This window comes from Pseudomonas deceptionensis (assembly GCF_900106095.1).
In the GTDB taxonomy this organism is placed as follows: domain Bacteria; phylum Pseudomonadota; class Gammaproteobacteria; order Pseudomonadales; family Pseudomonadaceae; genus Aquipseudomonas; species Aquipseudomonas deceptionensis.
The window spans coordinates 3001396-3116738 of sequence record NZ_FNUD01000002.1 but is presented as its reverse complement, the minus strand read 5'-3'; the positions used below and the strand labels follow the sequence as shown (position 1 = coordinate 3116738).

Sequence of the window (115343 nt, the reverse complement as noted above, 5' to 3'; positions counted from 1 at the left end):
TGGGTTTTCATCAGCTGCGAGGCCACCATTGTGACCACGCGTTTACAGGGGTGAGCCGGTGACAAACAGCGCATGGGCTCGCGAGCATAAGGCGTCCGCGAGGTGCGATATTTACCAGGCTCTGCGGCACCGGTGTCACGCGGGATACGCATGTACTCGTCGGCCCACTGGTCGACCCACAATGAAGGGTCAGGCCGTAGCCCACGGAAATACGCCTCGCGATACACCTCTGCACCGTTCGGGATTTCCGTGTGCATGGGTTAGCTCTTGTTGTTAAGGGCCGTGATTAGGTCAGCCGTGGACATGCGCTCGGCGTCCTCCAGCGAGGCGCGGATGGCGTCAGTTAAACGGCGTTCGATTTCCCAAGGATCAGTCATGGCGGCCAGCTCCGGCGCCAGTTGTGGGGGCATGCCCAGCAACTGATCGCGAAGCAGACGCCCCGCGTTGAAGGCTCCGGTTTTGACAGCCTCCAATTGGACCTGCGAACCCTGGACCTTATGGAATTCAGCCTCGGCCAGTTGCGCTAGGTAATACTCACGGTGAGCGCGGGCCTTCTGGAAGTCAGGCAATTTGCTTGCCGGACTGATCGCGGGCTGCGGCGCAGCCATAGAAGTCGGCTCGACCTCGGGCGATAGTTGGCTTTTGACGCCGCGTTGAATCCGATCCTGTTGGTGCCGGGCTGTGACGGCGGCCTTGCTGGGGTCGGAAGACTCAGCCAACAGTGCTTCGGTGGCTTCCAGATCCACCTTGCCAGCCTCGGTCAACACCAGCCGATCCTGATTGGCCAATTTTGAAACGTACGATTTGGCCCAGCCGCGTCTCGCCGCAAACTCGGTTTTACTGATTACCGTCATGATGAAGTGTCCTGTTCACCTAATGAATACGGGGTTCACCTGTTCACCCCAGTTCACTAAGCTGGTGAACTGTTCGCTAACGCTTTCCCGCGGGTTTCCTGCCCCGTACCCGTGGAAAATGCCCAGGGTCCCCGGCAGGATTTGAGAGACGAGAATTATTCTGATTGGCCAGAACGGGGAGGAATTTCACAGGGCCTGAGAGCTTGGCTGCTGATGTTTACGCGAACTCCCGCAGCGCCTCTTGCAAGCGCTTGGCTTTGGTGATTGCTTCAGCATTGCTCTCCCGCTCAGACTCAACCGACAGGGCAACCTCTTCGATGCGGCTAGCCAACACCTTCATGCGCTTGCTGAACTCATCAGACAGACTCACCACCTCACCCGACAGGGCAGCCAGAACATCTAGTGCACCTTCAGGTTTCTTGATCGATACAACGGTCTGCTTGGCAGCCTGAGGCATGGAGGTCTCCTTCTTGGGTTTAGGGGTGGCTACATCGCGCTGAAACTTTCCGCCTATTGGCTCTCTGATAAGCCCAGCATCTTTTAGCTCACCGAGTGCCCGGCGAACGGCATAGGCCGATGCGCCACTGGCGTTGGCAGCCAGTACTGCGCCGTGGATATCGCGAGCGCTCCAGCGCGCTTGAATGGGGACATGGCCAAAGACTTTTTGAGCAATAGACGATTGTCCTGCAAGCATCTGCTGCTCCCTGGATTCATTCATGTCTGGAGTCCTGTTCAACAAGTGGATGTGAAAGCGTTATTCAGAGCGATCCGATTGAGGAGGCACATCGCAAACACCGAGGCGTCGGGCAGCCCAGCGTTCGTAAAGACCAATGGCGACGTCCGCCCCGGCCATTGCCGTGAGGCATCCCACCGCCGATGACGCCCAGATCGACACACCATTGGCATGCAGCAGCATCATCGTGGACAGCCCACACCCGATGCAGGCACCTGACCGCAGGGCCAACCGCCGGACTAATGACCAACCTCGAGCACCGTCTTTGTCCGCTCGCCACATCTCGCCCGACACACCGCCGATCAAGGACAGTGCGATCACCAGCCAGATCGGCATATCAGCTAACGCTTGTTGCTCTGTTGTCATGTATGACCTCAATCAAAGAGCGGCGCGTGGTGCTGAAAAAAGAAAACCCCGCCGGGGTGGGCAGGGTTTTCAGTGCGCTGGTGTATGCCAGGGCGAGGTGCACAGCACGTGCTCGGGGAGCGCCTAGGCGCAGAATTCATATCGTGGGTACGTTTTACCCCTGTTCGGTAAAACCGAAAAGTGGGGATTTTCGGTCATTCTGCTCTACTCACTTTGACGCAACTTTGACGCAGGTTTGAGGTAAGTCACCCCGACAAACGGTCAGCGCTTAACCGGCTTTGCTCAGCACCGTTGCACGCGTCAGATTGGTTTCCTGGTGGCCGCTGCGCCGGGTGTAACCCCGAGTGGTACCGCTTCGAACGGTAAGGATCAGCATCACTTGTTGATGCAGACGTTTAACCCAGTTGCGATACGTTTGGTCTGCCCCTTCGGTGATGTCGAGGAGCCGCATCTGTTCACGTCGCGACATCGATGGTTGATGCAGGTAACGCAGTCGGGCCAACTGGGCCAATTGCTTGCCTTTGGTTGACTGGCGATCCAACTCGGCAACGGCCGCCGCCACTTCGCTGGCAATGTGATCCATGCCAGCGCCCGCTCCCACCAACAGATCACGTGAACCGGCCGTACCCCGAGGAGCGCAGCCGCCGTATTCCATGATCGTGGCCATCGGGCTACCCAAGCCACCAGCCTCCCCAACGTGGCAATGCTGCTCGCCCCAGTGCTGCATAAGCTCTTCGATTTCGTGAATCATCCTCATCTCCCCCCTAAAAACCCAACCCGACACAGAAAACAGCCAACCCGACACACACCTAACACACTTAAAAACCTTTAAAAACATACTCTTAATGCTCTATGTGCTGGGTGTGTCAGGTGTGTTGGGATTCTTCTCACGTACGAGAAATAATTAATAAGCATCAGTCTTTGGTTTGTTGAGCATGCACATACGCCCGCATGTGCGAGAAACCCACCACACTTGACACACTGATCCCGAAAGCCTTTAAAGACGTGGCCTGTAGCTGTGTCAGGTTGAGGGTAATCACCCGCCACACCGTCAACACACCCCACACACAATGAGTCGTCATGCTGCGCTGTCCTGTCGTTGCCCGAACTTGACGTGTTCCCAACTACCCACGCTCCAGCCCCCGGCCTTGGCTGCTTCGCGCCAGGTAACGACCGCCGCACCGAGCCCGGCCGCTGTCACAGATGGGGGTGGGGAAGGCGCAGGATCAATCCCCGCCCAGGGAAAGAAGAACGTACCAAAGGATCGCCGCGAGCCATCCATCCAGGGCTTGCCCTGAATCTTGTCCACTTCGGTGGAGATGAATCCGCTGAACTTGGTATGACTTAAGGTGTGTTCCTTGTTGCGGTGGCACCACTCCAAAAACAACGCGTACAGATCACTGCTAACGCACACGCTAAATGGTGCCCCCAGCAGGCCATTACGCCATTCACTTAGAAAGGTTTGCCAACTGGCCATACTCAAATCTACCAAGCGTTGGCGGGCTTCGGTGTTGGGTGGCCGGGTACGCTGATCGAAGTCACCCAAGTCATAACTGAGCAGGTATTCATAAAGCGCCGGGATGCCATCATTAGCCAACTCGTACTTCACCCTCTCCTGCTCTTCAGGCCCCAGTGTTTCCTTGGGCCACACCACCAACATCCGGCGGTCATTTTCGCCAATGGGCCAGGGCATGATTTCGTTGGAGAGGAACACCGCATTCATATGGTTGGCTTCCTCCCAGCCATTCACAAACTTGGACTCCATACGCACCGTCTTGCCGGTGACCATATGTTTGATCTTGCCCACCTGGTTGTAACGCTGGTCACGGCTAACCACTTCCTCGAACACGCCATACAGCTTGTTTGACTGCCATACCGTCCAGCTCGACTCCAGTTGTGACTGCCCGACTGTGGCCGCGTATTCGCCATAGATCGCGCCCATGATGTCGCTGAGCAACAAACTCTTGCCGCTGCCTTCCATGGTCGAGTGCAGCAACACGGCTGTGTCCATCTTGGCGCCGATGTTTTGCAGCGGGTATGCCAACCACTTGATCAACCAATCAGTTGCCGCTTCGTCGTGGTTGCACAAAAAACTAAACAGCGAGCGCAAGGTGCGGCACTTGTTCGGTGCATCGATCGGGACCAAAGGCAGCCCCTCAAAGGTATTGATGTACACCTCCGGGTCTTTGGTCATACGTGGATCGAACACAATGTGCTGCATGTCCACGGTGCGCCGGTCAGGGCTGTTCAACCACATGCCATAGGCATCGCCCAACGCCATACGCATAGCACCCTCGGGGACTCGACGGCGGCATTTGATATCCCAAGAGTCTTTGGTGCCGTCTATATAGACGTAGCGTTCGGTCGGGCTCATGCCCTCCCCTGATACCTGCTTGAACTTGGCCTCTGCTTTCGCTTTGCTGGCTTGGCGCTCCGCCATGTCATCGGCGATAACCTTTTTCTGTGTCGACTCAAACCAGTCTTTGGCCAGCGTTTTGGTGACCAACAATTCAAATGCAGGCTTTTTGATAATGACGCGCCTGAACATGTCGAAAACGGCAGTTTTGCCTTCGATCAAAGCGAAGCGCTGAAAGATTCGGTCCGGCGTCCAATCACTCACCCCGCCCCCCTCAGGTGCAGGAGCCTCAACGGCGGATACGGATTCGCCCGGCCCGCTGGCATCCTCAGATGGGGTCGGGGGAAGATCCGCCGGGGATGGCCGGGGCGACTGCTGCATACCCAACATGCGTGCAGCATCTTTAACCGCTTTGGACTGATCACCGTCGTGCTCGAGCAAGCAGAACACCTCAAACGCATCGTTCTGGTGACCATTGGCCAATGGATCTGCGCCGTGGTGCGAATACAGCTTGCCATCGGTGATGGTGATACCCGGTAAGCCCGTGCTGCTTTGCGGATAAAGCCATTTATTGCCGCGCTTGATGTACCCGTGGGTGCGCAGTAATTCTTCAACATCATGACTGCGGTTGAATTCATCAATCACCGAAGGCCGATTGCCAGTTACCTGGGTAGGCGACTTGCTCGACTTTGGTTTGACCTTTTCAGCCTTCGGCGCCCAAGGGCAAGCAGCCTCGGCATCACGTTTGAAAATGTCCCAGTTTTGCCAAATGGCCAGCAGGTCGGAGGTCAACACCGGCAGGCCATCAGCGGAGGGTGGTGTGCGCCAGGTATACGGTTTACTGGTACCGGGGTGAATTGAAGGTGGCAATACGTCTTGCACCAAGCCTGCGCGCAACTCGAAAACCGTGAACCGCTTGTAGGGCTCTGCCTCGGCACGTGCAGCCGCTTCACCGTCCAAATCGCCTGCTTCTTTTGCCGCTTTGGCTTTCTCGATCAGACCTTTAAAAATCGACCCATCAGGGTCGTTTTCGTTGGGCCATGCAAGCGAATGACGCGTGAGGTCTATTCCATCCGGCAACTGGAACAGGATACGAAAACGCGCTGGGTTACCGACTACTGTCGGGTACACCAGCGCCATTGCGTCCAAGTCCAGGCCGAGCAACTCGTACAAGACGTGGCGTGTCCACTGGACATCATCAACGTCTAACGAGCACACACGGCTCGGCCCTAAGACCACGCCAAGGTTGTGCGTTGGATTCGCAGACCAGAAGGCTTCGGCAACCTGTGCATCAGTGATGTAACCACCGGGCTTATTCCAGCCCAACCCTTTGGGAGCTTTCTCCCCCGGCTCGATGGCAACAAGTGCCAGTTTGAAGGTGTCGATGTAGCGTCGTGCCCATGTCGCCATAGGCACAGCGTGAAAACGATCGGTCATCTGCGGCGCTCCCGCAACTCTTGGCAATTGACGCAGGTTTGGCAGCCTTTGACCTTCTCCTGGCGGAGCACTGGTATCGGTTCATCGCAATCAACACATATTGATGCACTGACCGCGGATGCTGAAGCACGCTGACGTTGCTCCAAAGCGCGCTGTAAAAACTCATCCGCATAGTCATTAGCCAGATCAACGATGTCAGCCATTATCGCGATCCTCCATTGCCTGGCGTGCGCCGGCCATGATGCCCAGTACCTCACGGATAACGTCCATGCCTCGCTTCTCAAGAATGGCGACTTCGTGCGACTCCCAAACTGCGTCAGCCACACCGTCGTGCATGCAAGACACAAACTCGCCAGATTCATGAAGCAACTTGCCTACCGCTTTCAACGCTTCTTTTGTTGCAGGCACTGGCGTTGGCTTGTACCAAACGGCCCCGGCTGGACGCACTAAGGCATCGAGCAAACGCGGATCAGCCGTGAGGCGAATCACCTCCTCCAGCTCATCCGGCGTAAGCCAGCGGCGTTCTTCGTCGAGTTTGAGTTTCTTCTGCAGGGAGTCGTTGTCGATCACCATTGCGAATGCAAGTGCGGTGACACCACCCTTGTAGGAACGTCCTGCGCGATAGAGCGCGTGACGCAATGAAAGCACCGGACCAGCGTCCGGTAATAGATCGATGCGACTCATAACCGTAAAAACCCCTTTTACGGTGTAGCCATATAACAGGGCACGCCCTATCCTACGACCACGACCGATGTACATGTGCTGTGTATCGTCGTAGCTGGACCGGAGGATCTGTGGTGAGAGGCTCCGGTCCAGCACCCTTTTAGCGATGTAGATCTACAACTACATTGCTCTGTCGACCCGGCGTTTCTTTGGTGAGAGGTTCTGGGCCCATGCTTTAAGCGGCTGACTCAATATCAGCCGCATCTGTCATTTGTAGGTACAAGCACTCAATTGCCTTCCCTGTCACGTAACGAATGTCAGAGCCCTTAGTGGCTCGATTGATAGTGGGCTGCGTAGTGCCCACTTTTTGGGCAATGTCTCTCTGAGACATCCCGGATAGCAGTAACTTCGCCAGCATCTCCTGAATGGTCATATCGGTCACCAATGTCCTTTCGCATTGAACGAGACAATACACAAACGTATTGATTAGATCAATACAATCTCCGATACGTTTTTGAATCAAAGGGATCTGAAAGTGATTGGCGACCGTATCGCTCAGCGCATGACAGAGCTCAACCTGTCAGAAGGTGAGCTAGGGCGACGCTCAGGCGTTCCCCAGCCAACTATTCATCGAATAGTCACCAATGAAGTGAAAAGCCCCAGGCAGGAAAATGTCGAAAAAATCGCGAAGGCCTTAAAGGTCAGCAGCAACTGGCTATGGAAAGGCGGTGACGATGTTGACGTGGTTACTTCAGGACTCGACATCAATGTCGAGGAAGGACCCGCTATTAGAGGTTATGTGCCTTTGATCTCATGGGTCCAAGCAGGTGCGTGGTGCGAAGTATCTGATATAAAAACCCTGGATGATGCCGAGATTTGGCTTCCATGCGCTGCCTCACATAGCAAACAAACCTACGCCTTACGAGTCCGCGGACTCTCAATGTTTAACCAGTATGAGCGGCGCTCATTCCGAGATGGGGACATCATTTTTGTTGATCCTGCCAAGACTCCTGAGAATGGCTCACTTGTTATTGCGAAGCTTGTCGACAGCCAAGAAGCGACATTCAAACAGCTTGTCATAGAAGGTCGCAGACAATTTCTAAAGCCTCTTAACCCCGCATGGCCTGACCCCATTATTGAATTGGGAGCTGACGCCATGATTTGCGGGGTCGTTTTCTCCAAGCTCGAAGTTTTCTAGCGACAAACACTAGCCCACTACGTGGGCTTTTTATCGCCCATAGAAAAATTAATACGCCAATGTATTGACTAGACCAATACGTATTTGTATCGTTTGCATCGTAGACCTCTCACCAAGAGTACTAACCATGCAAACGACACAACGCAACCTCACCCGCTGCCGGGTATACATCCACCCGGCAGCCTGCAACTGCCCCTCCTCAGTGGATGCTATTCAACGCCGCACCGGCCGCTTGGCGATCATAACCAGCCCAGGGCGTATCGAACTCACTCCGCAGATAGCTGAAACCACCTCCTCATTCGGAGGTGCTGCGGCATGAAAAAGTTACTGATTGGATTAGCAGGCCTCGCCCGCACGGGCAAAACAACCGCTGCCAAACACCTAGTCTGCACGCACAACCTCCAGACTTACGCATTCGCAGACCCGCTGCGTGAAGGCCTAACAACCATCCTCAACCTTAGCCCACGTGACTTTGACGACGAGCACAAAGAACAGCCAATCGCCTGGCTAGGCCGCTCCGCACGCGAACTGATGCAGTCGATGGGCACCGAGTGGGGCCGTAATCAGGTGCACCCCGAGCTGTGGCTGCTTCTAGCCGAGCAAAACCTTGGATTCCTCGAGCAAACCAATACGGCAGCCTCCGGCTTTGTGATTAGCGATCTTCGATTTGAAAACGAAGCGGCGTTCGTTCGAGAGAAAGGCGGTCTGGTCATCCATTTGCTACGCGAAAGCGCACCCGATGTGAACCCACATATCAGCGAAACCGGGATAGCCATACACGACAACGATTTCGTGGTGCACAACGACGAAACGATTGAGCAGATGACCGGCCAACTGGACGAGATCTTCAATGCCCTTGGCGCTCGCGCAGCGGCTTAAGGAGCAGTCACATGAACCGAACCCTGGATGCTACTGCCGCCCTACTTGGCTTGAAACCACGCGCCTTCCGCAGTCGCTTACGTGAGCTTGGCATTTTGACTCAGAACGGTGAACTGGCTAGCAAGCACCGAGACCAAGGTTATCTGTATGTGGACACCCGAAGTCGCTGGAACGTGAACATCAACACCTTCAGCTATTACGCGGTTGTGATGGTGAAGGAGCCCGGCGTGAATTGGCTAAGAAAGCAACTAGGCATCACCGTGCCCCCTGTTAAAAAGGACGCCGCAGCATGAAACAGAACGCCATAACCCAAGCGATCGGCGCCTTGAAACTGGTCCCGATATTCGTGAAAAATCCGGCCATCGTCAGTCGCGCTACGATAATTAGGACATCAGCAGAGGCTGTTCCGCTTATGGAGACCTTGTCCTGTGTCACGGTCACCCTGGCCGAACTATACCGTTGCATTGACGCAGTGATCGCTGACAACCAGATCGCCTACGTGACACCAGTTAACTGCTCCGTATACCCATACGGCGCTGTCGTAACAGACGCAGAAGGCAATCTGCTGGCAGCCGCGAAGGGCAAAAGCAAAGAAGGTCTGGCTGAATTGATCCGCCTCAAGTTGCTGCCCCCAATAGAGGGGCACGGGGAGAGTGCCGCGTGAGCAACACCCTGGAACAACTTAGACGCCAGTTCGCCACGCCGTGCCCAAGCCTGTCCGCGGTGCGTGAGCAGTATTTCACGCACATCCGCACTGACCGCTACCTGTTGAGAGAAATCAAGGCCGGAAGGATTCAGCTCGTTATTAAGCGTTTGCATTGCTCGGCACGGGCTAAGCCAGTGGTTTATCTGCACGACCTCGCCGAATACCTCGATGCCCAAGCGACAAAGCAAGCGGCTTGACTCAACGGTGACTCTTGCCAATCAGAGGCAAACTCAAAAAATGAGGTAACGAAAATGAAAACCATAAATACACACGACTTAACCAACTCGCTGACTAACAAGCGCATCGCCTCTAGTGCGGAATCAGACAACTTGATAAGCAGGATTCAAGATGAACGAATTTCAATATATTGGGAATATGAAGGAGGATGTCATATCGAGCGTTACGGTGGCGAAAGCGAACCAATTGACACTGCCTATGGTTACACCATCTTAGAAGCACTAAAAAAGATAGGAGACTTTGAGCCCACAGAGGCAAAACAGTTAACTATTACTTCAAGCATTGATTAAAAAGCTTCAAGCTAGGAGTGCACCATGAACACTTTCTTTCTACTGATGGCGCAATACAGTGGCCAAGCAGTTATACCAATCGATACTGTATGCCGAGATTATTTGCACCTTACGGTAGAGAAATTCAAAATCAAAAGACTCAGCGGAGAAATTGACATTCCCGTAATCCGTTTGGGCACCCCCTCTCAAAAAGCAGCTTTAGGGATACATCTAAACGACCTCGCTGAATACATAGACAAACAAAGAAATATCGCAACCACAGAACAAAACAAACTAATGAACAGAAGCACCAGATAGCGAGCATAAAGTCGAGGCATAATATGCCGATGCCTCGACCACCCAGAAACATCAAATAAAATTACACACCGTCTCAATATGGTGCTTCATACACATTTCTTTAACAATACCAAGACCAGGAAAATGGCGCGCTGCATGTGAAGCCCTAAACTCCCCCATCCCAAGTGTCCTGTCATATACACCTGGATTAGCAGCATCAAATAGAAACATCTTATCCAGCGCTTCTTTATATTTACCGCCAGAGTTGGTCGGAACCTTATCATCTACAGTGGAGCAATAATGATGCACATGCAATGAATTAGGCGACAAGGCATCAATATGAGATACATGTAAAGCCACAACATATGCTGGCCCCCCTGCATCCAAATACTCCTCCCCCATGATTGTAAAATCACCGAAGCCAGTCACATTTGGCCTTTTCTTATAAGATACATGCAAGCCTGAAAAAAACGACTTAGGACCATAATCAGCATTGCGTTTCTTTTTTGCAAAACTATCTGCGTACAACACCACATTCGTTAGTTTATCTACAATATCTGAATCAACTTTCTGCTGATTCAATAGCACACATGAAGCTCCGTTGAGAAGCCCAACAGAGGAAACCCCAACATCATTCTCAAGATAGATAGCAGCTGAAGGATAGGTTGCCAGCAGCGCAAGCGCAGCCGTGTCAGCAGAATCACGAACTTTAATACAGGGTACAAACTTGTTAGCTGATTTACTATCAGCCTGAAGCAACCCAAACACACCCGACGATGAGTTCTTCGCAAAATGACCTTGAGAAGGATTAATCACTACTAGGGGCGAGACGGAGTTTTTGTGCAGCTGTTCGATAGTCGTAATCAATGGCTTTAACAAACCATTAACGGGCTCAATTACTGGCTTATACTTATTTACAGACAATACTGCCGCGAGATCAAACAAAGTTTTTAGCTCGTGCCGTTTAGCCTTGAGAATTGGGTAGTACATAAAGCTTCCTTTCTGAAATGTATTTTCATGTTTTGCAACAATTGAATCTTACTAGAAGATGGAACTCGATATTCGATACCAGCCACCAGCAAGCTCTTAGGCAAACCTCCGACATAACCCTTGTCGATTCTACGTGTGGATTTTACAGTACGGCAAAAAGCTGTTCGTAATTTAGATGAATCTACAGTCCGCAGTAATGACTTGCACTCCTCATAGATCCCAGTATTAGCTGAAACTGGCACTTCACCACAAAGCTCTTTCACAAGAGATAGGTATTCATTACGCCGCAAAGAAGCCATCAAAACATCGACATCAACCGGCTCAGTAGACAGCGCAGCCGGCCTAATCTGAGTCAGAACATCATTTTTACCTAACCGCATAACGCCCACAGATTCAGGCGATATTTTTTCGACTTTTTTAATATGGCCCTCAGTAGTTACAACATTAACCTTATCAAAAATTTTAAGATAAGAGCAGAGCTGATCTTCTAACCGACCCAAGCTATCGTACTCAGACTTTATCTCGTAACAAGTACTGAGGCCATTCAAAATTACGCAATCCGCTTTGTTTTCGCCAACCCTAAATTCATTAAGCAGCGTAGCGGTATTGAGAGAATAACGACCAAGAAGAATTTTCTCTGCAATAATATTCTTAATATAGTATTCGAATTTATAATCTTTCTTTAACTGCCGGTAACACTCTTGAAACACATCTTCAATAGAAAAAATATCGCTGAGATTATCAATATATTTAGTCGCCACCTCCAATATAAAATCGAAGTCTCCATGCGCAACAGCATTAATACCTTTGCTGCTGAAAATTTTCGCAGCGTCCTTGGTACTTAACATCTCATGCCTACCTTCAAAATCATCTCAAGACCCAATAATTCGGGCATTTACTCAAGTAACTGCGCCACAAACCCTGCAGCTTAAAGAATAAAGCCTTCAGGGGCACCATTTTTTGTGACATCGCAGCATGCTTTTTATAAAAGATGTCATTATGATATCACTCAAGATTCAAAGATTGTCAACACTACCGGTGAAGAATGCTAACGCGAGCAGGCTACAGCCTAGCTAAAAGACATTAGGAATTTTCTTCTCAGGAACGGATGGAGAAATTTCACCAAGCCATTTCCAACCTTTATACAGATCTCCTCGACCCTTCATGTGCGTGTATCTTCTCATTGAGTTCCAGTCCCTATGCCCCGAAACACTCGACACCCTAGGAATATCCCAATCCATTTCAAAAAGCCGGCTCACCCCATCATGCCGAAGATCATGAAAATGCAGATCTTCAATACCCAACAACGCGCACGCCCGAGTGAAGGCCGCTGACACTGACTTACCGTTGTAGGGAAAAATCTCCTTCTCTATTTTGGGCATGGTATTCAGAATCACCCAAGCTTCGTCAGGCAGATGACACCACACGTCGTTACCTATTTTTTGCCCAGGGTTCTTCATGTCCCGCACCAACACGGCCTGTCGGAGGTCGTCAAGATCATCCCACCGAATCCGGGTGATTTCCTCCTGCCGACGTGTCGAGAAGATCGCGAAAGCAATCATCTTCGGCATGTGAATTGAGTCCGGACGCCGCTTTAACACCCCGAAAAAATGCTCCATGAGTTTATCCAACTCTTCCAAGGTAGGCCGACGGTTACGCTCTTTGCTCTTGCTTACCATGCCGAGCTTTCGTAATACCTTCCGCGCATCTGGCATTGCATGCGGATCGACCTCATAGCCCCAAGCGGGCCGAGCCACGGACAACACCGCCCCCAAATGTGCCAGGTCGTTGCCGACCGTCTGTGCTTGGACTCCCCCGCCCTCCTTACCCATTCGCCATTGAGCGAATTCCACCAACTTCTGACTGGTCAGAGCCGAGTCGTCAAGCTCGCCCAACCAGGTATTCTGAATCGCCCTCAGCGTGGCGTTCTTGGTCTTCCCTAGCGGCCGGATCTTTTCGTATTCATTCAAGTACTGCTCGATCATTTTCTTTATCGTCACACCCTTGCGGTTCGCGCGATCAATGCCATCCGGCTCCGCCAGTTCCGTTTCCCGACGCTTAATCCAGGCCTGCGCAACCTGCTTTCGGTCGAAGGTTTGACTTTCCTGATAAACTGTCTTTCCGTCCCGATTAATCCGTATCTGCGCCGTGTAGGCCGTAGAATTGTCCTTGCGCTTACGTGATGTGATCGTGCCCATTTCTAGTTGCTACATTGCTGATCTCGATTACTACATTGTAGCAACCGACTTCAAAAAACAAGCAGAAATGGGTAAAAACAGCTGTATAAAAGATCAGTATGAATGAATTTAGAAAAGCCTGAAACACTCGTAAACATTGACTGCGCCCGCCCTGAGCCGTCGCGCCGTTTCAGTGTGGCTCCGATGATGGATTGGACCGATCGTCATTGCCGCTTCTTCCTGCGCCTCCTGTCCAAAAACGCGCTGCTTTACACTGAAATGGTCACCACCGGTGCGTTGATCAATGGTGATGCCGAGCGCTTCTTGCGGCATGACGAGACTGAACATCCGCTTGCCTTGCAGTTAGGCGGCAGTGTTCCGGCTGATCTGGCAGCGTGCGCGCGCCTGGCTCAGGCCGCAGGGTATGACGAGGTGAATCTGAATGTCGGCTGCCCGAGCGATCGGGTGCAGAACAATATGATCGGCGCGTGCCTGATGGCTCACCCGGCGCTGGTTGCCGATTGTGTGAAGGCCATGCAGGACGCGGTGTCTGTTCCGGTCACGGTCAAGCATCGAATCGGCATCAACGGGCGCGATAGCTACGAGCAGTTGTGCGACTTTGTCGGCACTGTGCGAGATGCCGGCTGCAACAGTTTTACCGTGCATGCCCGTATCGCCATTCTCGAAGGCCTGTCGCCGAAAGAAAATCGCGATATCCCTCCCCTGCGTTACGACGTTGCCGCACAGCTGAAAACCGATTTCCCGGAGCTGGAGATCATTCTCAATGGCGGGATCAAGACGCTGGAGCAATGCCAGGAGCATTTGCAGGTGTTCGATGGGGTGATGCTCGGCCGTGAGGCCTATCACAACCCCTATATCCTGGCAGAGGTCGATCAGCAGCTGTTTGGCAGCACCGATCCCGTGATTTCACGGGCGCAAGCGCTGGCGTTGCTGCGACCGTATATCGCTGCGCACATTGCTGCAGGCGGTTCAATGCACCATATCACCCGGCACATTCTGGGCTTGGGCCAAGGCTTTCCTGGTGCCCGTCGCTTCCGCCAGTTGCTGTCGGTGGATATCCACAAGGCCAAAGACCCTCTGGCCCTGCTGGATCAAGCCGCTGAGCTGCTGGAAGGCCGCTAATCAAAAAAGGGCCGCCCCTGTGCAGGACGGCCCCTTTTTCATGCTTGCTGCCCGCTGAGGTCAGTGACGCTCGAGCGCATTCACCAGGTCGTGAAACGCTTCACGGTTGGAGTCGTTCAACCCCATCAGGATCTTGTGCGCCTCGAGCACCTTCACCCGCACCACTTCTTCAGACTGGTCCTGTGAAGGCAGGTCGGTCAGGCATTCCGGGCACGGGATCGGCTTGCCGATAATGTTGAACACCTGATCGAAGCCCATCGACTGCAGCAGCCGGGTGATGTCTTCATGGGTGGTGACCACCGTCGGCAAAAGACCTATTTTTTGACGCGACAAGATCGACAGCTTCGCCAGCAAACCCAGAGTGGTGCTGTCGATACTGCGGGTTTCGGTGAGGTCTATCACGATGGCATTGAAATTCAGCGCCGTGAAAATCCTCTCGATTGTCGCATCCAGTGCCGAACACAACGTCAGACGCACTTCACCCACAAACTTCAGGACGAAGGTGCCATCCTGTTCGGCGAACTGAATTCTACCGGTACTCATTTAAGATTCCTGCTCAACACCAACAAGGCGATATCATCCGGCATCTCCCCGAGCGTAGCTAATCCAAAAACCTGGCGCAGACCATCCAGGCTGCCGCCTGCTGTTTTCACCAACTGCGGTAAAGCAGCTTCTTTCTCTTTGAGCGTCGGCTCAGTCAGAAGATCCAGAATCCCGTCCGACATCAGCGTCAAGCTGAAGGCGTGCGGCAGTTTCAAAACATGATCTTCATAGGTGGCTTCGTTGAACAGGCCAACAGGCAACCCCCGCCCTTCCAGGTAGCTCACACTCTCAGGAGTGTAGAGCACTGGCAGTGGCAAGTGACCACCAATGCTGTAGGTCAGCTCGCCGGTCTCTTCATCAATCACGCCACCCACCATGGTCACATGCTTGCCCAGCTTGCAGTTGATCAGGCCTCGGTTGATATGCCCAAGCACTTCGGAGGGCTTGAACTCCGGCAAGGTGCCGTTGCGCTTGGACTCGAACAGCAAGCGCGTGGTCATGAACTTGAGCAGCACCGTGACAAACGCCGACGAGGCGCCATGACCGGATACGTCCGCCAGATAAAACGCTACTCGACGCTCATCAACCCTGAAGTAGTCAACAAAATCACCGGACAGGTACAGGGAGGGAATGATCTGATGCGCAAAATTGAAGTCATCGATGGCCCACGGGCTGATCGGCAGCATGTTCATCTGCACCTGCCTGCCCGCGTTCTGGTCTTCCTGCAGTAAATGCAGGCTGGCCTCGAGCTCGCGGTTGGCAGACTCCAGCTTCTCCCGATAGCGCTGGTTCTCAAACAGTAACCGCGCACGGTCCAGTGCCCGATGTACCGAGTGCTCCAGAACGGCGAGATCTTCGAGCGGCTTGATAAGGTAGTCGGCAGCACCCAGACGCAACGCCTCGACCACATCACTCATCACGCCTGCCCCGGAGATAACGATCACCGGGGTTTGCGACGAGCGCTGGGTGACCTGGCGAATCAACTCCAGACCACTCATTTGCGGCATGCGCAGGTCACAGATCACTAAGTCTGGCTGCTCTAGCTCGAACACCTGAAAGCCTTGCAAGCCATTACTGGCTTGAAGGACGCTGAAGCCGCTGTCTTCCAGGTAGGCCGCCAGGCTGGCGCGCACTACTTCGTCGTCATCAATGATCAGCAGCGTGGCACTGGTTTTTTGCATGTGGGCAAACGGCGCCAGAATTAGGTTGTCGCGGGAACTCGAACACGTCGGGCTCACGACTGAATTGGCTTGTGAACATCCCTGACTCAAATCGATTGTGTTGCTCGATCCTACAAAGGTGCCCGTGTAAGGCGCAGACGGTACTCCCATCCGCGGGGGGTTTCAAGCTCAGGCCGATGGTGGCTTGAGGTGTTCGTCACGTTAAATTCCCGCGGGTTATAAGAACCTCGCTGGCAGCAACCAAAACCAAGGTTTAACGGCCCGTGAACACGACGCTTTTTGCGCCCATAAATGCAAAAAACGGCCCTGAGGGCCGTTTTCCGGGTGCAGGCCAGACGGCTTAAAAGTCGTCTTCAACCTGCCCGTCTTTGACCTTGAACTCGCGGTGCTGCAAGTAGGCGTTGCGAATAAAGACGTATTTGTCGCCTGTCACCAGTTTTTCGGCAGACAGCAAGCTGGCGCGGGTGTCGATGATGTCCATGCCGATCGCCATGTTACGGGCCGGAATGTCGTGCATGTAAGGGTACGGTTCGGTGAAGCCGTCCGGGTAGAGGGCTACCGCGTCACGCACGGTGCTTGGGCCCAACAGCGGCAGCATCACGTAAGGACCGCTTGGAACGCCCCAATGCCCCAGCGTCTGACCGAAGTCTTCGCTGTTGCGCTGCAGCCCCATTTTGGTACCCACATCAAAGAAGCCGGCGACACCCAGCGTGGTGTTCATCAACAAGCGGGCGGTGTCTACACCGGCCGCGTGCGGCTTGGCTTGCAAGACGTCGTTGGCCAGGTTGCGCACGTCACCGATGTTTCGGTACATGTTGTGGATGCCGTCTTCCAGAAATTGCGGCGTGATGAACTGATACCCTTGAGCAAGCGGCTTCAAGGCATAGGTATCAAGCTTTTCGTTGAACTTGAAAATAACCCGGTTAACCCCTTCCCATGGGTCATCTTCAGTGGCGGCATTGGCAGCCAATGGCAACATCACAACACCGGCACAGACACATAATTGAGCAAGACGATCAGTCCAGCGCATAGCAAAACTCCTTGAAAATACTTAACACTTGGGCGCTATGCCCTGGGTCAGACCCTTAGTATAACGGCAAAAGCCCATTAGGCAGCCCCCAAGCAATACCCTAAACAGACTTACCCTAAAGATAGTCGTTCCGCGGTACCGGGTTTCTTTTTGTACAAAATGATTCAGCGTCTTTTATAGCCGAGATATCGCCCACAAGGGATTTTGATAGAGATCATGCACACTCAGCGCGAGTGGATTAATCTAGAGGCCCGCTTCTGACCTTTTGTTCACTGCGAAGGTCTACAACAGAGCCTATCAATAAAGGATGAATGCTATGCCTGCCCGCGAACTGCAAGAACAACTCAATACCTTGCGCGAGCAACTGGAACAGAATCCACCGCTCACCCAGGAAGAGCGTGATCATTTGACCCAGCTTGCAACACAAATCCAGGCTCAGATCGATATCGAGAAAGCAACCAACGACACCAGCCTGGCCGACAGCGTCAACCTTGCCGTAGAACGCTTCGAGGTCGATCACCCTACCCTGGCCGTCACGCTGCGCAGTATCGTGCAAACCCTGGGCAATATCGGGATCTGATCCCACCCGCGCCCCACACACAAAAAAGCCCCGGCTCACTTCACATGAGCCGGGGCTATTTTTTTGCTACTCAGCCAGTCAGATCACGGATTGACCGCTCAACGCCAGGTCAAGCAACTCACGGTTGGCCACCGCGTACATCGCGTAGTCGTTGCCAGTGGCGGCACGCAGATCGACCAGCATCGAGCGCCAGCGCTCAACCATCGAGTTGTTCTGCTCAAGCCACAATGCCAGACGCTCTTCGATGTCTGCAGGAGCGTCAGCCATCTGCAATACCGAAACGGTAATTGCACGCTGCTGCCAGTCGATGTCGTCACGGAACGCTTCACGGGCCAGCGCCTGCCAGTTGTTCTCAACCGGCAAGTTGCTGATCTGCTGCAAGTACCAGGTCAGGTCCAGCGCACTGCCAACAGCGAAGTACGCCTTGGCCACGTCCGCAGCGTTCTGACCGGTCACATCCGAGGCTTCGATGATCGGCAACAGGGTGTACAGGTGCGTAGTACCGGCCACCATCCGCGCCAGCAACTCAGGTACGCCTGCTTCGACGTATGCCTGATAGCGCGTCTGCCAGCCTTCGCGGGTCGGGCCTTCAAGCAGCTCGTCGAGTTTGAGCCCCAATGCCGCCAGGTGCGGGCCGAAGTGCGCCACATCACGCGCAGCATCCAGCTCGTTGCGACGGCTGCGCAGGAACCAGCGCGTTGCACGGCGGCCCAGACGCATCAACTCGTCCATCAGCGCCAGCTGGATTTCAGCCGGCACTTGATAGTCCAGCGCTTCGATCTGACGGAACCAGTGCGGGAGGTGGAAAATGTCGCGCACGATGACATAAGCACCTGCCACGTTGGCCGCACTCATGCCGGTCGACTCTTTCAAGCGCTCCACAAAGGTGATGCCCATGTGGTTGACCAGGTCGTTGGCGATCTGGGTGCTGACGATTTCGCGCTTGAGACGGTGACGACGCATGGCTTCGGCAAACTTGCTGACCAGCATCGGCGGAAACGCGGTTTCCATGTCGCGGGTCAGGTAGACGTCGTCCGGCACCTGAGAGTTGAGCAGGGCTTCCTTGAGGTCGATCTTGCTGTACGAGATCAACACCGACAGCTCTGCACGGGTCAGGCCATGGCCTGCCGCAACGCGCTCATTGAGTTGCTCTTCGGACGGCAGGAACTCAATGGCACGGTCCAGCTTGCCACGGGCTTCCAGGTCGTTCATCAGGCGTTTGTATTCAGCAATCCGCTCGTAAGCACGACGGGCCGCCAACGAAATGGCCTGGGTCTGCTTGTAGTTGTTGCCCAGCACCAGACCGCCCACTTCGTCGGTCATGCTGCCCAGCAACTGATTGCGCTGCTTCTCGGTCATATCACCGGCCTGCACAACTTCGTTGAGCAGGATTTTGATATTCACTTCGTGGTCAGAGCAGTCCACGCCACCGGCGTTGTCGATGAAGTCGGTGTTGGAACCACCGCCATTGAGGTTGAACTCGACGCGACCCAATTGGGTCATGCCCAGGTTACCGCCCTCACCCACGACCTTGCAGCGCAGCTCGTTGCCATTCACGCGCAACGCATCGTTGGCCTTGTCGCCCACATCGGCGTGGCTTTCGCTGCTGGCTTTGACGTAAGTGCCGATACCGCCGTTCCACAACAGATCCACCGGCGCCTTGAGCAAGGCGTTCAGCAGTTCGGTCGGGGTCAGCTTGTCGGCGGTGATTGCGAAGCGCTCTTTCATCTCCGGGGAGATGGCGATGCTTTTTGCGCTACGGGAGAAGATCCCGCCGCCCGCCGACATGATGCCGGTGTCGTAATCCGACCAGGCCGAACGCGGCAGATCGAACAGGCGCTGACGCTCAACGAAGCTGTTGGCAGGCTCCGGATTTGGATCGATGAAGATGTGCAGGTGGTTAAAGGCCGCAACCAGCTGAAGCTTGTCGGACATCAACAGGCCGTTGCCGAACACGTCACCGGCCATGTCGCCGACACCGACCACACTGATGCTGTCTTTCTGGACGTTGATCCCGCGCTCTTTAAAGTGACGCTGCACGCCAACCCAGGCGCCCTTGGCGGTAATGCCCATTTTTTTATGGTCATAACCGGCCGAGCCGCCCGACGCGAACGCATCGCCCAGCCAGAAGCCGTAATCGATGGCAATGCCGTTGGCGATGTCGGAGAAGGTGGCTGTGCCCTTGTCGGCCGCTACCACCAGGTACGGGTCATCATCGTCGTGACGAACCACGTTCAAAGGCGGTACCAGTGTGCCGTCCTTGAGGTTGTCAGTGATGTCCAGCAGGCCTGAGATGAAGATCCGGTAGCAGGCGATCGCCTCGGCCTGGATCTCGTCACGGCCGCCGCCCAATGGCAGGCGACGCGGTACGAAACCGCCTTTGGCGCCCACCGGCACGATGACCGAGTTCTTCACTTGCTGGGCTTTTACCAGGCCCAGCACTTCGGTGCGGAAGTCTTCTTCACGGTCCGACCAGCGCAAACCGCCGCGAGCCACGTTACCGAAGCGCAAATGCACGCCTTCAACCCGTGGCGAGTACACGAAGATTTCAAACTTCGGCACTGGCTTTGGCAGCTCGGGAATCAGGTGCGGGTTGAACTTGAAGCTGAAGTACGAACGGTTATGACCGTTGGCATCCGGCTGGTAGAAGTTGGTCCGCAGGGTGGCTTTGATCAGGTCCAGATAACGGCGCAGGATGCGGTCTTCGTTAAGTACCTGAACGTCGTCCAGTGCCGTCAAAATCGCCTGCTCAAGACGTTGCTGCTTGTCTTCGAGGTCTTCGGCCGTCAGCTTGCGAGCCAGGTAGAAGCGGGTCTTGAACAACCGCGTCAGTTCGCGGGCGATATCGGTGTGGTTGTTCAGGGTGCTGGCGATGTAACCCAGGTCAAAGCCCAGGCGGATCTGCTTCAGGTAACGGGCGTAGGCTCGCAGCAACGCCACATCGCGCCAAGGCAAGCCGGCAGTCAGTACCAGACGGTTAAAGGCATCGTTTTCAGCGTCGCCGCGCACGATATGCACGAATGCATCCTGCAGCGTGTCATTCAGTTGCTGGATATCCAGGTTCAAGCCTTCGCCGGCAGTAAAGGCGAAGTCATGGATCCAGAACTCGCGACCATTGGCATGACGCAGACGGTACGGGAACTCGCCCAGCACACGCAGGCCAAGGTTCTCCAGAATCGGCAGTACGTCTGACAGCGCCAGCGGCGTATCAGCGTGGTACAGCTTGCAATGCAGCTCCTGACCGGCGCTCTGGCCCAGGGGCTGATAGAAGCTCATCACCAGCGGGTTTTTGTCGCTCAGGCTCATCAGGTGCTGCATGTCGACCACGGCCGAGTGCGCGGCAAAACGCTCGCGATAACCTGCCGGGAAGCCTTTGGGGAAGTCCGCCAGCACCTTGGTGCCATTGGCCTCGCCGAAACTTTCGACCACCAGGCTTGCGTAGTCGTCCTGCCAGCTGCGGCAGGCCTGAATCACTTCCTTTTCCAGCAACAGCGGGTCGATATCGATCCGGTTTTTTGGATCAACCCGCAGAATCAGTTGCACGCGGGCCAGTACCGACTCCGAGAAGAAGGTCCAGAACTCGCAATCAGAAGCCTGCAGACGCTCCATCAGTACCTGCTGGATTTTCTGCCGCACTTCGGTGGAGTACACATCGCGCGGCACGTAGGCCAGGCAGTAGCAGAAGCGGCCATACGGGTCTTTGCGCAGGAACACGCGAATCTTGTTGCGCTCCTGGATCTGAACAATCGACATCACGGTGGTGAACAGCTCGTCCACCGGCGTCTGGAACAGGTCGTCACGGGGCAGTACTTCAACGACCTGGGCCAATTCCTTGCCCAAGTGAGCCTTGGGCTGGAAGCCAGAACGGCGTTCGATCTCGGCCACCTTGCGGCGGATATACGGGATCACCCGCACGCTTTCGCCGTACACCGAAGAGGTGTACAGGCCCATGAAGCGGCATTCCTTGATCACGTTGCCGTCGGCATCGATCTGGCGGATCGACACGTAGTCCGGGTAAGCCGGGCGGTGTACGCGGCTCGGGTGTGCAGCCTTGGCAAACGACAACAGGGTCGGTTTGCGCAGGTAGCTGACGGCGTAATCTTCGATACGCAGGTCTTCGGCGGTAAGGCCGGCCCGCAGCAGCTTGGTCAGGCCGAGGAAGGAGTTGGCGTCATATTCGATATGCCCGCCATCCGCCTCTTCACGCACCACGAATTCTTCATAGCCCAGGAAGGTGAAGTGGTTGCCCACCAGCCATTCCAGGAAGCTCTTGATCTCGGCTTTTTCATCAGCGTCCACGGCGTACTGGCAGCTGTCGACACTATCCAGCAACTCCTGCACCTTGGCCTTCATCGGCTCAAAATCAGCCACAGCCACCCGCACTTCGCCCAGAACCTGTTCCAGTTCCTTGCTCAGCACATTCAATTCGGCGACATGGGCGCAGCGATCGATTTCCAGGTACATCAGCGACTCTTGCGAGACGCCTTCGCCACTGGTGCCCTTGGGCAGGATTTCCAGCAGCTCGCCTTTGCTGCCACGGCGAACGCTCAATACCGTGGTTTGCAGGGTATGAATGCTGTAGCCGCGACGGTTCAGCTCGGTTCGCACCGAGTCCACCAGGAAGGGCAAGTCATGGTGCAGCACTTCAACCGCAGTATGCGTCGACTGCCAGCCATGACGCTCGTAATCGGGGTTAAAGACCCGCACTTGCGGCTGGGCCGGGTCGAAGCGTTCCAGCAGACGCCAGGCCGACAGCGTGCAGCCTGCCAGATCGGACATCCGACGTTGAGTGAGTTCATCCAGGGAAATGATGCCGAAGAATTGCTCAGCGAACAGCGCCACTTGTGGCAGTGCCTGTTCACTGATGTGCTGCGCCAGTGCCGCTTGCAGTTGATGCTGGAAGTCGGCTTTGCTGGCTGCGGTGAAGAACGCCATCTGTGGTACTCCGCTTGGGCTTGTTATTGAGAGAAGCGTCGCGTGTTATTCCCGCGTGGGGAGCTGTCTATGCTGTGCAGGGCCTGCCTCGGCATTCACCTTGGCCATTCACCTTGAAAGCGCAACATGACAGGGAGGTGAAGCTGGCCGTGACCCAAGGGTCACATTCACGTTCCAGGATGGGTATCTACAAAAACGACTGCCGGATAAACAGGCTGTGCCTTTAGAGATAACTATCACCGCGCAGCTTAACGATTGAGCCGCCCGGCCTGCTTACGGTGCGGCGACATATTCGGTCATAGGGACGTAACCTAAGGGCCTGATAGTGAATAACCCTAGCATTTGCGGGCAATAAATCTTCATAAAAACGCCTTATTTTCTGTAGATGGCATCGGATATGACCTGCAAATCCTTAGCAGCCATTTGCCATGAACTGCATTCAAATCTGCACAAACCGGTTCATGCTGGCAAAATCGGCCCCCTGTTCGACCTATCCGCGCCCAGAGCGCCAGGAATTTCCCATGCAAATGACCACCGACCACCTGCTTGCCAACCCGTGTGATGACGAAGAAGACAACATGGCCATGCTGTGCTGCCACACGGATCAGGGCGAGATGTTCCTGATGACCCGCTACCCTGACGAAGACGAGCTGGAAATCACCCTCGACGACGAGCCTTCGACGCTGGACGGGATCAAAGTCACCCTGAGCCCTACCCGCCTGCTGATCGAAATCGGCGCGGGCGATACCGATGTATTGAAAGGCGACGACGTTCTGGAAATCAGCCACAACACGGCGGCTGCCGACCTGGCCGAAGTCGAAGAAACCCTGCAAAACATCCTTAAAGGCACCGGCACCTACATCAGCGAATTGAAATAACCCTCACTGAGCAAGAGAACCTTGCAGGGCAGTCCACAGTGTGGGAACGAGCCTGCTCGCGATGGTATCAGTGCGGTGGGCCAGGCAGACCACGTCGCCTGCATCGCGAGCAGGCTCGCTCCCACAGTTATGCACTTCCACCAGAGTTCACCAACATGCCACCGATCTTCGACGCTCACTGCCACATCATTGACCGCGCTTACCCGTTGATACCCAACAACGGCTATCTGCCTGATTTTTTCAGTGTCGATGACTACCTGTCGCGAGCAGAACCATTGGGCATCGTCGGCGGCGCCGTGGTTTCGGGTTCCTTTCAGGGGTTTGATCAGACTTACCTGATTGCTGCGTTAAAGCGTCTGGGGCCGGGCTTTGTGGGCGTCACTCAACTTGCGGCCAGCGTTACTGATGCAGAACTGCACAGCTTGCACCAGCACGGCGTGCGCGCCCTGCGCTTCAACCTCAAGCGCGGTGGATCAGAGCAACTCGACCAGCTCGAATCATTGGCTGTGCGCGTGCATGAGCAAGTCGGCTGGCATTCGGAGCTGTACATCGATTCTCGCGAGCTGGCCGGTATTGAAGCCCGCCTGCGACGCTTGCCAGCATTGAGCATCGATCATCTGGGATTAAGCCACGAAGGCCTGCCCAGCCTGTTGCGCCTGGCTGAGCACGGCGTACGGATCAAGGCGTGCGGCTTTGGCCGGGTCGATTTTGCCGTGCCGCAGGTGCTGCAACAGATCCACAGTGCCAACCCCCACGCGCTGATGTTTGGCACGGACCTGCCCTCCACCCGTGCGCCCCGTGCATTTGACAACAACGACATCACCCTGCTGGTCGACGCTCTGGGCGAAGACGGCGCACACAAGGCCCTATGGCACAATGCCCACAGCTTTTATGGCCTATAACCCTTTAACTCTTTAACTCTATTAACCCTGTTGCCGCTGAAGAGCGAAGCGAGGCTGCGATCGAGCGCGAAGCGGTCGCAAATCCGATAGCCGCGGTGTATCTGAACTATCGGGCTGCCCGGATTTACGACTGCTGCGCAGCCGATCGCAGCCTCGCTTCGCTCCTCAGCGGCTACAAGAATCACGCACAGATGAGTGTCATTCTCAACAATCCTGAAGATTTAAGATTTTTCCTACAAAAAGCCCCACCGCCATTAGTCCGTAGCGCCCGCAATGGATTAAAGTAACGCCCCCAGCCCCGGCGTAATTCTTGCGCCGTTGGTGTCCTTTTCAGGAACAGTCATCGATGGAACATCGTGAAGCGCTGCTTGCGCTGCGAACCTTTCTTTCAACCCAGATTCTCGGTCAGGAAAAGTTGATTGACCGTCTGCTGATCGCACTGTTGGCTGACGGCCACATGCTGGTCGAAGGTGCGCCCGGTCTGGCCAAGACCAAGGCGATCAAAGAGCTGGCTGAGGGCATTGAAGCGCAATTCCATCGAATCCAGTTCACCCCCGACCTGCTGCCCGCCGACATCACCGGCACCGAGATCTATCGCCCGGAAACCGGCAGTTTCGTGTTCCAGCAAGGCCCGATTTTTCACAACCTGGTGCTGGCGGATGAAATCAACCGCGCCCCGGCCAAGGTACAGTCGGCCCTGCTCGAAGCCATGGCCGAGCGTCAGGTCAGCGTCGGGCGCAGCACCTACGAGCTGTCGCCGCTGTTTCTGGTGATGGCCACGCAAAACCCCATCGAGCAGGAAGGCACCTACCCGCTGCCAGAAGCCCAGCTCGACCGTTTCCTGATGCACGTCAAAATCGGTTTCCCGGATGCCGCCGTAGAGCGCCGTATCCTGCAACAGGCCCGTGGTGAAGCCCTCAACGGCGAAACCAAGCCCGAGCGCCGGGTCAGCCAGCAAGCCATCTTCGCCGCACGCAAGGAAATCCTCGGTCTGTACATGGCCGATGCCGTGGAGGAATACCTGGTGCAACTGGTGATGGCCACCCGCACCCCGGGCAAGTTCGACCCCGAAATGGCCGACTGGATCGCCTACGGCGCCAGCCCCCGCGGGTCGATTGCCCTGGATCGCTGCGCGCGGGCCCATGCCTGGCTGGCCGGACGCGACTTCGTCAGCCCCGAAGACATCCAGGCCGTGCTGTTTGACGTGCTGCGTCATCGCATCATTCTGTCGTTTGAAGCCGAAGCCGCCGGTATCGATCAGGACCGCGTGGTACAGCGCATCCTCGACGTCGTTGCCGTTGCCTGACCGATGAACAGCCCCCTGCCCGCCGAACCCGGCATCCGCGTCACCCTCGCCGAGCTGATCGAAATGCGGCATCGGGTGCGCGAAGTGCAACTGTTCGCCTCCCCCAGCCAGCGCAGCCCGCTGGTGGGGCTGCATCACTCAAAACTGCGCGGGCGCGGGGTCGACTTCGACCAGGTGCGGGTGTACCAGGCCGGGGACGATGTGCGCACCATCGACTGGCGCGTCACGGCTCGCACCCAGGAACCCCACACCAAAATGTTCCATGAGGAACGCGAGCGGCCGATTTTCATCCTCGCCGAACAAAGCCGGCGACTGTTTTTCGGCTCGGGGCTGATGTTCAAGTCGGTGCTGGCCGCCCAGGCTGCCAGCCTCATCGGCTGGGCCGCGCTGGGCCATAACGACCGCGTCGGCGGGCTGGTGTTTGGCGACCACGAACACTACGAAATCAAACCCCGGCGCAGTAAACAGAGCCTGCTGCAACTGCTCAACCGCCTGGTGCGGGTCAATCAATCGCTGCACACCGAAGTGCAATCGGACCGCGACGCCCTGGGCATGGCCCTGATCCGTGCCCGTGAAGTGCTGCGCCCCGGGAGCCTGGTGATCGTGATCTGCGATGAGCGGGCACTCACCGACGCTGCCGAGCAGCAGCTGAGCCTGCTGGCGCGCCATTGCGATCTGATGCTGCTGCCGCTGTCCGATCCCCTGGACCACGCCCTGCCCGCTGCCGGGTTGTTGCGCTTTGCCGAACGCGGCGCCCAGCTTGAGCTCGACACGCTCAATTACGATCTGCGCCAGGCGTACCGTGCCCAGGGCGAGGCCCGCATCGCCCGCTGGGAACTGCTGGCGCAAAAACTGCGGGTCATGCTGATGCCGCTCAGCACCCAAAGTGAAATGGTCGAACAACTGCGTGAATACCTGAACGCCAAACGCCCCGGCAAAGCCCTATGAAAGAACTTGAACAGCTGCAACCCCTGATCCCGCCTGCGCCGATTGGTCTTTGGCCGCCAGCGCCGGGCTGGTGGCTGCTGCTGATTGTGCTTCCCCTGCTCGGTTGGGGCCTGTGGTGGCTGCGTCGCTATCTGCCCGCCAAACGCCTGCCGCGCCGGGCCGAGCAACCCCTGGACCCGGTCCGGCTGGCGGCCCTGGAAGAACTGGCACGCTTTCCCAAGCCCTACGACGGCGCACCCGCCGGTGCCTGGCTGCAACAACTCAACGGCCTGCTCAAACGCCTGTGCCGCAACCACTACCCCTACAGCCAGAGCCATACCCTCAATGGCCGCAAATGGCTGGCGTTCCTCGACAACCGCTGCCCGGCTGCCGGCCTGACACGCTGGATGGTGCTGGTCGAGGGCGCCTACAAGCCCGAATGCAAGCTTGATGACAAAGCCATCGCCGGGCTCAATCAGGCGGTTGAAACCTGGATTCGCAAACATGTTTGAATTTGCCTGGCCGTGGCTCTTCGCCCTGCTGCCTCTGCCCTGGCTGATGCGCCGCCTGCTGCCTGCCGCCGACAGCGGCGAGGCGGCGTTGCAAGTCAGCTTTTTGAGCGACCTGGAAGAACTCTCCCGGCGCAAGGCACGCGCAACGCTGCCCTCCTGGCGCCAGCAAACGCCCTATGTGCTGTTGTGGCTGTTGCTGCTGACGGCCGCCGCCCGCCCGCAATGGCTGGGCGAACCGCTGCCCATCGCCGCCAGCGGCCGTGACCTGCTGGTGGCTGTGGATGTCTCCGGGTCGATGGACTACCCCGATATGCAATGGCAAGGCGAAGACGTCACCCGCCTGGACCTGGTCAAAAGCCTGCTGGGGGACTTCCTGGAAAAACGTGAAGGCGACCGCGTGGGGCTGATTCTGTTCGGCAGCCAGGCTTACCTGCAGGCGCCCCTGACCTTCGACCGTCACACCGTCCATACCTGGCTTGACGAAGCACGCATCGGCATCGCCGGTAAAAACACCGCCATCGGCGACGCCATCGGCCTGGCCCTCAAACGCTTGCGCCAGCGCCCGGCACAGAGCCGGGTGTTGATCCTGATCACCGACGGTGCCAACAACGGAGGCCAGATCGACCCGCTGACCGCTGCACGCCTGGCTGCCGAGGAAGGGGTAAAAATTTACCCGATCGGCATTGGCGCCGATCCACAAGAAAGCAGCAGCAAGGGCATGTTCACCATCAATCCGGGGGTCGACCTCGATGAGCCGGCGCTCGAAGAGATCGCCAAAATCACCGGTGGCCAATACTTCCGCGCCCGCGATGGCGGCGAACTGGCGACCATCAAGGACACCCTCGACCAGCTTGAACCCGTGGCTCAGCAACCCACCCAGGCCCGCCCGGCGCAGTCGCTCTACAGCTGGCCACTGGCAGCGGCCCTGCTGCTGAGCGTGCTGCTGGTAATCCGTGAACTATGGCCCAACAGCCCCGTGCAACGCTGGCTGAGCAAGGAGCGTTTTCTGCAGCAACATCCTGACTGGCGCGCGCGCCTCAAGCGCCTGCGCCTGCGGAGGCGCCGATGAGCGCGCTCTGGCCGCACTGGTTCCGCCCCGAATGGCTGCTGATCCTGCCGCTGCTCGGCTGGCTGCTGTGGAAACGCTGGCACCGGGAAAAACGCGCAGGCCGCTGGCAGATGATCCTGCCGGTCGCCTTTCATCGCGTCCTGCTCAGCGGTGGCAATGGCCGCAACAGCAAGTTGCCGTGGATCGCCCTCGGCCTCGGCTGGCTGTTGGCCCTGCTGGCGTTGCTCGGGCCCAGCTGGCAAAGGGTCGAACAGTCCACGCAAAAACCTGCCGACCCGCTGGTGATCATGCTCGAACTGACCCCCGAGATGCTCGCCACCGACAGCTCGCCCAACCGGCTGGAACAGGCGCGGCGCAAAATCTACGACCTGCTGCAAAACCGCATGGACGCCCAGACCGCCGTGATCGTCTACGCCGGCAGTGCTCACACCTTGGTGCCGCTGTCCGATGACTTCGCCACCAGCCGCAACCTGCTTGAGGCCCTCAAGCCGTCCATCATGCCGCAACCCGGGCATCGGGCCGACCTGGCGGTTGCCAGGGCCCTCAAACTGCTGGATCAGGGCGAATTGGGCCAGGGCCGCTTGCTGCTCATCACCTCGGCCCTCAGCGAGCAGGAGCGGGACGGCATCCGCCAGACGTTGAACGGCCGCTCCCCGCAGTTGCTGATACTGGGTATCGGCAGTCGCGAAGGCGCACCGGTGGTGGACGAAAACGGGCAATTCCTCAAGGACGACCAGGGCGCCATCCTTCTGCCACGCCTCGACAGCCCCAGCCTGCGGGCATTTGCCCTGGACGCGGACGGCCGCTATCGCCAGGCCCGCATGGATGACAACGACCTGCGCGGCCTGGGCCTGCTCGATGGCCCTCGAAATATGCGCGACAACGGTGAAACCCTGCGCCTGGATTCCTGGGCCGACCAGGGCTACTGGCTGTTGCTGCCACTTCTGCTGCTGGTGGCCTGTGCCGGTCGCCGCGGCTGGCTGTTTTGCCTGCCCTTGCTGTTCATGCTCGCGCCCCAGCCAAGCTATGCCATGAGCTTCACCGACCTGTGGCTGCGCCCGGACCAACAGGGCCAGCGGCTGCTGGAGCAAAAAAAACCGCTGCAGGCCGTCGAGCGCTTCAGCGACCCGATGTGGAAGGGCCTGGCGTTGTATGAGGCCGGTGACTATGCCGGCGCAGCCCAACGCTTTGCCGAGGTCAACAGCGCCGACGCGCACTATAATCGCGGCAATGCGCTGGCCATGAACGGTGAGCTGGACGCGGCCATCGATGCCTATGAACAGGCGATCGAACTGCAACCCGACCTGCAGGCTGCCGCGCACAACAAGGCCCTGGTCGAGCAACTGCTGGAGCAAAACAAGGCCCAGGCCGAACCCGAAAAAACAACCGAACCCGACCCGCCGCCCACCGAGCAGCCAACGCCGCTCAGCAGCAGCGCACAGGGAGCCTCAAGCACCACGGCACACAATCAGGAAAACAGCTCGGCCACCACGCCCACCGCCGAGGCGCCACCGGACGAGCTGACCAGCCCCGACGCACCGCCGAACGCCAACGGTGAGCCGGGTGATGAACCGAGCACTCGCCCGCCAGCGCCGGCTGCCAACCAGACCAGCGAAGAACAGCGCCAGGCACTGGAACAATGGCTCAGACAGATCCCCGACAACCCCAGCGAATTGTTGCGACGCAAATTCTGGTACGAACAGCAGCTACATCAGGACTCGCCTAAATGAACCGCCTCTGCGTTTTGCTTCTACTGCTGTGTTGCTGGACCTTGCCGGCCCACGCCATGGGACTGGTCGCCAGTGTTGACCGCGATCAACTCAACTCCGGCGAAACCGTCGAGCTGACACTTGAATCCGACGACGTCACGCTGTTCGGCAAACCCGACCTGACGCCCCTGGACAGCCTGTTTGAAGTGCGCGGCACGCGCCAGGTCAACCAGCTCAACAGCATCAGCGATGACAACAAGGGCACCACCCGCTGGATCATCACCCTGCAGCCCAAACAGACCGGCGCGGTGATCATCCCGCCGCTGCAAGTGGGCGAATATCACAGCCAGCCGATCAACCTCAACGTGACTCAAAGCGTGGCCAGCGACAACGAACTGGCTCCGGTGTTTATCGAAGCCACCCTCGACCAGCCCAGCGTCTACGTGCAGGCCCAGGCATTGCTGACCCTGCGCATTTACCATTCTGTAGCGCTCTACGACGACAGCAGCCTCACCCCCTTGCACCTCGACGACGCCATCGTCGAGCAACTGGGCGAGTCCCGCACCTACGAAAAGCTGATCAACGGCGTGCGCCACGGCGTGATCGAACGCCGCTACGGCATCTACCCGCAGCGCAGTGGCGAGCTCATCATCCCGGCGCAAACCTTCAGCGCCACCCAGGTCGACAGCCAGCAAGCCACAGCCCCTGCCCCGCTTGGGCCCAAACCCGGAAAACTGGTGCACGCGACCTCGTCCGAGGTCCCGCTGACCGTCATGCCCAAGCCCGATGCATACCCGCCCAATGCGCCCTGGTTGCCTGCGCGCAGCCTGAGCATGAGCGAAACCTGGAACCCCGAGCCTGACCATACTCTGGTCGGCGAGTCACTGACCCGCACCCTGACCCTCAAGGCCGAAGGCCTGTCCAGCGCCCAGCTGCCGCCACTGCCCGCCACTGACGTCAACGGTTTGCGGCGCTACCCCGACCTGCCGCAACTGAGCAATCAGATCACCGAAAACGGCCTGATCGGCAGCCGCGAAGAACGTGAAGCGCTGGTACCGACCCGGGTCGGCCAGATCGAATTGCCCGCCGTCGAAGTGGTGTGGTGGAACACCCATGAAGACCACCTGGAACGCACTTACCTGCCCGCCCGCACGCTGCTGGCAGCGACCAACCCGAACCTGGCAGTGGACACCCCCGTCAGCAACACCCCGACGGCACTCAACGAAGAGTCCTCGCTGTGGATCTGGCAGCTCAGCACCCTGATCCTGGCCCTCACCACCCTGGCGAGCCTGGGCCTGTGGTGGCGCGCACGTTGGCAACCGGCGATTTTGCGTGCTGCGCAAACCGGTCCAAGCCCGCGCACTTTGCTCGACGACCTTAAACGCGCCTGCCTGGCCAACGACCCGCAGGCTACGCGCCAGGCCCTCGATGCCTGGGCCCGGCAACAACCCGAAACCCTGGCCGACATGGCCGCGCGCTTTGTATTGCTGTCCGACGCCCTGGACGGACTCAACGGCGCGCTTTACAGCGAAACCGGCCAGTACTGGCAAGGTGAGGAACTGTGGAAAGCCATTCGCAGCATTCCTGCCGCCGAGCGCGAGCAGGACGCGGGCAGCGAACCGAGCAGCCTGCCGCCCCTCTACCCCAAATAATTCCCCGACAACCCGTGACCGCCTGAGCGAACGGGTTGCCAGACCTTTTTAACGGATTCTGTTATGCGCCTGTTTCACACTTCCGACTGGCACTTGGGGCAAAACCTCCATGGCCAGGAACGCGACTTCGAACACGCCTGCTTTTTAACCTGGCTCCTGGCCCAACTGGGGCAACAGCAACCCGATGTACTGCTGATTGCCGGGGACATCTTCGACACCGTCAACCCGCCGGTCAAAGCCCAGGAACGGCTCTACGACTTCATCGTCAGCGCCCATGAGCAACAACCCAAACTCACCATCGTGATGATTGCCGGCAACCACGATTCCGGCTCGCGCATCGAACTGCCCGCCCCGCTGATGCGCCGTTTGCGCACCCACGCGCTGGGCCGGGTGTTATGGCTCGATGACGGCCAGCTCGACGCCGAACGCCTGCTCATCCCCCTGCCCGATGCCAACGACAACATTGGTGCCTGGTGCCTGGCACTGCCGTTTCTGCGCCCAGCAGAAGTGACTGGCGCACACCTGGGGGATGACTACCTGCGCGGTATCGGCCAGGTCCATGAAAAACTGATCGCCGCGGCCAACGCCAAACGCCAGCCGGGCCAGGCCCTGATCGCCATCAGCCACGCGCACATGGCCGGCGGCTCCGTCTCGGAAGACTCCGAGCGCAGCCTGATCATCGGCAACGCCGAAGCACTGCCCGCCAGCCTGTTCGGCCCCAGCATCAGCTATGTCGCCCTGGGCCACTTGCACAAGCCGCAGCGCGTCAACAGCGAAGACCGGATCCGCTACTGCGGCTCACCGATCCCGCTGTCCTTCTCGGAAATCGCCTACCCGCATCAGATCCTCGACGTGAAACTCGATGGCGAAACACTGGTCAGCGTCGAGCCGCTGCTGATCCCCCGCTCCGTCAATCTGCAACGTGTCGGCCCGCTGCCCCTGGCCGACATCCTCACCCAGCTGGGTGAGCTGCCCGATATCGACTTGCTGGCCGATACCCAGCGCCAGCCCTGGCTTGAAGTGCGGGTCAAACTTGACGAGCCGCAGCCCGACTTGCGCCAACAAATCGAAACCGCGCTGCAGGGCAAATCCGTGCGACTGGTGCGCATCGCCGCCGAATATGCCGGCAGCGGCAGCCGGGCCGGGGATGACGACGGCTCACGGCTGATCGAACTCGACCAGTTGACGCCCCAGGAACTGTTCAGCCGGGCCTGGCAAGAAAACTATGGCAGCGACGCCGACGAACAGACCCTCAAGGACTTCGCCGTGTTGCTGCAGGAAGTTCAGCAAGAAGGTGAACAGCCATGAAAATTCTCGCCATTCGCCTGAAAAACCTCGCCTCCCTGGCCGGCCCCTTCGAACTCGATTTCACCGCAGAACCCCTGGCCAGCGCCGGGCTGTTTGCAATCACCGGCCCTACCGGCGCCGGCAAGAGCACCCTGCTCGACGCCCTGTGCCTGGCCCTGTTTGGCGCCGTGCCCCGGCTGAACAACACCGGTCGCGATGCGAAGGTCCCGGATGCCGACGGCGAAATCGCCACCGGCGACCCGCGCACCCTGCTGCGCCGTGGCACCGGCGAAGGCTATGCCGAAGTCGACTTTGTGGGCATCGACGGCCGTCGCTACCGCGCACGCTGGGAGGCCAACCGCGCCCGCGAAAAGGCCACAGGCAAGCTGCAAGCCAGCCGCCAGAGCCTGCGCGATCTAGACAGCGATCAACTGCTGGCCAGCCAGAAAGGCGACTACAAAGTCCAGCTCGAGTCCCGGCTGGGGCTCAATTTCGAACAGTTCACCCGCGCCGTGATGCTGGCCCAGAGCGAGTTCAGCGCCTTTCTCAAGGCCGATGACAACGAACGCAGTGAACTGCTGGAAAAACTCACCGACACCGCGCTCTACACCCGTCTGGGCAAGCGCGCATTCGACAAGGCCAAAGAAGCCAAGGACGCGCACAGGCAATTGCAGGATCAGGCCGTGGGCGTCACCCCCCTTGAGCCCCAGGATCGCGCCGAACTGGACCAGCGCTTCAACGACGCGCAGCAGCAGTTAAAAAACCAGCAAGGGCAGCTCAAGCAGCTGGAGCTGCAACACACCTGGCTCAAAACCCTGAGCGAACTGCAAGAACAGCAACACAGTGCCGCCGAGCAATTGCAGCAAGCGCAAACCCTGTGGGACAGCCAGGCCGATCAGCGCCAGACCCTGCATCTGCTCGAACAACTGGCGCCGCAGCGCCATCAATTTGCCCGGTTGGCCGAGCTGGATGCGCAACTGAGTCCATTGGCCGGGCACATCAGCGCCCATCTTCAGCAACAGACCGAATTGGGCGAGCGCCGAACCCGGCTTGAAGCCGAGCTGCACACCGCCCGGCTGGCGGCGACCCATGCCCAGACCCTGCAGCGCGATTGCGCCCCCCAGGTGCAACAAGCCCATCTGGAACAGGCCAACCTCAATCGCCTGACCCAGACCCTCACCACCCAGCAAGCCCTCCAGCAGCAGGCCGAAGAGGCGTGCACCGAAGGGCAACTGGCGCTCAATACGTTGCTTGAGCGCCAGCAACAAGGCGCCGAACGCCTTGTACAAATAGCCGCGCAGCTCGAACACAGCAACGCGCTCGCGCCACTGGCCAGTGCCTGGGACGCCTATCGCCCACGGCTTCAGCAATTGGTGCGGTTGAGCAATAACCTGAGCACCGGGCGCAAGGAAGTACCGGGCCTGGAGCTTCGGGCACAGCAGGCCTCGCAGGAACTGACCGGGCTGCGCAACAGCCTGGAAATCCTGTTCCAGGAAGCCGGGGCCGAGCCCCACGCGGTCAACGAGCAAATCCAGACCCTGGGCAGCTTGCTGCAAGACAACCGCCAGCAACAGCGTGCATTTGAAGAGTTGCAGCGCCTGTGCAGCAGCCAGCAGGCGCTGGACAACCGCCTGCACGAACTGCAACTCAAGCAACAAAGCGTGCAGCAGGAACGGGAGCGTCTGAGCCAGCAAGGCATTCAGGCCAAAGCCGACCTTGAGGTGGCCGAGCAAACCCTGCAGATCACCCGCCAGCTTCTGGAGCGCCAGCGCCTGGCCCGTAGCGCCAGCGTCGAGGAACTCCGTGGGCAGCTGCAAGATGACCAGCCATGCCCGGTGTGTGGCAGCGCCGAACATCCGTACCATCAGCCTGAAGCGTTGCTGCACAGCCTGACCCGTCACGATGAACAGGAAGAGGCCAACGCCCGGACTGTGGTCGACGGGCTCAAGGAAACCCTCGCCCAACTGCGCGAAAAAGTCGGTGGGCTGATCGCCCAGCAAAAAGAATTTTTGCTCCAGCAAGAGCGCCTCCACCAAGAGCAGCAGGCCCTCGCCCCAAGCCTTGAAGCACATCCGCTCCATGAACAATGGCTGGCCCAGGACCCGGCCAGGCGTGAGCAATGGCTGACCCAGCGCCTGAGCCAGTTGCAGCACAGCATCACCCAAGACGAACAGCGCCAGAACGCCCTGCTCGCCTTGCAAAAAGAAGCCGCCCACTTGCAGCAGCAAGTCCAGCGCTGCACCGAAGCCAGCCAACTCGCCACCCAGCAATTGGCTGAGCAGCAATTGCACCTCAATGCCGACAGTCAGCGCCTTGACGATGAACTGAGCGAGTTGGCCGGCGTGCTGGCCCCTGCCACCCTCGACGCGCTGCGTGATAACGCCAGCGCCTGCTTCATGGCCCTCGACCAGCAAGTGGCTGATCGGGTGGCGCAACTCAACCAGCAACGGGACGAACAAGCCGAGCAGGCTGAAAGAGCGAGCAGCATCGAGCGCGAGCAGTATCAGCAGGCCAACCGCCGCAAGGAACTGGACGCTCTGCAGCGCAACGTCAAGGAACTCGGCGAGCAGCAACAGACAAGCCGGCACAGCCTCAAACAGTGGCTGGGCGACTTCAGCAGCGCCGAGCAGTGGCAGCAAACCCTGGAACAGGCTGTCGAACTGGCCCGCACCGCCCAGACCCAGGCCGAACAAGCCCTGCAAGCCACCGCCAACCAATTGCTCCAGCTCGCTGCCGAGCTTAAGTCCGAGCAAGGGCGCCTGCACGCCTTGCAACAAGAGCACGACACCCTCAACGCCCTGCTCGCGCAATGGCGGGCACAGCACAACGAGCTTGATGACAGTCGTTTGCAGCAATTGCTGGCCTATGACGAAGCACAGGTACGCGAACTGCGCCTGCAACTGCAAAACAGCGAAAAAGCCGTCGAGCAAGCCCGCGTCTTGCTGCAAGAGCGCGTACAGCGTCTGGCCCAGCACCAGGCGCACGCCAATGGCAACCTGGATGCCGAGTCACTCAACATCGCCCTCAGCGAACTGCACGCACAACTGGCCGTCAGCGAGCAGCAATGCGCCGAATTGCGGGCCCAGCAAAGCGAAGACCAGCGCCGCCAGCAGGCCAACCAGGCACTGGCCCAACGCATCGCCCAGGCCTATGAAGAATGGCAGCGCTGGGCGCGGCTCAGTGACCTGATCGGTTCCGGTACGGGCGACAAGTTCCGCAAGATCGCCCAGGCCTACAACCTCGACCTGCTGGTGCACCACGCCAACGTGCAGCTGCGCCAACTGGTGCGTCGCTACCGCCTCAAACGCGGCGGCAGCATGCTCGGTTTGCTGGTGATGGACACCGAAATGGGTGACGAACTGCGCTCTGTGCACTCGCTGTCCGGGGGTGAGACCTTCCTGGTATCCCTGGCCTTGGCCCTGGGCCTGGCCTCGATGGCCTCCAGCACGCTGAAAATCGAATCGCTGTTTATCGACGAAGGCTTCGGCAGCCTCGACCCCGAGTCGCTGCAATTGGCGATGGACGCACTGGACGGCTTGCAGGCCCAGGGGCGCAAGGTCGGGGTGATTTCCCATGTGCAGGAAATGCACGAGCGCATCCCGGTGCAGATCCAGGTGCGGCGCCAAGGCAACGGCTTGAGCACCGTGGAGGTCAAATGACCGGGCACGTGCTGTATTCCTTCCGCCGCTGCCCCTATGCCATGCGTGCGCGCATGGCCTTGCACTACTGCGGCGTGCCGCTGTCGATTGTGGAAGTCAGCCTTAAAGCCAAACCGGCCGAAATGCTGGCCGCTTCGCCAAAAGGCACGGTACCGGTACTGGTCTGTGCCGATGGCCGGGTGATCGAGCAAAGCCTGGGCATCATGCACTGGGCGCTGGCCCGGCATGACCCGGATAACTGGTTGCAGGCGGATAGCGCGGCACTGATCGAGGCCAACGACAACACTTTCAAGGTGCTGCTGGACCGCTACAAATACGCCATCCGCTACCCGGAACATCCAATGGAGTTTTACCGGGCACAAGGGGCCGTTTTTTTGCAGGGGCTGGAAGACTTGCTGACGCGTACGCCCTACCTTGCCGGGCCCGCCCTAAGCCTGGCCGATGTGGCGCTGGCGCCGTTTGTGCGCCAGTTTGCCCATGTGGATCGCGACTGGTTTGAACAGTCGCCGTTCCCGCACCTTAAAGCGTGGCTGGAGCGGTTTTTGGTGTCGGAACTGTTTGTTTCGGTGATGAAAAAACCCTGAAGCAAGGTCTGGTTTGCATCGCTCGTTGATCATTCACCTGCTGGAAAGGCCTACTGACAGGTCACATCAGCGGTGCAACCCATATCCGTGACAAGTGATTGCGCGGATATGGGCTCACCCGGGCCCCGACTTTAGTTTATGGCCTGATCAATGCCGGCCTGAAGCGACTGGCGTTCCTTGTGTTCACCCTTCTGCAGATCCCCGCCAACCGCCGCGCCAGAGAGCCGCACCCGCCCTTGCCCGCGGAACGTAGCGACATGGGTCTCGCTGTTTGGCGAGATGCTGGGTTGGTAGTCAAACGCTAGGCTGCCCCCGGGCGTGAGGCTGTTGCCCTCGCCGGTTTCCAGCGCCAACGAACCGCTGGCGCTCAGTCCCATGGCGCTCTGGCTGCTGGTGTCAGTGGCTTGCTGCAGCGCCAGCTTGCCACCTGCATTGATGCTGACCGAGCCCGCACCACCGTCAAAGTCGCCACCTTCATACCGGGCATCGCCTTGGGTGTCGATGCTCACACCCTGAGATCCGGCATAGCGACCCACCTGCGCCGTGCTGCCGGTTTCCTGGGCCTGATGGAACTCGCCCGAGCCGTTGGCGCGCAGATTCACGTCTTCACCGGTTTTGGTGTAAACACGCAGGCCGACCTTGGCCGCTACATCCTGCTCGGCGCGGTGGTGAGTGTCGATCGCAGCGCTGACCTCATGGCTGCCCGCCTGGATGCTCAAGGCACCGTCGGTGGCGCGATAGAGCGTGCCTTCATCCTGCAAGTTGCCGCCGACATTGACCTGTACCGTGGCGCCACTGAGCTGGCTGACCACCGCAGTACTGTCCTGTTGCCCCTGCTTCTTGTTGTGATACCCCACCTGCCCGTCGAGCCCCAGGCTGGCCAGCTCCACGCCGTCCATTAAACCCGACTGGGGCAATGTGCCCTTGGCCAGTGCTTTGACGATTTTTTCCACCGGTGTGCTGATGCCTTTGATCTCGGCACTCACCCCGAGCCCGGCCTGCCAGCCGTTCTCGGTGTGGGAGCTGGACTCGGTGTTGTGTGCCGCCCGGTTATCCATCCGGCCTGCATTGACCTGCAACCCTGAGCCGGCAGCGATCCGGGTGCCCTGATTGACCAGGGCGTTGTCAGCCTGCACCCGCACATTGCCGGTGGCTGTCACGTTACTGGTTTTTGCAGTGGTCCGATTGGCGTTGTCCTCACTGCCCTGGCGAACAAACTCCAGGCCGCTGCCCACCTTGTCTAGGCTCGCCGTCCAGACGATCCCGCCCCCGGTGCCGAGGTCCCGGGTTTTGCTGTCTGAGCTGTCATGTGCCGCCAGCAGTTCGATGCTTTTACCTTTGAGGCTCATATCCCCCCCGGTCGCGGCAAGGTCCGAGCCCTTGATGCTCAAGTCGCCACCCGCAGTGACGGCCAGGGCACCGCCACTGATGCTTGCGCCTTGCTGCAGCGTAGTGTCGGTGACGTTGGTGTGCTGTTGGTCCTTCAAGCCCACATCCACACGGTACTCATGGCTGCCGGCAGCGGTTTCCTTGGCGCTGGCAGTGAAACCACGGTTGTCGGTGCGGGTGGTGTCGCGGGCGGTATTTTCAGCCGCTACGATCTTGATATCGCCCTTGGCCTGCACCTTGGTGTCACCTGTGGCCGACACTTTGGAACCGCTGACGGTAATGTCCCGCGCGCTTTGCAGCGTGAGGTTACTGTCCGAATGCAGGTTACTGGCGACGATTGTGCGGTCGCTGTGGTCCTTGCGGCTTTCGTCATTGATCAGCGAGAAGAACGTGCTGTTCTTGCTGTGACTGCTATCGCGGGACGTGTCATGCACGCCGTCGATCACCAGCGAACCTGTGTCGCTGATCACGCTGGCTTGGGTGCCGCCTCGCACCTGACTGGCGCTGATGTGCACATCGTCAGCCTTGATGATCAGCTTGCCACCCGCGTTGACCTGGCTGGCGGTGTGCAGGGTTTTACCCCCATCACCTTCGCCCTGATTGCCGAAGAAACTGCCGCCCAGCAGATCGCCGGAGTAACGCTTGGCGCTGTTGTTCTGGTTACGGCTGACACTGGCAATTGCGACTTGGCGGGCGCTGAGCCGGATATCGCCCGGGGTATTGAACTCGGCACCTTGCAACTGCAGTTTTTGCCCGCTGCTCAGGTCAATCGTCTTGCCTGCCTTGAGACTGCTGACAACGGTGCGCTCATCGAGAGTGGAGGTGTCCCAGTTTTCCTTCCACAAGTGTTTGCGGTGACTACCCTGATCCAGGGTTTCATGGATCTCGGTCGCGGCTGCAAGGCTCAGATCATTGCCGCTGTTGATACGCAGGGTGTCGCCCGCTTCTACGTTGCTGGCCTTGAGCAGGGTATCGGCGCCGGACGACAGCGTGGCATTTTGCCGTGCCGTGACACGGGTTCCGTGCTGACGTGAATCCTTGTCGGTGGTGGTGCGGTCAAAGGTTTCATAGGTCACAAACAATGCCTTGTGATTCCATTGATCCCGCTTTTCCTGAAGGGTCGTACTTTGCAGGCTGCTCAGGGTTAGATTACGACCCCCGTCGAGCTTGACGTTGGCGCCGCTGATATCCGCGCCAGCGAGTTTCACATCCCTGGCGCCGTACAGATCCACATCACCCCGACGGCTCTGCACCTCAGCGCGGGTGGCCTGCGGGCTGTTATCGTGAGTCTGACCGCTGATGTCCAGATCGCCCGCAGAACGGATATTAACTCCGTCGGTCCCGGCCACTTGCACCGCGCCAATGCGTACCCCTGCCCCCTCGGCGGTGCTGACAATATTGATGCGCCCGGCCTTCATGGCACCGAACAGGCTGGCGTCGATACGCTCGCCCGAGGCCGCGCCGGCCGGATAGACCGTACTCACCCCGCCACCGACGGCGTCGACCCGGTTACGCCCAACGACAAGACTCAAGGTGTCGCGGGCACTGATCCGGCCCTGGCTGTCGATCTGCGGCGCGATCAGGGTGATCGCCCCGTCAGGGTTGTCCAGCCCCTGATGCTGCACGCTCAATTGGCCGCGGGCATCACCGGTGTTCAAGGCGTTCAGCAGGCCTTTATCAAGCTCGGGCCGACCCACTGCCAAACTGGCATTGGGCGCATTGATAAAACGGGCGCCATTGACCGAGATGCCATTGGGGTTGGCCAGCACATAATCGGCCTTGCGCCCGAAAATCTCCTGAGCACCGTTGAGCGCGGACGCATTACGACCGATGACCTCATTGAGGATCACGCTGGCCGCCTGGCCATGAAACTGCGGATTGGCTGCCAGTTGCCCGGCCAGTTGGGATTGACCCGCCTGCAGTGCGTTGTTCAGCACCACACCCTGGCGGTCGACGTTGTAATCGAGGAACTGATTGTGGGACAGACCCGCCGTATTGGGCGCAACGATATTGACGATTGGCACCCCGCCCTGGTTTTGCAGTTGCGGCGTGCCGCCGGGCCCATCGGCCCCCGTAATGCCTGTGGCCAGTGCCAGTGGCGGCAACAGAAACAGGGTGGCAATGGCCAGGCGCAGCTTGCCTTGGGGTGACAGGTAGAAATGCGGTTTGAGCGTCGACATAAAAGTCTTCCTTTGCGTGCGTTTTGAGGCGACGTACGTCGCCCGGTGTAACGCTGCACTGGCTTGTCAGGCCCCTGCAGGCGTTATATCTGCACGCTCAGGCGTGCCAGCCAGACATGCGGTTCCTGGCTAAAACCCTTGGGAATATTGAGGTTGCGCTGGTAATCGAGGTCCAGTTGCAGATGCCTCCAGCGCACGTTGAAGCCCACACTCGCGCCGCTCAGACGTTTGCCCGCAGCGCCGTGCTCAGACTTGACCCAGCCGTTGTCCAGGCCAATACGGGGGGTGATGCTGAGAGGGAGGTCGTTGCGCAGAGGCAAGTAGAAGGTGTTGCGCCAGACCGCACCGATGGCACCGCTGGTGCTGTTTTCGCGATAGCCGCGAACGGCCGAATCGTCAGTGCCCAGCAGTTGTTCGATGGCGGGCAGCGGGTCAGGGCTGTATTGCAGCGTCAATTGGCTCTGCCACTGCCAGGGCTGCCCGGAAAACTGACCGGTGCGCCATTGGACGAGATTGGCGCGGTACGCATGGAATTGCGCTTTGGGCAGGTTGTTCTGTACCTGTGCGCTGTCACGGTCTGCGCCGAACCAGGTCAGGCCGTGGGTATACGCCACGTCCATATTCCACACCGCAGCGTCCTGCCAGAACAGATTAAAACCGGCTTCGGCCACCGTCAGTGTCGGGCTCTGGATTCCCAGCCGGGCTTTTTGCAGGTAGGTGTCGACAGCCTTGTGGGTCAACTGCAGATGGGCACTCAGTTGATGGCCCTGATCGCGCCACACCACGCGGTCAACGCGCAGGCTGAGCTGATCGGTTCGGCCGCTGCCATAGAGTGTGGCGGTGTTGAGTTTGATCGGCGAGCGGTACTCGATATGGCTGGCGAATGCGCTCAAGGTCCAGTAACCGTATGGCACGGAATAAAACAGGCTGTTGCTGCGGCTGAAACGCGGGCCGTGGTTGAGGGTCTCGCTGAAGCCGAGATTGAGCGAATCGTTGAGCTGCAACGGGCTGTCCAGACTCAACCCGATAACGTCTCGATCACGGCCGGTGGCCGCACTGCCGAGGTTGTCCAGGCCCAGATCCAGCCCCCAGTGCGACTCGGCGACGCTTGAGCGAAGAATGATCCGCGATGCACCCTGCTCGCTGCCGGGCACAATATCTGCCGTAACGTCCATCGAGCGCAGCCGGTTGAGCTGGTCCAGTCCCTGCTCCAGATCTCGCAGGTTCAGCGGCGCGCCCAGCATAGAAGGGAATGCTGTGTGCAACGACAGCGGCAGGCTTTGGTCGGCCAACTCGATCGCCTCGACATAGCCTTCGTCGACACGGATCTCCAGCGGTCGCCCGGCGGACGGAGTGCTGTTCAGGTATGGACGGGCTGCGATGTAACCGGCCTCGACGTACAGGCGGGTGATTTCGGCCAGCAGGTGATTGATCCGGTTGATGCCCATGCACGGCGCCACCAGGGGCTTGATCCGTGCATCCAGCGCCGAGGGACGAAATAGCGTCACCCCGGCCAACCGTACCCCCTGCAGCGGCCAGCAGTGCACATCTTGAGTGGTGATCGCAGGCACTGGCGGGGCTGAGGATTGCACGCTGGAACCACTGCGCTGAAGTTGTCGCCGACGTTGCTCCAGTTGCAGCTGCTGCACTGCCCTTTGTTGCTGCTGCTGAAGGCGCAGGGCTTCCTGCCCGGGCTGCACCCCTTCGGCCGCGGCCTGCACCGATAGGCACAGACACAGCGAACAAAGGATTCGCGTCGAGGTAAAACACCGGGGCCTGATCAGGAGAAGCGCCATCACACGACATCCTCAAAGCGCCTTTAAGGCGATTCAGGGCCCTGAAAAGTCAGCAATCAGGGCATACATCACTGTGACAACGTACAATACGTATTATTTAAACCGTACAACTAAAGTTACAATATGTAATTAATCTGTCACCCCTGAGAAGCGACAGAGGTACTTCAACCGTAAGGGCTTGCTCACGATTCAGGCGCTTCGATGGGGGCCCTAGCCCTCTCCTGAAGGAAGAGGGCTCTGATGGGGAAATGCTGAAGATGCCAGGCGGTCTGGAGGTATAGCGTAGAACCCGGTCAGTTCCTGCCCCGGGCCATGCTCTCCAGCACCCCGTCACGGCGCACCCAGCCATGGAACAGCGCCGCTGCCAAGTGCAGCAACACGGTAAAGAACAGCAAATACGCAAGGTACGCATGGGCCTTGCGCAAAAAGGCGAAGGTGCTCGGGTTGGCCGGCACTATGGCAGGCAGTTGCAAAGCGCTGCCCAGCATCACCGGGTCCCCCGCCGCCGAGATCATCGCCCAGCCCACCAGCGGCAACACAAACATCAAGGCATACAGCAACAGGTGAGACAGCTTGGCCGCCAGTACCTGCACCCTGGGCAAATCTGCCGGCAACGGCGGCTGGCGTGTCGAGAAGCGCACAAAGAGACGAACTACCACCAACAGCAAAATGGCGATACCCAACGGTTTGTGCAGGTTGAGCAACCATTCATGGCGCTGTGACACCGAAGCCGCCATGCCTGCGCCGATAAACAGCATGGCAATGATCATCAGCGCCATCAGCCAATGCAGCAGGCGCGCCAAAGGGGCGAAATGCGAGGCAGGTGCGCTCATGGCCGAGTCTCCTGGGGTAGTTGATCGACTTCACGGGTACGCCGCACATAAGAGCTGGCGTAGGCTGCTGAACGCGCCGCCAGCAAGGGGTCATCCGAGCCTTCAATGCCGCTCGGCAAAATGAGAGGGTCGTAGTTGATGTCACGGCATTCGCCGGTGTGCTGCGGTTCGGCTTTTTCCAGCACCAGGGTCCCGGCATTGACGACCTTGCACCCGGGCGGCCAGGCTTTGCTGGCATCGTTCACGGGGTCGCCCGCCTCCGCCAGGGTCAGGTTGAACTGCCATTTCAAAGGCCCTGCCGCCAGGCGCTGCGCGAGGTCTTTTTCCAGATAGTCCGCATCGTTGGGCGCCGTAGCGCCTGCTGCGTCCTGCCCCTCGGGTACCACGCCCCAGCGTACCGCCTGGCGTTGACCCGCCGCATTCACCAGATAAAACGCATTGATTCCGTTGTAGCTTTCAGTGGCGAAACTGGCCGAAGGCCTGGCGGTTTTAACCCACTGCAAAAATGGGGCAGTTTCGGGGTGGGCGGCAAAAAAAGCAGGCATGGACGCAGGTTTTGGCTTGCCCGTGGCCGGGTCTGGCGCACCGGCTTGCAACATCTGATAAAACGCCTCCGGCGTGCCCACCGCGAACACCGGCATGCTGTTCATCCCCGTGCGCCACTGCTGCCCGTTGGCCTGGGTGAAACGCACCGCAAAACTGCGAATCGGCACACTGCTGTCAGGCGCATAAGGGTTGCCGCTGGGCAAGGCAAAGCGCCCCACCACCGGCGTACGCCCGGCACGGAACACCTGGGCACTGGACAGCGCCTGCGCATCGCCGCTGCTCTGGAAATAACCCACCACACACATGCCCTTGGCATGGTTGCGCCGGTAGCCCGGGTGTACGCCACTGTTTTGTTCCAGTGCGTTGACAAAGCTTTTGGGCTGCAGGCGCCGGGCGTCCAGCGTGCCGTTGACGTAGTAAAACGCCCCGGCAAAAACCGCCACCACGGCGCCGATGCCCGCCAGCCGCAACATCACGCTGGCTCGGCTCAAGGGAGGTCTGGCAGGCCGCACAGGCGGTAATTGATCGTCCATAAATAACTCCGGGGCCACGGGGCCGTCAGGTGGATGGCCTATAAGACGCAGGCCACCGGGGCTTATTCCCTCCCGTGGGGATTTATTTTCCGGGGATTTATTTTCAGCGGCCGGGAATAAGGTGTAATCCTGAACGTCTGTCTGGTTCCCATCCGGTTAATTGGCCCACTCCATGACCTCATTCGATGAGCAACTGCGCGAACTGATACCGCGCCTGCGACGATTTGCATTGTCGCTGACCCGTCATGCCAGCAATGCCGACGATCTGGTGCAAACCTGTCTGGAACGGGCCTTGGGCAGTGTCGACAGCAAGCGCCCGGAAGGCGATTTGCGGGCCTGGCTGTTCACCATTCTTTATCGCCAGTTTGTCGACAACCACCGCCGCTCCCGGCGCTATGCGCGCATGCTCGAGTTTTTCACCGGGCGCGACGACACCCAGCCGTCGACCGAACGCACCGTGCTTGCCCAGTCGACCCTGGCCGCCTTCGACCAACTGAGCACCGAGCAACGAGCCCTGCTGCTCTGGGTGTCGGTCGAAGGCTTGAGCTACAAGGAAGTCGCCGAAATACTCGAAGTGCCGATCGGCACCGTCATGTCGCGCCTGTCCAGAGCACGCCACGCCTTGCGCCAACTCAGCGAGGGCGAAATCACCCGCCCTGCCCTGCGGAGACTTAAATGATCACCACCCCACCCAGTGAGCGCGACCTGCACGCTTACGTCGATCACGCACTCAGCGAAACCGAGCGCCACGAGGTCGAGCTCTATTTACAGGCCCACCCCGAGGCGGCAGCGCGGGTTCATGCCTGGCAACACGACGCCCAGGTCTTGCGCACTGCGCTGCACCAAAGCCTGTTGCAACCGGCCAATCCGGCACTTGACCCGCAGGCCATCCGCCAACGTCAGCGCCAGCATTCGCGACGGCACTGGGCCCGTGCGGCGGTCTTGTTGATTGCCGTGAGCATCGGCGGGTTGGGTGGCTGGCAAGCGCGGCAAATGACCCTGGCGGCCAGCACGTTGCCGATGACCGACGCCCTGGTCGCCCATCGCATGTTTGCCGAACAAGGGGTGTTGCCCGCCGACTATAAAGTGCGGCAAGGCAGTGAAATGCAGGGTTGGGTTGACCGTTACTTCAGCCGGGCCGAACGCTTGCCGGACCTGAGCGGCGCGGGCTTCATGCCGGTGAGCAGCCGGCTGCTCTCAACCGACCAGGGCGCGGCGGCGATGGTGTTGTACGAGGATGGAAAAGGGCAGCAGATCAGCTTCTATATCCGCCCGCCCGGCCCGCAGAACAACCTGTTGCCACGGGGCAGCCGTCGCGACGGAAATCTGCAGGCCGACTATTGGTCGGGCCCCGGCTACAACTACGCCATGGTCGGCCCGGCAGACGGGCCTGCGGCGAAATTGCTGGACACGGTGGGGTTTTGAAAAAAACCACTACAACCCTGCGCAGCAACTACAGGGTAGTTCTCAAGACTGGGATTTGTGGTCCAGCGCCGCATAAAAGTTAGCGCTTTGTTGCAGGTATTTTTGGGTATAGGCGATGGATTTCTTGTCGCTGACCACCGTACTGGCGCTGACAGGCAGTGCCACCGTGGCAGAAATGGCGGACGCGGCAATCACGGAGAAAAGATTGAAGTTCATGGCAGTAACCCTCGACGATTCAGTTGGCTTGCTTGCCTTTTCAGGCCGTGAAACCAACTTAACGCCAAGGGTCATGATGCAGAAATTCATAGCATTACTAGCGTCTATCACCGCGGTTGATAGACGCCCGCAAGCCCGTGATTACGGGCGGTTGATGAACTTCAGGTCAGACGGTGCATCCATTGCCAGGGTTTGTACGGTCTTGCCCAGCTTGCCGGTGCCAGGGTCGCGCTCCAGCACCACGATGGCATTGCTCATCTGGTTGGCAATCAACAGGAACTTGCCGTTAGGGCTCAGGGCAAACTCGCGCGGATGATCGCCATCCACCGAGCGACGCTGGATCTCGGTCAGTTCGCCAGTGGCCGGGTCTATCGCAAACACCAGGATTTCATTGGCCTTGCCACGGTTGCTGACATACAGGAACTTGCCATCGGCAGAGGCATGCAAGGCGCCGGCGGCACGGTTCTGCGCGGGCATGCCCTTGGCCAGTTCCAGTGCCTGACGCTGCTTGAGCTGACCGTTGTCGTAGTCGAACACAAACACCTGGGCGCTCATTTCAGTGGTCAGCCAGGCGTGCTTGCCGTCTTTGGAAAACAGCAGGTGACGAGGCCCGCTGCCTGGCGGCAACTGGACAAAGGCCGGGTCGGCGGCCACCAGCGGGTGCTCAGGGTTAGCGGCCGGGTCGTAGCGGTATACAAAGACCTTGTCTGCGCCCAGATCACTGGCGTACACAAATTTGCCGTCTGGTGAAGACACCACCGAATGCACATGGGCGGACATCTGGCGCTCGGGGTTGACCCGGCTCGCAGGGTGGCTGCTCATCTGCGTCACGGGTTGCAACTGGCCTTCGCCATTGATCGGCAACACTGCCAGGCTGCCGCCCGGATCGGCGTGCACGCCGTAGTTGGCCACGAACAGGTAGCGCTGATCAGGGCTCAAGCTGGAATGGGTCGGTTCTTCACCCAGGGTGCTGACCTGATTGACCAGGCTGAGCTCGTTGGTCTTCGGATCGATGGCCACACTGCTGGCGCGACCGACGACATCGGCCTGGCCCTGGCCGTTTTCATTGACCACAAACAGCCGGCGCTGATCGCCGGACAAGGTCAGCCACGAAGGGTTGGCCGCCTTGAACACTTGCAGCGGTTTTGGGGTGATGTGCCCCTTGTCGCTGTCAAATTGCAGGCGGTAGATGCCCTGGCTCGTGCCCTGGGTGTAAGAACCGACCAACAGTTCAACATCGCCATTGGACGCGGCGTGCGCAGACATCGCGCCCATGCTCAAGGCCATCAGCACCGGCAACCCTTTAAGCTTCATCGGCAACCTCGGTTTCATCGTCGTCATTGTTTGCAGCCACGGCGCTCAGACAAACCAGGCGGTGCTCGCCCGAGTCGCCGACCAGGGTCCAGCTTTGCAAGGTATCGTCGAACACCGCGGCGGCGATCTGTTCAGAGGTGAACTTCCAGCGCTTTTCAGCCCGGCCGTCCATGCACTTGATGAGCAACTGCACATCATCCAGAGAAAAGTCCCAGGCATGCAGCCCGTCAATCACCAGCATATCGCTGGTTTCAAGGGCTGCACGCAAGGTCTGGTTTGAATCGCTCATTCATCAATCACCTGTAGGAAAGGCGTAATGATAGGTCATATGAGCGAGCTAACCTAAACGAAACACACTCAAAGTGCCGCGCGTGACGGATGACCGTCCACCAGGCGTTGAATCCCCAGCGGATTGGCATTTTTCAAGGCATCGGGCAGCAGGCTGTCGGGGTAATTCTGCAAGCACACCGGGCGCAGAAAACGGTCAATCGCCAGCGTACCTACCGACGTGCCACGGGCATCGGACGTCGCAGGGTACGGGCCGCCATGCACCATCGCATCGCAGACTTCAACGCCCGTCGGATAGCCGTTAAGCAAGATCCGGCCGACTTTTTGCTCCAGCAGCCCGGTGAGCTCGCCGAACTGCTCAAAGTCCGCCGCTTCGCCGATCAGGGTGGCGGTAAGCTGGCCCCGCAGCCCGTTGATCGCGGCACTGAGCTGGGCCTGATCCGCCACCTCGATCACGATCGTGGTCGGGCCAAATACCTCCTCCTGCAATGCCTGGTCCCCTTCCAGCAGCAGCCCGACATCAGCCCTGAACAGTTGCGCCCACGCCTGATTGCCCTGCTGCGTCTGCCCTGCCACGTGCTCGATACGGTCATGGCTGAGCAATACGCCCAAACCCTTGCCATAGCTGCGCAGGGTGCCGGCGTTGAGCATGGTCTGCGCCGGCTGCTCGTTGATATGCCCCGTCAGTTGCTCAATAAAGGCGGTGAAAGCCGCTGACCGGATACCGAGCACCAGCCCCGGATTGGTGCAGAACTGCCCGCAGCCTTGCACCACCGAAGCGGCCAGCTCGCGGGCAATGGTTGCACTGCGGGTGGCCAGCGCCCGGGGTAGGATAATGACCGGGTTGATGCTCGACATCTCGGCAAACACCGGAATTGGCTGCGGCCGCGCGGCCGCCATATCACACAGCGCCCGCCCGCCGTGCAGCGATCCGGTAAAGCCCACCGCCTGAATCGCCGGGTGCTTGACCAGCGCTTCACCTACTCCCGAGCCATAAATCATGTTGAACACACCGGCCGGCATGCCCGTGCGCTCTGCGGCGCGGATCAGGGCATCGGCCACCCACTGCGCCGTGGCCATATGACCGCTGTGGGCCTTGAACACCACCGGGCAACCGGCCGCCAGCGCCGAGGCGGTGTCGCCACCAGCGGTGGAAAACGCCAGCGGGAAATTGCTTGCGCCAAACACCGCCACCGGCCCCAGGCCAATGCGGTACTGGCGCAAGTCCGGGCGCGGCAGCGGCGTGCGCTGCGGCAATGCCCGGTCAATTCGCGCCCCATAAAAATCGCCTCGACGCAGCACGTTGGCGAACAGGCGCATCTGCCCGCTGGTACGAGCGCGCTCACCCTGGATACGCCCGGCAGGCAATGCGGTTTCGCGGCAGACAACGGCCACACATTCATCGCCCAGGGCATCCAGTTCATCGGCAATGGCATCGAGAAACTCGGCGCGCCGCTCGGCGCTCAAGGCTCTAAAGGCCGGGTACGCGGCCGCGGCCGCACGGGCGGCACGGTCCACTTCGCCGGGTGTGGCCTGATAAAAATCCTGGGGGAGGACTTCGCCGGTGGTTGCATCGACGCTTTTGACGATAACGCTGCCTTCAGCGCTGCGTTGACCGCCGATGTAGTTGTGACCCTGAGTCATGAATACCTTCCCTTTAAAGTGTGCCAATGGCGCCGGGTACAAACACGGCGTCAACCGGTGCAATGCCATTGATCAACGGAGCACCGAACTCGGCCTGGCTGATTTCGAAACGGTCCCCCGGCTGCGTACGGATGCCATCGGCAAACGACAAGGTAGCCGTGCCAAAAAAGTGCACGTGCACGTCACCGGGGCGCAGAAACTGGCTGTATTTGAAGTGGTGGTATTCGAGGTTTTCCAGGCTGTGGCACATATTGGCCTCGCCGCTGAGGAACTCGTTCTCCCACAGTACCTGGCCATCGCGCAGGATGCGGCTGCTGCCCACCAGATGCTGCGGCAACTCCCCTACCCGCAGTTCCGGGCCGAACGAGCAACTGCGCAATTTGGAGTGGGCCAGGTACAGGTAGTTTTGACGCTCCATCACATGGTCGGAAAACTCGTTGCCCACCGCAAAACCCAGACGCCAGGGTTTGCCGTCATGGCCGATGACATACAGGCCGCCAATCTCCGGCTCTTCGCCGGCATCCTCGGCAAACGGCGGTAACGGGAACGGCGCCCCCGGGCGCACGACAATGCTGCCGTCGCCCTTGTAGAACCATTCCGGTTGCACCCCCGCTTGCCCGGCCGTCGGTTTGCCACGCTCCACGCCCCACTTGAACATGCGCATGGTGTCGGTCAGGGTCGCTTCGTCCCCGTCCTGCTGGTGCATTTTGTCCCGCGCCGAGGCGCTGCCCAGATGGGTCAGGCCGGTGCCGCTGATCAGCATGTGCGCCGGGTCCGGGTGGTCCAGCGGCGGCAAAATGCGCAACTCGGCCAGTAGCGCCGGGTAGTCATGTGTTCTGCCCAGGCCCTGCAAGTCAACTTGCCGGGCCAGGCTGCTACCGGCCTCGATAGCCGCCAGCGCCAGCTCCCGCATGCTGGTTGCATCTTGCACTTCGTGCACCAGAGCGCCCTCCACCAGGCCGACGCGGCGCTCACCGTTGTTCAATTCAAACTGTACCAAACGCATAGGGTGTCTCCTTAAAGATGAGTGGCCGGGCGCGCACTGGCCGCGAATTCTTCGGGTTGCAGCGCATGCTTGCGCTCAAGTACGCGGTACACCACAAAGGTCAGGATGAGGCCGAAGACCATCACCCCCGACAGGAAGTACAGCCCCGACGACAGGTTGCCGGTGTATTCCTTGAGTGAGCCGATCACGAACGGACCGATGTAGCCGCCCAGGTTGCCCACCGAGTTGATCAGGGCAATCCCGGCCGCCGCACTGGCACCGGCAAAGAAGCGCCCCGGCAAGGTCCAGAAAATCGCCGTGCAGGAGAACAGCGAAAACGCCACCAGGCACAGCGCCGCCAGTTGCAGCACCGGCAGGGTCAGCCAGGCACTGAAGAACAGCCCGATAGCACCCAGCACATAGAGCACCGCCAGATGACCGTAGCGATCATTCATCCGGTCGGAACTGCGGGGGATAATCAGCAAGCCGATGATCCCGAAGATGTACGGCACCGAAGACACGAAGCCGGTGGTCAGGTCGCTGCCGCCAAACTGCTTGATCAGCGTCGGCAACCACAGCCCCAGCCCGTAGATGCTCAGGGTCACCGGCAGGTAGAACAGCGCCAGCAACAGCACACGCTTGTCTTTCAAGGCATGCAGCGGGTTGCCGTGACGGGTCTGGCCGTAGGCTTGCAGGTCTTTTTCCAGCTCGCCCACCAGCCAGTCCTTCTCGTCCTGGCTCATCCACGTGACCTGTTTGGGGCCGTCGGGCAGGTAACGCAGCACCGGCCAGGTGAGCAGAATCGCCGGCAGACCGATCACGATAAACAGCCACTGCCACCCGTGCAGCCCGAGCACCCCGTCCATGCCCAGAAGACCGCCGGACACCGGCCCGGTGATCATCATGGCGATGGGTTGGGAAAGGATAAACAGCCCCAGGATCTTGCCGCGATGGCGCACCGGGAACCACTGGGTGATGTAGTACAGAACGCCCGGGAAGAAGCCCGCTTCGGCCACACCGAGCAAAAAGCGCATCACATAGAAGCTGTGCGGTCCCTGCACAAACGCCATGCCGATGGTGATGGCGCCCCAGGTCACCATGATCCGGGCAAACCAGCGCCGGGCGCCGAAACGCTCCAGCATCAGGTTGCTGGGGATCTCCATCAAAAAGTAACCGATAAAGAACAACCCGGCGCCCAGGCCGTAAGCCGCGTCGCCAATGCCCAGGTCCGCCCCCATGTGCAGCTTGGCAAAGCCCACGGCAGAACGGTCTACATAGGCAATCAGGTACAGCAGGATCAGAAACGGAATGAGTTTGAACGTAATGCGACGGATAAGCCCAAGTTCCTGGCTCATGAGACGGTCTCCCATTGTTTTTGTTATGGCACCTCTGGAGTGGCCTCAGGCAGTAAAACGCCAGGATCAGCTCTCAGTCGAAAACGACTATATAGTAATACTATTTACCCAACAACTCTTCACCGAAACCAACATATGGGGTATGTTGCGGCAATAGCCATCAATTAGTCATACAATAAGAGATATCCGCCATGTCTGATAAAACCCCTCCACTGCGTTCGGCCCAATGGTTTGGCAGCGCGGATAAAAACGGCTTCATGTACCGCAGCTGGATGAAGAACCAGGGCATCCCCGATCATCAGTTCCAGGGCAAGCCAATCATCGGCATCTGCAATACCTGGTCGGAACTGACCCCGTGCAACGCGCATTTCCGGACCATCGCCGAGCACGTAAAGCGCGGGGTGATCGAGGCTGGCGGCTGGCCAGTGGAGTTCCCGGTGTTCTCCAATGGCGAGTCCAACCTGCGCCCGACGGCCATGCTGACCCGCAACCTGGCGAGCATGGACGTGGAGGAAGCAATCCGGGGCAACCCGATTGACGGCGTGGTACTGCTGACCGGCTGCGACAAAACCACCCCGGCCCTGTTGATGGGCGCCGCCAGCTGTGACATGCCCGCCATCGTGGTCACCGGCGGGCCGATGCTCAACGGCAAGCACAAAGGCAAGGACATCGGCGCCGGCACCATCGTCTGGCAGATGCACGAGTCCTACAAAGCCGGGAATATCAGCCTCGACGAATTCCTCTCTGCCGAAGCCGGCATGTCGCGCTCGGCGGGCACCTGCAACACCATGGGCACGGCCTCGACCATGGCCTGCATGGCTGAAGCCCTGGGCACTTCGCTGCCGCACAACGCGGCGATCCCGGCGGTGGACTCGCGCCGCTATGTACTCGCCCACATGTCGGGCATGCGTGCGGTAGAGATGGTGCGCGAAGACTTGCGCCTGTCCAAAGTGCTGACCAAGGAAGCCTTTGAAAACGCGATTCGGGTCAACGCTGCCATCGGAGGTTCGACCAATGCCGTGATCCACCTTAAAGCCATCGCCGGGCGCATCGGCGTAGACCTGGAACTGGACGACTGGACCCGCATCGGTCGCGGCACCCCGACCCTGGTGGACTTGCAGCCATCCGGGCGTTTTCTGATGGAAGAGTTCTACTACGCAGGCGGCCTGCCGGCGGTACTGCGCCGCCTGGGAGAAAACGACCTGCTCCCGCACCCGCATGCCTTGACCGTCAACGGCAAAAGCCTGTGGGACAACGTGAAAAACTCGCCGATTTATGGCGACGACGAAGTGATCCGCGCCATTGAAAACCCCTTGGTAGCGGACGGCGGCATTTGCGTCTTGCGCGGCAACCTGGCGCCACTGGGTGCGGTGCTCAAACCCTCGGCGGCCACCCCGGCGCTGATGAAACATCGCGGGCAAGCAGTGGTGTTTGAAAACTTCGACATGTACAAGGCACGGATCAACGACCCGGAGCTGGAGGTCACCGCCGACTCGATTCTGGTGATGAAAAACTGTGGTCCCAAGGGTTATCCGGGCATGGCCGAGGTAGGCAATATGGGCCTGCCGGCCAAGCTCCTGGCCCAGGGCGTCACCGATATGGTGCGGATCTCGGACGCACGCATGAGCGGCACGGCGTACGGCACCGTGGTGCTGCACGTCGCACCGGAAGCCGCTGCGGGCGGCCCTTTGGCCGCGGTGCAGGAAGGTGACTGGATTGAACTGGACTGCGCCAGCGGGCGTTTGCACCTGGACATACCGGACGCAGAACTCGCCGCGCGCCTGGCCGATATTCCACCGCCGCAAAAACTGCTGATCGGCGGCTATCGCCAGCTGTACATCGACCACGTGATGCAGGCGGACCAGGGGTGCGACTTTGACTTTCTGGTGGGCTGCCGCGGCTCAGAAGTGCCGCGCCATTCCCATTGATCTCAACCGTGGTCCGCAAAGCTCCGTAGCGGCTGCTACGGAGCCACGGGGTCACTACCCTGCCGCAGCAAACCCGCGCTGCAGGTCTTCAATCAGAGCAACAACGTCCTCAAGCCCCACATGCAAACGCAGCACCGGGTTCAACGCCCGGTCTTGCGCACTGTCGCGGTCTTTCAGGTCGCCGGTGATCACCAGGCTTTCATATCCCCCCCACGAAGCCCCCAGCCCGAAGAGTTGCAGCGCATCGATAAAACGCTCGACATACCCCCGGTCAACAGCCTGCAGCTCAAACGACAGCAAGCCATTGCTCCCGGTAAAATCCCGCCGCCACAGGGCATGCCCGGGGTGATCGGGCAACGCCGGATGGAACACCCGCTTCACTTGCGATTGCGCCTGCAACCAGTGGGCAATCTGCAGGGCCTGGCGCTCATGCACCTCCATCCGCGGTGCCAGGGTCCGGGCGCCACGCAACACCAGCCACGCGTCATCCGGGCTGACGGTGGTGCCGCAGGTGTCGCTCATCGACGCCAGCGCGTGCCAGGCCGGTTGCCGGGTACACACACTGCCCATCATCACGTCGCTGTGCCCGCCCAGGTACTTGGTCAGCGCCATGATCGAGATATCCGCCCCCAACGCCAGCGGCCGATACAGATAGCCTGAGCCCCAGGTGTTGTCCACTGCCAGCAGGATGCCCCGTGGCTTGCACAGCGCGGCAATGGCCGGCAGATCACTGAGCTCATACAGCAACGAACCCGGCACCTCGGTGTAGACCATTTTGCTGTTGGTTTGCAGCCTGGCCTGCAAGTCGTGACCGTCAGGGGCGAAGTAGCTGACCTGGATCCCGAACGGCTCAAGCAGTTCACGGGCCAGATGCCGCACGGGGCCGTACACCGCGTCCGTGATCAGTACATGATCGCCGGGCCGCAGGTAGGCCAGAAAGGTCTGGGCAATGGCCGCCAGGCCCGTGCCATACAAGCGGGTGCGATAGCCGCCCTCAAGCTCGGTCACCAGATCTTCCAGGGCGAAGGCCGTCGGGTTGCCCCGGGCACCGTAGGTCAGGACACGTTCACTGTCGCGCCGGGTACGCGCATCGCGCATCTGCGCCATGGTGTCGAACAACACCGTGCTCAAACGGGTGACCGGCACGTTGACGGAACGCCCGCCCGGGCCTTTTTCGGTGCGCGCGGCATGCACCAGCCGGGTCCGTACACGGCTGTGCTGCGCAGTCAGCGGTTTGAGGCCGGCAATCTCGGCGGCGCTCATCTGCGCCAACAAACCGGTTTCCCAGGCCAGGTACTGGCGCGCCGCGTCCTTGTTACCGGCGTGGCGATCGTGGGTGAAGAACAGGTAATCAATGCACTGCGCATCAGGCAGCGAATGGGCATCGGCCTGCAGATCAAAACCTGCGGCACGCCAGGCGTCGAGCCCGCCGTCCAGCAGCCGGGCTTGCTGACGCTGCGCCTCGGGCAATTGCTCAATCGCCAATGCTGCCAGGCGCGGATCATCGGCGATCAGCACCACGGGCCGTTCCTGCGCGACCAGCAACGGGCGGATCGACCAGCGCGAACCCGCAATATGCTCCTTGCGCCAGGCCATGCTCGGGCGCAGATCAACCAGTGCCACCGCCTCATTTTTTAACGCATCGGCCAGGGCCTGCGGGCTGATCAGGGGCAAGGCCGGCGGGTTGTACACCGCCAGCGCCGGCAACACCGGCTGGCTGCTCACCCCGCCTTCCAGCACATAGGCCTCATGCCCCAGCTGCCTCAGCCAGCTGGCGACAATCGGCGCCCGAATGCCATCGCTGTCCACCAGCACCACCCGCGCCTGACGCACGCCGATGTACAGGTCGGTGGACTGGATCAGTTGCCCGCCCGGTGCATGTTGTGCACCCGGCACGCTGCCGGCCGCACACTCCTCGGCGGTGCGCACATCACACACAAACAGGCTGCGCCCGACCTCAGTGGCCCACTGCGCAACCTGCGCCGCATCAACGCCCACAACCCTGGCGCGCTGCGCCAGTTGGCCCGCCGCCAGGCGCTGCTGCGCCAATTGACCGGTGGACACCGTGTCGGCATAGCGCCGGTGACTGCCGTGCTCAAGTTCAAAGTCTTCCAGGTGCCAGCCTTGAGTGCCGTTTTCCAGGGCATAGATCGGGTTTTTAAGCCCCAGATTGATCAGGGTCTGGGCGCCGATAATGCTGCGGGTCCGACCGGCGCAATTGACCACGATCGGCGTACTGTCATCGGGCACCAGATCATGCACCCGGTACCCCAGCTCACCGTTGGGGCAGCAGATTGAACCGGGGATGGTCATCTTGCGGTACTCGTCGAACGGGCGACCGTCGAGCACCACCAGCGGCTGCCCTGCCGCTTGCCATCGGGCCAGCTGTTGCGCGCTGACATGGGGCGTGTGGCTGGCCTCTTCCACCAACTCGCCAAAGGCCTTGGACGGCACATGGACCCCGGCAAACAATTGCAGCCCGGCGGTCTGCCAGGCATCGGCGCCACCGTCGAGGATATGCACCCGGTCATAACCCAGCGCCTGCAAACGCCGGGCAGCAGCAGCGGCCACCGCGCCGCCGTCCTGATCGTAGATCACCAGCCGGACCTGAGGGTTGGGCGCCAGCCGCCGTACCTCCAGTTCAAGGCGGCTATAAGGCAGGTTGACCCCGTAAAACAGGTGCGCCTCGCCATACTGGCCATGCTCGCGCACGTCAAACAGGGCAATTTCCTGCCCGTCGAACAACCACTGTTGCAGCTGCCCCGGAGTAAGGGTCTGGCTCATATGTGTCCCGTTTAAAAATTGAGTGATGGTTCAGCGCAGCTCATCAGTAAGCCTTGATCGACGGCACCATTTGCGAGGCGTTGTAATTGAGTATCCGCCCTTGCTCATCAACGCCGTAACGCCGGTCCAGTGACTCCAGCGGCAGGCCGTACAGATGAAAATGCAGGGTCGCCTGCTCGCCCTCCACCTTGATCCCGTGCAGGTCATCACCGAGAAACGAGATCGAGGTGCCGGGTTGCACAATCACTTCGCGCTCCAGGTGCAGGGTGGTGAAACCCGGCTCGCGCCCCTCATCGTGGCGTGTGTAGACGTAGTTGATTTCCTCCCCTTCGACGGCGCTGATAATGGCCCAGGTTTCGTGGTTGTGAGGCAGGGTGCTTTTGCCCGGCAACAACGAGTTGAGGTACAGCGTCGGGGTATCGCCATCATCGTTCAGGCGGTAGCGGAATGCGGTACTGCCCTGCCCCGGCACGGGCGCCGGGAAGTGCTGGAAGTTGAACAGGTCGCGGCGCCCGGCCAGGTTTTCCAGCAAGGCGACGATCCGGCTCAGTGCCGCGCGGTCTACGCCGCTCTGGTTGATAACGCGGATTTCCTGCAGGAAATCCTCGATGACGGCGGCACGGTTATCGGTACTCATGGTTTGCTCCTCGGTGTTACACAGACAGGCTGTAGCGGCTCAGGTGAGTCAACAGGTACGGATCGCTGGCCATGGGGGCACGTCGGCCCGGCGCACCCTGGGCGTGACGCAAGAATTCCCGGGTACGTTCGCTGGCGGGGTACTCAAAAATACGTTCGGCGCTGCCGTGTTCCACAATCACCCCATTTTCAGTGAAGTACACAACGTCGCTGATTTCTTCGGCAAAGCGCATTTCGTGGGTTACCAACACGCAGGTCATGCCCTCCTGCGTCAGTTCACGGATCACCGTCAGCACTTCGCCGACGGTTTCGGGGTCCAGCGCCGAAGTGACCTCATCGAACAGGATCAGCTCCGGGCGCATCGTCAGCGCCCGGGCGATTGCCACCCGTTGCTGCTGACCACCGGACAGTTGCCCCGGATACGCATCAGCCTTGTGCTCCATGCGCACCTTGGCCAGCAGAGCCCGGGCGTCTTGTTCGGCATCGATACGGTTACGCCCCAGCACCTTGCGCGGTGCAATCATCAGGTTTTCCAGCACCGACAAATGCGGGAACAGGTTGTATTGCTGAAACACAAAACCCACGCGTTTGCGCAGCTCGATGCGGTGGGCTTCACGGGTCAGGGTGTCGACCCGGGTATTGCCCACCCTGATCTGCCCGCGCTGGGGCTGCAACAAGCCGGTGATGCAACGCAGGATCGTCGACTTGCCGGAGCCGGACGGGCCGATGATCGACACCGCCTGCCCCGCATGGACATCAAGGTTGATGCCCTTGAGCACCGGGTTGCCGGCAAATGACAGATGCACATCGCGCAGGCTGACCAGAGGCTCGGCGACGGTTTCAGTAGAAGGCATAACGTCGCTCCAGGCGCTGGGTCAGTCGGGAAATCGGGTAGCAGTAGGCAAAAAACAGCACCAGCAAGCTCAGGTAAACCAGCACGGTAAACCCGGTCATGTTGACGGTATTGCTGGCGATCTGTGCGGTGTCGATCACGTCATGCACGCCCACCAGCGAGGCCAGTGCCGTGCCCATCGTGACGACTGCGTAGAGGTTCATCCACGGCGCCAGCATGCGCTTGACGCACTGCGGCACGATGATCGAACAGGCAATCTGCAATCGGCTCAACGCCAGGGAGCGGGCAGCCTCCCACTGCGTGCCGGGGATCGATGCAAGGGCACCGCGCAGGATTTCCGCCACGTTGGCACTCGCCGGCAGGGCCAGGCCAATAGTGACCTTGGCCCAGTCCGGGAACGGGATGTATGCGCTGCCAACATGGATTTCGAACGGGAATACATAGGTGGTGAAGTAGATCAGTACCAGCCAGGGCGCATTGCGAAATACCTGGACCCACAGCCGCCCGGGCAAACGCAGCAGCCGCCACGGCGATACCGCCATGGCCCCTACCAGCAGGCCCAGCAATGTTCCCAGGCCGATGGCACACAGGCTGATCAGAATGTTCTGGCCAAATCCTGAGATAAGGGCCGGGGACCATTGCAGCAGGGCCATGAACGCCGTTTCAATGGCCATAACCGGGCATCCTCAGGCGCGCTTCAAGGTAGCGCCCCACGCAATTGACGATAAAACTCAGCAGCCCGTAGAACCCCAGCAACAGGATCATCAGCTCCAGCACGTTATCGCTCTGGGTCCAGATCATGATCGCCGAGTACGTGATGTCTCCCACCGCAATGGCCGAAGCCACGGCGGTCATCTTGACCAGGTCGATCAGGTTGTTGATCAGCGACGGCAAGGCAAACCGCAGGGCCAGCGGCAGCTGAACGTTCCACAACAACTGGCGGCGGCTGAAGGCCAGTGACCTGGCGGCCTCCAGGGTCACGTTCGGCACTGCCTCGATACCGGCGCGCAAGGCCTCGGCGTGGAACGCGCCCTTGTGCAGCGAAATCACGATCACCACCCAGGCAAAAGGGGTCAGTGGGTTGGCCGTGCCGACCGCCTGGTTGAGCAACATGTTCAGCACCAGAAACGCGCAATACAGCTGCACCAGCGTCGGAGTGTTGCGGGTGACTTCAATAAACACCCGCGCCGGCACGGCCAGCGCGGGTTTGCCCGAGGTCAACAGCGCCGCCAGGCCGACACCCGTCAGCAAACTGCCGATGATGGTCAGCAGGCACAGCCACAGCGTGGTCAGCGCGCCATGGGCCAGGGTGCCGCGCTGGTAGGCATCCAGCAAAAAACCGTAGTTGAGGCCCAGGCTGGCAGTCCAGTGGACGAAAAATTCAGGCCAGTGGCTCATGGTCTCAGGCGCCGTTGGCCTGGAACTGCTTTTGCAACTCCACGAGGGCTGGCGATGCAGGGGTGATGTGGTTACGGGTTTGCGCCTCGATCAGCCAGCCGCTGCGGTGCAGCTCTTTGACGATGGGGTCGAGCCGGGCCTGGGTGTCGGCCTCACCGCGACGGGTCCAGATCACTGAAGGCGCGGGGTTGAGTTCAGGCGTCAGCGCGCGATACCCCTGCCATTCGGCAGAGTCACCAAGCAATGGATTGATCAGCGTAGCGTCGTGTACGGCGGCAACGCAGTTGTTCCCGCGCAGCGCCAGCAACGATTCGGAGGAGCTTTTGAAAGCCTTGATCTGAGCCCCGAACTCGGTCAGCGGTTTGACGTAACTGCTGCCCTGGGAAGTGCAGACCGGTTGGTCCTTGAGGTCTTCCCAGCGGGTGATCGGGCTGTCTTTGAGTACCGCGGCGCTACCGCCAACGCGGTAAAACGGGGTGGGTACCGAACCGAGGATCTCGCCGCGCTCAGGGGTCCATTCCATGTTGGCGATCAACAGATCGACTTTGCCCTGCTGCAAAAACTGCACGCGGTTGGCGGGCAACACCGGCACCAGTTGCACCTCGGCCCCCAGCTGGCGCCCCAGCTCTTGTGCGAGGTCGACATTCAGGCCCCGAGGCTTCTGGGTGGCAGGATCAATCCCGCCAAAGGGGCCGCCTGAGAGCAGCACACCGACCACCAGCACATGCCGTTGCTCGATCTTGTCCAGTGTTGCATCGGCACGGGCAGCGGTGGCCACCGTCAGAGAAATCAGGGCGCCCAGCACGGCAGGCAAAAAACGGGTAATGGGTGAGCGCTCAATTAACATGGATATCCCCTTATGGATGACCGGCGTTCCCCGATCTGATAAGCGAGCATCCTAGGTACAGCGCTGAAGCAACGGAAATGCAAATATCTAATATCGTTATAACTCTGTGTATTCAAAAAACACGTCAAAAATGCATATCCCTGTATTTGCTGGGCGCAAATGTATTCAGGCGAAAACGGGCTCAACAAACACATAAGAATATGTAATCTTTATTCTCATCCTCTTGATACAAGGCAGGCCGAAAACCACCATGGAGACCCTCGACCTCGAATTACTGCGCACCTTTATTGCCGTGGTAGACCACCACGGCTTTGCCCAGGCAGGCGCGCAACTGGCCCGCACGCAATCGTCGGTCACCCAGCAGATGCAGCGCCTGGAGCAGCAGGTCGGAGTGAGCCTGTTCGAGAAACGCGGGCGCCAAAAGCAGCTCACCGAAGCCGGCCAGCAGTTGCTGCGCCATGCCCGGCAAATGCTCACCCTCAACGACGAGGCGCTCAACTCCTTGCGCGAAAACAGCCTCAGTGGCGTGCTGCGCATCGGATCGCCCCACGACATTGCAGACACCATACTGCCGCCGATCCTCAGCCATATCGCCCGTTCGGCTCCGCGTTTGCGCCTGGAAATCGATGTTGGCCGCAGCCCGTTCCTGATGGACGACCTGCACCGCGGCAAGGTCGACATGGTGATCTCCACGCGCCAGGCCCCGAACCTCGAAGGTTTCCCGTTGCGCACCTCGCCGGTGTGGTGGATCTGCTCGGCGCAGTACGTCCACACCCCCGGCGAACCCTTGCCGCTGATCCTGGTGGATGAGCCGAGCATCTACCGGCGCTACGCCCTGGAGGCCCTGGAACAGGCCAATATTCCCTGGCGCCAGGCGTACCTGGCCTCGAACCTGATCGGCATCAAGGCGGCAATCCGCGCAGGGCTCGGGGTAACCCCAAGAAGCATGGAAATGCTCGGCCCCGACATGCGTGTGCTGGGTGAAAACGATGGCCTGCCCCGCCTGCCGGACGTGACGTATTACCTGTGGATCCGCGCCAACACGGTGAACCCGTTGGTACGCCGGGCCTATGAGCTGATCAAGAGCAGTCAGGGGTCGCCGACCGCAGCCTCGCTCCACTCATCAGCGATTACAGGCGATCAACAAAACCCCAGGCCGGTTTCGTAAGTACACCGCATCTACAACCTGTCCATGCCGCCCCTGAATACCTATAAGGAAATACCGAAGATGCCAGGCACTGCCCCGCTCCAACGCCCTGCCAGCTCCGCGCCGAGCCGGACCTTTGTCTATGTGTCCAACGCCGCTGACGGCACCCTCAGCAGCTACCAACTGTCCGCCGAAGGCCAATTGCAGCCCCTGGCCACCCTCGAAGCGGGTGCAGGCGCCATGTCCCTCGCCCTGAGCCCCGACCGCAGCAAGCTCTACGCCTCCATCCGGGGCAAACCCTTTACGCTGGCCACCTACGACATCGACCCGGCCAACGGCGTACTCACGCTTGTGAAAAGCGCCACGGCGGCCGACAGCCTGGTCTATATCTCGACCGACAACAGCGGGCGCTACCTGTTTGGCGCGTCCTACGGTGACGACCTGCTCAGCGTCAACGCAATCAATGCCGAAGGCGTGGTCAGCGACAACCCGCAGCACGTGATCGAAACGGGGCCCAGCGCCCATTCGATCATCGTCGACGCCAGCAACCGCTTTGTGTACGCCACCATCCTGGGCGCCGACCAACTGCTGGCGTTCAACTTCGACCCCGCCAGCGGGGCACTCACCCCGCTGGCCACAGTCCAGCTGCCACAGGGCAGCGGGCCGCGCCATCTGGTTCTATCGGCGGACAACCGGTTTTTGTACCTGCTCAATGAAATGACCGCCAGCGTCAGTACCTTCGCTATCGACCCCCAAAGCGGGCAACTCAGCGCACTTGATGAAGTTGACGCACTGCCCGAAGGCTCGGGCCTGGCACGCGGTATGGGCCGGCCCATGCTCAAACCCGGGCAACCGGCACCGCCGCCCTTGGCGGACAACCTGATCTGGGCAGCGGATATCCGGCTGACGCCCAACGGGCGCTTCCTCTACACCTCGGAACGTACCGCCAGCACGGTGAGCGTGTTTGCAATCGACCCGCACAGCGGCTTGCCGCGCCGGGTGCAACACCTCAAGGTCGAGCAACAGCCCCGGGGGCTGGCCGTAGACCCGACGGGGCAATGGTTGCTGGTCACCGGTGAGAAAAGCCCCGAGGTGGGCGTGTATGCCATCGACCCGCACCTGGGCACCCTCACCCGCCATGCCGCCGCGCCCTCGGGCAAGGGTGCGAACTGGGTGCTGACCGTCAGTTATCCGTAGCCCCACAGGTGGCTTGCGGGGCGGACAAGGCCGCCCCGCAAAATAACCGCTTCACCCGCAAAGCTGCGCTATACCTCAATCTGAGCCGTTGACTGCCTGGTGCTGCTAGCTAAATAGTTAGCTAGCTAATTTGTTTGTTATGATCGACCCGGTAATAACCTCACCGTGATTGCAAAAGCCCCACCCCATAACGACAACCTGCAACGACAGGAAGCACCATGAACAGCCTGATTGAAAATAACAGCCCTTGTGCGCTAATACCGTCCAGGCGGACGCTGCTTAAAGGCATGCTCACTGCCTACACCGCCTCCCTGATCCCTTTCGCGCTGGCCGAAACGGTCGACACCCCCGAACAAGGCGCCTTTGTCGCCTTATCGGCGATCATCGCCGGTCGCCAAAGCCTCGACCCGGTGCTGGCAAACATGCTGTTCAAGGCACTGGTTGAGCAGGACCCGGGCTTTGCCCAGTCGTCCAAAGACCTGCTGGCCCTGATCAATGAGCGCCAGCTGGAACCGATGCACCTGCAAAAAACCCTCGATGACGAAAAATCTGCGCTGGCCGGTGTGCCGCGCAAGATTGCCACCGCCTGGTTCATGGGCGTGGTAGGCAGCGGTGCACAGGCGCGATGCCTGGCTTACGAGCATGCACTGAATGCGCAAATAGTTGCCGATGTGCTCAAGCCGCCGACCTATGCCTATGGCGTGTACGGCAGCTGGGCACGCAACCCGACCACCGAGGTGAGCAATCATGTCTGATCAACTGTCTGCAGACATCGTCATTATCGGCTCGGGGATCTGCGGCGCCATGGCCGCCACCCACCTGCTCAAGCAAGGCGCTTCGGTGCTGATCCTGGAAGCCGGCGGCCCCATCGAGCGCGGCCGTGTGGTCGCAGCCTTTCGCAATTCGACGCGCAAAAGCGACTGGATGTCGCCCTACACCTGCAGTGAATGGGCCCCGCACCCGGTATACAAACCGACAGACAACGGCTACCTGATCCAGGGCGGCCCCTACCCCTACCCTGCTGAATATATCCGTGGCGTGGGCGGTACCACCTGGCACTGGGCAGCCCAGGCCTGGCGTCTGGTGCCAGGCGACATGCGCATCAAGACCCTCTACAACCTGGGCGTCGACTGGCCCATGACCTACGAAGAACTCGATCCGTTCTACCAGGCGGCGGAAGAGATCTGGGGCGTGTCCGGAGCCGACAACACCGGCTCCCCCCGCAGCCAGCCGTTTCCGATGGAGCCTGTAACCGAACCCTACGCCATGCGCCGGATCCGCGAGCGCCTTGCCCCCACTTACGCGGTGGTGGGCAACACCACGGCCCGTAACAGTCGCGCCTACGACGGTCGCCCGGCCTGTTGCGGCAACAACAGCTGCCAGCCGATCTGCCCGATCGACGCGCAATACCATGGCGGCATTGCGATCAAGACGGCCGTGGACGCAGGCGCAACACTGCATATCAACGCCGTGGTGTATCGCATAGAACACGACGACAAAGGCCGTATCGTTGCGGTGCACTACTACGACCCCGACAAGCAATCGCACCGCGTCACTGGCAAGACCTTCATCCTCGCCGCCAACGGCATTGAAAGCCCGAAACTGCTGCTGATGTCGGCCAGCGAAAAATACCCCAACGGCCTGGCCAACAGCTCCGGCATGGTGGGCCGCAACCTGATGGATCACCCGAGCACCTCACTCACCTTCGATGCCGAAGAAGAGCTGTGGCTCGGACGCGGCCCGCAAAGCCCAAGCTCGATCAACACCATGCGCGACGGCCAGTTCCGCTCACAACATGCACCGTACCGCCTCGACTTCACCAATATTTCGCGGGTCAACGGTGCGACCGATGCGCTGATTGCCAACGGCGTATACGGCACCGAATTCGAGAAGCAACTGCGTCACCGTGCGGCCTTTGAAATGAGCCTCAAGGACGTGCTGGAAGTGCTGCCAAATCCCGAAAACCGCATTAGCCTCAGCGATCAAAAAGACAAGCTGGGGCTGCCAAAACCCAAGGTCAACTACGCCATCGACGAGTACACCCGCAAGGGTGCAGTGCAGTCGCACAAGGACTTCGCCCGGATTGCCGAGCTGATGGGCGGCACCAACCTGCGCTACAGCGCCGAAGGCAGCTTCGCCAACAACCAGCACATCACCGGCACCATGAGCATGGGTACAGACCCGAAAACCTCGGTGTGCGACAGCTATGGCCGCACCCATGACCACGACAACCTGTTTATTTGCAGCACCGGTGTAATGCCCACCTCTGCCACCATGAACTCGACCCTGACCGCCGCCGCACTGACGTTGCGCACCGCCCAACACATCCTGCCGGACCGGATCATCGCCACACAACAAGGGCGGGGCTGAACCATGAATCGGACCCTCACTTCATTCGCGGCCCTGATGCTGGTAGCCCTCAACGCCAACGCCGGCGACGACGCACAGATCCAGCGTGGCAAATACCTGTCCACCGCAGGTGACTGCGTGGCCTGCCACAGCGTGCCCGGCGGCAGGCCGTTTGCAGGCGGCCTGGCATTACCCACCCCGATTGGCGAAATCATCGCCACCAATATCACCCCGTCAAAAACCGCCGGTATCGGCAACTACAGCCTGGAGCAATTCAGCGACGCAGTGCGCAAAGGCATTCGCGCCGATGGCCAGCACCTGTACCCGGCCATGCCTTACACCTCGTACGCCAAAGTCAGCGATGAAGACATCCAGGCCATGTATGCCTACTTCATCAATGCCGTAGAACCGGTAGACACGAGCACCCAAGCCACCGCCCTGCCGTTCCCGTTCAATATCCGCCTGTCCATGGCGGGCTGGAACCTGCTGTTCCTGGACAGCAAGCCCTTCGTCGCCGACGCTGGCCGCGATGCCCAATGGAACCGGGGTGCCTACCTGGTACAAGGCCTGACCCACTGCGGCACCTGCCATACACCGCGCAACCTGCTGATGGCCGAAATGCCGTCCAGGGAACTGGCGGGGGGCGATGTTGGCCCCTGGCATGCGCCCAATATCACCTCGGATCGCAACAGCGGTATTGGTGGCTGGGACAATGCAGAGCTGGTCGCCTACCTCAAGACCGGCGAAGCCCAAGGCAAGGCCCAGGCTGCCGGGCCCATGGCCGAAGCGGTGGATCACAGCCTGCAGCACCTCAGCGACAGCGACCTGCAAGCGATTGCCGTCTACCTCAAGAGCGTGCCTGCCTGGCAAGAAGCGGCCGACAGCAAACCGGTGTATGCCCTGGGGCAAAAAACCGATGAGCTGGACAGTATTCGCGGCGTGGCCTTGCCGGAAGATGGCGACAAAATGACCGGAGCCCAGCTGTACGATGCCTATTGCAGCACCTGCCATCAGGCGCAAGGCCAGGGCAGCTTCGACGGTGGCCTGCCATCGTTGCTGCACAACACTGCGGTCGGGCGCAGTCATCCCAACAACCTGGTGATGGCAATACTGGACGGTGTCAAACGCGGCGCTGACGGCCAGGACATCAGGATGCAAGGCTTTGCCAACACCCTGAGCGATCAGCAAGTGGCGACACTGGCCACCTACCTGACCGGGCATTACGGCAACCCGCAAGTCAACGTCAGCTCAGCTCAGGTCAAGGAACTGCGCGCAGGCGGCCCGACATCACACCTGGCCGCTCTGGCCCAGGGCGCGATTGGCGCAGGGGTGGTGGTGCTGATCTTGCTGGGGTTGTGGTGGGTGAGGCGTAAACGTCAGCCCTGACAGCAGCCGCTGATGGAGTGCATCCCGGGGTTTGCCAGGCAAAACCCGGGATGCCATCGAGGGTCAAATAAAACAGCGAGGGTCGCGCAACAGCGCCTCCAGCTCCAACGGCGGCAGGGGCCGGCAAAACAGGTAGCCTTGAACCTGGTCACAACCGTTCTCGGTCAAGAATTCCAACTGTTCAACCGTCTCCACCCCTTCAGCAATAACCTCCAATTCAAGGCTGTGGGCCAGCTCAATGATGGTACGGGCGATGGCCGCATCCTGAGGGTTATTGGTGACCTCGCGGATAAACGCGATATCAATTTTCAGCTTGTCGATGGGAAACCGGCTCAGGTAAGCAAGGCTCGAATACCCGGTACCAAAGTCATCAATCGAGATCTTCACCCCGATATCTCGAAGCGTCAGCAAGCTGGCGACGGTGTGGGGCGTATTTTCCAGCAGCGACCCTTCGGTCAGCTCCACTTCAAGCCATTGCGGCTCCAGCTGATGGGCCTTGAGCGAGCGCTGGATATCATTGACCAGATCCCCTTCGCTGATCTGCTGCGCCGACACGTTCACCGCAACTTCCACCTGCCCCAGACCCGCTTGCTGCCAAATCGAAATCTGATTGCACACCCGGTCAATCACCCACTGACCCACGTGGGAGATAAGCCCAAGGCTCTCCAGCACCGGCACAAACACCGCTGGAGAAACCGTGGTCATCCCCGGCCGGTGCCAGCGCAACAGCGCTTCGACACCGCAGATCTGACCGTCAACCAAGCCTATCTTGGGTTGGTAATACACTTCGAATGCCTGCTTGCGCACCGCATCGCGCAGCGCAGTTTCCAGTTCCTGGCGCGCCAGAACCTCGACATTCATCTGCGCTGTATAAAACCTGTAAGTATCCCTGCCCGCCAGCTTGGATCGGCCCATGGCCGTATTCGCATGCTTGATCAGCCGGTGTGCGTCAGCTCCATCGTCCGGGTACAGGGCAATGCCGATACACGCCGTGAGCGGGATGTCATGCCCGGGCAGCTTGAACGGCTCGCGCAGCACTTCACGGATGCGATCCACCATCTGCCGGGGCCCGGGCTGGCCCTTGCGGATCATCAGGATCAATGCCAGTTCGTCACCGTCCATCCGCCCCAGGGTGTCACTGACGTTCAGGCAATTGGACAGGCGATGGCTGAACTCGGCCAACACCTGATCCCCCATCGCATGGCCCCAGGTCTGGTTGATGTTTTTAAGATCGTTGAGGCCAACCGTGACCACGGCCAACTGCCAGCCCCGCAGCTCCGCCTGGGTCAGGCCCATCTGCAACGTGGTGTAGAACAGGTTGCGATTGGGCAAGCCGGTCAGCGGGTCGTAGTTGACCATTTTCAGCAGGCGCTCATCACCGCCCATCGCCGTGCGGAACCGCTCCAGGTCGATGGTGCGCTTTTGCAGTTGCTGCTCCAGCATCAGGGTGTTGACCGCCTGATTGTCGCCAAAGGCCTTGAGCCGTAACAGGTTGCGCACCCGCAACCACAGCTCGTCACTGGCCACCGGCTTGCTGAGAAAGTCTTCAGCCCCCGCCTCCAGCCCCAACAAACGGGCACTTTGCTCGCCAAGGGCCGACAGCATGATGATCGGGATATTGGCCGTCGACTGGTTGGCCTTGAGCTGGCGGGCCACCTGATAACCGTCAGTGCCCGGCAACATGGCGTCCAGCAGGATCAAGTCCGGCGCCTGTTGCGCCACCATGGCCAGGGCCTGTTCACCGGAGCTGGCCGTCAGCGTGCGGTAACCCTGGTCTTGCAACAGCAGCTCCAGCAGTTCGCGAACATGTACATCATCGTCAACGATCAACAGTGTGGCAGGTGTATTGGACATGGAGAGCGCTCAAATAAGAGGCTGCAAAGGCGGCTTGAGGCCTGATCTGCTGGAGGCTGGCCCGTCACTCGTCACTGCGAGGCCATATAAGGATGGAGTAAAGCACCGATATGGGCCCTTCACCACGGGCGGCAACCAATCAAAGCAGCACCCGGGCGCAAAAAACAAAAAAGCACCCGAAGGTGCTTTTTGTCAGCGTGACGGCTTAACGGCTCATGCCACCGTTTTGGCCCGCGCGCTGTGCAGTTTTTTGTAGCTTTCGATCAGGCGCAGGTGCCTGTCGAGGCCTTCCAGCTTCATGCTGGTGGGTGTAAGGCCGTAAAAACGTACGCTGGCGTCCACCGAACCAATCGCGGCATCGGTGCGCTCGCTGCCAAACATCCGGCGGAAGTTGGCCTCGTAGTCTTCCAGCTCAAGGTCCTCGTCCAGCTTCATTTCCAGCACCACGTTCACAGCCTGGTAGAACAAGCCACGTTCGACGGTGTTGTCGTTGTACTGCAGGAACATTTCGACCGCTTCTTTAGCCTCTTCAAATTGCTGAAGGGCGAGATGGATCAGCAGCTTCAACTCCAGAATCGTCAACTTGCCCCAAGGCGTGTTCTCGTCAAACTCGATACCGATCAATGTGGTGATATCGGTGTAGTCATCCAGTTCGCTCTCCACCAGACGCTCAACCAGTGCCTGCAGGCCCTCATCGTCCAGAGCGTGCAAGTTGAGGATATCGGCACGGAAAAACAGCGCTTTGTTGGTGTTGTCCCAGATCAGGTCATCCGCCGGGTAAATCTCCGAATAGTCCGGTACCAGAATGCGGCAGGCCTTGGCGCCGATATGCTCGTACACGGCCATGTACACCTGCTTGCCCATGCCTTCGAGAATGCCGAACAGAGTCTCGGCTTCCTGGGCATTGGAGTCTTCACCCTGGCCGGAGAAGTCCCACTCGACAAATTCGTAATCCGACTGGGAGCTGAAGAAGCGCCACGACACCACACCGCTGGAATCGATGAAGTGCTCAACGAAGTTGTTGGGCTCAGTCACCGCGTGACCTTCAAAGGTCGGCTGCGGCAAATCATTGAGGCCTTCGAAACTGCGGCCTTGCAGCAGCTCGGTGAGGCTGCGCTCCAGCGCCACTTCCAGACTCGGGTGAGCGCCGAACGAAGCGAAAACACCCCCCGTACGCGGGTTCATCAGGGTGACGCACATCACCGGGAACTCACCGCCCAGGGACGCATCCTTGACCAGCACCGGGAACCCCTGCTCTTCAAGCGCCTGGATACCGGCCAGAATCCCGGGATACTTGGCCAGCACGGCTGGCGGCACATCCGGCAGGGCGAACTCACCCTCGATGATTTCACGCTTCACCGCACGCTCGAAAATCTCCGACAAGCACTGCACCTGAGCTTCGGCCAGGGTATTGCCGGCGCTCATGCCGTTGCTCAGGAACAGGTTTTCGATCAGGTTGGACGGGAAATACACCACCTCACCGTCCGATTGGCGCACAAACGGCAACGAACAGATACCGCGCTCTTCATTCCCGGAGTTGGTGTCAATCAGATGCGAGCCACGCAGCTCGCCATCACGGTTGTAAACCTTCAGGCAGTACGGATCGAGAATCTCGACCGGCAGCTCATCCTTGCGCCCCGGCTTGAACCAGCGCTCCTCGGGGTAATGCACGAAGTCCGCGTTGGCGATCTCTTCGCCCCAGAACTGATCGTTATAGAAGAAGTTGCAGTTCAGACGCTCGATAAACTCCCCCAGGGCCGACGCCAGTGCGCCCTCCTTGGTGGAGCCCTTGCCATTGGTGAAACACATCGGCGACTGCGCATCGCGGATATGCAGCGACCACACATTGGGCACGATATTGCGCCACGAAGCGATTTCGATCTTCATGCCCAGGCCCGCCAGAATGGCCGACATATTGGCGATGGTTTGTTCCAGCGGCAGATCCTTGCCGGCAATGAAGGTGCCCTCACCGGAACCGGAAACAGGCATCAGCAAGGCCTGCGCATCGGCGTCCAGGTTCTCCACCTCTTCAATCACAAACTCAGGCCCGGTTTGCACCACCTTCTTGACCGTACACCGGTCAATGGAGCGCAAAATGCCCTGACGGTCCTTGGCGCTGATATCAGCCGGCAGCTCGACCTGAATCTTGAAAATCTGGTTATAGCGGTTTTCCGGGTCAACAATATTGTTCTGCGACAGCCGGATATTATCGGTGGGGATATTACGGGTATCGCAGTACAGCTTTACAAAGTAAGCCGCACACAACGCCGACGAAGCCAGAAAGTAATCGAACGGACCAGGTGCCGAGCCATCGCCCTTATAGCGGATCGGCTGATCGGCAACCACGGTGAAGTCATCAAACTTGGCTTCAAGTCGAAGGTTGTCGAGAAAATTGACCTTGATTTCCATGCAGGATTACCAGAATAACCAGTTAAATAATTGGCGGTCATTATCCGGCTTTTGAGCTTGAAGTCTTGCGCTTTTGCACACCCACCGCCCACCGGCACACGTCAAAACCCGTATTCAGATCGCAGCCACAACACAAAACCTGTAGCTGCTCTGGGCATCCCCAGTGGGAGCGAGCCTGCTCGCGAAAGCCGTTCGCGAGCAGGCTCGCCCCCACAGCTGAAGCTTTACAGAAGCGGCAGCCGAGGAACGAAGACTGCGTTCGGCGACGAAACCGTCGAAAAAACCATTCCGCGCGGCGTTACAGAGACACAACTCACCCAATCCCTCTGCCATGTCCACAGACTTCACTCAAGTGACTTACTTGCGACAAGTCATATATGCGACACTTCCTGCATGCACTAACTTCCCGGGCAAACTAACAAGTTAACGCTTATATGAACCGCTTCGCGCCAACTAACATTCAGAGTTCCACCCACAACCCGAACATATGAAAACCGCTTCACCGCCGCTATATACACAGGCATGTCATAATGCCACTATCGGCATATTGCACTGAGCACGGCGCGACCCGGATGCCAGATCCGCGCCCCGAAAACCCGCGTTCAGACCAATAAAAAACGGCCTTCGCTCACCAGATTCACCTGGTGACGGCCCCGGCAAGGGCTTCACCACAGCCCGGGGCAGCGCCTGCTAGCACAGGGCCACGCCCCTGATACCTGCCATTGGGCAGGGTTATTTTTAGTCGAGAATGGCAAAAATGTTATTTATTGTCAGTCGATAGCTATTGATTAGCAGCTATGTAGCCCGAATAAAAATCTTTGCCTATTTAAAGGTTGATATTGCGATGGCTTCGCAGTTAGTATTTTCGGTATTCACTTCGTAACGACCCATTATCCGTAATAAAGCGGGAGCAACTGTGCTTCCGCCCAGGCCATCGCCACATCAAACTGATGAGGGCAGCCTTTATTGATAGGCACCGCCATTCCCTGGATCGGGGATATTGGTCGTGGCGAATCGTTAAATGCTCTCGCCGGCTGAGCATGTTTGGCACAAAGGAAGCTGCCTTGTTTAAACGAATCATGATTGTCTGCATTGGCAATATTTGCCGCAGCCCTACCGCCGAACATCTCATGCGGGTCGCCTTGACGCCGTCCGACATCGTCGTGAGCTCCGCAGGCCTCAGCGCCGTAAAAAGCAAGCCCATCGAAGCCACTGCTGCCGCTGTTCTTGAAGAACACGGCCACGCCGTGCCTGAACACATCTCCACCCAACTGACTGCCGCCAAGATAAATGAGGCTGATCTTATATTGGTCATGGAACAACACCATATTGGTGGTGTCCTAAGCCTCGCTCCCGAGGCGAGGGGCAAAGTGTTTCTGCTGGGCAAATGGCAAGACAACCGCGAAATCAACGACCCGTACCGCCAGGGCAAGCCTGCTTTTGTGCACGCGTACGCACTGATTGACGCCGCTGTAAATGCATGGGCCCAGCGTATTAAACGCTGAGTCATTCCACGAATTATCTGTGAAGAAAAAGAACCGACTTATGCAGCAAGCACCCGTGACAAAGCCCCATGAACAAGATGACGACAACGACGAAATTGACCTTATGGGGCTGTTGGGCACGCTGCTCGACCACAAATGGTTGATTGCCGGGGTTACGGGCGCCTTTATGGTTGCAGGCGTTGCTTACGCGCTGCTGGCTACACCGGTGTACCAGGCGAATGCGCTGATTCAGGTTGAACCCAAGAAAAGTGACCCGCTGGGTTTCTCTGATATCGGAGGAATGTTGGGCAAAGAATCGCCATCGGCAACAGAAATTGAACTGATCAAGTCGCGTAAAACTATCGGCACTGCGGTCGATAATTTGCAGTTGGATATCGAAATTGAACCCAACTATTTCCCACTGATCGGCGAATTTTTAGCCCGTCGTTTTAAACCAGAACCAGGCACCGACTTGGCCTCTCCAGTGCTGGGCTTTAACAGTTATGCCTGGGGCGGGGAACAACTAAAAATCGCCGAACTTGAATTGCCTGCTGAGTTATTAGGCCAGGAACTGACCCTGATTAACGGAGAAGCGGGCAATTTTGTCTTGAAAGACGAAGACAACAATATTCTGGCTGAAGCCATGGTCGGAGAACTGTACAACAAAGAGGGTATCAAGTTACTCGTTGAGCGTTTGCGCGCAAACCCTGGAACGGAGTTCAGTGTCACGCGCGAGCCTCGCCTCACAGCTATTTTGAATTATCAGAAAGTGCTGGATGTAGCGGAGCGCGGTAAAGAATCCGGCATGATCAGCCTTGCGCTAGAGAGCACAGACCCCTCGAAAGCAATCCAGACGCTCAATGAAATTGCCCGTCTGTATGTACAGCAAAATATTGAGCGTACTTCCGCTGAAGCAGAGCAGAGCCTAGGCTTCCTGAAAGACCAACTGCCGCAAGTACGTCAGGATCTGGAAAAAGCTGAAAATGCATTGAATGCATTTCAAATTCGCAGCAAGTCGATTGATATCAGCCTTGAAGCCAAGGCCATTCTCGACCAGATAGTGGCACTGGACACCAGTATCTCCACCTTGAAACTGCAACAAGCCGAGATGGACCGTAAATTCACCCCTCAGCACCCGGCCTATCGTGCACTGATGGGGCAACTGGCGGAACTAACCAGCAAACAAAAACGGCTCGCCAAACAGGTTGAGGGGCTGCCAACCACCCAACAGGAAGTGTTAAGCCTGACCCGCGACCTTAAAGTCAGCACCGAAATTTATACCCAGTTACTGAACAAATCCCAGGAACTGGACGTGATGCGTGCCGGCACCGTCGGCAATGTGCGCCTGATCGATGTCGCCGATGTAGATACGCGTAGCCCGGTCAAGCCAAATAAACCCTTGATCGTGCTGATTGCCACCTTGCTCGGCGGCTTGATAGCCGTTGGTTATGTATTGTTTCGCAAGGCCCTGAATCGCGGCGTGGAAAACCCGGAAGATATCGAAAAGCTTGGCCTGCCGGTGTATGCCTCCATTCCATTCAGCTCCCTGCAAAAAGTAGAAGACGGCAAAAGCTCATCCGGCCGTGGCCGCCGTGCGACCCCCCTGCTTGCCAGCAGCCACCCGACAGACCTGGCGATTGAAGGCCTGCGCAGCCTGCGCACCAGCTTGCACTTTGCCATGCTGGAAGCCGACAACAACCGCCTGATGATTTCCGGCCCAAGCCCCAAAGTGGGCAAGTCCTTTGTGTCGGCCAACCTGGCCGCAGTTATCGCCCAATCCGGCCAGCGTGTGTTGTTGGTGGACGTGGACATGCGCAAAGGCTATATCCACAAAATGTTCGACATCCCGGTTGAAAACGGCTTGTCCGACCTGCTGACCAAGCGCTGCGACCTGAACGCAGCCACCCATAAAACAGAGGTCGAAAACCTGTTTGTGATTGGCCGCGGGCAAATTCCGCCCAACCCGTCTGAACTGTTGATGCATAAAAACTTCAGCGAGTTCCTCGAGCAGGTCAGCGCCCAGTACGACTTGGTCATCCTTGACACCCCGCCATTCCTGGCGGTTACCGATGCCGCCATTGTCGGCCGCCAGTCGGGCACCAACCTCATTGTGACCCGCTTCGAACTCAACCCGGCCCGTGAAGTTGAACTGACCATGCGCCGCTTTGCGCAGAATGGTATCGACCTTAAAGGCGCCATTTTCAACGGGGTAGAACGCCGCGCTTCGGCCAAGTATGGCTATGGCGCTTATGGGTATTACAACTACGAATACAAGTCCGACAAAGTTTAATTTACCTAAGACTGCTTACTACCTTGGCGCCCTGACAACATAAGGGCGTTTTTTAGTGCTTATTCAGGACAGAGCACAATAACAACCGATAGTATCCGCTTTCAGGGAGTAGCATTTAATCCTGGGGCGGTAGCATTCCTGAACACCTGCTACGGCAACTTATAGCAAAATGTACTGCTAGTACCATAAAGCACTATTTGGCTCATACATCTTAATGTTATTTGATGACCGCAGATGCATCGTATATCGTATTAGTTCGTACGTGTAGCAGGCGACAGCCTTAGTCCAGGTCGAACCAAAGAAATGAGAAACTCTGAGCTTTCTAATATGGATAGTATGTTTGGAAACGAATCTTCATCAGCTACACAAGTTGAACTTATCAGATCTCGCATCAACATCGGCACCGCTGTCGATAATCTGAAACTAGTCGGTAGAATTTCACTTCCATCCACCTTGTGACAGTTGTCGCGCAAACTGCGCCAGCAAGCAGTGCTCGCTAGATTTGAATCTGTGCAAAGGTTATTTACGTAAAGTCATGGGAGCCTCAGGCAAAAATAGTCTGTCGGAAATTCTGGCCGAACGCCAAAACCACGATACGGCAATTCACGCAATAGGCATCAAAACCTGACGAAATTGATCTGACAAAAACTTGATTGTGACACGCTTTTTCGTCTCTATCTTGTAAAATTCAATTCTCAGTCATGTGCATAAGAGAGTTTTAGCCAAATATACTTATTATCAATACGAATATTGATCTGATTTATTTTGATTTCAAGCACTGAAAATTGTTACTTCCGCTTTTCGTCACAGAGCAACTCGAAAAACTCGATATATGTCATCGCTTGCAGGAATCAGAGAATAATGCTGTGGCGGTAGCATGCCGAGAGATAACACCATCACCATTCGAAAATGTTTTTCTGCAAACCACAAACACTAGCAATAATTTACCATCAAGCCTGCACAGCTTAAACTTCTGCAGGACGTAATCATTCATCAATCAAACGGTAGCAAAAATATTAAAAACTTCAAAAATATATTTCACCTGCAGATGAACATCAAGAAGATGTTACACGCCATATCATTTCTTTGGCTTGGCTCTTTACTGGGTGCCTTCTGTGCTTTCATAACACAGGTGATCTTGGCGCGAACACTAGGACCTACAGAGTATGGCGCTTTTGCATCTGCACTTTCGGCAGCATCGATACTTGTCCCTGTAGCGGGTTTTGGAGTCGCTCAACTCTGGCTAAAAATCTTCGGTGTTGAAGGTCACGCAGGCATAAGATGGATTTCACCATCATTTGATTTCATAAAATTTTCAGGGATTTTTTCTATAGCTGCAATAATTACCTGGGCAATAATTGGACCGAATACAAAGGTAACGCAATACTCACTAGTAATACTTAGCACATATATAATTCAACAACTATATTTAGAGCTAACAAGCTCTAAACTGCAACTCGAAGAGAGGTATTTATTACTTAGCGCAATCCAAATAATACCGCACGGACTAAGATTAATTTTAATTTCAGCTGCCATTCTATTCACACCGTATGCAATAGACTCCCTAACAACCTCTATCATATACGCGCTAGTGTCCCTTCCAGTCATAATATGGGGCGTGCGCGAGATGTCTAAACTAAAAAATGGAAAGTTGGCGCTGAAAGGTCATTCAATCAAGCAGTCAACATTTCAAACAAAAAAACCTTCAGTCAAAGAAGTTGCAATTGACGCCTTCCCATTCGGGATGGCAGCAACTTTCCACTTGATAATGTTTCAAATAAACATTTTAATTGTAGGGTTAATTAACGGCCCAACTCAATCTGCATCTTATGCCGTAGCCTTTTCCGTCATGACAGCTGTCTATCTGGTACCCAATGTTATTTATCAAAAATTTCTTTTACCAAAACTTCATAGATGGGCAAATCACGACAGAGAAAAGTTTCTAAAAGTTTATAATATTGGGACTAAAGCAATGCTGACATTAGGAATATTGGCATTTGCTAGTATCATCTCGCTAGCTCCCTGGGCAATTCCAATATTATTCGGCGAAGAATACAAATCATCTATCGTAGTTTTGCAGGTTTTAGCCATCTGCGCCCCTATTAGGTTTGTTGCAAGCAACGCTGGCTCCGCCCTATTGACCCAGGAACACATGAAGATAAAAGTATACCTTATGGGTATTTCCGCGCTGACCATGATAACTTTGAGCCTTCTACTAATACCAAAATACGAAGTGATAGGCGCAGCAGTATCAACAGTGCTATCTGATCTCCTACTACTAGTACTGTACTACTACTTTGCTCAAAAGAAAGTAGTAGGAAAATCTATACCACATGAACCTCAATGAGAAACAATTAATATGGGCACCCTAGAAGTGTTAGAAAATTTATCACTCTATCTAGAGTCAGAAAAAATATGGTACAGAAAAAATTACAATATTAAGTTCGAGACGTTTTACAAGACCGGTGGGAATGTAAATACATATATCTGCCCAAACTCGGTTAGCGATTTAATAAAAGCAACAAAGTATCTTATCCAAAAAAAAATAGAGTTTAAAACCATAGGATTCACCTCCAACGTACTTCTTTTCGATGAAATTGAATACTCTGTAATATTATCCACCAAGAACGTAGTCGGCATTGAAGTTGCGGATGGATATATAGATGTAGAGGGCGGGTACTCATTACAGGACTTTGTCAGAGTAGCGGTAATACATAGCGCGAAAGGTTTTGAGGGTCTCGAAGGCATCCCTGGCAGCGTCGGCGGTGGTGTTTTCATGAATGCAGGGGCCTACGGATATTCAATTTCTGACAAAATAATTTCAGTTGAATACATTGACGAAGCAGGCAATATAAAAACCGCGCCAAAAGAAATGTGTAAATTCAACTATAGAACATCAACCTTCAAAGGTACGCGGAATATAATAACAAGAGTCCGATTTAAAATTGAAACAGGCGACCAAGAAGAGATCGCTGATAAAATCGAGGCTTTTCATATAGCACGACACTCATACCAAGAGTTTTGCTACCCGAATTTAGGAAGTATGTTTTCAGTAAACGGTAACTTCTACCAAGAAATTATTCGAAATGAAACAAAACTATATAATGCCGCATTTATTTTAACAAAATTATTATATAAAAACCCAATAACTAAATTTTTCAACAGAAAGAAACCTAACAATACCCCTCTAAACTGGCTGCTAGCAAAAAAGATTAGCGTAAACAACTATACCCCATCTAAGAAAAGTATGAATATTTTCATTAATAGAGGAACCTCACCTATTGGAGATTCATTAGATTACATGATTGAAATTAAAAAAAGGTTAGGATCTAGATTCCACATTGAAAATGAATTGATACTGGAACCCTCCGTGGCAATAAAACCTGAATTTATCGAAACCTATAAAAAAATAAAAGCCAATTTAATCAATTAAATATAAAATATCGGAGACTTTATGAAAATCGGAATTTTGACTATACATAACTCAAGTAACTATGGCGCCGTCCTACAAACCTTTGCTACGCAAGAGTACTTAAAAAAAATCGGGCAACCAGAAATCATCAACTACAAAAATACTCATACTGATAAGACTATGGATTTGTTTCGGATCGGCACAGGTCCAAGGGATCTGTTAAGGATAGGGAAAGATATATTTAGAGCCGCACCTAGAATGCGTCTTTTGAAAAAATTCAAGCACTTCTTTAATAATCATTACACCCTATCGGGAAATCCCCAAGAGGTTCTAAACTCAATCAGCGGGAACTATGACTTGATATTATGCGGTAGCGATCAAATCTGGAATCCTAATATTGTTAATCGATACAAAACTATAGATGCTAATTATTTTTTACAATTCGCAGGCGCTACTCGTAAACTCTCTTATGCTTCTAGCTTTGGCTCTCACAAATTTTCCAAATCTGAAGAAAAAGAAGTGGCCGATCACCTAAAGAGTTTCGATAGTATTTCGGTGAGAGAGTCCGACTCAGCAAAATATCTCAGCTTGATTTTAAATAGACCAGTGTCCCATGTCGTAGACCCTACACTGCTTTTAGATAAAGATGAATGGTTAAGCAAGCTTGCGATTTCAACAACAACTAATAAGCGACCATACCTTTTAGTCTACGTACTAAAGAAAGATGCAATACTCAAGGAAACAGTAAAGCTGGTCTCCAAACACCTAAATCTAGATGTCGTCACAATAGACCAGGACCCTTTTAGTGGATTTCACTGTCGCGAACACATTCGTGATGCAGGCCCTTTAGATTTCATACGCCTGTTCAACGGCGCGTCATTCATCATAACAAACTCATTCCATGGGACAGCGTTTTCTGTAAACTTCAACAAACCATTTATCGTCACCCCCCCACCCACGGGCGCAAACAGAATATTAAGCTTGCTAACGGCATTAGAGTCCGAGGAATATATGCTAAAAGATCAAAAGACCGCAGTCGCGCTGGCTAAAAAATCACCTGACTTTAACAAAATAAATAAACTCCTGAACATCTTGCGTGAAAACTCAAAACTATATTTAAAACAAGCAATAACCGAGAGCAGGAAATGACAAATCCCAAGCCCTTTATTTACAACTGCAATTCCCATCCGAGAAAGCGAAACATCTTAGTTATTAGTGCCATGGCGCTTGGCATTATATATTATCTTATATTACCCGTCATTCTATCCGACTACTACTACTCCAAGAACTTTCCTCTTGCAAAGTTAATTTCTGGATACGCTGATCAACTAGACAAAACTAGTTATTTCACCATCCTTGCTCTATATTTCATATTTTTTATTTTAGGCTTTACATCACTAAGAACAAAAAGACATGCATACACCCATACTAAAAATTCGGGCATAGTATTTTATGCATTGATTTCGCTGCTTGTGATCTTTCAACTCTATTCGTACTACGCTTTAAGATCATATTCTTTCAAAGGATATGCAGGCATCAACTGGAACGAAACGAATTCAGCCAAAAGCTTTTTGTCCGGATTAAACATAATCTACACTACGCTGGCTGTATTTTTTTACACATCAAATCAGATGAAGAATTTTAGAATAATCTTGCTTCTGCTACTAGCCAACTCTGTATTCTTGCTAGGGCTCGGCGGAAGAATGTTTGTCCTGCCTGCAGTCCTAGCTTTTTTGTATATAGCCTTTTTATCAACAAGAAATATAATACTAAGCAAGAAAATGATTTTAATTTTTATGGCTGTTCCGGCTATAGCATCCACAATACTATTGATAGGGCTTTTAAGACAGGGTGATGACATAAACTCAGATGGTCTATCCTTCATTTTGTTAGCAGAGGTTTTTTTTACCTGGATAGGCGCAGGATCTTTCATTCAATATAATTCATTGCCATATTTTGCCTTTCCTAAAGAGTTAATTGCGTCCTTTTTAGCGATGATACCATCCGTCATATGGCCATCCAAACTCGAGTTTATATCAAAATTTAGTAGTGGCTTTTATTACGACAATCCCGTTGGCGCTACCAGCATTGTATATGTGATGCTGGCGAACTTCGGTGTGGTTGGAAGTGCATTTGCGTGTTTCATTTTAGGTACCATACTAAAATTTCTTTCAAACGGCTCCACAAAAAATGCTCTTCGGATGTCGTATTTTATTTCTATTTTGTCACTCATGCCATTTATGTTTTTCAGGAGTAATTCAACTTTATTCTTAAACTGCGCATTAAGCCAGGCAGTAATAATACCTTCGGCACTTCTAATCATATCAAATAAAATTGAAAACCTGCTTAAAGCACCGAAAGGGCGATCACTCCGCGCATTACGCTCTCTCGATCATTAAACTTCATCCAAAGCGCATATAAATTGAAAATCTTGATATTGAACTCATACTATGACAAAGGGGGGGCAGCAAGAGCAGCAGTGCGGCTTGCCGACTCACTTGAGCGGACTGGAATAGATGTCGAGTACAAAAGCATATATCCCAAAAAACTCAAAACCCTTAAAAAAATAAATTTATTATACAGAGTTTTTTTCGATAGACTTCCTGGTTTGTTTTCGGCAAAAAAAAGAGTAATGTTTTCTAGCGGAAAGCCCAATAATACCAACATAGTAAAGTATATTAATGACTCGGAAGCAGACCTGGTTCACTTGCATTGGATAAATGCAGGAGGCTTGTCTATAGAGGATATTTCCAATATAGCAAAACCTATCGTTTGGACAATGCATGACAATTGGGTTTTTACTGGTGGCTGTCATGTTATGTGGGATTGCGAGCGATATAAGTTGAGTTGTGGGAAGTGCCCTATCCTAAATTCTGACAGGTTAAATGACCTTAGCCGTAAGGTCGTACAGAGAAAGAAAATACACTACTCGAAGCTTTCCAATGTAACCTTCGTTGGCGTAAGTAACTGGATAGCTGAATGCGCACGATCATCTGATTTACTAAAAAACCAAAATGTTGCTCACTTACCCAACCCTCTGAATACGGAATTATTTAGACCCACAAACAAACGCTTAGCTAGAGATCTTCTTGATCTCCCTGCAGACAAAAAGCTAATATTATTTGGTGCAAGCTCTGCCACAAAAGATATCAATAAAGGTTATTCTATATTAAAGAAAGCTTTAGACCACATCCCTCAAGACACACAAATTGAATTAGTAGTTTTCGGCAATGGGCAGAAAGAAACAAATGATATTCTAGGATTCAAAACTCACTACTTTGGCCACATTAGTGATGATGAAACTTTAGTTTCACTATATTGTTCAGCCGATGTCATGGTAGTCCCTTCAATTCAGGAGTCCTTTGGACAGACTGCAGCCGAAGCTATGGCATGTGCAACGCCAGTTGTGGCCTTCGGAGCAACAGGGCTACTAGACATTGTAGATCACAAGAAAAATGGATATCTAGCTAAGGCATATGATTCTAAAAGCCTCGCCGAAGGTATACTATGGGTTCTTAACTCAATTCACCACGAACAACTTTGTACAAATGCACGATCAAAAATTCTTGACAGCTTTGAAAGTCGTATAGTCGCAAAAAAATACATTGATTTATATTCATCGATAATTGAATCCGTTAAACACAAGGTGCAGAATTAAAATGAGCATTAAAAAAGCATTAATTACTGGAGTAACTGGGCAAGACGGCTCCTATCTTGCAGAATTTCTTTTAGAAAAAGGTTATCTAGTACATGGCATTAAACGCAGAGCCTCTTCATTTAACACTCAGCGTGTTGATCATATATATCAAGATCCGCACGTCGATAATAAAAACTTTATACTTCACTACGGCGATCTGACAGACTCATCCAATCTCACCCGCATTATTCAAGAAGTGCAGCCTGACGAGGTTTACAACCTTGGCGCTCAATCCCATGTAGCCGTCAGCTTCGAATCTCCAGAATACACCGCTGATGTCGATGCCATGGGTACGCTGCGAATCCTGGAAGCTATCCGTCTGCTGGGTCTGGAAAAGAAAACTCGCTTCTATCAAGCCTCAACTTCCGAACTCTACGGCCTTGTGCAGGAAACACCGCAAAAGGAAACGACCCCTTTCTATCCGCGTTCGCCGTATGCAGTGGCAAAAATGTACGCCTACTGGATTACCGTTAACTACCGCGAAGCCTACGGTATGTACGCTTGCAACGGCATCCTGTTTAACCACGAGTCGCCGCGCCGTGGCGAAACCTTTGTGACCCGCAAGATTACACGTGCACTCGCCAATATCGGGCAAGGCCTAGAGCAATGTCTGTTCCTCGGGAACATGGATGCGCTGCGTGATTGGGGCCATGCCAAAGACTACGTGCGCATGCAGTGGATGATGTTGCAGCAGGACGTGGCTGATGATTTTGTGATTGCAACCGGTGTGCAGTATTCGGTGCGTGAGTTTGTTCGTTGGTCGGCGGCAGAGCTGGGCGTCACCCTGAAGTTCGTAGGCAAAGGTGTCGATGAGCACGCTATTGTTGCAAGCATCGACGGCGACAAGGCCCCGGCACTTAAGGTCGGCGACGTAATCGTGAAAGTCGATCCCCGTTACTTCCGCCCTGCCGAAGTTGAAACCTTGCTCGGTGATCCAACCAAAGCCAAACAAGTACTGGGCTGGGTTCCGGAAATCACCGCTCAGGAGATGTGCGCAGAAATGGTTCGCGAAGACCTCAAGGTCGCGCAGCGCCATGCACTGCTAAAAGAGCACGGTCATGACTTGCCGGTGGCTACGGAGAACTGAGTATGGCCCGCGAGTTGAACCAGAATATCTTTGTCGCCGGCCATCGCGGGATGGTCGGCTCGGCCATCGTCCGCCGTCTGCAGACACTGGGTTATACCCGTATTGTCACTGCCGGACGTGACACCCTGAATCTGCTGGATCAACATGCCGTGCAGGCCTTTTTCCAGGAGCACAAGATCGATCAGGTGTATCTGGCGGCGGCAAAGGTGGGTGGTATTCAGGCCAATAACACCTACCCGGCCGACTTCATCTACGAAAACCTGATGATCCAGGCCAACATCATTCAGGCTGCGCACCTGAACGATGTTCACAAGCTGTTGTTCCTCGGCTCGTCATGCATTTACCCCAAGCATGCCGAGCAGCCGATGCGTGAAGAGGCCCTGCTCACCGGTACGCTGGAACCCACCAATGAGCCCTATGCGATTGCCAAGATCGCCGGGATCAAGTTGTGTGAAAGCTATAACCGTCAGCATGGCCGTGATTACCGCAGCGTAATGCCGACCAATCTGTATGGCCCCCATGATAACTATCACCCGCAGAACAGCCATGTGATCCCTGCCCTGCTGCGCCGCTTCCATGAAGCGGTTCAGCGCGGCGACGAAGAACTGGTGATATGGGGTACTGGTACACCGATGCGCGAGTTCTTGCATGTGGACGATATGGCCGCGGCTAGTATCCATGTGATGGAGCTGGACGATGCCACTTATCAGGCCAATACCCAGCCGATGCTGTCCCATATCAACGTGGGTACCGGGGTTGACTGCACTATTGGCCAACTGGCCATAACCATTGCCGAGGTCACCGGTTTTACTGGCAAGCTGACCTTCGATACCAGCAAGCCGGATGGTGCTCCACGCAAGCTGATGGATGTGTCGCGCCTCAAGTCCCTGGGCTGGCAGGCCAGCATCAGTCTGGAAGACGGACTGAAAGATGCCTATGACTGGTATGTGACTAACGTGCAACAGGCGCGGGCACACTGATGAAGATCCTGCTATACGGTATCAACTACAGCCCGGAGCTGACCGGTATTGGCAAATACAGCGGTGAGATGGCTGCCTGGCTGGCCGCTCAGGGCCATGAGGTGCGGGTGGTTACGGCCCCGCCTTATTACCCGGACTGGAAGGTCTGGCAAGGCTTCAGCTCCTGGCGTTATAACAAACGCAAGGAGGCTGGCGTCACCGTCATTCGGTGCCCACTGTATGTTCCAGCCAAGCCGACAGCAATCAAACGCATACTGCACTTGGCCAGCTTTTCGCTGTCGTCGACCTTTGCCATGCTGGCCCAGTTACGCTGGAAGCCTGAACTGGTGATCCTGGTGGTGCCAACGCTGTTTTGCGCCCCACAGGCCCTGGCTCTGGCCAAGCTGACGGGCGCCACTTCGGTGCTGCATATTCAGGATTACGAAGTGGATGCCCTGTTCGGACTATCCATCGCTAAGGGCGAGCGCCTAAAACGCTGGGCGTTTGATGTTGAACGGACCGTACTGCGAGCATTTGATCGCGTGTCAACTATCTCCAGCGGCATGTTGCAGCGAGCGGCAGAAAAAGGCGTTGCCAAAGAGCGGTTGAGGTTCTTTCCCAACTGGTCCGAAACCGCCCGCTTCCGCAATGTGCCACGTGAAGCAGCACTGCTACGCAGGCTTGGCGTCGATCCCGACAAGCGTGTGCTGCTTTACTCCGGCAACATCGGCGAGAAGCAAGGCCTTGAATGTGTGGTCGAAGCGGCACAACGCTTGTCAGCGCGAACCGACCTGGTGTTTTTGGTGGTGGGGGAAGGCGCAGGTAAAGCCCGACTACTGGAGCTAAGCCAACAACACAAGTTGCACAATATTGTATTCGCGCCGCTTCAGCCCTATGACGACCTACCTGCCCTTCTGGCTTCCGCCGACTGTCATCTGGTGATCCAGAAACGCGGGGCCGCAGATGCCGTATTGCCGTCCAAGCTGACCAATATCCTGGCAGTAGGTGGCAATGCCTTGATTACCGCTGATCCCGACACCAGCCTGGGGTTGCTGTGTTCCGAGTACCCGGGTATCGCCACCCTGGTGGAGCCTGAATCGGTCGACGCTTTGATTAAGGGCATCGAGACTGTTTTATCCATGCCGGCACCTAATGTGATTGCTACTGGCTATGCCTGCGAGTTTTTGGATAAAGACCAGATATTGAGTCGTTTCCTGACCGAGATTTAAATCATGTGGCTCAGCAACGAACTGTTTCGCAGCGTTGTCGATTCAACACCCTTGATCTCCATCGATCTTGTGGTTCAAAACAGCAAGGGCGAATGCCTCTTGGGGCAACGGCTTAATCGGCCAGCCCAGGGCAACTGGTTTGTCCCCGGCGGACGCATCCTTAAAAATGAAACCCTGGATGCGGCCTTTGACAGGTTGACCCTGGAAGAGCTGGGAAAGGCCAGTCAGCGTAGCCACGCCAGCTTTTTGGGGGTGTATGAACACTTTTACGCTGACAGCGTATTTGCGGCGCCCGGGCAAGGTCCGGACACCCACTACGTGGTACTCGCTTACCAGCTTATTTTGGGTGCAGACGACACTTTGCATCCCCCTCACGCTCAGCATGATGCCTATCGCTGGTGGTCTCAGGCCGAGATGCAGACCTGCGAGCAGGTACATGCCAACACACGTGCTTACCTGGATGCGCTGCGATAACTCTTAAAGCATACAAAGGAATATGAACATGCTCTTTCCAATCATCATGGCCGGGGGGTCGGGCTCCCGTTTGTGGCCGCTGTCACGGCAGCTCAATCCCAAACAGTTTCTGCCGCTGGCCGATGCTGATTTTTCAATGCTACAGGCCACTATTCAGCGCCTTGACGGGCTGGGCGCCGAATTGCCGCGGCTGATATGCAATGAACAGCACCGTTTTCTCGCTGCCGAACAATTGCGGCTCCTGGGGCTCAATAAAGCCGGAATTTTGCTGGAGCCGGTCGGCCGCAATACCGCGCCAGCCATTGCTCTGGCAGCTTTGCAAGCCTGCAGCGAAGCCCAGGATCCGATCCTGCTGGTACTCGCTGCCGATCACCTGATCAAGGACGTAGCTGCTTTCCAGGCCTGCATCCAGACCGCCCTGCCCTTGGCCCAAGACGGCAAGTTGGTGACGTTCGGTATAGTTCCGACCCATGCGGAAACGGGCTACGGCTATATTGAGCAAGGCGGCGACGTGGGTATCGGCGGTTTCAGGGTAAACCGCTTTGTTGAAAAACCCGATCTGGTCACAGCACAAGAGTATCTGGCCAGCGGCAGTTACTTCTGGAACAGCGGCATGTTTATGTTCCGTGCCAGTCGCTACCTGGAAGAACTGGAAAGTTATCGCCCGGATATTCTGGCCGCTTGCCGAGCCGCGCTGGCCGGTGGCTCGCAGGATATGCACTTTACCCGTGTCGACGAAGCTGCCTTTGCTGCCTGTCCGGATGATTCGGTGGACTACGCCGTTATGGAAAAAACAGCCGATGCTGTGATGGTGCCACTGGATGCAGGCTGGAGTGATATCGGCTCATGGACTGCACTCTGGGATGTCAGTGACAAAGACCAACAGGGCAATGTGTTCAAGGGTGATGTGCTTAATCAGCAGTCACGCAACACTTATGTGCATGCGGACAGCCGCTTGGTTGCCACTGTCGGCCTTGATGATCTGGTGATTGTAGAAACCAAGGATGCGGTACTGGTCGCTCACAAGGACCATGTACAGGATGTGAAAAAGATTGTTGAACAATTGAAAAGCGGCTCGCGCACTGAACATATCAACCATCGGGAGGTCTATCGTCCGTGGGGAGTGTATGACTCCGTCGATAACGGCCATCGCTATCAGGTCAAGCGCATTACCGTAAAACCTGGCGCCAAGCTGTCGGTGCAGATGCATCACCACCGTGCCGAACACTGGATCGTCGTGAGCGGTACAGCCAAGGTGACCAATGGTGAAAAAACCTACCTGGTGTGCGAAAATGAATCCACTTATATTCCGATTGGGCAGATCCATGCGCTGGAAAATCCAGGGGTAATCCCCTTGGAACTGATCGAAGTGCAATCAGGCTCTTATTTGGGTGAAGATGATATTGTTCGGTTTGAAGACAAGTATGGTCGGACATAAACTATGCGAATGTTGTTACGATGCAACAATTGCTTCCTAGTTCTATGCAATTAAATATTTTATCCACTTTCCGAACCTGCACTTAGCTGTAGACTTAACGAAACGTTATAAAAGGTCAGCCACGCAGACCGCTCTGCACAGGTATTCTTGAGCCGTTATTGCACATTAAAATGCCTGTAGAGAATCACTTGAGTGCCACAGTTATAGCGCCTTCGTGGGCTTTAAGCATATCCAGGGTTCGACGTTCATAGCCTTGGACATAGGCGCTGCTGCACAATCGCCAATACAGACTTTTACAAAAGGATTTTCAAATGAATAAATTTATCGTTTCCGCCCTCGCCCTTGCCTTGAGCGCTTCTGCATTTGCAGCTGAGCCTGTTACTAACGCACCAGCAACAGATGCCCCTGCGGCTGAAGCTGAAGCTGGTGCTACCTCGGGTTCATCTTTGGCTGCCGAAACCGGCGTACTGGGTGGCGTTAGTACCACTACCGCAGTAGGCCTGGGTGTTGCAGCAGCAGCCGGTATTGCAGCTGCAGCTTCGGGTGGCGGAGGTGGCGGTGGCGGCGGCAACGGCGGCACTACTGGCACCACAGGCACTACTGGCACCACGGGCACTACTGGTACCAATTAAGTACCCGCCAGGTCGAAAGGACTAAACCACCTGGGATACTCCAGGCATTTGATTTTGATGTGTTTCCTTTACAAGTGTCCTCAATGATGATTCGTAGTTTGTCGCTCGCGGTACTTGCAGGGTTCGCCCTGCAAGGTTGTATGTTTGCGCCCGGTCAGTACCTGGATACCAGTGAAATCGGGACTGAAGGCTCACCAGAAAGCAGTCGGGTCGAGCTAATTCCCATCACTCCCAAGCTGATTGCGCAAAACGCGGCGACACACGTCTCAAGCTCGGTGCCAGCATCTTTGCTGGCATTCAAGCCTGCGGCCTATCGGATCGGCGCCAACGATGTGTTGTACATCACCGTTTGGGACCACCCCGAGTTGACCGCCCCTTCAGGCGCACAACAACAGATTGATGCTAACGGTCGCTTGGTTCGGCCCGACGGCACCATCTTTTACCCTTACATTGGTCAGGTCGACGCTGCGGGTAAAACTATCGAAGAGCTGCGTTCGGCTATTGCTGAACGCCTTAAGCAATACGTGGATAGCCCGCAGGTTGACTTGAGCGTTTTACGTTTCGCCAGCCAAAAGGCAATTCTTGCCGGTGCCGTGCTTAAAGCCGGGCCTATGCCTATTACTACCTCCCCACTCAGCGTGGTCGAAGCTCTCGGTGCAGCGGGCATTGAGCCGGTGAATGCCGATCTGTCAGGATTGACCCTGACCCGCGATGGTCATGAGTATGTGCTTGATCTGGATACCCTCAACACCAGTAACTCGCAGTTGCATAATGTGTTTTTGAAAGACGGCGACCAGTTGTATCTGCCTTACAATGACCGCAAAAAGATCTTTGTGATGGGTGAAGTGCTCGCCCCCCAGGCCATCCGGTTTAAAACCAAAAATATGAGCCTGGCTGATGTAGTCGGTTCGGTTGGCGGGTTGAATCAAACCACTTCCAACGGTAATGCCCTGTATGTGATTCGTGGTGCAGAAAATATTGAGACGCAACCGGCCAAGATCTTCCAGCTGGATGCCGAATCCCCCGTCGCCTTTGCTATCGCTAACCGCTTCGAGCTCAAACCACAGGACATTGTTTATGTGGGACCAGCCCAGGTCACCCGCTGGAACCGTCTGATCAGCCAATTGCTGCCATCGGCCACCATTCTAGGCACCGGTGCTGCTGCAGGTAATAACCTCAGTGAAGCCAACAGCCGATAAGGTTTGAGCCGTTTTGAAAACTCTTCGTAACCGCTCGTGCTTGGTGGCGTGCCTGATGCTGTGTGGCTGCAGCCCGCTAATGAAAGCCTCCGTTGATACCTTCAAAGCCACCCTCCACAGCGCCGAGCCGTTGCAACTGACGGCCGACGATGTGGCGGCGGTACCCTATGCGCAAATTTTGGTCACCACCCCTTCCAGTCAAGGGGTCATGGCCAAACTGCGGCAGCAGGGCGACCTGCAGTACTGGGTTGCCTCGGGCAAGCAAGTACTGCTGATGCGCAACGGCCTGGTGGTTCGCACCACCGGACTGGAGCCAGGCCTTGACGGCACCCGTTTTGACGGACAGTCGCCATTCAAGCGCGGCTTGCAGCATATTGCCGACGGCGAGCGCAGCACGCGCTGGATCGATATGTACCAGGGCGAACAGGTCGGGCTGGCGGTAAATAGCCGCTTTATCCGTAAAGGCCTGGAAACCGTGACCATCCTCGACACCCCTCATGTACTGCAGCGTATCGATGAACAAGTGGAAATCCCAGCCCTGAGCTTTAGCGGCACCAACCATTATTGGGTGCGGCCTGCCGACGGCCTTGTCTTGCAAAGCGAGCAGTATGTGACTCCGGGGCTGTTGCTGAGAATTGCGCATCTGCGCCCGGACTGGGAGGCCACCCAGTGAAGCATTTGAAAAAACTGGCATTGTGCCTGCTGCTGAGCCACGGCGCCCTGAGCCAGGCTGCAGTGTCTGTGAGCGGTGATGTGCTTAAGCCTGTCAGTGTCGCTTATACACCCGGCATGCGCTTGCTGGACGTAATAAGCCAGGCCAGCCCCAACCCGGAAAGTTACTGGTTGGCAGCGGCATGGTTGCATCAGCCCGAAATGGAAAAACAGACGCGACTGAAAGTGGGCGTGCTGTTTGATCTGAAAATGCTCCAGCGTGGCGCCTTGCTCAACAACAAGGAAGCCTTGGCAGCCGCCACTGCGCGCCTTTATGAAGAGGTTAACCAGCTGTCGGTTACTGGCCGTAAAGTTGCCAACCTGGACCCCATCGCACTGGAAGTCGGTTTTGCCCGCAACTACCTGCTTAGCGACGGCGACCGGGTTATCTACCCTGCCCGCTCCCGTACGGTAACCGTGCTTGGTGCCGTGGAGCAGCGCTGCGTGCTGCCCTATCAGGCCATGCAAGAGGTACGCGACTATCTCGACAATTGCCCGCGCCTGAAAGTAGCAGAGAACGATTTTTTGTGGCTGATTCGTCCGGATGGCACCTACAAGCAAGTCGCTATTGCAGCCTGGAACCGCGAGGACGGCGTGCATGCGGTCGCTGGCAGCACCATTTTGGTGCCGTTACGCAATGACAATGCCGATTTGCCCACACCTGATTTAAATGAGCAGCTGGCGCAGTTTCTAGCTACTCAACCGCTGGCCGAGGTTGCACCTTGAAGTTACGTTTTGCTGCTGCTGTATTACTGCCCTGCAGCCTGGCCACCCATGCCGAGCCGCGCTATACCCAGAATGATTTTGGTGGCGTTGGCCTGCTGCAAACACCAACCGCCCGTATGGCACCCGCAGGTGAGTTAAGCCTTAACGCCAACCGCACAGAGCCTTATTCACGTTACAGCCTGTCTTTGCAGCCCCTTGACTGGCTCGAAGGGACATTCCGCTATACCTCTATTACCAACCGGATGTACGGTTCGGAGGCCTTAAGTGGAACCCAAAGCTATAAGGACAAAGCGATAGATGTCAAAGCCCGACTCTGGCAAGAAAGCCACTGGCTACCAGAGGTAGCGTTGGGTTTCCGCGATATCGGCGGTACCGGCTTGTTTTCCAGCGAGTACTTTGTAGCCAACAAACGCTACAAGAACCTGGATTTCAGCCTAGGTATTGCCTGGGGCTATATAGGCAATCGGGGCGATATGGATAACCCGCTGGGTTATCTCGATGACAGTTTTGACACACGACCTACAGATACATCAGTCGGCGACGTCAATACCAATACCTACTTCCGGGGCTCACCAGCCTTGTTTGGCGGGGTCGTGTATCAAACACCTTGGGCACCCTTGAGCCTTAAGATCGAGTTTGACGGTAACGATTACAAGCATGAACCGCAAAACAACAACCAGGTTCAGGACTCCCCGATCAACATCGGTGCAGTCTACAAGCTAAACGAAAATATCGACCTGACTGCAGGCTGGGAGCGCGGCAATACCGCCCTGTTCGGCATCACCCTGCACACCAATTTTGTCAGTCGCAAGGCACCGGCCAAAACCTACGATCCGCCCGCCCAACCATTGCCAACCAGTACGCCAACCGTAGGGCTGGACCAAGTTGACTGGGCCGAGGTGTCGAAACAACTGGAAAGTAACGCCGGCTATAAAGTCGAGCGTATTGCCCAGCGTGATTCCGAGCTGATGGTGTATGGCGAGCAGTCCAAGTATTTCTACTCAGCCAAAGGCGCAGGCCGGGCCAGCAGAATTCTGGACAATAGCGCCAATGACGAAATCCAGTGGTTTACCATGGTCAACAAGCGTTATGACATGCCAGTTGAAGAAACCAGCGTACCGCGCTCGACCTTCCGTAATGTGGTCAATAACGAGCAAGACCTGGTAGACCTGCATCGCACTACTGAGGTCAACCGCGCTACTGCCCATTATGATAAAACTCTGTATCAGCAAAAGCCGGATCCGTTTACCTATGGCTTTGGTCTGGGCTACCAGCAAAACCTGGGTGGCCCTGATGGTTTCCTGCTCTACCAGATCAGTGCCTACGCCGAAGGGCAATACCGCTTTACCCCAAGTACCTGGGCGAGTGGCGGCATCAGTGCCAACCTGCTTAATAACTACGACAAGTTCAAATACGATACGGCAAGCAACCTGCCCCGCGTGCGTACTGACTTGCGCCAATATGTCACCACGTCCGATGTCACCATGCCAGCCTTGCAGCTTAACAAGGCAAAACGGCTGGACCAAGATCTGTATGGCATGGTTTATGGCGGTTACCTCGAGTCAATGTATGCCGGAGTCGGCGGCGAACTGCTGTACCGACCCATGGGTGAACGCTGGTCCGTGGGCGCCGATTTGAACTATGTGCGCCAACGTGACTTTGATCAGGGCTTTGGTTTGCGCGACTACAGGACCGTGACCGGTCATATCACTTCCTATACCAAGCTGCCCTTTGATCTGGACGCCGCTGTCAGCGTGGGTCGCTATCTGGCCCGCGACTGGGGTACCACCATCGATATTTCCCGCGAATTTACCAATGGCGTGAAGTTCGGTGGCTGGGTGACTCGTACCACAGCATCCAAAGAAGAATATGGCGAGGGTAGTTTCGACAAGGGCATTTACATCTCGATCCCGTTCGACGAGATGATGAGCGTGTCGACCATGAGCCGGGCCAATATCGCCTGGGCACCGCTGACGCGAGACGGTGGCGCCATGCTGCATCGCCAGTACTCGTTACATACCATGACCGATGGCCGTAACCGCGATGCGTTCTACGAGAATTTCGAGAAGATCACTGAGTGATTCCGTTGATCCGGCGCCTTGCTGAACTGCCAATTTGGCTGCGCACCCTGCTATTTATAGCGGTGTGCGCTGGCCTGCTGTACACCGGGCTGCGCACCAAGCCCATTGCGCAGCTATTTGACCAGGAAGACAAGCTGCATCACCTTTTCGGTTTTTTCTCCCTGGCATTCAGCTGTCGCCTGGTATTTTTACGGGTCAAGCTGCACTGGATCGCTCTGGGCTGCGTGCTGGCCGGGGTAGTCATTGAATATGCCCAAGCGCTTATTCCGCTACGTACCGCATCGCTTTACGACGCACTGGCCAATACCCTCGGGGTGGCGCTGGGGCTAGCAGTGGCGTGGTATTGCACGCGCCCCCTCCCAATTAAATATTGAATAGATGCTGCGAAGTGATGGCGCCTGAAATAACAGACGCCTTTCACTTTTGCAGAGCTTGCACTCATGAGCAAATCGACCTTCGATATCTGCAAGCTTGGCGTTTGGCAATAAGAATCGCACCCTGAATGCCAATTGTTATAAAATGTCGGTTTTCATATTGGCTTATATGGCAAAATCCTACGGCCTCTGAGTATTTGGGTTAGGTGATATGCTTTTCGCAGGATGCAGGACCGACAATCAGACCCCAATAGCGTTCAATTTTGCAAAAAGCAATGCGCTGGTCGAGGATATAGAACAGCTCATCACCTCTGGCGTGAGGCATATTGACGCCTCAGTGATTACGAAAAACCTGAACTGTGATTTTAGCAAGGCAGAGGCTGTTTTTATTGAGGTTGATACACCGGATAATATCAACGACAGCCTGGAACTGGTAAAGCATATACGCTTGAGTAATCAGCTCACTTGCATATTCATACTGGTGACCCACAGCAAGTCATTTACCAGTATCAACTATTATCTTGCAGGGGCTGATTACTGTATAAAGTTGCCTGCCGCCCCCCTGGATCAGTCGGTTTTGCTATCGCGCACCCTGGCAGATTCACACTGGAAAACAACCACTCAGTTGACCCTCGATCGCACGCGGCTTTTATTAAGTAGCGCCAGCAGCAAGCTTGAAATTTCCTATACTGAAATGACGATTATTGATGCCCTTATACAGGCACCGCAGCATGTATTGAGCCAGGACAGCATTGCCAAAACTCTGGACCCAAATATCGTGTTTTATGACCCTCGAGCGCTGGAAAAAACCATAAGCCGCTTAAGAACAAAGATTAAAAAAGCCTATAACCTCGAGCTGATTGTCAGTGTTCGCGCATTTGGTTATCGCCTGCGACGTGGCACGGTCACCGGACAATATTGATTACAACCGTAACTTCATGCACTGCACAGCAGGCCGCTGTAGTTCGCCGATTGGCACCAGACGAACACTGACGAATGGAGACGTTGACGTATGAAGCTAACACTGAGTTTTACCAGCTCTGCAAGCCCTGCCAATGACTATTTAACGGCGCAGTATAGTAGTGCGCCGCAGGCTGCAAGCACCCATCGACCAGCAGGTTATCTGGCTGATGCTTCTACCGGACACCATCTTGCCTCTTGGGGGCACTGGGTAAATACACAGCCTGGATTGATGACTGCCAACAAAAACGCCAGCGTATTGCATAACCTGATAAGGCTAAAAAAGCCTTATATTTTGAATAATCACCTCTACTCATCAGGCCTTACTACCATTCCGACCTTGAAACCAACCTTGACTCCCAGCCACAACATAGTGTCCCGGTACTCGAGCAGCCCTGATATCTGGTCTTTTTGTTTTGCCGAACAGGTATTGTGCAACAGCACTGAGTGTATCCAGCTTACAAGCATTGAATCGTTGCTGATCAAAACGCTGTCCTGCAACGATGAGCGTATTTGCAGCAAACAAGAACTCATTCTCGGCATCAATAAAACCCCGAGCACCTATAGCGGCCTGGAAATGTGCCTAAGCCGACTACAGAGCAAGTTTAGAGATGCCTTTGGTGAACGCCTGTTCCGCTCGGTGCGTAACCGAGGGTATTGTTTGGTGCAAGTTGTACAAGTTATTGACTAAGTGGCATATAGCCTCTAACAGCCAACAAATACCGGCATATGGCCATTAATTAGACACGCTCACGCTTGTAGCTTTCTACTTTATTGAAAATAACAACCCCCTAAAGCTGCGTTGTTATAAATCGTCGAACGCCTATTGCAAATAACCCTTATTATCAATGGTTCGTGCGGCCATTACAGCGCCACTACTCCACGAAGCCTGCGCAAAAGAGTGTTGAACCTTAAACTGGCCAGCCACTCTCATATAGTCAAGCACTTATCACAAGGCTGCTACCTTGATACATACACGTCTAGATCGAAAAACCGTGGCCAGAGGGCTTACTTTTTGGGGGCAGTGGTCCATTGCCATGACGTTTGTCATCGCACTGTTATTGGCATTGGTCTACACCAAGTTTGGCACCATCGACTTTCATTATCGCGTGCTCGCCATCCTCACATTACTGGTGTCAGTACCCGCCTACTCTGCCACTCATGTCTACTATAAAAGACACAAGGCGTTTAATGGCGCAATCCGTTTACTGCTCGGCTGGACCCTGACGCTCACCTGCCTGAGCACCATTGGATTCATCACCAAGTCGGGTGAGCTGTTTTCCCGTGAAACCCTTATCAGCTGGGCTTTGCTGGGCTACCTGATTCAATTACCCCCGTATTTGATACTGCATAGACTGTCCAAGTTTTATCACCAGCGTAACAACCACCACTACAACAGCCTGATTATTGGCTCTGATGGTGTTGCCCTGAAACTGGCCGAAAACTTTATCCAGCAAAACAACTTCCCATTGATTGGCGTCGTTAGTGCTTCCCCCTTTGAAGACAGTGGGAATTCCCCACTGATTGTGGGTGAACTCGCACAACTTCGCTCATTGATTACCGAACACAATATCCGCCGGCTTTATATCTCCTTGTCCCTGCAAGAAGCCCAGCGCATTGAAGCGCTTTATATCGACCTGCTGGATTTGAATGTCGATGTAGTCTGGGTTCCGGACCTGGACAGCATGATGCTGCTTAATCACTCAGTCAGCGAAATCGGTGGCCGCCCAGCCATCCATCTGAATGAAAGCCCGCTCACCAGCTATCCAACTGCAGCCCTAAGCAAGGCATTAATGGAGCGCTCGCTCTCCCTGGGTGCCATTATTATCCTGAGCCCATTGCTTGCCATCATTGCCATTGCAGTGAAGTTGTCGTCACCCGGCCCGATACTGTTTAAACAGCATCGCCATGGCTGGAACGGCAAGGTCATAAAAGTGTGGAAGTTCCGCTCGATGCAAGTGCATGACGACAAGCAGGTCAAACAAGCCAGCCGCAATGACTCCCGGGTTACGGCTGTAGGCCGCTTTATTCGACGCACTTCGCTGGACGAGTTGCCGCAACTGTTCAACGTACTGCATGGCGATATGGCACTGGTCGGACCGCGCCCTCATGCTGTTGCACATAACGACTATTACACCGGCAAGATACACGCCTATATGGCACGCCACCGCATCAAACCCGGCATCACCGGCCTGGCACAAATCAGTGGCTGCCGCGGCGAAACCGACACCATTGAAAAGATGCAGAAACGTGTTGAAATCGACCTCGACTACATCAACAACTGGTCGCTGTGGCTCGATATCAAAATCATGATCAAGACCCCGCTTACCTTGATCTCAAAAGATATTTACTAATATCAAAGCCCCCTCCCGGGGGCTTTTTTACAGCCGCCTGACAAGCTTTCAGACGCCCTGCGCGCCCTCCCCTCATGGCTTATTCGCCACCTACCTCGTCAGACTTCTTGGCAAAAATCTTCTTCAATACAAAAGCCACAATATAAACAGGGACAAGAACCATCAGCAACATCACAAATGATGCTATCGACTTAACGCCGGCAGTATCATGCCCGCCATTCATAATGCCTAACATCAGGAAGCCCAACTTCATCACGATAAACACCAAGCATCCGTAAATCAGATATCTCAAAACCTTCATAAAATCCCTTTCAATTAACCAATCACAGTCAGTCACTTTATTGACGTCAATATATCTATTTTTCCATCCAAAACTTCATGCCCCATTTCGGTAAAAGTAGTCTGAACAGACTCGACACAAAGCATGGATGGCCATATGATATCACCCGAATTAAAGTTAGCCACCACTCAAACAGGATGTTTTGTGTGCCGAAGTTCTTCTATACGGACTGTGTAATAACCGACCTCAAACGCTTTGACTTTCACATTGATGAATTCACTGCGCGCATTAACGGGCGCCAGACCAAACGCCTTGCTATGACCAACGACCTTTATCACTACTTGATGGGTTCTGGTCACACTACAAAAACACGTCTCTGGTTTTACGATCCAGGCTTCAACAAAGCACTGATCGTTGCCGCCGCAAAGCATTTTGCCGACGAGCCCAAAGTGCTGCACAACACTTCAATCAGCAACTTGCGTTCGTTTGCAATCAAGCCATTACTTGTAGGGTTGCTGGCCTGGTTTACGGCATGGGCCTTGATGGTGATTCCGGTTTTCTCCTGGTACGGCGCCAATGCCCAAAAAGGTGTGCTCCTGCTGGAAACGTTCACTATTCAGGTTGGCATTGCGGCTGCCGCTCTGCTTTTCGGGTATGCGCTTTGGGTCAGGATAAAGATGGCCAGGCTCGACAACTGGCAATCAGGGGACATAACGCCTTACACCCTGAATGAGAGCCCCTTGCCTCACCCCATCCTGTCAGCAAAGCCCAAAGCCGCCAGAAAGGCAGCCCCTGAACTTGTCGAGTGAGCATGGCAAGAGTGGTCTTATGAACTGCTCCCTGCCCCAGGATGCCTCACTCCCGACAAAGGTGATGTGGCCTAGTACCACTTGCCCCTCAGGTACATCCAAAGCGTTTGAACGTAGATGTGATAAATGCACCTCGGCAGAGCGTCGTGATGTGTTGCGCTAATGGAGGAAGTCAGGCTGGAGATTCTTGGGATTGGAGCGAAGCCCCCCCCCTGCCCTGCATCCTCCAATCCGTAAGGCGCATACACCTCACCTGTTACAGGGTCCAACCCAATGCACGTCCCCGCAACAAGGTAGCGATCAATACCGTCCATGGTTGTTTCAAGTTGAGGATAAGCCCTGCCAAATCGCTCGCCGTACCAAAGGTGAACACGGGCCTGACTCTTGATATCAACCTTGACGTCCAGATCCAGGAAAAGATGCCGGGTTTCGTTTATGACTTCGTTCTCGGCCTCCCGGGACAGGTCGGTGTCAAAGTAAAAAACGTCGTAATCCTTCACGCCTGCTGCCGGTGGCAGATTCGAATGATGGTTCCAGACCGCCTGGAACAAGCAGCCCGCTGTCAGCATGCACTGGCTTAACCCCAAGGAAGGCAACCGCGCTGCAATCTGGACGTTGACAGGGTTGCTCATCGCAATTGTGACCAGGCTTTCGGGTGTCAATATCATTCTTTGGCCCTCGGGCGTGGTGCGACACGCTGTTATCCAATGTAGCGGCCAGCATAAAGCGGGGGCAGCAGCGAAAGCATGACACTCTTGCACTCTAAAACCGCTGGTTCGAATCGGCTGCCACACCATTGCATCATGGGTTCTTGCTTTGGATGTTTGGCGTCGGTCGCCATGGCTCGCTGATAGCCACTTCGCGGGAGGGGGCGAGGTGCACTTTTCGCGCCTCCACCAACCACTCACGCCGCAGGCTCGGCAACACAGCCTGAACTGGCGCGTCGTCCAATGCCGTGTAGTCGAGCTTGAATATCCCTTGCAGGGCTTCAGGTGATGGGGTGAACGCTGCATTTGAACATAGCGGGAAATACACCTGATCACACCAAGCGTTGTAATCCGAGTTCAGTACCTGATCGCTTGGACACTCGAGCGTCAACAGCACGATGGGCGTCTCGATCAGTTGGTGGTCGCTCAGTAACTGGCGTGCTACCAGGGCGTCCGGTGCTCGCTGGTAGCCGCCACAGGAATGCCACCCCCACACCGGAGGTCGCCCTGCGCACGACAAATCACGGGCTGCCATTTCGCGGCACATGAAGTGGTACGCCGCCTTCTCTTTGGGGCAAACGTGTGACCAGTCACCCTCTAACAGGCCTTCACGCAGCAATGTCTGTAGCTGGACCTCGGTTTGGAACGTCCAGACTGTTAACGTGTTTAGTGATCCCAAATCCACAGGCTTCCCGGTGTGATGTCCGCGGATTATAAATAGGTACCCGTATTTGAAAAGCCGGGACGATTAGCCTGGCCGGGCTTGCAGGTCGATCCTGCTGGTTAGGTGGTGAGGTCACTCTGCTGGGTGCGCACAGCTTTGCGGCCGCTGCGATCGGCCTGGCGTTGCCTGACCGGCAGTTTGCCGTCGACCAGATCGTAGACGATGCTGGCTAGGCTGAGGCCTCCTAATCGCGCCCCATCCTCCCTGCCCGTGCCATCTCCCGCTGATAGGCACCGGTCTGCGCCGAGACAATGACTATCAGTGATCGCAGCGTTTTGCCGGGCACGGGGTGCTCCAGGAACCAAGACGGGGAAAGTTCTAAAACAACAAAGGACGCTTTCGCGTCCTTTGGTTTGGATCAATTCACTGTTAACGATATTCGAGAGCTGCCAGTACATGCCCCGGATCATTGTGAATGGCGCGCAATAATGCCCTTGCAGGCCCTTCAGGCTCACGACGCCCTTGCTCCCAGTTTTGCAAAGTGCCTATCGGGACATCTATGGCCTTGGCAAAACGGGCTTGCGACAACCCGGTCGCTTGGCGAATCATTTTGACTTGCAGTGCATCGACATGAAATTCGCGGGAGGGCGCGCGCTCACCTCGATCAATTTCATCCATCTGGGTCATGCTTTCGACCAGACGGTTGAATAAATTTTTCTCCATCACTGCCACCCTTTATTCAAATCGCTCAATATTTTCTTCTCGGCCGGAGAGAGATCATCTTTGATGCCTTTTCGGTAGATCAGGATCAAGCGAATCTGCTGCATCGCGCAAAGGTGGTAATAAATCACCCTGACACCGCCGCTTTTACCTTTACCTTGTGCGGCCCAACTAATCTTGCGCAAACCGTTGGTCCCTTGAATCACATCACCCGCATGAGGATGATCCGACAGATAGCACTGAAATTCACGGTAGCTGTCATCTGAAAGCAAACCTTGAAGGTCTTCGGTAAAGATCTGAGATTCAATAAATATCATCTTCACCCACTATCCGCCATTGGCGTATGTCGGATTATAAAACAGGGGCAATTCCACCCGTAAAGTCGCCCCTATCTCACTGCTCTCTCAACATCCCCAGCACCTTGATCCGCCGATCCAGGAAATGCTTCAAGAACCCAAAACGCAGAACCTAGCACTCGCCTTCAAGGCTGTAAGTCAGCTCGCTCTGACAGATAGTTCTTAAGCAACTCCTCTTCCTCGTCATCAGCACACAGTGGTTCAAGTCGCCATGTGGGCAGTAAATCCAGTGCCGTAACCTTCGCGCCTTGGGCTTGAAATGAAGCGGCTGCGCCAATGGCAGCCAGCACATCAGCGCGTTGATCACCCAAGGGGGATTCGCGGTCGTAGGCTTGCCACAGGAACAGCTCCTCGGCTGATATCTGGTTACATATTTCCTGCAATGTTTTGCCCAAGCGGAGGGCCAAGGTCAGCAGAAACGCCAACGCGGGCTCCTCCTTTAACCGTTTCCCGCCATGTCTACCGGGTCGCTGACGGTTTCCAGAGCAACGCCACTCAATTCCAGCGCCCTGGCCACCAGACGGTCATGGACCTGGCTGTAGGCCTCAGTCAGTTCGGGTACATCGTCGTCAGTGAAAATTCGCTGCCCCGGCGGTTCAAACAAGGTGCGGGCCAGGACGAAGGCATACAGGGGCGTGCTGAAAATATCGAGGGCCGGATCACTCTGCCCCTCTTCCGCGTGCGGGCTCAGCCCATAAGCGGACTACTCAAGCTAAAAGCACCGTTCGCGCAATTGATGGAAGCCCACCTCCCGAGAACCTCTCCAATCACACGCGAAAAACTGGCACTTGCGGAACTGATCCAAAAAGTTGCGGAAGCGATCCTCAACTCGCAGGCATAAAAAAAACCCGTAGACCGAGATCTGCGGGGCTTTCGAATGTAGAGGCCGAAGCCGGAATCGAACCAGCGTGAGCGGATTTGAAATCCATTATAATTACTTTATAAATCATGTACTTACATTAATTTTAATCCAGCGTACGCAATATATTTATGGGACTGCGACTCAGGTGAGTCAAGGTTTACTTTTTGGGTGCGGAACTGATTTCCTCCCTCCTGCAGCGTCCTGCCGAACGAAAAGAAAGGGATAAATCAGTCCACTTTCACAAAAGTAGATAACTCGACAGTCCCGATGAAACCCAAGCTGCTCCCCTTCCGTTTGTTAAAACCCAACACCATGACGGATCAAGACAGTGGTTTTTAAGGGAGACCAGATACTTCTTGGCTTTACGCCTTGATCTTGTGTCGGGCCGCGTATAGGCAAACCATCTCCATCGCAATGGTTGCACCGGCTAATGCAGTCACTTCAGCATGGTCGTAAGGTGGTGATACCTCCACCACATCCATGCCGATCAAGTTGATGCCGCACAAGCCCCGCAGGATTTCCAGAGCCTGGTGAGTGGTCAATCCACCGCATACAGGGGTGCCAGTGCCGGGGGCAAAGGCCGGGTCCAGGCAATCAATATCGAAAGTCAGGTAGACCGGGCTATCCCCTACTCTGGCACGGATCATTTCGGCAATGATTTCTGGCGTATTTCGATGCACCTCACGCGCGTCGATCACCTGGAATCCCATGACGTCATCATTGGTGGTGCGCAGGCCGATTTGCACCGAGCGCGACGGGTCGACCAGGCCTTCGCGGGCAGCGTGGTAGAACATAGTCCCGTGACTGATTCCCTGCTGGCTATCATCGGCATCAGGCCAAGTGTCACTGTGAGCATCAAAATGCACCAGGGAGATTGGCCCGTGCTTTTTGGCGTGTGCCTTGAGCAATGGATAAGTGATGAAATGATCTCCGCCCAAGGTCAGCATGGCGCAACCCGCCTCCAGGATGCGTTCGGCATGAGCCTCAATAGCGGCCGGGGTCTTTTGTGGCTGACTGTGGTCGAAGTCGCAGTCGCCGTAATCGATCACGGCCAAGTGATCAAAGGGATCAAACGTCCAGGGATAGTGGCGCTCCCAGGCGCTCTGCACCGATGCGGCACGAATCGCCCGGGGGCCGAACCGGGTACCGGGGCGGTTAGTGGTCGCGGTATCGAACGGTACGCCGCTGACCACCAAATCGACACCGGTGAGGTCACGACTGTAGCGGCGGCGCATAAAACTGGTCACACCGGCATAGGTCGCTTCCGAATGCGTGCCGTAGAGACTCTCACGGGTGATCGCCTGATCGTTACCTTGAAAGATTTCCATGTTGGTTTCCTCAGGTTTTAGTTCGGAAGGTGTTCCACACCCGCGTGCGTTCACGTTGCGCGCGCAAAGGCAGAAGCTTGTCGGTAAACAAATGCTCACGTACCTGCCGGGACGGATAGATATCCGGATCGCCGGTGATCGCGGGATTAACCAGTGCCGTCGCCGCCTGATTGGCATTGGCGTACGTCAGGTTATTGGTTAGTTCGGCGATGGACTCGGGCTGCAGCATGAAGTCGATAAAAGCCATGGCTGCCTCGGGGTGCGGTGCGTCGGCCGGGATTGCCATGGTGTCAAACCAAAGCAAGGTGCCTTCACGCGGAATGCGATAAATCACCTCGAAAGCCTGCTTTGTTTCTCGCGCCCTTGCCGCGGCAGTTCCTGCGTCGCCGTTGTAGACCAGGGTCAGACACACTTCGCCCTTGGCCAAATCATCGATTTGGCGGCTGCTGTTTACATAGCGCAGGTTGGGTTGCAATTTGCCGAGCAGTGATTGGGCCTCCATCAGGTCCGCCGGATCATTGCTGTAGGGCGAACGCCCCAGGTAATTGAGGACGATGCTGAGCACTTCTTGCGGCGAGTCCAGCACCGCAATCCCGCAGTCTTTCAGTTTGCTGGCGTATTCGGGCTTGAACAGCAGGTCGAGACTGTTGAGCGGCGCATCAGGAATGCGCTTTTGCACAGCCTGCTTATTTATGCCCAAGCCTATCGTGCCCCATGAGTACGGCACCCCGTACCGGTTACCCGGATCGACTGCAGCCAGCTTGGCCAGCAACGCCGGATCCAGGTTGGCGTAATGCGGCAGTTGCCCTGGGTCAATCGCCCGCAAAGCCTTGGCCTTGATCGCCATCCCCAGTGACGTGGCTGAGGGGAAAACCACGTCATACCCGCTGCGCCCGGTCATCAACTTGCTGTCTTGTTCATCGGCGCTAGAGAACACATCGAGTGTGACCTTGATTCCGGTCTTATCCTTGAAGCGCTGCAGCGCTTGCTCCGGCACATACTCTGCCCAAGTAAAGATACTTAACTCTTTATCGGCAGCCTGGACACTTGCTCCCAGCGACAGACACAACAAACCGACCCAAGCACGCATGTGATCACTCCTCCGCCAGTAACAGTGACTGGATCCTAGAAGATGCCATGCTTTAAATAAATATGAAGCATGCTAACTTGGCATTCATAACTATCAATGTTTGGAATGTCCATGCTCAGCCAGGTACGCGACCTTGATCTGCATTTGCTGCGTTTGTTCGTCACCGTGGTGGAGTGCGGCGGCTTCAGCGCAGCTCAGGGTGCGTTGCGCATAGGGCAATCAACCATCAGCACCCAGATGGCCAAGCTTGAAACCCGTCTTGGCTACCGACTGTGCGAGCGCGGCAAAGCCGGCTTTCGATTAACGCCCAAGGGCGAACTGGTGCTGCAAGCCACACGCAGGCTGTTCGCCTCAATTGACCAATTCAAGGGTGAAACCCAAGGCATGGCCGATACCTTACTGGGCGAATTGTCCATCGGCTTGTCGGAAGCGCTGGATTCACATGTGCTTGAGCGGGTAGCCAATGCCATCGGCAACTTTCGCAAGCGCCGGCAAGCGGTCCAGATTGAGTTGATCAGCGCCATGCCGGCCGAGCTGGAGAGGCGCCTGCTACAAGACCAGTTGCATCTGGCGATCGGCTATTTTTCGGGGCATCAACAAGCCTTGAATTACCAACCCCTGTTCGACGAGCAGCAACGCCTTTACTGCGCCAAGGGTCACCCGTTATTTGGTGTGAAGAGCCCAAACCAGGCTCAATTGGAGGCGTGCGACGGAGTCCATCACCCTTACCGCTTCAGTGTCCCGGCCGAACCTTTTCTCCCGCGCCAAAGCACTGCCCGTACGGAACAAATCGAAGGTACCTTGACCTTTATTCTCTCGGGTGCCCACATCGGATACCTGCCCCGCCACATTGCCGAGCCCTGGCAAGCTCGCGGTTTTGTGCAACCGCTTGGTACGGAAACGCTGGGTTTCAATGTGCAATTTCATTTAGCCAACCATCGCGGGCGCGAACCCAGTGAGGCGCAGCTCGCCCTAATGGAAGATTTGAAGCTAGCGTTTGCAGAAACCTGATTCAAGCTCACACCTGCGGATAAGACAAGCAGGTCGAGACTAGAAGACTTGCATTGCTAAATTGGCCGCCAGCTTTTGGCCCAGAGCGTGTAAAAACGCATATGGATTTGCAGTGACGGTTACGCAGCCGGTTTGAAGACACCTGCATCCACCAGCATCTCCACTAACGCCTCTGGCCATACCGTTTCTCCAGTAGATCTCAGCTCGTGAGCGGACCACCAGTGATGATCTGCCATGACCTGAGCCTCGTGTAAGGTCCATTCGGAACTAGAAATGGTCTGATTCTGCGCGTACACGACGAAATACTGCTCAACCGCCAGTACCATCTCGCCGCTGGGGAGGAGCAATGAAAACCTTCGATCTGCCACAGGCCCTACAACTGAATCGCCCCGGATTCTCTAGACACCTTGCAAGCTCATTGCGTAACGCTTTTCAAACTCTACCGGTGACAGCTGATTGTTGAAACCATGGCGGCGTTTTACGTTGTAGAACATCTCGATGTAATCGAACACATCACTACGAGCATCTTCCCGCACGGTATATATTTTTCGCTTGATCCGTTCCCGTTTCAGAAGTTGGAAAAAGCTCTCGGCCACGGCGTTATCATGGCAGTTGCCTCGGCGACTCATACTGGCAACCAGATTGTTCGCTTTCAAAAAGCTGCGCCAATCGGAGCTGCTGTACTGGCTGCCTTGGTCGGAATGAACCATCACCTCTTGCTTCGGTTTACGCCTCCAAACCGCCATCAATAACGCATCAATGGCCAAATCACTGGTCATTTGCGACTTCATTGACCAGCCAACGACCTGACGAGAAAACAGATCTAGCACCACCGCCAAATACAACCAGCCTTCATACGTACGAATGTAGGTGATGTCGGTGACACAAACCTTGTTGGGTTCCACGACATCGAACTGGCGCTTCAGCAAATTGGGTGAGGCGACCGCTGGCTTACCGCCGTACTTTCCAGGGCGGCGTCTATAACCTGTCTGAGAACGGAGACCTTCAAGACGCATCAGCCTCGCCACACGATGACGACCACAATCCTCACCGACCTCGCGCAGATCGTCATGGATTTTACGATAGCCATAAACGCCTCCGCTCTCCAACCATGAATGCTTGATCAAACCCAGTAGTCGCTGGTCGTCTTTAGCGCGTGCAGATTGCGGCTCAGACAACCAGGCGTAATAACCGCTGGGATGGACTTTCAGCGTCAGGCATAGCCGTCGAATGGAATAGTCGCCGGCTTGCTGTTTGATAAAGGCGTACTTCAACCGCACTCCTTGGCAAAGTACGCGGCGGCCTTTTTTAATATGTCTCGCGCTTGAGTTCCGCTCGCAGACGACGCAGTTCAGCGTGCTGATCATCATCCTGCTGCCGTTCTTCTTGAGGTTTGCTGTAGCGCTTTATCCAGGCATAGAGGCTATGCGTCGACACGCCGAGACGCGCCGCTACATCAGCGACAGGCAGCTTCTTTTCGGTCACTTGATTGACTGCTTGGATTTTGAATTCTTCGGGGTAACGCGGGTTGCTCATGGCACCTCCTAATTGGCCTCAGTTTAAGGCAAAGAGGTGTCTACGAAACCCGGGGCGATTCAGTCATCCTGATCGGCACCTGCGGACAAGATCCCGTTGTCCGCTACCTGCCCAATGGCAACGCCCTGACCAACTTCAGCCTGGCCACCAACGAACAATGGACCGACAAAAAGTCCGGCGAAAAGGTCGAGCGCACGGAATGGCACCGGATCGTGCTGTTGGGGAAAGTAGCCGAGATTGCAGGGGAGTATTTGCGTAAAGGCGGTCAGGTTTATATCGAAGGAAAATTGCACACGCGGGAATGGCAGAAAGATAGCGTCCGCCGGTTTACCACCGAAATCCTGGTAGATGCCCGGGGATCGCTATTGATGCTAAAGGAGGGATAGCAGAGCGGTGTGTGATTCATAGACGATAATTAACCAATGCAGAACAGCATTTAACTTTACAGCACCGCTATTGGTTTAATGCATCATCAACCGCTCACGCGTATATCAGCCAGGAGCGGTATCATCCAGACATTGGAGTTACAACAGGTTTTCATCCCTGAGGTCACTGAACAGCTGGTCTATGTTATCAGACAACAACCCTCTGATGGCTTCAGACTCAAACCCAGGAACTTTGGGTAGAGCCTTGTGCGACTTCAATGACTTTGAATAGACAGGTTTCCCAGACTTCGTGACCTTATAGGTGACATCAAGATACATGTCTGTTTCGGTAAAGCCGGTCCAGTCATAGAGAAACTTATCAATATCACCGGAAATTTTCAGATCCCCAGTGTTTTCGACTGTAAACCCTGATGCAATCAGCTCTTTATTCAAGGCACCCGCCATTAACTTGCTGACGTCTTTATCTATATACATCTCCCCTATCGATACGACTTTCTGGAATTGATTGGCATCGCGATCACCATTCTCGAAGGCAACATAATCAAACTTCCCAACCGCAACGGTACCGCTCCCTTTCAACGATGGAGAAGCCACATAATTAACAGGAAGTGTGGTAGAGCAACCTGTTACAACAACGCACGCAATTATCAGGAGCAAAGCTCTCACAAAGACACCTCTTATCAATCCAAACTTCGTTAACCCAACGCCAACATACCTGACCTTGGACTTGTGCCTTTCAGGTAACCACCGAAAAGTTCGCAACCACGTGAATGATATCATAATGCCACTCTTCGCACATTTTGAATCTATCAAGCTGCACAGACTGGCGAGGATCAATCATGCCCATCACTTACGGAAGTATTGGTAGCTGCATAGAAGCTAATTGGCGTCCGCTGAGCATATACGCCACTAGGTATTTCGAGATCGAACTGCTTCCTTCAGCGATTCGTTCTCACCAATCCCCCCTAATGTCGGCGGTATGAAAAAAATCAACGTTGAGGTGCTAAGCGGAAAAATCACGGCACCTGACTTTCTGGTCGGGGGCACGTTCAGCCAGTCGCTCAGTGCTTCTGGAATGAGCGAAGGTCTTGCCAACCCTCGCGGTCTAACCACCATCAAAAACGTGGCACTGGTAGATGCAGTTGCTGGGCGAGCGAATCGTGCAGTAGAAAGCACAAGCACCTTCACCTGCAGAGTACTGATTCCCCACGTCACTATAAGAGGGAACCCCCAATGGAGAGCGAACTCCTCACCCACGAAGAACTCATCGAAATCACGGGCTACAAGTCCACTGGATTTCAACGTCGCTGGCTGGAAGATCATCTGTGGCACTACGTCGAGAGCCGCAGAGGTCGCCCGCTGGTGGCGCGCGACTATGCGCGCATGAAACTGGGCATCCCCTTCCCAACCAGGACCGAACCACAGCCAGCACCTGCAACACCGGCATGGTCGCCTGATTTTTCCAAGGTGAGCTGATATGCGCCCCAGAAAAACAGAGAACCGGGATCTGCCACCCAATGTGTACAGGCGGAAACGGAAACGCAAAAGCGGCAAGATCTGGATCGGTTATTACTACCAAACACCGTCAGGCAAAGAGATCTCGCTGGGTACGGATTTTGATCTTGCCCGCTTGAAATGGGCCGAGCTGGAGTCCCAGGAAAAGCCGTTGGATCTGCGCACCATGAAAGGCATTTTTGCCCGTTATGTACGCGATATTCTGCCGAAGAAAGCGCCGCGCACCCAAAAGGACAATTTTGCCGAACTGCGTAAGCTCAGCGCGGTGTTTGATGACGCCCCCATCGATGCGATCACCCCGGTGATGATTGCGCAGTACCGCGACAAGCGCTCCGCAAAAACTCGCGCCAATCGGGAAATAGCCCTGCTCTCGCATATTTTCAATACTGCCCGGGAATGGGGCCTCACGGAAAAGGCCAACCCCTGCCTGGGCATCCGTAAAAACAAAGAGCGGCCTCGTGACTATTACGCCACTGATGCTGTTTGGGCTGCGGTCTATGCAGAGGCTGTACCTGAACTTAAAGAAGCGATGGACCTGGCTTACCTGACTGGCCAGCGCCCGGCCGATGTTCTGGCAATGCGTCAGGATGATATCGATGGTGATTTTTTACTGGTCAAGCAAGGTAAAACCGGCAAGCGCCTGAGAATCCTGCTGAGGATGGATGGCCAACTTAACAGCCTGGGCCTGCTGATCGAACGCATGATTGAGCGCAATAAAAAGCACATATCGCTGCACTTTATTCTCAATCAATACGGCAAGCGGGTATCGCAGGAGATGCTGCGCAATCGCTGGGATGACGCCCGCAAGACTGCGCGACTCAAAGCGATTGCTGGCAAACAAACCGAATTCGCGGCGCAGATTGCGTGTTTTCAGTTCAGGGACATTCGGCCAAAGGCCGCTTCGGAGATCGTGAGTGTGGCGGACGCCAGCCTGTTGCTGGGGCATTCGGAGGAAGGGATCACTGAGCGCGTTTATCGCCGTGTCGGCGCTATCGCAAAACCCTCGAAATAGAATAGTTTCGGAACTCCACCCCCAAAAGTTTCGGAACTCTTCACTTTTTCGAAGCCATAAAAAAGCCCCGTAGACCAAGGTCTACGGGGCTTTCGAATGTGGAGGCCGAAGCCGGAATCGAACCGGCGTGGGCGGATTTGCAAGCCGGGTCTGAAGTTCTTTATAACCGTAGCCTATAGCCTATTTTATGTTCCATTAGTAGGAGATTTCCTATGCCTTGTAGGCCGCATCCCGTCTAGGCTCGGTCTTAGGTTATGGACCCAAAAAATCATCAATTTTACAGCGCTCTGCAGGATGAATAAGGACCAGGGCATTGTGCCCACCCGCCTAGCACCCCATGCCCGTAATGGCATTGCAAACCCTTTAAACATGGCCGCTATCTCTGGCGCTCGCTGCAATCGAATCGCCAGAGATGCGGATAGGTACGTGAGAGAGTCACGCACGGTTTTAAGCCCCCTCCCCGGCGGCCTGCCGAACGAACAATCCCTGCCTGCAAAAACCATTCAAGTGTGCAAAAAAAGAAGAAAAGACCTATAACCCTCAAGGGTACGAAAGCAGTTCCTCGCAACAGAACCAATCAGCCATTAAGGACAAATTTGTGAAGCAATATGATCTGGTGTCACAAGAGGATGAGTGGGGCTGCGGAGCAGCCTGTGTAGCATCGCTTCTGGGGGTTACCTATCGAGAGGCAAAGAAACTCGTAGAGGATATTAAAGGGCGATCGGTCAATGCCAAGCCACACGGCCTCGAGCTTCACCACATAGCACTCGCTCTACAGGCTGAAGGTGTCAAAGTAATTGCTGACTGGGACCCTGCCGTACCTGCTTCCGAAGGGACGATTGTTTGTATCGGAGGAGAGTCACGCTACAAATACGAGCACTATATTCTTAAGACACCAAATGGATGGATGGATCCTTGGTACGACCTCGATGAGAGCAATATGGTAGCTAAGTACCGAAAGGATTATCCCAACGGCGCTGATTTCCTTGTAGCGCTAATACCGGTGTAAGCCCAGAAACTCACTTGATGAGGCGTACATAGCTTTGGCATGCCTGCAGAGCGATCAGTCCCTGATCGCCGTCGTTGGTGATTCCGATAATTCGTTGAGCATGCGCTGGGTCAAGTTGGGCTCTACGGGTTCCATGAACCACGCCGCCGGTGCCGGTGGTGGCTTGCACTCCGCCACAATCAGTTGTGGCAGCGGCATCGAGTTGGACTGACAACCGCAGATCAGCAGTAGCAATGCGATCGCGTAGGCGAGCTTGTATGGTTCTCTCATCGGAAAGGGCTCGGTAATGGACTTGGTCACTGGCTGCCAGCCACTGCTCCAGGGCTATGCGCTTGTCCTGCTCCTGAAGAATCAGCGCGGAGTTGGCGTTAGTTAGACGGGTTAGTTCGGTTTGATGCTCTGCATTCAAGTCAGCCAACTGCTTGCCGTAGCGCCAGGCGTCCACTTTCCATGTAGCAAAACAAACAATGGCCAGCAGCAGCGCAAGGCCCAGCCAGCGGGCCGGACTCACGCCAACACCTTCAGCGCCCGGGCGTAAACAGCAAGAAGGTCTTGCATGCGATGTTCGCGCTGGCCATACCCCGCTCCCGGAAGGCTGGCCCAGATGTTCCGGCATTTATCGATAGCAGGCTCGATTCGCCCCGCGATCACGTCAGGTAACGCCCTGCACTCGCTGATGTGCTGAATCGCGAGCCTGTCCTGGCTGACGGGGCCAAAATCCGGGAGTTTCAAAAGATCGCGGTAGTGCGGCCAATCCCTTAACATTTGCTGATAACGACCAGAAGCATTTGAGGTGAGTCCGCGGCTGTTGATCTGTTTGGACTTCCGACCACCCGAGAACGGATGCACTTTGTAGTCAGTGAATAATTCAAGCTTGCCATCAACCCCAGTCACGATGACGTTGTAACCATCGTCTGACCGCTTCAGATAATCGCTACCCAGTTCAGACCAGGCTATCGTGTCGAGGAAGGCAAGCACGCTCTCGCTGCCTGCCAGAAATTCGGAAATTTTGGCCATATTTTCTCCATGCGTAAAAAAGCCCGCGCAGTGGCGGGCATGTGATGACCATTTACAGACATAAACAGGTGAGTCACGAGCGATCAATTAACACTGAAACTCTGTCTGATCGCTCTGCGAAACCGCTTCAAACGATCGAAAAACGATGACTTTGGATTAGTCGACAACCCTTAAGAGATCAGCATGACCGGGCATTCAGGCTTGACAAGCTCATCACCGGACCTTAGATTCCGGACGGCATAAACCCCACCCGGCTAGCGACCATCTCTAATTTAGCGCTATGCCGAAAACCGTAGATTTATTTTTATTTGAGCCCTAAAAGTGCTAGTAACAAACTACAAATTTATTATAAGTTTCCTATTCTTGCTCATGGTAGGTGCTCTCCCCTCACTAATAACCATAAATTCAGAGAACAAGTCATTCTCAACGGGAGCAATGGCCTGCTCGATAATATGCATACTGCTTTGCCTGAGACAACTTAAAAAGACGCTCAGAGTGAAAAAAAAACTTGCGTATGGTGCTGGACTGCTATTTTTATATTTCTTAATACAGCACTTACTTGTGGGAACATGGCAACCAAAATCTTACTCTTCAATTATAGCGCTAGGTATTTATATATTAGCAGCTTACCTTGTAACTTTCGAACTTGAAAAAATCGAAAGTAAAATCATACTAAGATCCTGCCATTGCGTATTTTACTTTATGGTTTTTTTAGGATTCCTGCATATATTCACTTCTTACTCAATCGGTAAAAGCTTAGGATATAAGCATGGCCAGCCGATGTTTCCTTTTCTAGAACCTAGCCATTACGCTTTGTACCTAGGTGCCTTCTTATTAATTTACTCGATAACCAACAACTCCTGGAGTAGACGACTCATAGCGCTAGCCGCTGTTACATCAATCTCTCTCCTTATCCCCAGCACTACGCTTTTAACTTTCGTAGTAATTACCAGTTTGGTCTTGATTTCGACGTTACGGACGAAAGCCGTACTTTTTGCATTCCCCGCAATTATTATTTTCGCTTCATTCGGCATGAACAAAATCATGTCCAACGAGTACTTCACGGGGCGTTTAACCCTTTCCAGCGAATCTTCCAATATGACCGCCTTGGTTTACTTACAAGGATTGCAGGACGCCCAGAACTCTCTCATTCGAACCAATGGTTTTGGGCTAGGGCTTCAGATGTTAGGCACACAGCCGCCTTCTATCTATGCCTCCATGATTGCAAAAATCACAGGCAATGTGAATATCGAGCAAAACCGGGATGATGGTGGTTTCCTTGCGGCAAAAGTTGTTGCGGAGCTGGGGTATTTTGGCATCTATCTGATGATCGCCTATATCCTCTATTGTTTTAAATGTGTGCGTTCAGTAAGGAAAATTTTGCTGAATAATCAATTGAGAGAAAACAGCATGCTACTAATTTCTTACGGGATCATTATTTCATTTTCGGTTGAGCTTTTTGTAAGAAGCATAGGTTACTTTTCTCCTCAAGTATTTATTTTCTTAATTGCCGCTTTTTACCTGTTAAATCATAAAAAAAATCTGGCACCAAAAAAACAACATATGCATCACAAGTTTGTAAATGGGCAATCCCACCTAAAAAGCAGATATCAGAAGTAGAATTTCCTCCAGCCAGGTTCCTGAAAATCTCGTGTGAAGGTATCGCGTTTTAAGACAGTCAAATCATGACCTTCCTCAAGCAAGCAGATGCTTGAACCCCAGTCCCAGAACTCTGCCGTGAAAACGGCATCAGTTCAGCCAAGCTCTATAGTAGCGAACCAAATTCGGCGGCATAGACGCCTCGCTGACGGCCCGTTTGCGCGAGCTGGAGGCAGAGAACCGGCGGCTTAAAAAATACACGCCGAAAAGAACTTCAAAACCGAAAGTAAGCGGTCCATGAATCCCACCTTTAAAAGGTGGGAATCTATAGCTATCTTGGAATTTGTGGTGTGTAGCTGCCACGACAGCAAGGCGTCGTAGTCGTCCACCGATGAAGCATGAGGCAACTGCTCCAGTACGTGGCGCAGCCACGTATAGGGCCCCTGGTCGTTGACCTTGGCGGTCTCGACTGCGCGCTCGCACCTTTAGGCGTGTCGCTGAACAGCCAGGCTTTGCGCCTAATAACAAACGGTTTTATCGCTAGTTAGCCGGGGTTGTTATCTATGGGTAAAAACCGGCTTCCAGGTAACGTTCCAGCATAAGCGCACACTCGGGACCACGGCACGCGCAGGATCCGAACATACAATCACTAGCGCCCGAACTTGACGATAGGAGGCAACCCCATCCTAAACAGAAGTTGACCCTGGTGGCCTGACCTCTATTTCTGACGGGGGGGAATTATCGTACTCAGCCCCCCCCGTTCTATCGAGCCACCACACACTGCCGCTAGCCTAACTAAAAATTCTAACGCACAAGTGCCGGCAGTTCATTCTTAGCCCATGCCGCTATATACAAACCAAACAATTTCGAGCCATAGCTAGATAGATGCTCGTCTTTCTCGTCGCGAATTAATGGAAGCCCACCCCTAAGAAAATCACATTTAGACCCATCGCAAAAGAAGTTCTCCTGACTTAAAAAATGAATCCCCTTATTTGAAGACTCAAGTTTTTTAAATTCAGAACTCAACTCCGAGAAATAAGACATGGCTTCTGATTGTGATACCGAGCAGGTTTTGACCCTTCCAACCATCGGTCTATTCAAGCAAAACTTAACATGATACTCATGAAGAACGGGTCGCGGCAAAACTATAATCGGCTTAAGGCCGTAACCAATAATCTGTTCTGCCCTTAGCTCTGCCCTTCTAACAAAGTCCTTAGCTTCAGAGGCTGAAAGATTTCTTGGGTAGCTTGTATTTAAAAAAACAAATTCCGGCCGATCCACCTCAAGAATGCTTGTAGTATATGCAAACTGTTTAACAATCGCATCAGATGCACAAGGATTATTCCCACCCAACTTCTTATCAGGCTGCGGCTCTGCAAGATAGTTGCATGTACCAGCTGACAGGACATTCAAACTTTCAAACGCAGGGGTTGTTGCAAGTGCTGGATATAAGTCATTCGCATGGGAGTTCCCAAGCAGGAAAACGTTAGGCTTTTCATCCTTCTTAAGCATGCAAAACCACCAGCCGCCCACTTTCTCCTTGAACGGAAACCGCTCATTGCAAGCGGAGTTCTCCCAATAGGGCCATCTATCATTCCCCAACTGCGTCATAGCTTCTTTTTCTAATGCATAGCTTAGCCCGACTTCACCTTTTGAAAAGTGAAACCCAAGGCCAATTAATGCAACCAAAGCTATAGCGCTGGAGCTTGTTAAAAACAACGAACCTCTAGAGCCAGCTATTTTTTTTGTTCTAAATGGAGTTTCAATATATTTGTATGTGAAATACGCCAAAATTAACGAAGCTAAAACAATTGAAAAACTCAGAAACTTATTCTTACTATCCAGAATCAATATCTGAAAACTTATCAATGGCTGATGCCATAGATAAGCACTATAAGAGACCAGCCCAATCCCAACAAAAAATTTATTTGATAGCAGTCTACCGGCAAAATTTTCTCGCGAAGAAAAAGCAATCAATAGAGCAGCCCCGACCACGGGTGCAAGGGAATATAAGCTGGGAAAAGGAACGTCTCCATCATATACAAAGATAGAAAACAGTATCGTACAAAGCCCTAGCAGAGATAGAACCTCTGCAATTATTCCCCTGCGCAAGCTAGTGGACTTTACAGGGGGAATAAATGCCAACAAAGAGCCCGCCAGCATTTCCCAGGCCCTGGATGGCAAGAGATAAAAGTTAGCAATCGGTTGATTCCTCCAAGCCCACTCGGAAAAAGCCAGGGAAGATAAAGCAACAACCGCTACAACCCAAAATAGTTTAGCCTTTCCAAATCTCCAGCAAAAAATCAAAAACAACGGAAACAGCACATAGTACTGCTCCTCAACAGCCAAGCTCCATGTATGTAGTAATGGCTGCTGCTCTGCACCTGGACTAAAATAATCAGTTTTCTTCCAGAAAAAAAAGTTTGATGAAAATGTCATTACCGCAAACAAGCTTTGGCCTAATCTCTTCAGATCATCTGGAATCATCCAAATCAAAGCTACTGGCAGACAGCATGCAATCACAAAAAATAGAGCCGGCAATATCCTTCTTGCCCTACGCTCATAGAACCCAACAATTGAAAACCTACCCTCTTCAAACTCCCTTAAAAGAATTGATGTTATTAAAAATCCGGAAATAACAAAAAAAATATCTACACCAACAAACCCTCCAGAAAACAACCCGAATCCGGCATGAAACAGAATTACGGGCAATACTGCAAGGGCACGTAAGCCGTCAATCTCTGGCCTGTAAACAATCGATTTATTATGAATAGTCATAGTTTATTGAAAATCCATGCGCACAATCTTCCTATTTATCATTTAAGTAAATTCTTCCAACATAAACAACTTAGAATTTCTGGTCGCCTCGCACGCAAATGCCAAGCCCTTACTGCAAAGGGCCTAGCATCTCATGGGATTCCCCCCTTACACCTAAGAAACCCCACTATGGCTATGCCATCCATTGAGTCTAGGCGTAAGATTTGTGCGCAAGATACCACACGAATGTGAGCCTGAATTGGAATTTTATACGTTTACTCTTTTACCATGATGTATGCCCCTGACTTGTAGATCCGACGCTTGAGCAGGTCACGGCATGCTTGGCTATAAGATCAGACCTAAGCCCCGACTACTGTGCCGTCCGTTTCGCTGGTCGGGTCTCCGTTCTTGATACGAAACCTCCCGGACGAGTCAATCCAGCGGGTGTACCCACCACGTAACAGCTCAACATTTCGCCAAAGTCCAACAGGATTCTCAGCCCGCTCGTTAACCGAGTAGTTAACCCCATTTCCGGTGTAGTGCAGGACGTCTACGTCCCCCTCAGAGGTATTCCCGGATGAGCGGATACCGTTCAGACCGTTCGTGCTTACTGCCGGGCCTTTATCATCATACCGGTGGCAATTGCGCACGGTGGACTTGCTGCCTGAACCTGACAAGTAAATTGCCCCGCGAGCAAAGATATCTGCCGGAACACCGATAGACAGAGGGTTTTCCATTTCCAGTCCTTCCACGTCAATACGCACTGTCGAGCGTACTGGGTGTCGCCCTGTGTCCGCGAACTCCGTACCCTTGATTGTCGAGCGCCCACCCAAGCACACGATACTGTCAATCGCTGCATTTTCAGAGCGCCCACCCCTAACCTGAACCGGGTAGTTAGCTTGAATGTCGGCATTCCGCGAGTACGCAAGCCCGCAATCAATGATGGCGAATCCCGCAGTGGGGGCGGTGACGCGGATATGCTGCTGTGTAACATCCATTCCTACGCCATCGATAGTCCCCTTGAAGTTGACACCAATAGCCTTGATGCGAGAGTTCTTCTTAACCGTGCCGGTGTACAGGCCATAGAATGGGATGAAGTTGAAGTGCCCGCCCTTGATGGTCACGTCGGATACACCGTCCAGCTTAATACCGCCATATCGTGTCTTGAAGGCACCGCAGTTATCAACGGTTGTGGACTGCCCGGTGTGGTAGCCATCACCTGTGCCT

At 55.7% G+C, this 115343-nt stretch carries 100 protein-coding genes and 8 pseudogenes (2 of these 108 only partly in view); 57 read left to right on the top strand and 51 right to left on the bottom strand.

The genetic code is table 11. The features are described from left to right. The 9 genes from BLW11_RS14305 to BLW11_RS14270 all read right to left on the bottom strand — a co-directional run. On the bottom strand, positions 1–257 hold the beginning of the coding sequence (locus tag BLW11_RS14305; protein WP_048358132.1) for a phage terminase large subunit family protein. It extends 1759 nt beyond the left edge of the window; the window shows 257 of its 2016 coding nt (coding positions 1–257); the start codon lies at positions 255–257; the stop codon falls past the left edge of the window. Between the two features lie 3 nt (positions 258–260). Further along, a complete protein-coding gene (locus BLW11_RS14300) occupies positions 261–854 on the bottom strand; it encodes a hypothetical protein (RefSeq protein ID WP_048358133.1) in 594 nt (197 codons plus the stop codon). 217 nt (positions 855–1071) lie between these two features. Further along, positions 1072–1572, bottom strand: coding sequence for a hypothetical protein (locus BLW11_RS14295; protein WP_048358134.1), 501 nt, complete (start codon positions 1570–1572; stop codon positions 1072–1074). Between the two features lie 36 nt (positions 1573–1608). Beyond that, complete coding sequence (locus tag BLW11_RS14290; protein WP_048358135.1) at positions 1609–1953, bottom strand: phage holin family protein; 345 nt, start codon at positions 1951–1953, stop codon at positions 1609–1611. Between the two features lie 268 nt (positions 1954–2221). Continuing rightward, positions 2222–2704, bottom strand: a complete 483-nt coding sequence (locus BLW11_RS14285; protein WP_048358136.1) for a hypothetical protein — start codon at positions 2702–2704, stop codon at positions 2222–2224. 163 nt (positions 2705–2867) lie between these two features. Beyond that, positions 2868–3035: a hypothetical protein gene (locus tag BLW11_RS24000; RefSeq protein ID WP_157395862.1), complete on the bottom strand. Its 168-nt coding sequence runs from the start codon at positions 3033–3035 to the stop codon at positions 2868–2870. Beyond that, positions 3032–5746: a DUF5906 domain-containing protein gene (locus BLW11_RS14280; RefSeq protein WP_048358137.1), complete on the bottom strand. Its 2715-nt coding sequence runs from the start codon at positions 5744–5746 to the stop codon at positions 3032–3034. Before BLW11_RS14280 ends, BLW11_RS24000 begins: the two co-directional genes overlap by 4 nt. Then, positions 5743–5949, bottom strand: coding sequence for a TraR/DksA C4-type zinc finger protein (locus BLW11_RS14275; RefSeq protein WP_048358138.1), 207 nt, complete (start codon positions 5947–5949; stop codon positions 5743–5745). The genes BLW11_RS14280 and BLW11_RS14275 overlap by 4 nt, the downstream gene beginning before the upstream one ends. Further along, positions 5942–6430, bottom strand: coding sequence for a phage regulatory CII family protein (locus tag BLW11_RS14270; RefSeq protein WP_048359464.1), 489 nt, complete (start codon positions 6428–6430; stop codon positions 5942–5944). The genes BLW11_RS14275 and BLW11_RS14270 overlap by 8 nt, the downstream gene beginning before the upstream one ends. A 514-nt stretch (positions 6431–6944) precedes the next feature. Between BLW11_RS14270 and BLW11_RS14260 the strand changes: the two genes are divergently transcribed. From BLW11_RS14260 to BLW11_RS14225, 7 genes are all read left to right on the top strand, one after another. After that, entirely contained in the window at positions 6945–7607 is a 663-nt protein-coding gene (locus BLW11_RS14260; RefSeq protein WP_052750661.1) for a helix-turn-helix domain-containing protein, read from the top strand. 315 nt (positions 7608–7922) lie between these two features. Further along, positions 7923–8486, top strand: coding sequence for a deoxynucleotide monophosphate kinase family protein (locus BLW11_RS14250; protein WP_048358140.1), 564 nt, complete (start codon positions 7923–7925; stop codon positions 8484–8486). A gap of 50 nt (positions 8487–8536) precedes the next feature. After that, a complete protein-coding gene (locus tag BLW11_RS14245; RefSeq protein ID WP_082136241.1) occupies positions 8537–8779 on the top strand; it encodes a hypothetical protein in 243 nt (80 codons plus the stop codon). After that, positions 8776–9150 (top strand): hypothetical protein, encoded by a 375-nt coding sequence (locus tag BLW11_RS14240; protein WP_048358142.1) that lies wholly within the window; start codon positions 8776–8778, stop codon positions 9148–9150. The genes BLW11_RS14245 and BLW11_RS14240 overlap by 4 nt, the downstream gene beginning before the upstream one ends. Further along, positions 9147–9389, top strand: coding sequence for a pyocin activator PrtN family protein (locus BLW11_RS14235; protein ID WP_048358143.1), 243 nt, complete (start codon positions 9147–9149; stop codon positions 9387–9389). The genes BLW11_RS14240 and BLW11_RS14235 overlap by 4 nt, the downstream gene beginning before the upstream one ends. A gap of 54 nt (positions 9390–9443) precedes the next feature. Beyond that, entirely contained in the window at positions 9444–9719 is a 276-nt protein-coding gene (locus tag BLW11_RS14230; protein WP_048358144.1) for a hypothetical protein, read from the top strand. A 24-nt stretch (positions 9720–9743) separates the two neighbouring features. Then, the gene (locus BLW11_RS14225) at positions 9744–10016 is read left to right on the top strand and encodes a pyocin activator PrtN family protein (RefSeq protein ID WP_048358145.1); all 273 of its coding nucleotides are present in this window, start codon (positions 9744–9746) and stop codon (positions 10014–10016) included. 51 nt (positions 10017–10067) lie between these two features. Here the strand turns inward: BLW11_RS14225 and BLW11_RS14220 are convergent, their stop codons facing one another. The 3 genes from BLW11_RS14220 to BLW11_RS14210 all read right to left on the bottom strand — a co-directional run bounded on the left by BLW11_RS14220 (position 10068) and on the right by BLW11_RS14210 (position 13183). After that, complete coding sequence (locus tag BLW11_RS14220) at positions 10068–10985, bottom strand: sce7725 family protein (protein WP_048358146.1); 918 nt, start codon at positions 10983–10985, stop codon at positions 10068–10070. Beyond that, a complete protein-coding gene (locus tag BLW11_RS14215; protein WP_048358147.1) occupies positions 10946–11833 on the bottom strand; it encodes a sce7726 family protein in 888 nt (295 codons plus the stop codon). The genes BLW11_RS14220 and BLW11_RS14215 overlap by 40 nt, the downstream gene beginning before the upstream one ends. 225 nt (positions 11834–12058) lie before the next feature. Beyond that, on the bottom strand, positions 12059–13183 hold the full coding sequence (locus BLW11_RS14210; RefSeq protein ID WP_048358148.1) for a tyrosine-type recombinase/integrase: 1125 nt from the start codon (positions 13181–13183) through the stop codon (positions 12059–12061). A 102-nt stretch (positions 13184–13285) separates the two neighbouring features. Between BLW11_RS14210 and dusA the strand changes: the two genes are divergently transcribed. Then, positions 13286–14305 carry a tRNA dihydrouridine(20/20a) synthase DusA gene (dusA, locus tag BLW11_RS14205; protein WP_048358149.1) on the top strand — a complete coding sequence of 340 codons (1020 nt, stop codon included), beginning with the start codon at positions 13286–13288 and terminating at the stop codon, positions 14303–14305. Between the two features lie 60 nt (positions 14306–14365). On the opposite strand, the gene rssC is transcribed toward dusA, so the two are convergent. The 3 genes from rssC to BLW11_RS14190 form a co-directional block, all read right to left on the bottom strand. Then, complete coding sequence (rssC, locus tag BLW11_RS14200) at positions 14366–14848, bottom strand: anti-sigma factor antagonist RssC (RefSeq protein WP_010657349.1); 483 nt, start codon at positions 14846–14848, stop codon at positions 14366–14368. Continuing rightward, the gene (rssB, locus tag BLW11_RS14195; protein WP_048358150.1) at positions 14845–16029 is read right to left on the bottom strand and encodes a two-component system response regulator RssB; all 1185 of its coding nucleotides are present in this window, start codon (positions 16027–16029) and stop codon (positions 14845–14847) included. Before rssB ends, rssC begins: the two co-directional genes overlap by 4 nt. A 340-nt stretch (positions 16030–16369) precedes the next feature. Then, the gene (locus tag BLW11_RS14190; RefSeq protein WP_048358151.1) at positions 16370–17059 is read right to left on the bottom strand and encodes an MlaA family lipoprotein; all 690 of its coding nucleotides are present in this window, start codon (positions 17057–17059) and stop codon (positions 16370–16372) included. Between the two features lie 316 nt (positions 17060–17375). Here BLW11_RS14190 and BLW11_RS14185 point away from each other — a divergent pair, with 316 nt between their 5' ends. Continuing rightward, positions 17376–17639 carry a DUF4404 family protein gene (locus BLW11_RS14185; RefSeq protein ID WP_048358152.1) on the top strand — a complete coding sequence of 88 codons (264 nt, stop codon included), beginning with the start codon at positions 17376–17378 and terminating at the stop codon, positions 17637–17639. Positions 17640–17717: 78 nt separating this feature from the next. On the opposite strand, the gene BLW11_RS14180 is transcribed toward BLW11_RS14185, so the two are convergent. After that, positions 17718–22574 (bottom strand): NAD-glutamate dehydrogenase, encoded by a 4857-nt coding sequence (locus BLW11_RS14180; RefSeq protein ID WP_048358153.1) that lies wholly within the window; start codon positions 22572–22574, stop codon positions 17718–17720. A 521-nt stretch (positions 22575–23095) separates the two neighbouring features. Here BLW11_RS14180 and BLW11_RS14175 point away from each other — a divergent pair. The 11 genes from BLW11_RS14175 to BLW11_RS14125 all read left to right on the top strand — a co-directional run bounded on the left by BLW11_RS14175 (position 23096) and on the right by BLW11_RS14125 (position 37059). After that, positions 23096–23452 (top strand): hypothetical protein, encoded by a 357-nt coding sequence (locus BLW11_RS14175; protein WP_048358154.1) that lies wholly within the window; start codon positions 23096–23098, stop codon positions 23450–23452. A 155-nt stretch (positions 23453–23607) separates the two neighbouring features. Next, positions 23608–24354: an amidohydrolase family protein gene (locus tag BLW11_RS14170; RefSeq protein ID WP_048358155.1), complete on the top strand. Its 747-nt coding sequence runs from the start codon at positions 23608–23610 to the stop codon at positions 24352–24354. Positions 24355–24700: 346 nt separating this feature from the next. Further along, positions 24701–25660: an AAA family ATPase gene (locus BLW11_RS14165; protein WP_003444726.1), complete on the top strand. Its 960-nt coding sequence runs from the start codon at positions 24701–24703 to the stop codon at positions 25658–25660. A gap of 3 nt (positions 25661–25663) precedes the next feature. Then, positions 25664–26608 carry a DUF58 domain-containing protein gene (locus tag BLW11_RS14160; RefSeq protein WP_048358156.1) on the top strand — a complete coding sequence of 315 codons (945 nt, stop codon included), beginning with the start codon at positions 25664–25666 and terminating at the stop codon, positions 26606–26608. Further along, positions 26605–27099, top strand: coding sequence for a DUF4381 domain-containing protein (locus BLW11_RS14155; RefSeq protein ID WP_048358157.1), 495 nt, complete (start codon positions 26605–26607; stop codon positions 27097–27099). Before BLW11_RS14160 ends, BLW11_RS14155 begins: the two co-directional genes overlap by 4 nt. Next, positions 27092–28168 (top strand): vWA domain-containing protein, encoded by a 1077-nt coding sequence (locus BLW11_RS14150; RefSeq protein ID WP_048358158.1) that lies wholly within the window; start codon positions 27092–27094, stop codon positions 28166–28168. Before BLW11_RS14155 ends, BLW11_RS14150 begins: the two co-directional genes overlap by 8 nt. After that, positions 28165–29898: a VWA domain-containing protein gene (locus BLW11_RS14145; RefSeq protein WP_048358159.1), complete on the top strand. Its 1734-nt coding sequence runs from the start codon at positions 28165–28167 to the stop codon at positions 29896–29898. The genes BLW11_RS14150 and BLW11_RS14145 overlap by 4 nt, the downstream gene beginning before the upstream one ends. Further along, positions 29895–31529 carry a BatD family protein gene (locus BLW11_RS14140; protein WP_048358160.1) on the top strand — a complete coding sequence of 545 codons (1635 nt, stop codon included), beginning with the start codon at positions 29895–29897 and terminating at the stop codon, positions 31527–31529. The genes BLW11_RS14145 and BLW11_RS14140 overlap by 4 nt, the downstream gene beginning before the upstream one ends. A 63-nt stretch (positions 31530–31592) precedes the next feature. Beyond that, a complete protein-coding gene (locus tag BLW11_RS14135; RefSeq protein WP_048358161.1) occupies positions 31593–32837 on the top strand; it encodes an exonuclease SbcCD subunit D C-terminal domain-containing protein in 1245 nt (414 codons plus the stop codon). Beyond that, on the top strand, positions 32834–36475 hold the full coding sequence (locus tag BLW11_RS14130; protein WP_048358162.1) for an AAA family ATPase: 3642 nt from the start codon (positions 32834–32836) through the stop codon (positions 36473–36475). Before BLW11_RS14135 ends, BLW11_RS14130 begins: the two co-directional genes overlap by 4 nt. Then, a complete protein-coding gene (locus BLW11_RS14125; protein ID WP_048358163.1) occupies positions 36472–37059 on the top strand; it encodes a glutathione S-transferase in 588 nt (195 codons plus the stop codon). Before BLW11_RS14130 ends, BLW11_RS14125 begins: the two co-directional genes overlap by 4 nt. Positions 37060–37388: 329 nt before the next feature. Here the strand turns inward: BLW11_RS14125 and BLW11_RS14120 are convergent. The 4 genes and pseudogenes from BLW11_RS14120 to BLW11_RS14105 form a co-directional block, all read right to left on the bottom strand. Then, positions 37389–40628 (bottom strand): annotated as a pseudogene (locus BLW11_RS14120) (hemagglutinin repeat-containing protein); the annotation flags it as partial. A gap of 83 nt (positions 40629–40711) precedes the next feature. Then, positions 40712–42424, bottom strand: coding sequence for a ShlB/FhaC/HecB family hemolysin secretion/activation protein (locus BLW11_RS14115; RefSeq protein ID WP_082136221.1), 1713 nt, complete (start codon positions 42422–42424; stop codon positions 40712–40714). Positions 42425–42717: 293 nt separating this feature from the next. Continuing rightward, a complete protein-coding gene (locus tag BLW11_RS14110; protein WP_048358165.1) occupies positions 42718–43257 on the bottom strand; it encodes a cytochrome b in 540 nt (179 codons plus the stop codon). Continuing rightward, positions 43254–44336, bottom strand: coding sequence for a catalase family peroxidase (locus tag BLW11_RS14105; RefSeq protein WP_048358166.1), 1083 nt, complete (start codon positions 44334–44336; stop codon positions 43254–43256). Before BLW11_RS14105 ends, BLW11_RS14110 begins: the two co-directional genes overlap by 4 nt. 172 nt (positions 44337–44508) lie before the next feature. On the opposite strand from BLW11_RS14105, the gene BLW11_RS14100 reads away from it, so the two are divergent. Together BLW11_RS14100 and BLW11_RS14095 are read left to right on the top strand one after the other, a co-directional pair. Beyond that, entirely contained in the window at positions 44509–45015 is a 507-nt protein-coding gene (locus BLW11_RS14100; protein ID WP_048358167.1) for an RNA polymerase sigma factor, read from the top strand. Continuing rightward, complete coding sequence (locus tag BLW11_RS14095) at positions 45012–45761, top strand: anti-sigma factor family protein (protein WP_048358168.1); 750 nt, start codon at positions 45012–45014, stop codon at positions 45759–45761. Before BLW11_RS14100 ends, BLW11_RS14095 begins: the two co-directional genes overlap by 4 nt. Before the next feature lie 42 nt (positions 45762–45803). Here BLW11_RS14095 and BLW11_RS23995 read toward each other — a convergent pair whose 3' ends face one another. The 6 genes from BLW11_RS23995 to BLW11_RS14070 all read right to left on the bottom strand — a co-directional run bounded on the left by BLW11_RS23995 (position 45804) and on the right by BLW11_RS14070 (position 51563). Beyond that, entirely contained in the window at positions 45804–45977 is a 174-nt protein-coding gene (locus tag BLW11_RS23995; protein ID WP_162837855.1) for a hypothetical protein, read from the bottom strand. 141 nt (positions 45978–46118) lie between these two features. After that, the gene (locus tag BLW11_RS14090; RefSeq protein ID WP_048358169.1) at positions 46119–47291 is read right to left on the bottom strand and encodes a lactonase family protein; all 1173 of its coding nucleotides are present in this window, start codon (positions 47289–47291) and stop codon (positions 46119–46121) included. Further along, positions 47281–47580, bottom strand: a complete 300-nt coding sequence (locus BLW11_RS14085; protein WP_048358170.1) for a DUF5629 family protein — start codon at positions 47578–47580, stop codon at positions 47281–47283. Before BLW11_RS14085 ends, BLW11_RS14090 begins: the two co-directional genes overlap by 11 nt. Positions 47581–47648: 68 nt before the next feature. Continuing rightward, positions 47649–49223 carry an aldehyde dehydrogenase (NADP(+)) gene (locus BLW11_RS14080; RefSeq protein WP_048358171.1) on the bottom strand — a complete coding sequence of 525 codons (1575 nt, stop codon included), beginning with the start codon at positions 49221–49223 and terminating at the stop codon, positions 47649–47651. Positions 49224–49236: 13 nt separating this feature from the next. Beyond that, positions 49237–50229 carry an AraD1 family protein gene (gene araD1 / locus BLW11_RS14075; RefSeq protein ID WP_048358172.1) on the bottom strand — a complete coding sequence of 331 codons (993 nt, stop codon included), beginning with the start codon at positions 50227–50229 and terminating at the stop codon, positions 49237–49239. Positions 50230–50240: 11 nt separating this feature from the next. Further along, positions 50241–51563 (bottom strand): MFS transporter, encoded by a 1323-nt coding sequence (locus tag BLW11_RS14070; protein ID WP_048358173.1) that lies wholly within the window; start codon positions 51561–51563, stop codon positions 50241–50243. A 191-nt stretch (positions 51564–51754) separates the two neighbouring features. On the opposite strand from BLW11_RS14070, the gene BLW11_RS14065 reads away from it, so the two are divergent. Then, positions 51755–53491, top strand: a complete 1737-nt coding sequence (locus BLW11_RS14065) for an IlvD/Edd family dehydratase (protein ID WP_048358174.1) — start codon at positions 51755–51757, stop codon at positions 53489–53491. A 54-nt stretch (positions 53492–53545) separates the two neighbouring features. Here BLW11_RS14065 and metC read toward each other — a convergent pair whose 3' ends face one another. From metC to BLW11_RS14035, 6 genes are read right to left on the bottom strand one after another with little or no spacing between them, the layout of a single operon-like run. Continuing rightward, the gene (metC, locus tag BLW11_RS14060) at positions 53546–56275 is read right to left on the bottom strand and encodes a cystathionine beta-lyase (RefSeq protein WP_048358175.1); all 2730 of its coding nucleotides are present in this window, start codon (positions 56273–56275) and stop codon (positions 53546–53548) included. 43 nt (positions 56276–56318) lie between these two features. Then, positions 56319–56912, bottom strand: a complete 594-nt coding sequence (locus BLW11_RS14055) for a cysteine dioxygenase family protein (RefSeq protein WP_048358176.1) — start codon at positions 56910–56912, stop codon at positions 56319–56321. Between the two features lie 16 nt (positions 56913–56928). Further along, on the bottom strand, positions 56929–57765 hold the full coding sequence (locus tag BLW11_RS14050; RefSeq protein ID WP_048358177.1) for an amino acid ABC transporter ATP-binding protein: 837 nt from the start codon (positions 57763–57765) through the stop codon (positions 56929–56931). Beyond that, complete coding sequence (locus BLW11_RS14045; protein ID WP_048358178.1) at positions 57752–58438, bottom strand: amino acid ABC transporter permease; 687 nt, start codon at positions 58436–58438, stop codon at positions 57752–57754. Before BLW11_RS14045 ends, BLW11_RS14050 begins: the two co-directional genes overlap by 14 nt. Next, the gene (locus BLW11_RS14040) at positions 58428–59162 is read right to left on the bottom strand and encodes an amino acid ABC transporter permease (protein ID WP_048358179.1); all 735 of its coding nucleotides are present in this window, start codon (positions 59160–59162) and stop codon (positions 58428–58430) included. Before BLW11_RS14040 ends, BLW11_RS14045 begins: the two co-directional genes overlap by 11 nt. A gap of 4 nt (positions 59163–59166) precedes the next feature. Continuing rightward, positions 59167–60009: a transporter substrate-binding domain-containing protein gene (locus BLW11_RS14035; RefSeq protein WP_048358180.1), complete on the bottom strand. Its 843-nt coding sequence runs from the start codon at positions 60007–60009 to the stop codon at positions 59167–59169. A gap of 250 nt (positions 60010–60259) precedes the next feature. On the opposite strand from BLW11_RS14035, the pseudogene BLW11_RS14030 reads away from it, so the two are divergent. The 5 genes and pseudogenes from BLW11_RS14030 to BLW11_RS14010 all read left to right on the top strand — a co-directional run. Further along, positions 60260–61105 (top strand): annotated as a pseudogene (locus BLW11_RS14030) (LysR substrate-binding domain-containing protein); the annotation flags it as partial. Positions 61106–61237: 132 nt separating this feature from the next. Continuing rightward, the gene (locus tag BLW11_RS14025; protein ID WP_048358181.1) at positions 61238–62353 is read left to right on the top strand and encodes a lactonase family protein; all 1116 of its coding nucleotides are present in this window, start codon (positions 61238–61240) and stop codon (positions 62351–62353) included. A 218-nt stretch (positions 62354–62571) separates the two neighbouring features. Then, a complete protein-coding gene (locus tag BLW11_RS14020; RefSeq protein WP_048358182.1) occupies positions 62572–63108 on the top strand; it encodes a sugar dehydrogenase complex small subunit in 537 nt (178 codons plus the stop codon). Beyond that, positions 63101–64723 carry a GMC family oxidoreductase gene (locus tag BLW11_RS14015; protein WP_048358183.1) on the top strand — a complete coding sequence of 541 codons (1623 nt, stop codon included), beginning with the start codon at positions 63101–63103 and terminating at the stop codon, positions 64721–64723. Before BLW11_RS14020 ends, BLW11_RS14015 begins: the two co-directional genes overlap by 8 nt. A gap of 3 nt (positions 64724–64726) precedes the next feature. Then, positions 64727–66088, top strand: a complete 1362-nt coding sequence (locus tag BLW11_RS14010; RefSeq protein WP_048358184.1) for a cytochrome c — start codon at positions 64727–64729, stop codon at positions 66086–66088. A 63-nt stretch (positions 66089–66151) separates the two neighbouring features. Here BLW11_RS14010 and BLW11_RS14005 read toward each other — a convergent pair whose 3' ends face one another. Next, complete coding sequence (locus BLW11_RS14005; RefSeq protein WP_048358185.1) at positions 66152–67942, bottom strand: putative bifunctional diguanylate cyclase/phosphodiesterase; 1791 nt, start codon at positions 67940–67942, stop codon at positions 66152–66154. A gap of 213 nt (positions 67943–68155) precedes the next feature. After that, entirely contained in the window at positions 68156–70351 is a 2196-nt protein-coding gene (locus BLW11_RS14000; RefSeq protein WP_048358186.1) for an OsmC domain/YcaO domain-containing protein, read from the bottom strand. 1064 nt (positions 70352–71415) lie between these two features. Between BLW11_RS14000 and BLW11_RS13995 the strand changes: the two genes are divergently transcribed. From BLW11_RS13995 to BLW11_RS13895, 21 genes are all read left to right on the top strand, one after another. Continuing rightward, positions 71416–71856 carry a low molecular weight protein-tyrosine-phosphatase gene (locus BLW11_RS13995; protein WP_193790154.1) on the top strand — a complete coding sequence of 147 codons (441 nt, stop codon included), beginning with the start codon at positions 71416–71418 and terminating at the stop codon, positions 71854–71856. 40 nt (positions 71857–71896) lie between these two features. Beyond that, the gene (locus BLW11_RS13990) at positions 71897–74125 is read left to right on the top strand and encodes a polysaccharide biosynthesis tyrosine autokinase (protein ID WP_048358188.1); all 2229 of its coding nucleotides are present in this window, start codon (positions 71897–71899) and stop codon (positions 74123–74125) included. A gap of 1048 nt (positions 74126–75173) precedes the next feature. Next, positions 75174–76472 (top strand): oligosaccharide flippase family protein, encoded by a 1299-nt coding sequence (locus tag BLW11_RS13985; RefSeq protein WP_048358189.1) that lies wholly within the window; start codon positions 75174–75176, stop codon positions 76470–76472. A gap of 12 nt (positions 76473–76484) precedes the next feature. Next, positions 76485–77558, top strand: coding sequence for a UDP-N-acetylmuramate dehydrogenase (locus BLW11_RS13980; protein ID WP_048358190.1), 1074 nt, complete (start codon positions 76485–76487; stop codon positions 77556–77558). Between the two features lie 21 nt (positions 77559–77579). Then, positions 77580–78686 carry a polysaccharide pyruvyl transferase family protein gene (locus tag BLW11_RS13975; RefSeq protein WP_048358191.1) on the top strand — a complete coding sequence of 369 codons (1107 nt, stop codon included), beginning with the start codon at positions 77580–77582 and terminating at the stop codon, positions 78684–78686. Beyond that, positions 78683–79936, top strand: a complete 1254-nt coding sequence (locus tag BLW11_RS13970; RefSeq protein WP_048358192.1) for an O-antigen polymerase — start codon at positions 78683–78685, stop codon at positions 79934–79936. Before BLW11_RS13975 ends, BLW11_RS13970 begins: the two co-directional genes overlap by 4 nt. A 23-nt stretch (positions 79937–79959) precedes the next feature. Further along, positions 79960–81195 carry a glycosyltransferase family 4 protein gene (locus BLW11_RS13965; protein ID WP_074836798.1) on the top strand — a complete coding sequence of 412 codons (1236 nt, stop codon included), beginning with the start codon at positions 79960–79962 and terminating at the stop codon, positions 81193–81195. A 1-nt stretch (position 81196) separates the two neighbouring features. After that, entirely contained in the window at positions 81197–82321 is a 1125-nt protein-coding gene (gmd, locus tag BLW11_RS13960; RefSeq protein WP_048358193.1) for a GDP-mannose 4,6-dehydratase, read from the top strand. A gap of 2 nt (positions 82322–82323) precedes the next feature. Continuing rightward, the gene (gene fcl, locus BLW11_RS13955) at positions 82324–83301 is read left to right on the top strand and encodes a GDP-L-fucose synthase (RefSeq protein ID WP_048358194.1); all 978 of its coding nucleotides are present in this window, start codon (positions 82324–82326) and stop codon (positions 83299–83301) included. Continuing rightward, complete coding sequence (locus tag BLW11_RS13950; protein ID WP_048358195.1) at positions 83301–84509, top strand: glycosyltransferase WbuB; 1209 nt, start codon at positions 83301–83303, stop codon at positions 84507–84509. Before fcl ends, BLW11_RS13950 begins: the two co-directional genes overlap by 1 nt. 3 nt (positions 84510–84512) lie before the next feature. Next, complete coding sequence (locus tag BLW11_RS13945) at positions 84513–84983, top strand: GDP-mannose mannosyl hydrolase (protein WP_048358196.1); 471 nt, start codon at positions 84513–84515, stop codon at positions 84981–84983. 28 nt (positions 84984–85011) lie between these two features. Next, complete coding sequence (locus BLW11_RS13940; RefSeq protein WP_048358197.1) at positions 85012–86421, top strand: mannose-1-phosphate guanylyltransferase/mannose-6-phosphate isomerase; 1410 nt, start codon at positions 85012–85014, stop codon at positions 86419–86421. 311 nt (positions 86422–86732) lie between these two features. Then, positions 86733–87053 (top strand): hypothetical protein, encoded by a 321-nt coding sequence (locus tag BLW11_RS13935; protein WP_048358198.1) that lies wholly within the window; start codon positions 86733–86735, stop codon positions 87051–87053. Between the two features lie 86 nt (positions 87054–87139). Continuing rightward, the gene (locus tag BLW11_RS13930) at positions 87140–88252 is read left to right on the top strand and encodes a polysaccharide biosynthesis/export family protein (protein ID WP_082136242.1); all 1113 of its coding nucleotides are present in this window, start codon (positions 87140–87142) and stop codon (positions 88250–88252) included. Between the two features lie 13 nt (positions 88253–88265). After that, positions 88266–88925 (top strand): YjbF family lipoprotein, encoded by a 660-nt coding sequence (locus tag BLW11_RS13925; RefSeq protein WP_082136222.1) that lies wholly within the window; start codon positions 88266–88268, stop codon positions 88923–88925. Further along, positions 88922–89689, top strand: a complete 768-nt coding sequence (locus BLW11_RS13920; RefSeq protein ID WP_048358200.1) for a capsule biosynthesis GfcC family protein — start codon at positions 88922–88924, stop codon at positions 89687–89689. The genes BLW11_RS13925 and BLW11_RS13920 overlap by 4 nt, the downstream gene beginning before the upstream one ends. Next, a complete protein-coding gene (locus BLW11_RS13915) occupies positions 89686–91770 on the top strand; it encodes a YjbH domain-containing protein (RefSeq protein WP_048358201.1) in 2085 nt (694 codons plus the stop codon). The genes BLW11_RS13920 and BLW11_RS13915 overlap by 4 nt, the downstream gene beginning before the upstream one ends. Then, a complete protein-coding gene (locus BLW11_RS13910) occupies positions 91767–92144 on the top strand; it encodes a VanZ family protein (RefSeq protein ID WP_048358202.1) in 378 nt (125 codons plus the stop codon). The genes BLW11_RS13915 and BLW11_RS13910 overlap by 4 nt, the downstream gene beginning before the upstream one ends. Positions 92145–92355: 211 nt before the next feature. Then, a complete protein-coding gene (locus tag BLW11_RS13905) occupies positions 92356–93066 on the top strand; it encodes a helix-turn-helix domain-containing protein (RefSeq protein ID WP_048358203.1) in 711 nt (236 codons plus the stop codon). A 90-nt stretch (positions 93067–93156) separates the two neighbouring features. Then, a complete protein-coding gene (locus BLW11_RS23640; protein ID WP_088500127.1) occupies positions 93157–93795 on the top strand; it encodes a helix-turn-helix domain-containing protein in 639 nt (212 codons plus the stop codon). A 346-nt stretch (positions 93796–94141) separates the two neighbouring features. Then, positions 94142–95458, top strand: a complete 1317-nt coding sequence (locus BLW11_RS13895) for an undecaprenyl-phosphate glucose phosphotransferase (protein ID WP_241486104.1) — start codon at positions 94142–94144, stop codon at positions 95456–95458. Between the two features lie 79 nt (positions 95459–95537). Here the strand turns inward: BLW11_RS13895 and BLW11_RS13890 are convergent, their stop codons facing one another. Continuing rightward, positions 95538–95723: a hypothetical protein gene (locus BLW11_RS13890; protein ID WP_139272550.1), complete on the bottom strand. Its 186-nt coding sequence runs from the start codon at positions 95721–95723 to the stop codon at positions 95538–95540. A 221-nt stretch (positions 95724–95944) separates the two neighbouring features. On the opposite strand from BLW11_RS13890, the gene BLW11_RS13885 reads away from it, so the two are divergent. Then, entirely contained in the window at positions 95945–96547 is a 603-nt protein-coding gene (locus BLW11_RS13885) for a hypothetical protein (RefSeq protein ID WP_048358207.1), read from the top strand. A gap of 159 nt (positions 96548–96706) precedes the next feature. On the opposite strand, the pseudogene BLW11_RS13880 reads toward BLW11_RS13885, so the two are convergent. From BLW11_RS13880 to BLW11_RS13845, 8 genes and pseudogenes are all read right to left on the bottom strand, one after another. After that, positions 96707–97215: pseudogene (locus BLW11_RS13880) on the bottom strand (nucleotidyltransferase family protein). A 133-nt stretch (positions 97216–97348) separates the two neighbouring features. Further along, the gene (locus tag BLW11_RS13875) at positions 97349–97939 is read right to left on the bottom strand and encodes a DUF3841 domain-containing protein (protein ID WP_048358208.1); all 591 of its coding nucleotides are present in this window, start codon (positions 97937–97939) and stop codon (positions 97349–97351) included. Positions 97940–98347: 408 nt separating this feature from the next. After that, entirely contained in the window at positions 98348–98641 is a 294-nt protein-coding gene (locus BLW11_RS13870; protein WP_048358209.1) for a helix-turn-helix domain-containing protein, read from the bottom strand. Next, positions 98641–98955 carry a hypothetical protein gene (locus BLW11_RS13865; RefSeq protein ID WP_048359468.1) on the bottom strand — a complete coding sequence of 105 codons (315 nt, stop codon included), beginning with the start codon at positions 98953–98955 and terminating at the stop codon, positions 98641–98643. The genes BLW11_RS13870 and BLW11_RS13865 overlap by 1 nt, the downstream gene beginning before the upstream one ends. Before the next feature lie 164 nt (positions 98956–99119). Then, positions 99120–99419 (bottom strand): phage tail assembly protein T, encoded by a 300-nt coding sequence (locus BLW11_RS13860; RefSeq protein WP_206540729.1) that lies wholly within the window; start codon positions 99417–99419, stop codon positions 99120–99122. Between the two features lie 14 nt (positions 99420–99433). Next, complete coding sequence (locus BLW11_RS23835) at positions 99434–99610, bottom strand: phage tail assembly chaperone (protein ID WP_277620417.1); 177 nt, start codon at positions 99608–99610, stop codon at positions 99434–99436. A 608-nt stretch (positions 99611–100218) separates the two neighbouring features. Next, positions 100219–101184, bottom strand: coding sequence for an agmatinase (speB, locus tag BLW11_RS13850; RefSeq protein WP_048358211.1), 966 nt, complete (start codon positions 101182–101184; stop codon positions 100219–100221). Between the two features lie 10 nt (positions 101185–101194). Then, a complete protein-coding gene (locus BLW11_RS13845; protein WP_048358212.1) occupies positions 101195–102274 on the bottom strand; it encodes a polyamine ABC transporter substrate-binding protein in 1080 nt (359 codons plus the stop codon). A 111-nt stretch (positions 102275–102385) separates the two neighbouring features. Between BLW11_RS13845 and BLW11_RS13840 the strand changes: the two genes are divergently transcribed. Next, positions 102386–103285 carry a LysR family transcriptional regulator gene (locus BLW11_RS13840; protein WP_048358213.1) on the top strand — a complete coding sequence of 300 codons (900 nt, stop codon included), beginning with the start codon at positions 102386–102388 and terminating at the stop codon, positions 103283–103285. Positions 103286–103404: 119 nt separating this feature from the next. Here BLW11_RS13840 and BLW11_RS24070 read toward each other — a convergent pair. Both BLW11_RS24070 and BLW11_RS13830 read right to left on the bottom strand, forming a co-directional pair. Continuing rightward, a pseudogene (locus BLW11_RS24070) lies at positions 103405–103680 on the bottom strand (NUDIX hydrolase); the annotation flags it as partial. 3 nt (positions 103681–103683) lie between these two features. Beyond that, positions 103684–104821 (bottom strand): annotated as a pseudogene (locus BLW11_RS13830) (IS3 family transposase). An 11-nt stretch (positions 104822–104832) separates the two neighbouring features. On the opposite strand from BLW11_RS13830, the pseudogene ssb reads away from it, so the two are divergent. Beyond that, positions 104833–105195, top strand: a pseudogene (gene ssb / locus BLW11_RS13820) (single-stranded DNA-binding protein); the annotation flags it as partial. Between the two features lie 150 nt (positions 105196–105345). Here the strand turns inward: ssb and BLW11_RS13815 are convergent. Beyond that, positions 105346–105873 carry a YajG family lipoprotein gene (locus BLW11_RS13815; protein WP_048359471.1) on the bottom strand — a complete coding sequence of 176 codons (528 nt, stop codon included), beginning with the start codon at positions 105871–105873 and terminating at the stop codon, positions 105346–105348. A gap of 567 nt (positions 105874–106440) precedes the next feature. Here BLW11_RS13815 and BLW11_RS13810 point away from each other — a divergent pair. The 3 genes from BLW11_RS13810 (at position 106441) to BLW11_RS13800 (ending at position 108743) form a co-directional block, all read left to right on the top strand. Then, positions 106441–106683 carry a DUF4224 domain-containing protein gene (locus tag BLW11_RS13810; RefSeq protein WP_048358216.1) on the top strand — a complete coding sequence of 81 codons (243 nt, stop codon included), beginning with the start codon at positions 106441–106443 and terminating at the stop codon, positions 106681–106683. Position 106684: 1 nt separating this feature from the next. Continuing rightward, positions 106685–107734 carry a tyrosine-type recombinase/integrase gene (locus BLW11_RS13805; protein ID WP_048358217.1) on the top strand — a complete coding sequence of 350 codons (1050 nt, stop codon included), beginning with the start codon at positions 106685–106687 and terminating at the stop codon, positions 107732–107734. Positions 107735–108332: 598 nt separating this feature from the next. Further along, positions 108333–108743: a hypothetical protein gene (locus BLW11_RS13800; RefSeq protein ID WP_053069516.1), complete on the top strand. Its 411-nt coding sequence runs from the start codon at positions 108333–108335 to the stop codon at positions 108741–108743. A 10-nt stretch (positions 108744–108753) separates the two neighbouring features. On the opposite strand, the gene BLW11_RS13795 is transcribed toward BLW11_RS13800, so the two are convergent. Continuing rightward, entirely contained in the window at positions 108754–109254 is a 501-nt protein-coding gene (locus tag BLW11_RS13795; RefSeq protein ID WP_048358219.1) for a lysis system spanin subunit, read from the bottom strand. After that, on the bottom strand, positions 109251–109760 hold the full coding sequence (locus BLW11_RS13790; protein ID WP_048358220.1) for a glycoside hydrolase family 24 protein: 510 nt from the start codon (positions 109758–109760) through the stop codon (positions 109251–109253). Before BLW11_RS13790 ends, BLW11_RS13795 begins: the two co-directional genes overlap by 4 nt. Before the next feature lie 495 nt (positions 109761–110255). Here BLW11_RS13790 and BLW11_RS23830 point away from each other — a divergent pair, with 495 nt between their 5' ends. After that, positions 110256–111380, top strand: coding sequence for a hypothetical protein (locus BLW11_RS23830; RefSeq protein ID WP_139272546.1), 1125 nt, complete (start codon positions 110256–110258; stop codon positions 111378–111380). Between the two features lie 33 nt (positions 111381–111413). Next, positions 111414–111648 (top strand): annotated as a pseudogene (locus BLW11_RS23825) (transposase); the annotation flags it as partial. 42 nt (positions 111649–111690) lie between these two features. Here BLW11_RS23825 and BLW11_RS13770 read toward each other — a convergent pair. The 3 genes and pseudogenes from BLW11_RS13770 to BLW11_RS13760 all read right to left on the bottom strand — a co-directional run. Next, positions 111691–111956, bottom strand: a pseudogene (locus BLW11_RS13770) (transposase domain-containing protein); the annotation flags it as partial. A 207-nt stretch (positions 111957–112163) separates the two neighbouring features. Then, positions 112164–114137 (bottom strand): acyltransferase family protein, encoded by a 1974-nt coding sequence (locus tag BLW11_RS13765; RefSeq protein WP_074836790.1) that lies wholly within the window; start codon positions 114135–114137, stop codon positions 112164–112166. Positions 114138–114475: 338 nt separating this feature from the next. Then, positions 114476–115343, bottom strand: the 3' end of a protein-coding gene (locus tag BLW11_RS13760; RefSeq protein ID WP_048358223.1) for a pectate lyase family protein. It continues 1226 nt past the right edge of the window; the window shows 868 of its 2094 coding nt (coding positions 1227–2094); its start codon lies beyond the right edge, outside the window; its stop codon occupies positions 114476–114478.

What these genes read in the sequence shown, in the direction of transcription:
- BLW11_RS14130 (WP_048358162.1), top strand. Translation starts at nt 32,834, where the DNA reads ATGAAAATTCTCGCCATTCGCCTGAAAAACCTCGCCTCCCTGGCCGGC.
- BLW11_RS14175 (WP_048358154.1), top strand. Translation starts at nt 23,096, where the DNA reads ATGCAAATGACCACCGACCACCTGCTTGCCAACCCGTGTGATGACGAA.
- BLW11_RS13970 (WP_048358192.1), top strand. Translation starts at nt 78,683, where the DNA reads ATGACAAATCCCAAGCCCTTTATTTACAACTGCAATTCCCATCCGAGA.
- BLW11_RS14165 (WP_003444726.1), top strand. Translation starts at nt 24,701, where the DNA reads ATGGAACATCGTGAAGCGCTGCTTGCGCTGCGAACCTTTCTTTCAACC.
- BLW11_RS14100 (WP_048358167.1), top strand. Translation starts at nt 44,509, where the DNA reads ATGACCTCATTCGATGAGCAACTGCGCGAACTGATACCGCGCCTGCGA.
- BLW11_RS14045 (WP_048358178.1), bottom strand. Translation starts at nt 58,438, where the DNA reads ATGGCCATTGAAACGGCGTTCATGGCCCTGCTGCAATGGTCCCCGGCC.
- BLW11_RS14125 (WP_048358163.1), top strand. Translation starts at nt 36,472, where the DNA reads ATGACCGGGCACGTGCTGTATTCCTTCCGCCGCTGCCCCTATGCCATG.
- BLW11_RS14145 (WP_048358159.1), top strand. Translation starts at nt 28,165, where the DNA reads ATGAGCGCGCTCTGGCCGCACTGGTTCCGCCCCGAATGGCTGCTGATC.
- BLW11_RS14240 (WP_048358142.1), top strand. Translation starts at nt 8,776, where the DNA reads ATGAAACAGAACGCCATAACCCAAGCGATCGGCGCCTTGAAACTGGTC.
- BLW11_RS14025 (WP_048358181.1), top strand. Translation starts at nt 61,238, where the DNA reads ATGCCAGGCACTGCCCCGCTCCAACGCCCTGCCAGCTCCGCGCCGAGC.
- BLW11_RS14290 (WP_048358135.1), bottom strand. Translation starts at nt 1,953, where the DNA reads ATGACAACAGAGCAACAAGCGTTAGCTGATATGCCGATCTGGCTGGTG.
- BLW11_RS23640 (WP_088500127.1), top strand. Translation starts at nt 93,157, where the DNA reads ATGAAGCTAACACTGAGTTTTACCAGCTCTGCAAGCCCTGCCAATGAC.
- BLW11_RS13950 (WP_048358195.1), top strand. Translation starts at nt 83,301, where the DNA reads ATGAAGATCCTGCTATACGGTATCAACTACAGCCCGGAGCTGACCGGT.
- BLW11_RS13945 (WP_048358196.1), top strand. Translation starts at nt 84,513, where the DNA reads ATGTGGCTCAGCAACGAACTGTTTCGCAGCGTTGTCGATTCAACACCC.
- BLW11_RS14035 (WP_048358180.1), bottom strand. Translation starts at nt 60,009, where the DNA reads ATGTTAATTGAGCGCTCACCCATTACCCGTTTTTTGCCTGCCGTGCTG.
- BLW11_RS13840 (WP_048358213.1), top strand. Translation starts at nt 102,386, where the DNA reads ATGCTCAGCCAGGTACGCGACCTTGATCTGCATTTGCTGCGTTTGTTC.
- BLW11_RS13765 (WP_074836790.1), bottom strand. Translation starts at nt 114,137, where the DNA reads ATGACTATTCATAATAAATCGATTGTTTACAGGCCAGAGATTGACGGC.
- BLW11_RS14085 (WP_048358170.1), bottom strand. Translation starts at nt 47,580, where the DNA reads ATGAGCGATTCAAACCAGACCTTGCGTGCAGCCCTTGAAACCAGCGAT.
- fcl (WP_048358194.1), top strand. Translation starts at nt 82,324, where the DNA reads ATGGCCCGCGAGTTGAACCAGAATATCTTTGTCGCCGGCCATCGCGGG.
- BLW11_RS13985 (WP_048358189.1), top strand. Translation starts at nt 75,174, where the DNA reads ATGAACATCAAGAAGATGTTACACGCCATATCATTTCTTTGGCTTGGC.
- BLW11_RS14160 (WP_048358156.1), top strand. Translation starts at nt 25,664, where the DNA reads ATGAACAGCCCCCTGCCCGCCGAACCCGGCATCCGCGTCACCCTCGCC.
- BLW11_RS13895 (WP_241486104.1), top strand. Translation starts at nt 94,142, where the DNA reads ATGACGTTTGTCATCGCACTGTTATTGGCATTGGTCTACACCAAGTTT.
- BLW11_RS13805 (WP_048358217.1), top strand. Translation starts at nt 106,685, where the DNA reads ATGCGCCCCAGAAAAACAGAGAACCGGGATCTGCCACCCAATGTGTAC.
- BLW11_RS14185 (WP_048358152.1), top strand. Translation starts at nt 17,376, where the DNA reads ATGCCTGCCCGCGAACTGCAAGAACAACTCAATACCTTGCGCGAGCAA.
- BLW11_RS14000 (WP_048358186.1), bottom strand. Translation starts at nt 70,351, where the DNA reads ATGGAAATCAAGGTCAATTTTCTCGACAACCTTCGACTTGAAGCCAAG.
- BLW11_RS14135 (WP_048358161.1), top strand. Translation starts at nt 31,593, where the DNA reads ATGCGCCTGTTTCACACTTCCGACTGGCACTTGGGGCAAAACCTCCAT.
- BLW11_RS14230 (WP_048358144.1), top strand. Translation starts at nt 9,444, where the DNA reads ATGAAAACCATAAATACACACGACTTAACCAACTCGCTGACTAACAAG.
- BLW11_RS14150 (WP_048358158.1), top strand. Translation starts at nt 27,092, where the DNA reads ATGTTTGAATTTGCCTGGCCGTGGCTCTTCGCCCTGCTGCCTCTGCCC.
- BLW11_RS14055 (WP_048358176.1), bottom strand. Translation starts at nt 56,912, where the DNA reads ATGAGTACCGATAACCGTGCCGCCGTCATCGAGGATTTCCTGCAGGAA.
- BLW11_RS14225 (WP_048358145.1), top strand. Translation starts at nt 9,744, where the DNA reads ATGAACACTTTCTTTCTACTGATGGCGCAATACAGTGGCCAAGCAGTT.
- rssB (WP_048358150.1), bottom strand. Translation starts at nt 16,029, where the DNA reads ATGCAAAAAACCAGTGCCACGCTGCTGATCATTGATGACGACGAAGTA.
- speB (WP_048358211.1), bottom strand. Translation starts at nt 101,184, where the DNA reads ATGGAAATCTTTCAAGGTAACGATCAGGCGATCACCCGTGAGAGTCTC.
- dusA (WP_048358149.1), top strand. Translation starts at nt 13,286, where the DNA reads ATGAATTTAGAAAAGCCTGAAACACTCGTAAACATTGACTGCGCCCGC.
- rssC (WP_010657349.1), bottom strand. Translation starts at nt 14,848, where the DNA reads ATGAGTACCGGTAGAATTCAGTTCGCCGAACAGGATGGCACCTTCGTC.
- BLW11_RS24000 (WP_157395862.1), bottom strand. Translation starts at nt 3,035, where the DNA reads ATGACGACTCATTGTGTGTGGGGTGTGTTGACGGTGTGGCGGGTGATT.
- BLW11_RS13930 (WP_082136242.1), top strand. Translation starts at nt 87,140, where the DNA reads ATGATTCGTAGTTTGTCGCTCGCGGTACTTGCAGGGTTCGCCCTGCAA.
- BLW11_RS14090 (WP_048358169.1), bottom strand. Translation starts at nt 47,291, where the DNA reads ATGAAGCTTAAAGGGTTGCCGGTGCTGATGGCCTTGAGCATGGGCGCG.
- BLW11_RS13980 (WP_048358190.1), top strand. Translation starts at nt 76,485, where the DNA reads ATGGGCACCCTAGAAGTGTTAGAAAATTTATCACTCTATCTAGAGTCA.
- metC (WP_048358175.1), bottom strand. Translation starts at nt 56,275, where the DNA reads ATGAGCCAGACCCTTACTCCGGGGCAGCTGCAACAGTGGTTGTTCGAC.
- BLW11_RS14280 (WP_048358137.1), bottom strand. Translation starts at nt 5,746, where the DNA reads ATGACCGATCGTTTTCACGCTGTGCCTATGGCGACATGGGCACGACGC.
- BLW11_RS14070 (WP_048358173.1), bottom strand. Translation starts at nt 51,563, where the DNA reads ATGAGCCAGGAACTTGGGCTTATCCGTCGCATTACGTTCAAACTCATT.
- BLW11_RS14065 (WP_048358174.1), top strand. Translation starts at nt 51,755, where the DNA reads ATGTCTGATAAAACCCCTCCACTGCGTTCGGCCCAATGGTTTGGCAGC.
- BLW11_RS14005 (WP_048358185.1), bottom strand. Translation starts at nt 67,942, where the DNA reads ATGTCCAATACACCTGCCACACTGTTGATCGTTGACGATGATGTACAT.
- BLW11_RS14095 (WP_048358168.1), top strand. Translation starts at nt 45,012, where the DNA reads ATGATCACCACCCCACCCAGTGAGCGCGACCTGCACGCTTACGTCGAT.
- BLW11_RS14180 (WP_048358153.1), bottom strand. Translation starts at nt 22,574, where the DNA reads ATGGCGTTCTTCACCGCAGCCAGCAAAGCCGACTTCCAGCATCAACTG.
- BLW11_RS13990 (WP_048358188.1), top strand. Translation starts at nt 71,897, where the DNA reads ATGCAGCAAGCACCCGTGACAAAGCCCCATGAACAAGATGACGACAAC.
- BLW11_RS13870 (WP_048358209.1), bottom strand. Translation starts at nt 98,641, where the DNA reads ATGGAGAAAAATTTATTCAACCGTCTGGTCGAAAGCATGACCCAGATG.
- BLW11_RS13810 (WP_048358216.1), top strand. Translation starts at nt 106,441, where the DNA reads ATGGAGAGCGAACTCCTCACCCACGAAGAACTCATCGAAATCACGGGC.
- BLW11_RS14050 (WP_048358177.1), bottom strand. Translation starts at nt 57,765, where the DNA reads ATGCCTTCTACTGAAACCGTCGCCGAGCCTCTGGTCAGCCTGCGCGAT.
- BLW11_RS13845 (WP_048358212.1), bottom strand. Translation starts at nt 102,274, where the DNA reads ATGCGTGCTTGGGTCGGTTTGTTGTGTCTGTCGCTGGGAGCAAGTGTC.
- BLW11_RS14300 (WP_048358133.1), bottom strand. Translation starts at nt 854, where the DNA reads ATGACGGTAATCAGTAAAACCGAGTTTGCGGCGAGACGCGGCTGGGCC.
- BLW11_RS14080 (WP_048358171.1), bottom strand. Translation starts at nt 49,223, where the DNA reads ATGACTCAGGGTCACAACTACATCGGCGGTCAACGCAGCGCTGAAGGC.
- araD1 (WP_048358172.1), bottom strand. Translation starts at nt 50,229, where the DNA reads ATGCGTTTGGTACAGTTTGAATTGAACAACGGTGAGCGCCGCGTCGGC.
- BLW11_RS14210 (WP_048358148.1), bottom strand. Translation starts at nt 13,183, where the DNA reads ATGGGCACGATCACATCACGTAAGCGCAAGGACAATTCTACGGCCTAC.
- BLW11_RS14115 (WP_082136221.1), bottom strand. Translation starts at nt 42,424, where the DNA reads ATGGCGCTTCTCCTGATCAGGCCCCGGTGTTTTACCTCGACGCGAATC.
- BLW11_RS14270 (WP_048359464.1), bottom strand. Translation starts at nt 6,430, where the DNA reads ATGAGTCGCATCGATCTATTACCGGACGCTGGTCCGGTGCTTTCATTG.
- BLW11_RS13940 (WP_048358197.1), top strand. Translation starts at nt 85,012, where the DNA reads ATGCTCTTTCCAATCATCATGGCCGGGGGGTCGGGCTCCCGTTTGTGG.
- BLW11_RS13905 (WP_048358203.1), top strand. Translation starts at nt 92,356, where the DNA reads ATGCTTTTCGCAGGATGCAGGACCGACAATCAGACCCCAATAGCGTTC.
- BLW11_RS14155 (WP_048358157.1), top strand. Translation starts at nt 26,605, where the DNA reads ATGAAAGAACTTGAACAGCTGCAACCCCTGATCCCGCCTGCGCCGATT.
- BLW11_RS14010 (WP_048358184.1), top strand. Translation starts at nt 64,727, where the DNA reads ATGAATCGGACCCTCACTTCATTCGCGGCCCTGATGCTGGTAGCCCTC.
- BLW11_RS13975 (WP_048358191.1), top strand. Translation starts at nt 77,580, where the DNA reads ATGAAAATCGGAATTTTGACTATACATAACTCAAGTAACTATGGCGCC.
- BLW11_RS14105 (WP_048358166.1), bottom strand. Translation starts at nt 44,336, where the DNA reads ATGGACGATCAATTACCGCCTGTGCGGCCTGCCAGACCTCCCTTGAGC.
- BLW11_RS13935 (WP_048358198.1), top strand. Translation starts at nt 86,733, where the DNA reads ATGAATAAATTTATCGTTTCCGCCCTCGCCCTTGCCTTGAGCGCTTCT.
- BLW11_RS14140 (WP_048358160.1), top strand. Translation starts at nt 29,895, where the DNA reads ATGAACCGCCTCTGCGTTTTGCTTCTACTGCTGTGTTGCTGGACCTTG.
- BLW11_RS14110 (WP_048358165.1), bottom strand. Translation starts at nt 43,257, where the DNA reads ATGAGCGCACCTGCCTCGCATTTCGCCCCTTTGGCGCGCCTGCTGCAT.
- BLW11_RS14215 (WP_048358147.1), bottom strand. Translation starts at nt 11,833, where the DNA reads ATGTTAAGTACCAAGGACGCTGCGAAAATTTTCAGCAGCAAAGGTATT.
- BLW11_RS23995 (WP_162837855.1), bottom strand. Translation starts at nt 45,977, where the DNA reads ATGAACTTCAATCTTTTCTCCGTGATTGCCGCGTCCGCCATTTCTGCC.
- BLW11_RS14295 (WP_048358134.1), bottom strand. Translation starts at nt 1,572, where the DNA reads ATGAATGAATCCAGGGAGCAGCAGATGCTTGCAGGACAATCGTCTATT.
- BLW11_RS14275 (WP_048358138.1), bottom strand. Translation starts at nt 5,949, where the DNA reads ATGGCTGACATCGTTGATCTGGCTAATGACTATGCGGATGAGTTTTTA.
- BLW11_RS14040 (WP_048358179.1), bottom strand. Translation starts at nt 59,162, where the DNA reads ATGAGCCACTGGCCTGAATTTTTCGTCCACTGGACTGCCAGCCTGGGC.
- BLW11_RS14285 (WP_048358136.1), bottom strand. Translation starts at nt 2,704, where the DNA reads ATGATTCACGAAATCGAAGAGCTTATGCAGCACTGGGGCGAGCAGCAT.
- BLW11_RS14015 (WP_048358183.1), top strand. Translation starts at nt 63,101, where the DNA reads ATGTCTGATCAACTGTCTGCAGACATCGTCATTATCGGCTCGGGGATC.
- BLW11_RS14020 (WP_048358182.1), top strand. Translation starts at nt 62,572, where the DNA reads ATGAACAGCCTGATTGAAAATAACAGCCCTTGTGCGCTAATACCGTCC.
- gmd (WP_048358193.1), top strand. Translation starts at nt 81,197, where the DNA reads ATGAGCATTAAAAAAGCATTAATTACTGGAGTAACTGGGCAAGACGGC.
- BLW11_RS13790 (WP_048358220.1), bottom strand. Translation starts at nt 109,760, where the DNA reads ATGGCCAAAATTTCCGAATTTCTGGCAGGCAGCGAGAGCGTGCTTGCC.
- BLW11_RS13865 (WP_048359468.1), bottom strand. Translation starts at nt 98,955, where the DNA reads ATGATATTTATTGAATCTCAGATCTTTACCGAAGACCTTCAAGGTTTG.
- BLW11_RS14190 (WP_048358151.1), bottom strand. Translation starts at nt 17,059, where the DNA reads ATGCGCTGGACTGATCGTCTTGCTCAATTATGTGTCTGTGCCGGTGTT.
- BLW11_RS14220 (WP_048358146.1), bottom strand. Translation starts at nt 10,985, where the DNA reads ATGTACTACCCAATTCTCAAGGCTAAACGGCACGAGCTAAAAACTTTG.
- BLW11_RS14250 (WP_048358140.1), top strand. Translation starts at nt 7,923, where the DNA reads ATGAAAAAGTTACTGATTGGATTAGCAGGCCTCGCCCGCACGGGCAAA.
- BLW11_RS14170 (WP_048358155.1), top strand. Translation starts at nt 23,608, where the DNA reads ATGCCACCGATCTTCGACGCTCACTGCCACATCATTGACCGCGCTTAC.